The sequence below is a fragment of the Streptomyces sp. NPDC056361 genome (genome assembly GCF_042262805.1).
Lineage (GTDB): Bacteria > Actinomycetota > Actinomycetes > Streptomycetales > Streptomycetaceae > Streptomyces.
Window position 1 is genome coordinate 1 of sequence record NZ_JBHJQI010000018.1, and the last position, 89,143, is coordinate 89,143.

Genomic DNA, 89,143 nt, shown 5'->3' on the forward strand with positions numbered 1-89,143 from the left:
CCCCTGGCCGTCCCCCTGGGGGTTGCCCGGGGGGTTGGGGGGGGGTTCGCGGTTGGGGCGGGGGGCCCCGGGGGGGGGGCCCCGGGGGGCCCCTCGGGGGAAACGATCAGGCGGCCGAGCTTCCGGTGCTCGACGAGGACGTCGAGGAGGCGGAAGAGGACGACGAGGTCGACGCGGCCGGCTTCGCGTCCGACGTCGAGGACGTCGAGGACGAGGACGACGGGGTCGAGGACTTCGACGCGGCCGGCGAGCTGCTGGACGACGAGCCGCGGCTGTCGTTCCGGTAGAAGCCGGAGCCCTTGAAGACGATGCCGACGGCCGAGAACACCTTCTTCAGGCGTCCCTTGCAGCTGGGGCACTCGGTCAGCGCGTCATCGGTGAACTTCTGCACCGCCTCGAGGCCTTCGCCGCACTCGGTGCACTGGTACTGGTAGGTCGGCACTTGACTTCCTCCTGGCACTCACACTCATCGAGTGCTAACGACGATCCATAGTGACGTATTCCGTGGGTTCAGTCCACCGCCACCGGCACGCGGTGACCGATGCCACGTGCGGCTACCCGGCTCGACTCGCGCGGCTTCAGCCGCGACCGCAGGGCGAGGAGCGTGGCCAGGGCGAGCGCCGTGCCCGCCATCGGCACCAGGAAACCGCTGCTCGCGCCGTGTGCGTCGGCGAGGCGGCCGGCGACCGTGACGGCCGCGGCCTGGCCGAGCGCGACGGCGCCGGTGAGCCAGGTGAAGGCCTCGGTGCGGGCCGAGGCCGGGATCAGGGTCTCGACGATGGTGTAGCCGGTGATGAGGGCGGGGGCGATGCACAGGCCCACGACCAGGCCCAGGGCGCCGAGGAGCAGCACCGAGTGCGCGGTCCACAGCAGGGACGCGGCGACGGTGAGGCCGGCGTAGCCGAGGATCAGGCGGCGGCGGGGGCCGGTCTTCCAGGCGACGGCGCCCATGGCGATGCCCGCGAGCATGTTGCCGGCGGCGAAGATCCCGTACAGCAGGCCGTTGGCGCCGGGGTTGCCGATCTCCTCGGTGAAGGCGGTGAGGGAGACCTGCATGCCGCCGAAGACGGAACCGATGCCGAGGAAGGCGACGATCAGGACCCGGACGCCCGGGATGGAGAGGGCGGAGCGGTGGGGCTCGGCGGTGGTGGCCGCGGCGACGCCGTACGCGGGCTGGGTGGCGCGCTGGGCGGCGAAGAACAGGCCGCCGACGAGGGTGAGGGCGGCCTCGGCGATCAGGCCGGCGGCCGGGTGGATGCCGGTGCACAGGGCGGTGGCGAGGACGGGGCCGACGACGAAGGTGAACTCGTCGGTGACGGACTCGAAGGCCGCGGCGGTCGGCATCAGCGGGGTGCCGTCGAGCCTGGCGGCCCAGCGGGCCCGGACCATCGGGCCGACCTGGGGCACGGAGGCGCCGGCGGGCACGGCGGCCAGGAACAGCGCCCAGAGCGGGGCGCCGGTCAGGGCGAGGGCCACGAGCAGGGAGACGGACGCGGTGTGCACGAGGACGCCGGGGAGCAGGACGGCGCGCTGGCCGAAGCGGTCGGCGAGCTTGCCGCTCTGCGGCGCGAAGAGCGCCATGGAGACGCCGGTCACGGCGGCGACCGCGCCGGCGCTGCCGAAGGAGCCGGTGGTGTGCTGGACGAGCAGGACGATGCCGATGGTCAGCATCGCGAAGGGCTGCCGGGCGGCGAAGCCGGGGAGCAGGAAGGACAGCGCACCGGGGGTGCGCAGCAGCTGCCCGTAGCCGGGCCGCTTGTCCGAGATGACCGTGGACGCCACGGTCCTGGCCTTTCTGCCGCCTGGTAGCGCGCCCCGGCACGGTGGTGCGGGTGTCGCCGAGAGCTGTCCTCATGCGCGTTACTGCGGTAGATACCGGGCCGGCCCCACTGCGGAGGGGCGCCACGGCCGCCATACGGTCGCGCCAGCTCTGCGTCAGGCAGAGTTGGTTCGATCAGGTGTGCCTTCATGCTACAGGGAAGAGCGTCTTCCCGCCTGGGAAAACGCTCCCGCACCTGAATTAATGCCTGGGATTAACCGGGGATACCGCCGGATTTCTTCGGGGATCGGTGGAAGCGCGTCGCCGTGCCCTCCGGAGTGGAGACGGCCGTCGCCCCGCCGGTGCCGAGCCAGCCGGCGAGCTTGCCGCCCTGGCCGACCGCGCGCAGGCGCCGCTCGGTGGCGTCCCGCACCGGGTCGGTGGTGACGACGAGGAGCTCGTCCTGGTGCCGCAGGACGGTCGCGGGTCCGGGGACGAAGCTCGCCCCGTCCCGTACGACGAGGGTGACGGCCGCTCCGGCCGGCAGGCGCAGCTCGGCGACCTCGACGCCGTGCATCCGGGAGTGCTCGGGGATCGCGACGGAGAGCAGGTGGCCGCGGAGCCGCTCCAGGGGCGCGGACTCGACGCCGAGGTCGGCGGCCTCCGAGGAGTCGCCGAGCTTCAGGGCCCTGGCGAGCCAGGGCAGCGTCGGGCCCTGGACGAGGGTGTAGACGACGACGAGGACGAAGACGATGTTGAAGATCCGCTCGCTGCCCTCGATCTGCGCCACCATCGGGATGGTGGCGAGGATGATGGGGACGGCGCCGCGCAGGCCGGCCCAGGACATGAGGGCCTGCTCCTGCCAGGGGATGCGGAACGGCAGCAGGCTGACCAGGACCTCCATGGGCCGCGCGACCACGGTGAGGACCAGGCCGATGACGACGGCGGGCCAGAAGTCGTGGACGAGCTCGTGCGGGGTGACGAGCAGGCCGAGCAGGACGAACATGCCGATCTGGGCGATCCAGCCGAGTCCCTCGGCGAAGCCGCGGTTCGCGGGCGCGTGCGGCAGCTTGGCGTTGCCGAGGACCATCGAGGCCAGGTAGACGGCGAGGAACCCGGAGCCGTGGGCCATGGCGCCGGCGGCGTACGCGACGACGGCGATGGCCATGACGGCGATCGGGTAGAGGCCGGAAGCGGGCAGGGCGACGTGGCGGAGCCCGTAGGAGCCGACGAAGCCGACGGTCAGGCCGACGGCGACGCCGATGGCGAGTTCGAGGGCGATCGTGCCGACGAGGACGTACCAGTCGTCGACCGGTCCGGCGGTGGAGAAGGCGACGACGAGGATGACGACGGGGGCGTCGTTGAAGCCGGACTCGGCCTCCAGGACGCCGGTGACCCGGGAGGGCAGGGGCACCTTGCGCAGCACGGAGAAGACGGCGGCGGCGTCGGTGGAGGAGACGACGGCGCCGATGATCAGGGCCTGCCGCCAGTCGAGGCCGACGAGGTAGTGGGCGCCGGTGGCGGTGATGCCGACGCTGACGGCGACGCCGACGGTGGAGAGGACGACCGCGGCGGGCAGGGCCGGCTTGATCTCCTTCCACTTCGTGCCGAGGCCGCCCTCGGCGAGGATCACGACGAGGGCCGCGTAGCCGATGACCTGGGTCAGTTCGGCGTTGTCGAAGGCGACGTTGCCGATGCCGTCCTGGCCTATGGCGACGCCGATGCCCAGGTAGAGCAGGAGGCTGGGGAGGCCGCTGCGGGACGAGATCCGCACGGCCGCGACCGCGATCAGCAACACGAGCGAGCAGATGAGCAGGAGTTCGTTGAGCTGGTGGACAGTCAGTGGCCGTTCCTTCCCCTCGCGTGCAGCTGGATCGTTCCTCCAGCGGACGACACTTCGTTACCTTACCTAATCTTTAACGTTTTCTTGACGCACTCTTTGCGCCTCCTCGTTCATCTGTACGGTTCTCTTCCTGACACCGCGTCCAGGCCGCCCGGACGCTGCGCCTAAGGTTGCTCCCGTACTCCAGGACCACCCTGCCCCTCGAAGGACAGCGATGCCCTCCAACACGACCGCGCCCCCCGCCAAGAAGAAAGGGCGGCGTGCCCGCCTGCTCCTCCTCGTCCTGGTCCTCGCACTGGTCGCGGGCATCGGATTCGGCGGCTACTGGGGTGTCAGCACCGTCCGGGCCTCGTTCCCGCAGACCACCGGCGAGATCCGGCTCGACAAGCTCTCCGGCGAGGTGGAGGTCAAGCGCGACGCGAACGGCGTCCCGCAGATCTACGCCGACAACGAGACGGACCTCTTCCGCGCTCAGGGATACGTCCAGGCGCAGGACCGGTTCTACGAGATGGACGTCCGCCGCCACGTGACCGCGGGCCGGCTCTCCGAGATGTTCGGCGAGAGCCAGGTCGACACCGACGCCTTCCTGCGCACGCTGGGCTGGCGCCGGGTCGCGCAGCAGGAGTACGACGAGGTCCTGTCGCCGGAGACGAAGAAGTACCTCCAGGCCTACGCGGAGGGCGTCAACGCCTATCTGAAGGACCACGAGAAGCCCGCCGAGATCTCGGTCGAGTACGCGGCCCTGGCCCTGACCAACGACTACGCGATCGAGCCCTGGACCCCGGTCGACTCGGTGGCCTGGCTCAAGGCGATGGCCTGGGACCTGCGCGGCAACATGCAGGACGAGATCGACCGGTCCCTGCTGACGAGCCGCCTGGGCGCGAGCCAGATCAAGCAGCTGTACCCGGACTACCCGTACGCGCTCCACCAGCCGATCGTGGGCCAGGGCGCCGTCGACGAGTCCACCGGGAAGTTCGACCCGGAGGCCGTGGCCGGCGAGGCCGACGGCGCGACCACCGGCGACACCCCGGGCACCGGACCCGGCGCCTCCGGCACGCAGTCCCAGCTCGGGGCGCTCTCCGAGGTCCTCGACACCATCCCGGCCCTGCTCGGCCCCAACGGCAACGGCATCGGCTCGAACTCCTGGGTCGTCGCCGGGAAGTACACGACCTCCGGCAAGCCGCTGCTCGCCAACGACCCGCACCTCGCGCCCCAGCTGCCGTCCCTCTGGTACCAGATGGGCCTGCACTGCCGCTCGGTCTCGGCGACCTGCCGCTACGACGTCGCCGGCTACACCTTCTCGGGCATGCCTGGTGTGATCATCGGCCACAACGACAAGATCGCCTGGGGCCTCACCAACCTCGGCGCCGACGTCACCGACCTCTACCTGGAGAAGATCGGCCCCGACGGCTACCTCGTCGACGGCAAGGTCAAGCCCTTCACCAGCCGCGAGGAAGTCATCAAGGTCGCGGGCGGCGACGACCGCAAGATCACCGTCCGCTCCACCGAGCACGGCCCGCTCGTCTCCGACCGCTCCTCCGAACTGGAGAAGGTGGGTCAGAACGCGCCGGTCGGGAACTCCGCCCCCGACCGCGGCACCGGCTACGGCGTCTCCCTCCAGTGGACCGCCCTCCAGCCCGGCAAGTCCATGGAGGCGATCTTCGCGATCGACCGCGCCAAGGACTTCGCCACCTTCCGGGAGGCCGCGAAGAACTTCGAGGTCCCGTCCCAGAACCTGATCTACGCCGACACCGCGGGCAACATCGGCTACCAGTCCCCGGGCAAGATCCCGCGGCGCGGTACCGGCGACGGCACCGTCCCGGCGCCCGGCTGGGACTCCTCGTACAAGTGGAAGGGCTACATCCCCTTCGAGCAGCTGCCGTACGAGTACAACCCGAAGCGCGGCTACATCGTCACCGCCAACCAGGCCGTGGTCGACCAGAAGACCTACCCCGACCTGCTCACCAAGGACTGGGGCTACGGCTCGCGCAGCCAGCGGATCAACGACCTCATCGAGTCGAAGACCAAGGACGGCGGCAAGATCTCGCCGGACGACATGCGGACCATGCAGACGGACAACCGCAGCGAGATCGCGACCCTGCTCAACCCGCTCCTGCTGAAGATCGACATCTCCGACCCGTACGTCCGCGAGGCGCAGAAGCTCCTCGAAGGCTGGGACTACACGCAGGAGCCCGACTCGGCCGCCGCCGCGTACTTCAACGCGGTCTGGCGCAACGTCCTCAAGCTCGCCTTCGGCAACAAGCTGCCCAAGGAGCTGCGCGCCGAGGGCGACTGCATCAACGTCCGCCCGGTCGACGCCACCGGCCCCGTCGACGAGCAGAACAAGCTCGTCCGCGAGTGCGGCGAGCGCGACCCCGACTCGGCGCAGCCGGACGGCGGCGACCGCTGGTACGAGGTGGTCCGCCCGCTCCTCAAGCAGGAGAAGAGCGAGTGGTGGACGACCCCGGGCGACCGCACGAACCAGCCCACCGAGACCCGTGACCAGCTGCTCGCCCAGGCCATGAAGGACGCCCGCTGGGAGCTGACCGCCAAGCTCGGCAAGGACGTCTCCACCTGGAGCTGGGGCCGGCTGCACCAGCTGACCCTGAAGAACCAGACCCTGGGCACCGCCGGACCCGGCGCCGTCCAGCAGCTCCTCAACCGCGGCCCGTGGAACCTGGGCGGCGGCGAGGCGGCGGTCGACGCGACCGGCTGGAACGCGGCCGGCGGCTACGAGGTCATCTGGGTGCCGTCGATGCGGATGGTGGTCAACGTCGGCGACTGGGACAAGTCCCGGTGGATCAACCTGACCGGTGCCTCCGGCCACGCCTTCCACTCGAACTACACCGACCAGACGGACGCGTGGGCCAGGGGCGACCTCCTCGACTGGGCCTACGGCGCCGCGGCCGTCGACGCGGCGACGAAGGACAGGCTGGTCCTCAAGCCCTGATCAGGGCGTGAAACGGGTGACCCCCGCCGGGGTCACCACCGCGTGCACGGGGTGGTCGTGCGGTTCCTCCGGGACCCGCGCGACCACCTCGTCCGCGTAGAGGAGCACCACCAGGGCCGGGTCCTTGCCCGCCCGCGCCAGCCGGGCGAGGACCCGGTCGTACGAGCCGCCGCCCCGCCCGAGCCGCATCCCGCGCCCGTCGACCGCGAGGCCGGGCAGCAGGACGGCGTCGGCGGCGCAGACGGCGTCGGGGCCGAGCCGCGGCCCGGTCGGCTCCAGAAGCCCGCGGCCGGCCTTGGCCAGCGCCTCCCGCCCCTCGTACGCGGCCCAGTCCAGGTCGTTGTCGGGGAGCAGCACGGGCAGCAGGACCCGCACCCCGCGCGCGTGGAGCGCGTCGAGCAGCGCGCGGGTGCCCGGTTCGCGGCCCACCGACACATAGGCGGCGACGGTGGAGGCCTCCGCGAGTTCGGTGAGTTCCACACCACGTCGCGCGAGGGATTCGGCCGTGTCCGCGAGGGAATCAGCGCTCAGGGCGGCACGCGCGGCCAGAAGTCGGCTGCGCAGCAGGGTCTTTTCGGACATCTCGGGTGTCATGACGGCCTCATGTGAATGCATGAATGTCTCGTAACTGTCTTTATGTGGAGGAAGTTAACCGAAGGCACATCTTCCTCTCATTCCGAGCGACTAAGGTGCACGCATGAATCAGTCGCTCCCCAGGCTCGGCCGGATCAGCAAGGCTGTCATCCCGGCCGCGGGCCTCGGCACCCGCTTCCTTCCTGCGACCAAGGCGACGCCCAAGGAGATGCTGCCGGTCGTCGACAAGCCGGCCATCCAGTACGTCGTCGAGGAGGCCGTCGCGGCCGGACTCTCGGACGTTCTGATGATCACCGGCCGGAACAAGCGTCCCCTGGAGGACCACTTCGACCGGAACTACGAGCTGGAGGAAGCCCTGAGCCGGAAGGGCGACGCCGAACGCCTCTCCAAGGTCCAGGAGTCCAATGACCTCGCCACCATGCACTACGTGCGCCAGGGCGCCCCGCGAGGCCTCGGCCACGCCGTGCTGTGCGCCGCCCCGCACGTCGGCGACCAGCCCTTCGCCGTCCTCCTCGGCGACGACCTGATCGACCCGCGCGACCCGCTGCTCGCCCGCATGGTCGAGGTCCAGGAGCACGAGGGCGGCAGCGTGATCGCCCTCATGGAGGTCGACCCCGAGCAGATCCACCTGTACGGCTGCGCCGCCGTCGAGGCCACCGTCGACTCGGACGTCGTGCGAGTGACCGACCTCGTCGAGAAGCCGGAGCCGGCGGAAGCTCCGAGCAACTACGCGGTCATCGGCCGCTACGTACTCGATCCCGCCGTCTTCGAGACGCTGCGGGACACCGAGCCGGGCCGCGGCGGCGAGATCCAGCTGACCGACGCCCTGCAGAAGCTCGCCGCCGACGAGAAGATCGGCGGCCCCGTGCACGGCGTCGTGTTCAAGGGGCGCCGCTATGACACCGGCGACCGCGGTGACTATCTGCGTGCCATTGTCAGACTCGCGTGCGAGCGTGAAGATCTGGGACCGGACTTCCGGGCCTGGCTCCGGAGATACGTCAGCGAGGAGATGTAGCACCTTGAGCAGCAGCACGGCACCGTCGCCGTCCCCCGACGACAGCGGCCACGACCACGGGGCGGGCCCCGCGGACCCCTGCGCGGGCCCGGCCCGCGACCTGTGGTCGGTGGACGAGCACCTGGCCGACATCCTCGCGACCGTCGGCCCGCTCGAACCCATCGAGCTGCAACTCCTCGACGCCCAGGGCTGCGTCCTCGTCGAGGACGTGACGGTGCCGGTCGCGCTGCCCCCCTTCGACAACAGCTCCATGGACGGGTACGCGGTCCGGGTCGCCGACGTCTCCGGCGCCACCGAGGAGTTCCCCGCCGTCCTCACCGTCGTCGGCGACGTCGCGGCCGGCGACGGCGGACTGCCCACCGTCGGCCCCGGCGAGGCCGCCCGGATCATGACCGGCGCCCCGCTGCCGCCCGGTGCCGAGGCCGTCGTCCCCGTCGAATGGACCGACGGCGGGACCGGCGGCGGCGCGGCCACCGGCATGCGCGCCGCGAGCACCGCCCCCGAGGGCGCCGCCGGCGAGGTCCGGGTCCACCGGTCCGCCGAGGCCGGCGCCCACGTCCGCAGGGCGGGCAGCGACGTGAAGGCCGGGGAGCTCGCCCTCGCGGCGGGCACGGTCCTCGGGCCGCCGCAGATCGGCCTGCTCGCCGCGATCGGCCGGGGCGCCGTGCAGGTCCGCCCCCGCCCCCGGGTGGTCGTCATCTCCACCGGCAGCGAGCTGGTCCAGCCCGGCGAGCCGCTGGGCGAGGGCCAGATCCACGACTCCAACAGCTTCGCGCTCGCCGCGGCCGCCCGGGACGCCGGCGCGCTCGCCTACCGGGTGGGCGCCGTCGCCGACGACGCCGAGTCGCTGCGCGCCACCATCGAGGACCAGCTCATCCGCGCCGACCTCATCGTGACCACCGGCGGGGTGAGCGTCGGCGCGTACGACGTGGTGAAGGAGGCGCTGACCGCCGACGGCCAGGTCGACTTCCGCAAGCTGGCCATGCAGCCCGGCAAGCCGCAGGGCTTCGGCGCGATCGGCACCGAGCAGATCCCGCTGCTCGCGCTGCCGGGCAACCCGGTCTCGTCGTACGTCTCCTTCGAGCTGTTCGTCCGCCCCGCGATCCGCGCCCTGATGGGCGTCGACGACCTCCACCGGCCCCGCGTCCAGGCCGTCCTCGCCGCCGACAAGGCCCTCTCGTCGCCGCCCGGCCGCCGCCAGTTCCTGCGCGGCACCTACGACCCGGAGGCCGGCACCGTCACCCCCGTGGGCGGTGCGGGATCCCACCTGATCGCGGCCCTCGCGCACGCGGACTGCCTGCTCGTGGTCCCCGAGGAGGCCGAGGCCGTCGAGCCGGGCAGCACGCTGGAAGTGGTCCTCCTCGGCTGAGGGGGCGAGGGTGGGGGTACGGTGTCGTCCCCAACAGCGACCGGGAGTGTCACGGCCATGAGCACGCAGCAAGGTCTCACCCACATCGACGAGGCGGGTGCGGCCCGCATGGTCGACGTCTCCGCGAAGGACGTCACGTCCCGTACCGCGCGGGCCAGCGGGCGGGTCCTCGTCTCGCCGCGCGTGATCGAGCTGCTGCGCGGCGAGGGCGTCCCCAAGGGCGACGCCCTCGCGACCGCCCGCATCGCCGGGATCATGGGCGCCAAGAAGACCCCCGACCTCATCCCGCTGTGCCACCCGCTCGCCGTCTCCGGCGTGACCCTGGACCTCGCGGTCACGGACGAGGCCGTCGAGATCCTCGCGACGGTGAAGACCACCGACCGCACGGGCGTCGAGATGGAGGCCCTGACCGCGGTCTCGGTGGCCGCCCTGACGGTCGTCGACATGATCAAGGCGGTCGACAAGGGCGCGGTCATCTCCGACGTACGGGTGGAGGAGAAGACGGGCGGCAAGTCGGGCCACTGGACGCGGAGCGCGTCGTGACGCGCGGCGGCCGGGTGGCGGGTTCGCACGTCCACGAGCACGCCCAGGAGTCCGCGGCGCCGGTCGGCACCGGGGAGGCGCCCGCGGTGCTCGGCTCCGGCCTCGGCGGGGCCCTGGTCGGCCCGTACGCGGCGCTCGTCGTCACCGCCTCCAACCGGGCGTCCGCCGGGGTCTACGAGGACAAGGGCGGTCCGCTGATCGCCGAGGGCCTCACCGCGATGGGCTTCGCCGTCGACGGCCCCCAGGTCGTCCCGGACGGGGCGCCGGTCGAGGCGGCCCTGCGGGCGGCGGTGGCCGCCGGATACGACGTGGTCGTCACCACCGGCGGCACGGGCATCTCGCCCACCGACGAGACTCCCGAGGTCACCCGTAGGCTCCTCGACCGCGAGATCCCGGGCATCCCGGAGGCGATCCGCGCGTACGGGCGGGAGAAGGTGCCGACGGCGGCGCTCTCGCGCGGTCTCGCCGGCGTCGCGGGCGGCACGCTCATCGTGAACCTGCCGGGGTCCCCGGGCGGCGTGCGGGACGGCCTGGCCGTCCTGGAGCCGCTGCTCCGGCACGCCGTCGACCAGATCCGCGGCGGCGACCACCCGAGAGCGTCGTGATCCCGACCTGGCCGGTGATCCTCGTGGACGGGGACATCGTGCTCCGGCCGATAAGGATGCGCGACCAGCGGGCCTGGCGCGAGGTGAACCGGCGCAACCGGGAGTGGCTGCGGCCCTGGGAGGCGACGGTTCCGCCGCCGCCTCCGGGCGGTCCCGTCGGCCAGCGGCCGACGTACCGTCAGATGGTGCGCCATCTGCGGTCGGAGGCGAACGCGGGCCGGATGCTGCCGTTCGTCATCGAGTACCAGGGGCGGCTGGTCGGCCAGTTGACGGTCGCCGGGATCACCTGGGGTTCGATGTGCTCGGGGCACGTGGGGTACTGGGTGGACAGCGAGGTCGCCGGGCGCGGGGTGATGCCGACGGCGGTCGCGCTCGCCGTCGACCACTGCTTCCGCGCGGTCGGGCTGCACCGCATGGAGGTGTGCATCCGCCCGGAGAACGGGCCGTCGCGCCGGGTGGTCGAGAAGCTCGGGTTCCGCGAGGAGGGGCTGCGGCCCCGCTATCTCCACATCGACGGCGCCTGGCGCGATCATCTGGTCTTCGCGCTGACGGCGGAGGAGGTGCCGGAGGGGCTGCTGAGGCGCTGGCGCCAGGCAAGAATGAAATAAGTGTTCGAATTTAATCGGTAGTTGGCACGCAAACGATCTGAACAATCACAAAAAAGTTCAGTGATATCAGCCAGATCGTGCGACACACCGGGCCAATTGGCCGATGGCCCCACGCGAACCCCTCTACCGTGTGAGGCGTGAGCAGCAGCGGCCTCATCTACGCAGTCATCGTCGGGGCCTGGGCCGCCTACTTGGTGCCGATGTGGCTCCGCAGGCAGGACGAGCTGAACGAAGCCCGTCCGACGGAACGCTTCAGCACCGCCATCCGGCTGCTTTCCGGACGGGCGGGCATGGAGCGCCGGTACGCCAAGGAGCTCAAGCAGCGGGACCGTACGGCGGAGGGCCCGACGCCCGACGTGGACCCGGACGCGGCGACCGAGCATCTGAGCTCGGTCGACGTCCGGGCCTTCTCCGCGCCCGCGGCCAGAACCGAGGCGCGCCTCGAACTCCCGGAGCCCGAACCGGAACCGTCTCCGGCGTCCGCCGCCCCGGCCCGCCCCGCCGCGGGCGTCACGGGCGCCGCGGGCGCCGCCGCCGAGCGCGCCCGGCGCGGCAAGGTCCTCGCCCGGCGCCGGCGCACCACCACGCTCCTCTTCGGCGGCTTCACCCTCGGCGCCGTCGTCGCGGCCGTCGGCGGCATCACCTTCCTCTGGGCGCCCGCCGTCCCCGCGCTGCTCCTCAGCGCGTACATCGTGCACCTGCGGATCCAGGAACGACGGCGCTTCGTGTACGTCATGGACCGCCGCCGCGCCGAGGCCGCCGCGGCCCGGCTCCGCGAGAGCCGCCGCCCGGCCCCGACGCCCGAGCCCGCCGCCGACCCGACGCCCTCCCCGCAGGAGGCCGACCGCCGCGCCCTCGTCGAGCAGACCGACCACGCGGAGTGGGTCGACCAGCAGCGCGAGCGCGGCCCCGCCCGCGGCGACAGCTGGGACCCCGTCCCGGTCCCGCTCCCCACCTACGTCACCGCCCCGGTCGCCCCGCGCGCCACCAGCGGCATCGACATCACCGACCCCGAGACCTGGAGCGCCGCCCGCTCCTCCACGGCCGCCGACCCCACCCCCGTCCCCTCCCCGGCCCCGCGTCAGCGCACCGCCCCGCCGCGCCGCACCCGCGACCACGGCCGTACCCCCCTCTTCGACCAGTACGCCGACGACGACCGCCCCCGCGCCGCCAACGAGTGACCCCGCCGAGGGGCCCGCGACACCCCTCGGCTGACCTGCGGCTCAACGGATTTTTGTCTTCGCCCGTCGGGATGCTAATGTTTCACACGTCGCAAGGGCCTGTGGCGCAGTCTGGTAGCGCACCTCGTTCGCATCGAGGGGGTCTGGGGTTCAAATCCCCACAGGTCCACAAACGACAGTTCGCGAGTAGCTCTCGGGAACGTCTGGAGATCCCGTTCAACCCCTTGGGTTGGACGGGATCTCGGCGTTTGGGGAGGGTTGGGTGAAGGCCGGGCCCGACTGTGCGGTTCCGCTTGATCGGCGACATGACGTACTCGTGGCCGTCGCCTCGACTTTCCCGAAGTCGATCTTCCGGACGCGCGCCAGGTGCTCTCTGGCGGGCGCATGGTCAGGAGGGTTCCCCGGCGACTCCGGGGGGCCGGTGGCATCGATCAGGCCCCGTGCCGCCCTATTTGCACCTCACAGAGTCCCTGAGCTGCGGGTTTGTGGGCTTCCCGTGGCCTGGCCGTGGGCGGGCCCGGCGCCCGGGGGGCGTCTCCGTGCCGACGGCTCCGGGTCTGGCTTAGCCGGTTATTTCCGGCAATTTCCTGTGGGGTGAGTGAGTGGGATTCTGATGCCCGGATCACCGCATTGCCCGGAATCCACCCCTCCTCTCACCAAGCTCAACTTCCGCTCAATTCGTTGGCCAGCGCCCTGGCGGGCCGTCATCCTTTCGGCGTTCGTTGAACCTTGAGACACCGAGGGGTGTACGTGTCCGTTGCCAGATGGCCTGCCAGAAGACCCGCGGCAGGATCCCGCAGAAGACGACTGATATCCGTCGCGCTGACGGGAGCGCTGTCCGCTTCCGCTCTCGTCGTCCTGCCCGGGCTCGTTCCGACGGCCTCGGCCGTCTTCGTGTCGCCGGTCGACACGGGGGAGCAGAGTCAGGAGGACTTCGCGCTCGAAGAGGCGGCGCGGACGGGACAGCCTTACGAGCTGGAATCCGCCCGCACCGAGACCACCGACACGTGGGCCCAGCCCGACGGGACATGGACGGTGAACCGGCACGGGACCGCCGTCCGCCTGCTGCGTGACGGGCAGTGGGTTCCGACCGACCCGACGCTGGTCCTCAGCGGGAACGGCGTGCGGCCGAAGGCGTCGCTGGTGGACGTGACGTTCTCCGGCGGAGGCACCGCTCCCCTGCTCTCCGGAGTGAAGGACGGGCGCACGCTCACGCTCAACTGGCCCACGGCGCTGCCGCAGCCCACGCTGGCCGAGAACGTGGCCACGTACGCCGAGATCCTGCCCGGCGTCGACCTCCAGCTGAAGGCGGAGGTCGAGGGCTTCTCGCAGCTCCTGGTCGTCAAGACGCCCGAAGCCGCGCAGAACCCGCAGCTGGACAGCCTGAAGTTCAAGTTCGAGACGGTCGGCCTCGACGTCTCGGTGGACAGTGAGACCGGCAGCCTGACCGCCGTGGACCCCTCGGGTCACGCGGTCTTCTCCAGCCCGACGCCGCTGATGTGGGACTCCACGAAGGTCACCAGCGAGTCGGCGCCGGCCGGTGGTGCCCAGGCGTTCTCCGCCGACGCCGTGGGAGGGACGGCGGACGACGGGACGGCGGCGCCGGAGGACACCTTCGAGCCGCCGCCGGGTTCCACGGACGCGCCGATGGACACCACGGTCACCGGGGACACCCTGGAGATCAAGCCGGACCAGACCATGCTGGCCGCTCCCGAGACCCAGTACCCGGTCTACATCGACCCGCAGTGGGCGTGGGGCGAGCGGCAGAACTGGACGCGCGTCTACAAGCACTACCCGAACTACTCGTTCTGGAACTCCACCGACCCGATCCGGGTCGGCTACGAGGCCCAGACGGGCGGCTCGGACCGTGTCTCGCGCTCGTTCATCCAGCTGGACACGAGCGACGTCATGGGCGCCGAGGTCAAGTCGGCCACCTTCCGCGTCAAGAACATCTGGTCCTGGTCCTGCCAGTCCCGACCCGTGGAGGTCTGGCACACCACGGGCATCACGTCGAAGACGACCTGGAGCAAGCAGCCGACCAAGCTCTCCCTGCTCAGGACGGTGAACGACTCCAAGGGCTGGGACTCGAAGATCCCGGGCTGCGGGGCGGGGAACCTCGAGTTCGACATCACCTCCAAGGTCAAGGCGCGGGCCAAGGAGGGGAAGAACAACCAGGGCCTGGCCAGCATCACCCTGGGTATGTACGCCCAGGACGAAGGGGACACCTTCGGCTGGAAGAAGTTCGACCCGAAGACGGCCACCCTCGAGATCAGGTACAACACCCTGCCGAAGCGGCCGGATGGCCTGGGGACGTACCCCAAGACCGACTGCAAGACCGGTGGTGTCATCGGCAACACCCGGGTCAGCCTGTACGCCACGCACTCCGACCGTGACGGCGGCAACCTGACGGCGCGCTTCAACCTGTACAAGTCGGGTGTCGCCGATCCGGTCAGGACGATGGAGCTGCCCGCCCTGAAGGACAAGGTCACGACCTGGGCGGTGCCCGACGTGGACCTGCCGACGGGCAACTACACCTGGAACGTCGTCACGAGGGACAAGGACCAGGCCGAGGGCCCGACCTCGGTGACGTGCAAGTTCAGCGTCGACCGCACGCGTCCCAGCAACCCGCCGACCATCACCTCGACGGTCTTCCCCAACGGCGAGACCAAGTGGCCCGCCAACACCGGCAAGGCGCGGACGCCCGGCGCGTTCACGTTCGGCCCGCACGGCGTCTCCGACGTGGTCCAGTACTACTACTGGACGGACACGGACCCCGACGTCACGCCCGTCGGCGCGAGCACGCCGACGGTGACCATCACCCCGCCGAGCTACGGTCCGCACTTCGTGTACGCGTACAGCGTGGACAAGGCCGGCAACCGCTCGGACACGGCCACGTACATCTACTACGCGGCCACGTCGAAGACGCGGGACGTCCCCTTCGACCTGAACGGTGACGGGCAGCGCGACATCTGGGCCGCGGACGGCAACGGCACCCTGCTGACCTACGCGGGCCAGGGCTCGGGCGAGTTCAGCAACGCCAGCAACGGCGGCGGCTCGTTCGCCGGCAAGCAGATCACCACCTTCGGCGACTGGGGCCAGGACGGCTACAACGACCTGGTGTCCCTGGAGTACGACGAGGTCGACAAGCGCAAGAAGATCTACACGTACAAGAACGACGGCCTCGGCAAGATCGACCCGAACTCGCGGCTCGAGCTGAAGGTCACCTGCCCGGTCAGGAACCCGGACGAGGGCTGCGACGGCGAGGAGACCTGGGCCGGCGACGACCACTGGTTCAACGCCGACCAGATCGCCGCCCCCGGCGACATCAACGCCGACGGCCAGCCCGACCTCCTGGTCAAGCAGGGCAAGCTGCTCTGGGCCTACTACGGCAACCGTGCCACCGACGACCTGGACCTCGGCTACACGCGGTCGCCCACCCCCGTCGGCGGCAAGAACTGGGACAAGTACACGATCATCACCCCGGGCGACATCAGCTGGGACGGACTCCCGGACCTCTGGCTCCGCGACGACGCCACCGGTGACATCCTGCTCGCCTGGGCCGAGTACGCGCCCGACGGCGGCCTGGACGCCGCGACCTGGGGCCTTCCGGAGAACCTGCTGAAGATCGGCAGCGGCGTCACCAAGGCCGCCTACCCGATCGTCGGCTCCTCCGGCGACATCACGAACGACCCGTACGAGGACATCCGCGCGGAGCTCTGGGCCCGTCAGGCCTCGGACAACGCCCTGGTGGGCTGGAAGGGCCAGTCGACCAGCGCGAGCAGCAACATCATGTTCGGGGCCAAGTTCACGATCGACGGCATGACGGGCGGCGCCTACATCCCGTCCGGCACCACCATCGCGTCCGGCGAGTCCTACACCTCCAACGCCGCCAAGCTCACGATGCGGACCGACGGCAACCTCGTCGTGACCTCCAACGCGGGCAACGTGCTGTGGAGCTCGGGAACCGCCGGCAAGAACGGGGCCACGGCCGTCCTTCAGACCGACGGCAAGCTCGTGATCAAGGACTCGGTCGGGATCGTGAAGTCGTTCGGCGTGACCGCCCCCAACGGCTACGCGATGCTGCAGGACCGCGGCAACTTCGTCATCTACGACGCGGCGGGCCGGTCGACCTGGTCGGCGAACACCGTCGTCCGGCACGACTACGACGGTGACGGCCGCAGCGACATGGCGGCCTGGTACGCGATCCCCGGCGGCAAGTCCGCACTGCACACCTTCAAGTCCAACTCGGACGGCACGTTCGCCGCGCCGCTCAAGTCCTACGAGTCCGCGGTCGGCAGCTGGAACGTCGACCGGATGAAGTTCGCCACCGGCGACTACAACGGTGACGGCAAGGGCGACATGGCGGCCCTGTACGACTACGACAACGGCGTCGTCAAGCTGTTCACGGCGCTCGGCAAGGCGGGCGGCGGGTTCAACGCACCCTTCGCGTCCTGGACCTCGCAGAAGGGCGGCTGGTACTCCGGCTCCATGACCCTGGAGTCGGGCGACTTCAACGGTGACGGCCGCGACGACATCATGGCCTGGTACGCGTACGGGGCGGGCCACGACACCATCTTCACCTTCACCGCCAACGTGAAGGGCGGCTTCAACGCGCCCTTCCCCTCCGCCCAGCTCCAGGCCGGCTGGTGGGACGTCAGCGACAGCAAGTTCGCCACCGGTGACTTCAACGGTGACGGCCGCGACGACCTCGCAGCCCTCTACGGGTACCCGGACGGCACCCTGAAGATGCACACCTTCCCGGCCCTTTCCGACGGCGGCTTCAGCAATCTGAGCACCACGTCCTGGACCGGTAACGGCACGACATGGGGCAGCTTCGGCCGGACCTTCCTGCACGCCGGTGACTTCAACGGCGACGGCCTCGACGACGTCGGCTTCTGGTACGACTACGCCGACGGAAAGGACGCCCTGTTCAAGCTCCCCGCCTCCTCGGCGCGGGACGGGAAGTTCGTCACCTCCACCATCCGAGGTCTGGATATCCCGACCGGTAACTGGTACTACCAGGGCGCCCAGTACACGCCGGGCGACTACAACGGTGACGGTCGTGACGACATCGGCAGCCTTTACGGCTTCTCCACCGGTGAGGTCAAGGCGTTCACCCACCTCTCGAACGCGACGGGCTTCGACTACCACAAGGCCGGCTGGAGCGCGCTGACCGGCTGGACCTGGGCGAACAGCACCATTCTGCGCGCCTACAATTAGTAGGAGCGCACCTACCACCAAATGACGGCGATGCCCGGGAATTCTTCCCGGGCATCCCCTTTTTTCGGTTCGGACTCGTTTTAATTTCTCAGATCTACCTCAAATTGCGGACCTGTGGTCGGCGGGCGCGAGTAGCGTTCGGTGACATTTCCGTACCCATGAGAGGTGGGGTGTGAGAATTCATCGCGAAGCCGCAGCCAGGGGTCCAGTCGCGATGAGGCGTCTCTCGCGCGCGGTCGCGTTCCCACTGGCGGCGGGCCTGCTCCTCGGGTGCACCGCCGAGAAGGCGCCGAGCGGTGGGGCCCGGGGATCTCCGACGTCGTGAGCGACGAGGCTTCGGCGACGTTCCTCTGGGAGACGTCGAAGGGGCGCCTGTGTCTCGCGGAGGTGGCGACCTCGGGTGGGTACCACGTTCGGATGTGCGGTGACCTGTCCGGAGTGACACCGAAGGCGGGCGCGCACGTCGCGAAGGCGTCCGGGCCCGGGATGGCGCGCGAGGGGTGGAGGGTCGTGCTGCTCGCGGAGCCGGGTGCGCGAGTGACGGCCGCGCGGTTCGCGGGGAAGGACGTCGAGTGGACGTTCGTCAGGACGCTGTCGCCCGGGATGAAGGGGCGGGGCGCGTACTACGTGTCGTTGGCCGATCGTCCGGTCGGTGACTTCGAGATGACCGTCGAGGTCGGCGGGTCGCGGAAGACGGAACGGCTCGCGTTCGGTTAGCGGGTGGTGCGAGAGGAAGGGCGGGCGTCTTCGGGCGCCCGCCCTTTTCGTGCCGTGGGGGTCAGAGCGGCTTCGCGTAGCAGCGGCTGTTCTCGTACTCGCGGTAGTGGCCGAACTTGGCGCAGGGTTCGTAGCCGGAGGAGGTGTAGAGGGCCATCGCCTCGGGTTGGGCCGTGCCGGTCTCCAGGACCATGCGGGTGCGGCCGGCGGCGCGGGCGTCGGATTCGAGGGCGGCGAGGATGCGGCGGGCGAGGCCGAGGCCGCGGGCTTCGGGGACGACGTACATGCGCTTGAGTTCGGCGTCGCCGTCGGAGTAGCCCTCGTCGTTGGCGTCCTGGGTGCGCCAGCCGCCGGTGGCGACGGGGGTGCCGTCCTCGTCGTAGGCGAGGAGGTAGAGGCCGTGGGGCGGGGTGAACATCGTCGCGTCCAGGGGGGTGGCATCGCCCTCGTCGCCGTAGCGGACGGCGTACTCGGCCTGGACGGCGTCCTCCAGTTTGACGGCGTCCGGGTGGTCATAGGGCGTGGGCTGGATGTTCATGCGGAATATCGTACATGTATGCACTAGGTGGGTGTCGGTATTCTCCCGGGATGCTCACTGTCACGTCCGTGAATGTCAATGGTCTCCGTGCCGCCGCCAAGAAGGGCTTCGTCGAGTGGCTGGCCGGCACCTCGGCCGACGCCGTCTGCCTGCAGGAAGTGCGCGCGGAGGAGGCGCAGCTGCCCGCCGAGGTGCGGGCGCCCGAGGGATGGTTCACCGTGCACGCGCCCGCCGCCGCCAAGGGGCGCGCCGGGGTGTCCCTCTACACGCGGCGCGAGCCCGACCGGGTGCGCGTCGGCTTCGGGTCGACCGAGTTCGACGGCAGCGGCCGGTACGTCGAGGCGGACCTGCCCGGCGTGACCGTCGCCAGCCTCTACCTGCCCTCCGGCGAGGTCGGCACCGAGCGCCAGGACGAGAAGTACCGGTTCATGGGCGAGTTCCTGCCCTACCTGAAGGAGCTCAGGCAGCGGGCCGCGGCCGACGGGCGCGAGGTCGTCGTCTGCGGCGACTGGAACATCGCCCACCACGAGGCCGACCTCAAGAACTGGAAGTCCAACAAGAAGAACGCCGGCTTCCTGCCCGAGGAGCGGGAGTGGCTCGGCCGGGTCCTGGAAGAGGCCGAGGGCGGTTACGTCGACGTCGTCCGCGCCCTCCACCCCGACCGGGAAGGCCCCTACTCCTGGTGGTCCTACCGCGGCCGCGCCTTCGACAACGACAGCGGCTGGCGCATCGACTACCAGATCGCCACCCCCGGCCTCGCCGCCAAGGCCGTCAAGGCGTACGTCGAGCGCGCCGCGACCCACGAGGAGCGCTGGAGCGACCACGCGCCCGTGACCGCCGTCTACGACCTGTAGTCCCCTCCCGCGCGGTACCGTGCCCGTCAGGGGCGGAACCGGGTGGGGGAGATCCGTTGAGCGCGCGCATTCTGATCGCCGAGGACGACGAGAAGCAGTCACGGCTGATCCGGATCTATCTGGAGCGCGAGGGGAACGCCGTACAGGTCGTCGCCGACGGGCGGGCCGCGCTGGAGAAGGTGCGTTCCGTCCGGCCGGACCTCGTCGTGCTCGACGTGATGCTGCCCTTCGTCGACGGGCTCGACGTGTGCCGCATCCTGCGCTCCGAGGGGTCGGACGTGCCGATCCTGCTGCTGACCGCGCGCAGCACCGAGGAGGACCTCCTCCTCGGGCTCGACCTCGGCGCCGACGACTACCTCACCAAGCCCTACAGCCCCCGCGAACTGACCGCCCGGGTCCGCGCGCTCCTGCGCCGGTCCCGGGCGACCGGGGCCGCCGCCCGCGAGGAACTGCTGACGGTCGGCGCCGTGGAGCTCGACACGGCCCGCTTCCGGGTCAGGGTCGCCGGCCGGCCGGTGGACCTCACGGCCAAGGAGTTCGCCCTCCTCGAAGCGCTGGCCCGCGAGCCGGGCCGGGTCTTCACCCGCACCCAGATCATCGAGCGGGTCTTCGGCTTCGACAGCGACGTCCTGGAACGCACGGTCGACGCGCACGTGCGCAACCTGCGGCGGAAACTGGAGGACGACCCGACCCGCCCGCGCCACCTGGAGACCGTGTACGGGCGCGGGTACCGGCTCGCGGACGGCGAGTACGGCGCGTGAGCTTCCGCCTGCGGGTCTTCGCGCTCGTCCTGCTCGTCGCCGTCGCCGCCACCTCCGCCACCGCGTGGCTGACCCTGCGCCAGGCCACCAGCCAGCTCCGCGAGTCCGCCGCCGCCGACCGGCAGTCCATCGCCGCCATCACCGAGGAACTGCGCGCCTACGGCGCCGGCCACGGCACCTGGGACGGCGTCGCCGCCACCGTGCGCGCCCTCGCCGAGAAGACCGGGCAGCGCATCCGGATCGGCACCGACCGGCAGGGCCAGATCGCCGACTCCGACACCCTCCTCGGCAGCGACCCGCGCCCCGGCGGCACCGCGCCCGCGCTCCTCGTCGACCCGAGGCCCCGGCTGGAGTTCCCCGCGGCCTGGGAAGCCGGACGCATGCGCAAGGTGACGCCCACCGCGATCAACGCGTACGACGACGCCGTCACCTTCGCGGCCTGCCTCACCCGGGCCGGGCACCGGGTCACCGTCCTGCCCGGCGGGTTCGGGGCCCCCCGGTTCCGCGACGGCGGGAAGGCCCCGGGCGGCATGCCGGGCGGCGCACCGTGCACCGAAGCCGCCCCGAGCGCCCCGCGCATGGCCGACGTCGACGCGGCCGAGGCCTGCCCCATCGCGGAGAGGGCCGCCGCGCTCGCCTGCCTGCGCCGGGTCTTCACCGAGCGGACCGCCGCCGTCGCCCCCCAGCCGCTCACCGTGCGGCTCGGCGCCGTCGACGACGCCGGGCAGAGCCTCGCGGTCGGCCCCGCGGTCGGCGTCGCCGCCGGGGTCGCCGCCGCCGCGCTCGCCTGCGCGCTGCTCCTCAGCCGGGCCGTGCTCCGTCCCGTACGGGCCCTCACGGCGGCCTCCAGGGGGCTCGGCGAGGGCGACCTCGGGCGCCGGGTGCCGGCCTCCGGCCGGGACGAGATCGCCGAGCTCGGCCGGTCCTTCAACCGGATGGCGAGGTCCCTCCAGGACAGCGAGGAGCGGCAGCGCCGACTCGTCGGCGACATCGCCCACGAGCTGCGCACCCCCCTCGCCAATCTGCGCGGCTATCTGGAGGCCCTGCGCGACGGGGTCCTCCAGGCCGACGCCGAACTCCTCGACTCGCTCCACGAGGAGGTGCTGCTCCAGCAGCGGATCGTGGACGACCTCCAGGACCTGGCGCTCGCCGAGGCGGGGGCGCTCACGTACCACCGCGGGACGCTGGACGCCCGGGAGCTGGTCGAGGCCTGCCGGACCGCGCACAGCGCCCGGGCGGCGGCCGCCGGGGTGACGCTCGACGTCGTGGGCGCCGGCCCCGGCACCGTACGGCTGCACGGCGACCCGGACCGGCTGCGCCAGGCGCTGGGCAATCTGGTCGGCAACGCGGTCCGCCACACGGCGCCCGGCGGCGCGGTGCGGCTCGAACTCGCCGAGCGGGACGAGAGGGTGCGGATCGCCGTCAGGGACACCGGCAGCGGCATCGCGCCCGCCGACCTGCCGCGGCTCTTCGACCGCTTCTGGCGTGCGGACGCGGCCCGCGGCCGGGCCACGGGCGGCAGCGGGCTCGGCCTCTCCATCGCCCGCCGGATCGTCACCGACCACCACGGCGCCGTCGAGGTCGCGAGCGAGCTGGGGGTCGGCTCGGTGTTCACGGTCGTCCTGCCGGCCCCGCGGGGCGGGACGCCGGGCCCCTGACCCGCTGCGGGGCCGCCGGGGTGCGTCAGGTGCCGGCCAGGGCCACCGTCGGGGGGAGGCGGCCGGCGCGTACCGCCGGGTAGAGGCCCGCGAGCACGCCGATGGCGAGGGTGGCGGCGAGGCCGGCGGCGGTTGCCCAGAGGGGGACGACTGTGGGCCAGCCCCTGGTGAGGGCGTAGGCGGCGGTGATGAGGGTGCCGAGGAAGGTGCCGCCGAGGCCGCCGAGGGCGGAGAGGAGCAGGGACTCGGCGACGAACTGGGTGCGGATCTGGCCCTTGGTGGCGCCGAGGGCGCGGCGCAGACCGATCTCGGGGCGGCGTTCGAGGACGGAGATCACCATGGTGTTGCCGACGCCGACGCCGCCGACCAGGAGGGCGACGCCGCCGAGGCCGAGCAGGAGGCCGGTCAGGGCCGACTCGGTGGCCTCGCGGGCGGCGAGCGCGTCCGAGGGGCGGGAGACCTGGACCTCGGAGGGCTTCTCCGGGTCGGCCGTGGCCGGGAGCACCGCCCGTACGGCCGCGACGGCGCTGTCGTCGGTGCGGACGTACACCGTCGAGGGGCGGCCGTCGAACCGCAGGTGCGTGCGGGCCGCGGGCCAGCCGACGAGCGCCGCGCCGTCCAGTTCGGGGGCGAGGGCCACGGGGTCGAGGACGCCGATCAGGGAGAACCACCGGCCCCCGATCCAGAGCCGGGTCCCCGGGGCGTACACGTCGAGCCGCCGGGCGGCGGTCGCGCCGAGGACGACCGCCGGGTAGCGCTCGGTCGCCGCGTCCAGCCAGCGGCCGCGGTGGAGCCGGCCGCCGACGGCCGGGAGCAGGCCGTCGTCGGCCGCGAGGACGGCGAGGGAGCCGGTCCGTCCGACGGCGATCCGCTCGTTGCGGTAGACGTGGGCGTCGGTGGCGCCGGTGGCGGCGACCTCGCGGACCGGCGGCACGCGGTCGATCATGCGGACGGCCTCGGCCGGGAGCCGCGTCCGCCCGCCGTCGAGGGCGGCGCCGGGCGCGACCCGGAGGAGGTTGGTGCCGAGCGCGTCGAGCCGGCGGTCCACCTCCGCCCGGCCGGAGCCCGAGATGCCGACCACCGCGATCATGGCGGCGACGCCGATCGCGATGCCGAGCGCGGAGAGGAACACCCGCAGCGGGCGGGTGCGCAGGCCGGTGCCGCCGAGCCGGACCACGTCGGCGGGCCGCAGCCGGGCCGGGCGGAGCGCGGCGCCCGCGTTCCGCGCGCCGCGTCCGCCGCGCCTTCCCCCTCGGGGGGCGGGGATCATCCGAGTGCTCCGATCGGGGGTTCGGTGGAGGTGTCGGCGACCATGCGGCCGTCCCGCATCTCGATGCGGCGGGGCAGCGCGGCCGCGATCTCGCGGTCGTGGGTGATGACCACGACGGTGGTGCCGGTCGCGTTCAGCCCGCGCAGGAGCGCCAGGACCGCCGCGCCCGAGGCGGAGTCCAGGTTCCCGGTCGGCTCGTCGGCGAGCAGCACCGCCGGTTCGCCGATCACGGCCCGGGCCACCGCGACCCGTTGGCGCTCGCCGCCGGACAGCTGGTGCGCGAGGTGGTGGACGCGGTGGCCGAGGCCGACCCGCTCCAGGGCCGCCGCGGCGAGGTCCCGGCGGCGGCGCTGCGGGACCCCGGTGTACAGCAGACCGTCCGCGACCGCGTCCAGGACCGGTGTGCCGACCGCCAGGTGGAACTGCTGGAAGACGAAGCCGATCCGGCCGGCCCGCAGCGCGGAGACCTCCCGGTCCGTCAGGGCCGCGACGTCGTGCCCGTCGACCAGGACCGAGCCGGCGGAGGGCCGGTCGAGAATGCCCATCAGGTTCAGCATGCTGGACTTGCCGGAGCCCGACGGGCCGACGATCGCGACGAGTTCGCCCCGCCGGACGCGCAGGTTCACGTCCCGGACCGCGGAGACCCCGCCGGGGTACGTCTTCGAGACGGACCGGAACTCGACGACGGTGTCGGTGTCGGCACCGATGTCGCTCTTGGCCTTGGTGTGGGTGTCGTCGCCGTTCACTGCGGGATCCTCACCTTCATGCCTTCGTGGAGGGCGGGGCCGCTCACCTCGACCATGCCGTCGGCGAAGAGGCCCGTCCGGGCGGTGACGAAGCGGCCGTCGGCGGTCTCCAGGCCGTGGCCGCCCTCGGCGAGCGCGACCAGGGCGGCGACGGGGACGGTCAGGACGTTCTCGCGTCGCCGGCCCGCGTACTCGACGGAGACGGGGCCGCTCTCCAGGCGGCCGAGGGCCCGCTGGTCGGGGACGGTGACGGTGACCGGGACGGTCGGGGGCGCGCCGCCGGTGCTCCCCTCGGGTGCGGTCGCCTGTCCGCCCACCGAGGCGACCTCGCCCTTCACGGGGCTTCCGTCGGGCAGGCCGACGGTGACCGGGGTGCCGCGCACGGCCCAGGAAGCTTCCTGCGCCGACGCGGCGACGACGACCTTGCGGGTCGTGCCGGTGTAGGTGAGGGCGTCGTCGCCGGCGGCCGCGCCGAGCCGGACGCCGGTCCTGCCGAGGCGTATCCGGCCGGAGGCGTAGACGACGTCGCCGAGGCCGATCCGGCCGGTCTCGGGCACGCCGAGGGCCTTCTGCCAGCGCTTGACGGCCCGTTCGGTGGCGGACGTGAACTCCTCGTCGACGGTGAAGCCGGTGTAGCCGAGCGCGCTGAGGTTGGACTCGAACTGGAGGACGTCCATGCCGCGGAGGGGCGGCGGGGCGGTGGTGGTGGGTGCGGTGGTGGTCGCGGAGACCGGGGACGGGTTCGCGGTGGTGGCGCCGGTGGTGCCGGCGGTGGTGGCGCCGGTGTCCGTGCCGCCCTTGCCCGTGCCTTTGCCGTTGCCCTTGGTGCCTCCGGGTGCCGGTGGTGCGGGGGAGCCGGCGTCGGGGGTCGTGGTGGCCGGGGTCGTGCCCAGCTCGCGGTACATCGGCAGGGCGCCGTAGAGCAGCACCACGGGCCGGTCGTCCACGCGCAGCAGGGTGTCGCCGCGTTCGGCGGTGGCGCCGGCCTCGGGGAGCCAGGTGACGGTGCCGGTGGCCTTGACCGGCAGGGGTGTGTCGGAGCCGTATCCCAAGGTGCCCTCGACCTTGGTCCGTTCGACGAGGGTGGCGCGGGTGACGGTGACCGTGGAGTCCGCCCGGGGAGGGGCGGCGGTGGGGGTCTCGCCGCCGCCGAGGCCGAGTGCGGCGACCGTGGCGACCGCCGTGGTGGTTACGAGGGCCGTGGCGAGGAGGACCGTACGGCTCCGGCGGCGGCCGGGGGCGTACGGGGGAGGCGGGCCCTCGGGTGGGGGCTCCGGTGCCGCGGCCGGTTCGGGTGGTGGTGTCGTGTCGGGGTGCGTGGACGTTCCGCTCATCGCTCAGCCCTTGCCCGGTCCCTGGTCGACGGGGGTGCCGACGATGGGGGCGCAGGTGCGGGCGGCGTGTTTGGCGGCGGCCGTGGTCGAGTCCCAGGGGTGGTCCCCGTAGACGTTGCCGTCGGGTGCGGGGTCGGGGAAGTCGGGGGCGCCGTTCTTCCGCATGCAGTCGGCGAAGGCGAACTGCTTCTCGATCTGCTCGGGCGTGAGCTTGGGGGCGAGTCTGCGCTCGATCTCCTCGGGGACGGGAGCGCTGAGCGGGGCGCACTCCTCCGAGGCCTTGCGGAAGGTCGGGTTCTTCTTGAGGGCCGCGCCGTCGCCGAGGTCGACCTGGCCGTTCGCGTCGGGGTCGGGGGCGTCGACGCCGTTCTCGCGCAGGCACTTCACCCAGGCCCGCCGTGCTTCGACGTAGACGGCGACCTCGTCCTTTCCGCCGCCGGACGACGGGCCGGCGGTCCCGGTGGGGAGGGTGGCGTCGCCGGCCGACGGGATCTTCCCGGCCTCGCCGCCTCCTCCGCAGCCGGTCAGCGCGAAGGCCACCGCGGCCGCCGCGGCGGCGAACAGTGCCCGGTTCGTCCTCATGGGTTCTCCCGTTCCTCGTGTCGGGCCCGGCCGCGGGTGCGGGGGCGGACCGACCGTAGGACGGGGGTCGTGAAGAACTTTCGAAGAACCTGTCAGGCGGTCATGAGGCCTGTCGGACGGCCATGAGGTGGCTCGGGCGAGGCACGTCCGGCGGCCACGAGGAGGTCGGGCGAGGTGGGTCGGGCGAGGTGCGTCAGGGCGTCTCGCGCAGGTGGCGGTCGAGGGCCATGGAGAGTTCGGCCTCGACGACGCTCTTGGCGAGGGGGCGGAGGCGCTGGACGTCGCTCTCGCCGGCGTGTGCGCGGAGGAGTTCGGTGAAGAGCTGGGCGAGGGCGTCGGCGTGCTCGCGGACGCGGGCGCCGGCCTTGAGGACCTCGGCGAGGGGGACGCCCTCGTGGACGAGGGCGGCGGAGACGTCGAGGAGGCGGCGGCTGATGTGGATGATGGCCTCGCCGTCGGTGACGAGGTAGCCGAGGTCGAGGGCGGCGGCCAGGTTCTCGGCGGTGACCTCGCCGGCGAAGTGGTCGGCGAGCTCCTCCGGGGTGAGGCGGACGGGCTCCTCCTCGCTGGGGGCGCCGAGGGCGAGGACCTCGCGGACGTTGCGGCCGCTCTCGAAGGCGGTGGTGAGGTCGGCGATGCCGTTGAGGGTGTGGCCGCGCTCCAGGAGGGCGGCGATGGTGCGGAGCCGGGCGAGGTGCTGGTCGTCGTACCAGGCGATGCGGCCCTCGCGGCGGGGCGGCGGGATCAGGCCGCGCTCGCGGTAGAAGCGCAGGGTGCGCACGGTGATGCCGGCGGCGCTCGCGAGTTCCGCCATGCGGTACTCGCGCATGCCGGGGTCCGTGCCCGTGCCGTCGGCCGGGTTGCCGCCCGCGTCGCCGTCCGCGTGCTCGCCCGTGTCGGGTGCTGATCCTTCTGCCACGTTCGCCAGCCTATGTTGTACCGCCGGTAACTTTCCCTCGCCGTACCCCTACCGCTCGGTATGGCGCTGCTCTACAGTCCCGATTGTGCCAGTGATTGCTGGCGCGATGGGCCGGGTGCGCGGGAGGCGGCATGGCGAAGCACGAGCACGTACGGGTGGCGGTGATCGGATCGGGGTTCGGCGGCCTTGGCGCCGCCGTCCGGCTGCGCCGCGAGGGAATCACCGACTTCGTGGTCCTGGAGCGGGCCGACTCCGTCGGCGGCACGTGGCGCGACAACAGCTACCCCGGCTGCGCCTGCGACGTACCGTCGCACCTCTACTCCTTCTCCTTCGCGCCCAACCCCGACTGGCCCAGGACCTTCTCCGGGCAGCGGCACATCCGGGCCTACCTGGAACACGTCACCGACACCTTCGGCGTCCGCCCCCACCTGCGCCTCGGCCACGAGGTCCTGCGCATGGAGTGGGACGCCGAGGCGCTGCGCTGGGAGATCGAGACGAGCCGCGGCACCTTCAGCGCCGAGGTCGTCGTCTCCGCGACCGGCCCGCTCTCCGACCCGAAGGTCCCCGACATCCCGGGGCTCGCCGACTTCCCCGGCAAGGTCTTCCACTCGGCCCGCTGGGACCACGACTACGACCTCACCGGCAAGCGCGTCGCCATGATCGGCACCGGCGCCTCCGCCATCCAGATCGTGCCCGCGATCCAGCCGAAGGTCGGCAGGCTGACCCTCTTCCAGCGCACGCCCCCGTGGGTCATGCGCCGCATGGACCGCGCCATCACCGGACCCGAGCGCTGGCTCCACCGCGCCCTGCCCGTCACCGGCACCCTCCGCCGCGGCCTGCTCTGGGGCATCCGCGAACTCCAGGTCGGCGCCTTCACCAAGCACCCGGGCGAGCTCGGGATCGTCGAGAAGCTCGCCAAGGCCAACATCGCCAAGGCCGTCAAGGACCCGGTCCTGCGGGCCAAGCTGACCCCCTCGTACCGCATCGGCTGCAAGCGGATCCTGCTCTCCAACACGTACTACCCGGCGGTCGCGCAGCCCAACGTCGACGTCGTCGCCTCCGGCCTGCGCGAGGTCCGCGGCTCGACCCTCGTCGGCGCGGACGGCACCGAGACCGAGGTCGACGCGATCGTCTTCGGCACCGGCTTCCACGTCACCGACATGCCGATCGCCGACCGGGTCGTCGGCGCCGACGGGCGGACCCTCGCCGAGGCGTGGAAGGGCGGCATGGAGGCGCTGCGCGGCGCCACCGCCGCCGGCTTCCCCAACTTCATGACGGTCATCGGCCCCAACACGGGCCTCGGGAACTCCTCGATGATCCTCATGATCGAGTCCCAGCTGAACTACATGGCCGACTACCTGCGCCAGCTGAACGTTCTCGGCGGCCGCGCCGCGCTCGCCGTCCGGCCCTCCGCCGTCGGCGCCTGGAACCGCAAGGTCCAGGCCCGGATGGAGCGGACCGTCTGGAAGGCCGGCGGCTGCGAGAGCTGGTACCTCGACGCCAACGGGCGCAACACCACCCTGTGGCCGGGCACCACGGGCGAGTTCCGGCGCGAGACCCGGCAGGTCGACCTCTCCGAGTACGAGGTCATCCGCGCCCCCAGGACCGCACCCGCGGCCAAGACCCGCACCCCGCGCAAGAAGGAGGCCGCCCAGTGAGCCGCCCGACCCCGCTGCCCGACTCCCGCACCCTCACCGCCGTCTCCGCCGACGGCGCCCGCATCCACGTCGAGGTGTACGGCCCCGCCGACGCGCCCGCCGTCGTCCTCGCCCACGGCTGGACCTGCTCGATCGCCTTCTGGACCGAGCAGATACGGGCCCTCGCCGCCGACCACCGGGTCATCGCCTACGACCAGCGCGGCCACGGCAGGTCCCCCGCGCCCGGCGCGGGCGGCTACTCCACGACGGCGCTCGCCGACGACCTGGAGGCGGTGCTCGCGGCCACCCTCGGCCCCGGCGAGCGGGCCGTCCTCGCCGGCCACTCCATGGGCGGCATGACGATCATGGCGGCCGCCGGGCGCCCGGGCCTCCGGCAGCACGCCGCCGCGGTCCTGCTCTGCTCCACCGGGCCCTCCCGCCTCACCTCCGAGGCCACCGTCGTCCCGCTGAAGCCCGGCGGCCTCCGCAGCCGGCTGACCGCGGCCGTCCTCGGCGCGAAGGCGCCGCTCGGCCCGGTGAACGCCGTGTCGAAGCGGATCCTGAAGTACGCCACGATGGGACCGGGGACGGCACCGGAACGCGTCGAGGCGTGCGCCCGGATCGTGCACGCCTGCCCGCGCGGCGCACGCCACGGCTGGTCGCAGGTCCTGGCCGGGCTCGACCTCGAACCCGGACTGAGGGAGCTGCGGATGCCGGTGGCCGTGCTCGTCGGCACCGCCGACCGGCTCACCCCGCCCGTCCACTCCCGCGGCATGGCGGAGGCCCTGCCGCACTGCACGTCACTCGTCGAACTGGCCGGCATGGGCCACATGACGCCGGTGGAGGCCCCCGAGGCCGTCACCGCGCAGATCCGCGAACTGACCCTCACGTACCTGGGCGTGAAGGAGACCGAGGAGGCAGGGGCATGAGCAGGGTGAGCCTGGAAGGGCAGGTCGCGGTCGTCACCGGAGGGGCGCGCGGGGTGGGGGAGCTGCTCGCGCGCAAGCTCTCGGCGCGCGGCGCGAAGATCGCGCTCGTGGGGTTGGAGCCGGAGCAGCTGAAGGAGGTCGCCGGGCGGCTGCACACCGAGGCCGACTGGTGGCACGCCGACGTGACCGACCACGAGGCGATGGCGAAGGTCGCCGCCGAGGTGAAGGAGCGGTTCGGGAAGGTCGACATCGTCGTCGCCAACGCCGGTGTCGCGGCGGGCGGTCCGTTCGTCGAGTCCGACCCCGGCGCCTGGCGGCGGGTCATCGAGGTCAACCTCATCGGCGGCGCCGTCACCGGCCGGGCCTTCCTGCCCGTCCTCATGGAGTCCCGGGGGTACTTCCTCCAGATCGCCTCGCTCGCGGCCCTCACCCCGGCCCCGATGATGACGGCGTACTGCGCCTCCAAGTCCGGCGTCGAGGCGTTCGCGCACAGCCTGCGCGCCGAGGTCGCGTACAAGGGCGTGAAGGTCGGCGTCGGCTACCTGTCCTGGACCGACACGGACATGGTGCGGGGCGCCGACGAGGACGACGTCATGAAGGAGCTGCGGCAGCGGCTGCCGTGGCCGGCGAACCGCACGTACCCGCTCGGCCCGGCCGTCGACCGGATCGTGGCGGGCATCGAGCGGCGCTCGGCCCACGTGTACGCCCAGTGGTGGCTGCGCGGGATGCAGTCGGTCCGCGGCTACCTGCCCGGCATGATCGCGACCGTCGGACAGCGCGAGATGCGGCGTTTCGAGCCGCGGCTCGGCTCGGTGTCCAAGGGGCTGGTCGGCGCGGGCGGCGCGGCCGACGAGCAGGCCAGAGCGGAGGGCTCCACCCCGCGGTAGCCGTCCGTGACTGATCGAAATGCGTGGAATGTTTGCCCGTGCAAGGCTGGTCGAGGCCGAAGGGGCGCACCGCCCCGGCCACCCCTCACCCGTCTAGGAGTGAAGTTCCATGGGCATGCAGGACCAGTTCAAGGACAAGGCGCAGAAGCTCGGCGACCAGGCCAAGCAGGCGATGGGCAAGGCGAAGGACCAGGCGTCCCAGCGCGCCTCCCAGGGTCGCGACCGCTCCGAAGAGGAGAACCGCCGGGCCCAGCAGGAGGCCCAGGACCGCATGGACCAGGACTACGACGCCTGACGTCGGCCCGTCCTTGAAAGAAGGCGCACCCGGGAGACCGGGTGCGCCTTCGCATGTGCGTACCGCCGGGTCAGGCGATGGTGTTGTACGGGCCGCCGCCGAAGGTCAGGCCCGCGAGCTGCGCGCCGAGCAGCGGGGTCTGCCAGTTGCCCGTGCCCCGGTAGAGGTACTGGGACGTCGCGCCGAAGCCGACCAGGTCGGGGCGGCCGTCCCGGTTCGCGTCGCCGACGCCGACCAGGTGCTGGTACGCGTTCCAGCCGCCGCCCACCTTCGTGCGGGCGGCGAAGGTGCCGTCGCCCTTGCCGAGGTACTGCCACAGGACACCAGTGGTGTCCCGGGCGTACAGGTCGCCGGCGACCCCGCCCGCGACGTTCCCGACGGCGGTCAGCTGGTTGTAGACGCCCCAGCCCGTGCCGACCTTCTTCCGGGCGCCGAACGGCGAGTTGGACGAGCCCGTGCCCGGGTACACGTACAGGTCGCCGGCCTTGTCGACGGCGACCAGGTCGGCCCGCCCGTCCCCGGTCAGGTCGCTGCCGCCGGCGATCTGGGTGAACGTCTGCCAGCCCGTGCCGATCTTCGTGCGGCCGCCGAAGCCGCCGCGCCCGTCGCCCTGGTACAGCCACAGCGCGCCGGACGGCTCCCGCGCGATGAGGTCGCCGACGTTCGAGCCCGCGATGTCGCCGGTGGCCTCGATCCGGTCGTAGACCTGCCAGCCCGTGCCGATCAGCTGGTGCGGGTCGGCCTGGAGCTGGGTGCCGTACGAGGTGTCGGCGCGCCACAGGCGGCCCGAGCCGTCCCGGAGGAGGACGTCGGGGGCGCCGTTGTCGTCGAAGTCGTGCGGCTTGGGGGTGCGGGTCGCCGTGAAACCGCCGGCGGCGGTCGCGGGGGAGCCGATGCCGTTGAGCGGGGTGGCGGTCAGCTCCCACGTGTAGGCGCCGTTGTACTCGCCCTGCCAGTCGAAGGTCGTGCTCGCCTGGGACGGGTAGTCGTAGTACGTCTCGGTCTTCCCGGTGCGGGTGTGCCGCAGGGTGAGCTTCACCTCGGCGTTCGCCCGGGACAGGTTCCAGGTGAACTTCGCCGTGCCGGCGTTCTTGTCGAGGTCGACCGCGGGGGTGACGTCGTTGCCCGTGATCGCCAGCTGGGTGGCCTCGCCGGTGATGGCCTCCAGGGTGACGGCCGGGGCCTCGTTCCCCGTCGCCGTGACCTTGTACATGCCCTCGCCCTGGGCGAGGCTGCCGCCGCGCACGTGCACGCTGCCGTCGCCGGCGGTGGCAGCCGAGGTCAGGTGGGCGAGCAGCGTGAGCGTCTTCTCGCCCTCGGCGTCCGGGTTGTACGCGGTGAGGGCGTGCAGCGGGTTCGGCTCCTGGGCGGAGGCGCCGTTCGCCTCGCCGTACAGGACCCAGCCGCCGACCAGGCTCACCTTGAGGTCGTTCGACACCGCGTCGGCGACCGGGATCTCCTCGACGGCGTCCGTCGCCCGGTTCAGCCGGAAGATCGCGGGCGTGGTGGTGCCGGCGCCGGTGGTCCAGGCGACGTGGGTGGCGGAGACGGCCTTGACCTCGGCATCCGCCGGGACGCCGGGGATCTCCTTGACCGTGTCGGTGGCGAGGTTCAGCAGACCCCACTTCACCACGCCCTCCACGGTGAAGCGGACCAGGGCGTCGTCGGCGGTGCCGGGCGAGACCGTGATCGCGGTGGCCCCGGTCGGCAGGCCGGCGACGGGGGCGGTGCGCGTCATGGTGTGCCGGTAGAAGTCCACGCCCGAGGTGGTGAACACGGAGTCCGCGGCCGAGCCGACGTAAACGGGGGTGTTGGTCAGCGTGTCGATGGCGATGTCGCGGACCGACATGGTCTTCAGATCGCGGATCGTGATTTGGTAGTGACCCTTGAAGATCAGGTAGTCGTTGGTCCGCGTCGAGTTCAGGAAGACCCCGCCGTCGTAGCCGGTCCCGTTGTCCTGCCCGTACCAGGCGAAGCGCTTGTAGCGGCTGCCCACCGTCTGGGTGAGGAAGCCCTTCACACCGGCGCCGAGCAGGACGGAGTTCTTGGGGTACGCGAAGGGGGTCGCGGTGGTCGCCGTCGCTTCGGCCGTCTGCGCGGAGGGGGCGGGAGCGGCGGTCGCCGGGACGGTCATCGCGCCCGCGCCGAGGGTGACGGCGAGGACGGTGGTGACGGCGGCGACGAGGCGCCGCCGCGTCGTGCGAGCGTGAGGCACGTTCGGATTCCTCCCAAAGCACTGGCGCACCGTGCGCCACACCGGTTCTGACTCACGAGGTGACGAAAAGTTGTACGAGTACGCGACTGGTTTTCGAGGTCGTCCGTGACGGCCGTGGCCCCGGCACCGGTCGTGACCGCCTCGTGGCGTGCTCGCGACGGGAATCGTGGCGCGTAACTCGCGCGCGTCGGGCGCCGGATCTTCGTACCGTGATCGCCATGGCCGTACTTGAGCGACTCCGACCCGACCATGCGCCCGCCCTGCTCGCGTTCGAGCGGGAGAACCGGGGGTACTTCGCCGCGTCCGTGCCCGACCGGGGGGACGCGTACTTCGCCGAGTTCGAGGACCGGCACCGGGCGCTGCTCGACGAGCAGGAGACCGGCACGATCCACTTCCACGTGCTGGTGGGGGAGGGCGGGGAGATCCTCGGCCGGTTCAACCTGGTGGACGTGGACGTCGCCGAGGGGGGTGCCGAGCTCGGCTACCGGGTGGCCGAGAAGGCGACCGGGCGCGGGGTGGCCACGGCCGGGGTGCGGGAGGTGTGCCGGCTGGCGCGGGACGCGTACGGGCTGAGCCGGCTGACCGCCGTCACGACCCTCGACAACGAGGGGTCGAGGGCCGTCCTCGGGCGCGTCGGCTTCGGCGCGGTCGGCAGCGTGACCCTCGACGGGCGCGCCGGGGCCTCCTACGAACTGGACCTGGCGGCCGCCTAGGCCCCGACCGGAGCGGAAGGGCCCGGCCGGGGTTTCCGGCCGGGCCCTCGGTGCCTTCCCGCCGATCGGGGCGGGCTCGCGGCGTGATCGGCGGGGCAGACGGGAATGTGACGACGGGCCCTAGGGGGTGTCCGGCGTGTCCTGTCGCGGGGGCAGTTTCGGGCGGGAGCGGTCGGGGAGGCCCTCGTAGCCCGGAGGGCTGGCGGCGGGGGTCTCGGCGAGCAGGGAGAGGGCGACGTGGACGGCGTCGTCGAGCTGGGCGTACCGGCCCTCGGCCCAGTCGAGGGGGGTGCGGAGGATGGCGAGGTCGGGTTCGACGCCGTGGTTCTCCAGGGACCAGCCGTACTCGGGGAACCAGGCCGCGTTCATCGGGACGGTGATCTGGGTGCCGTCGCCGAGGCGGTGGCGGCCGGTCATGCCGACCACCCCGCCCCAGGTGCGCTGGCCGACGACGGGTCCGAGGCCGAGGAGCTTGAACGCGGCGGTGATCATGTCGCCGTCGGACGAGGTGGCCTCGTCGGCGAGGGCGACGACGGGCCCGCGGGGGGCGTTGGAGGCGTACGCGACGGGCTGGGCGTTCCGGGTGAGGTCCCAGCCGAGGATCTTGCGGGTCAGCTTCTCGACGACGAGCTCGCTGATGTTGCCGCCCGCGTTGCCGCGCACGTCGACGATGAGCGCGGGCCGGGAGACCTCCATGCGCAGGTCGCGGTTGAACTGGGCCCAGCCGGAGCCGCCCATGTCGGGGATGTGGAGGTAGCCGCAGCGGCCGCCGCTGACCTCCCTGACCACGGCCCGGCGCTTGGCGACCCAGTCCTGGTAGCGGAGCGGGCGCTCGTCGACGAGCGGGACGACGGCGACGCGGCGGGCCCGGCCCTCGCCCTCGGCGGGGGTGAAGGTGAGTTCGACGGTGGTGCCGCCGGTGCCGGAGAGCAGCGGGTACGGGCCGGTGACCGGGTCCACGGGACGGCCGTCGACATGGGTGAGGACGGCGCCCTCGCGGATGCCGGTGCCGGCCAGCGGGGAGCGGGCCTTGGAGTCGGAGGACTCGCCGGGCAGGATCCGCTTCACCGTCCAGCCGGCCTCGCGGGGCACGAGGTTGGCCCCGAGGAGGCCCATGGGCCGCTGGTAGTGCGGTGGCCCCTCGTTGCGGCGGGCGGGGGTGACGTACGCGTGCGAGGTGCCCAGTTCGCCCATGACCTCGCGCAGGAGGTCGGCGAACTCGTCGGGGGAGGAGACCCGTTCGACGAGCGGCCGGTACTGGTCGAGGACGCCCGCCCAGTCGACGCCGCCCATGCCGGGCTCCCAGAAGTAGGCGCGGACGATCCGCCCGGCCTCGTCGAAGGCCTGCCGCCACTCGGCGCCGGGGACGACCTCGTGGAGGATGCGCCGCAGGTCCAGGTAGACGGTGGAGTCGCCGTCGCCGGACTCGGTGGCCGGGACGGCCCGCAGTTCGCCCTCGTCGGCGACGACGAGCCGGGTGCCGTCGCCGCTGACCGCGAACCAGTCGAGGTCCTTGGCGAGTTCGGACTTGCGGGCCTTGGTGATGGTGAAGTGCTCCAGGGTGGGGCGGCCCGAGGTGTCGGCGGGGTTGGCGAAGGTCTCGCCGAGCGCGCCGGAGATGGGCCAGCGCAGCCAGACCAGGCCGCCGCCGCTGACCGGGTGCAGGGCCGAGTACTTGGACGCGGCGACCGGGAACGGGGTGACGCGGTCGGGCAGTCCCTCGATCTCGACGGTGACCGTGCCGTCCCCGGTGTCCGTCTCGTCGTCGGCGGGGTCGAGGCCGCCGGCCGCGGGCCGCCCGTCGGGCAGCAGCGCGAACGGGGAGGGCGTGGCGGAGGAGAGCGGCACCAGGTAGGGGCGGCAGCCGAGCGGGAACGACAGGTCGCCGGTGTGCACGTCGTACACCGGGTCGAATCCGCGCCAGGACAGGAAGGCGAGGTAGCGGCCGTCCCGGGTGAAGACGGGGTTCTCGTCCTCGAAGCGCCCGTTGGTGACGTCGACGACGGTCCGGGCGCCCGGACCGGAGATGCGGGCCATCTTGATGGAGCGCAGGGAGCGGCCGATGCCGGGGTGGGACCAGGTGAGCCAGTCGCCGTCGGGGGAGAAGGCCAGGTCGCGGACGGGCCCGTTGACGGACCTGATCAGTTCGGTGACTTCCCCGTTGGAGTCCTCGGTGGCGTCGAGGAGGAGGAGCCGGCCGTCGTGGGAGGCGATGGCGAGCCGTTCGCCGTCCGGGTCGGAGATGAGCTCCTCGACCCGGCCGAGGTCGCCGGAGGCGAGGCGGCGCGGCGGCCGGTCGCCGCTGGCGCGCGGCAGGTAGGCGACCTCGACGGCGTCCTCGCCCTCGGCGTCGGTGACGTACGCGACCTGGCCGCCGCTGCCCAGCATCTCGGGGAGCCTGACGCGGACGCCCGGCTCGTCGATGATCGTGCGGGCCGGGCCGTCGCGGTGCGTCAGCCAGTACAGGCTGCCGCGTACGGAGACGGCGCTGGCGCGGCCGGTCTCGTCGACGGAGAGCGCGTCGATGTGGAGGGCGGCCGGCACCTGGTAGGCGCGGCGGCCGACGCGCTGCCCGCCGAGCCTGACCTCCAGCTTGCGGGGCTGCGAGTCGGCGGTGAGGTCGTCGACGATCCACAGTTCGCCCGCGCACTGGTAGACGACCCGGCGCCCGTCGCTGGAGGCGTGCCGGGCGTAGAACGCGTCGTGGTCGGTGTGGCGGCGCAGGTCGGTGCCGTCGGGCAGGCAGGAGTAGAGGTTGCCGACGCCCTCGTGGTCGGAGAGGAAGGCGATGCGGCCGCCGACGACCATGGGGGAGTCGAGGTGGCCGCCGATGTCGGGCAGCAGGCGTTCGCCGTGCAGCCAGAGGCGTCCGGTGGCGCCGCCCAGGTACCGCTTCCAGGCGGCCGGCTCGTGCGGCGGCGTCCCGGTGAGGAGGAGGGTGCGGCGCTCCCCGCCGTTGCCGGCGGCGTCGGGGTGGCCGCAGACGGCGGGGTCGTCGGTGACGGCGATGTCGGAGACCGGGCCCCAGGGCATGCGGAGGCCGGGGGAGCCGTCGGTGGGGACGGTGTAGGCCCAGGAGTAGTACGAGAACGGCTGCCCGTGCGAGGAGACGGCGAGGATGTCGGACCGGCCGTCCTTGTCGGGCGGTGTCCAGCCGCAGACCCGGGTGTCCGTGGACCCCCAGTAGCCGAGCCGCCGGGCGGATCCGCCGTCGACGGGGACGAGGTGGATCTCGGGGTCGAGGCTGCGCCAGTTCGTGTACGCGATGTGGCGGCCGTCCGGCGAGAAGCGCGGATGCCCGACCCGCGTGCGGTCGACGGTCAGGCGCCAGGCCCGGCCGGGGCGGTCGCCCCCTGCGACGAGCGGGGCGATCCAGAGGTCGTCCTCGGCGGCGAAGCACAGCAGGTCGTCGTGGAGGTGCGGAAAACGGAGATACGCGACGTCGTCACTCACCTCCTCATGCTTTCCGCGCTGAGGGGGTCAGGCAACTCGTACGTGTATGCGGGCGTCTTCACTCGTGGCGTGCTCGTGTGCGAAGCGCGTGCGGGGCGGGGGTGCTCGGGTGTGGCTCGTGGGGGACCGGGGGGTGGCTCGGATGTGGTCCAGGACACGTACGAAACGGTTTCGTTTCGTTGGCGGGGTGGGTATCTTCGTACTGTACGAAACCGTTTCGTTCGGATCGGAGGCCGGTCATGGCACGCAGCAGGCTCACTCCCGAGCGGGAGTCCGAGCTGCACGCGGCCGTGCTCGACCTCCTCCGCGAGGTCGGCTACGACGCCCTCACCATGGACGCCGTCGCCGCCCGCACCCACTCCAGCAAGGCCACCCTCTACCGCCAGTGGGGGAGCAAGCCCGAGCTGGTCGCCAGGGCGCTCCGCGCCAACAAGCCGGCCGATCTCAGTGAGATCGACACCGGCTCGCTGCGCGGCGACTTCCAGGAGATGGTGGCGCGGACCGACGACTGTCAGATGGAGAAGGACTCCGCGCTGATGCGGGGTCTGGCCCATGCGGTCCACAACAACCCCGAACTGCACCGGGCGCTGCGCGAGTTGCTCGTCGAACCCGAGATGAGCGGGCTCGACGAAGTGCTGAACCGAGCGATCCGCAGGGGCGAGGTCGACGCCGGCAACCCGGCGCTGAAGCTCCTCCCGCACATGCTGATCGGGGCGTTCGTCGCCCGGCCGCTGATCGACGATCAGCCGGTCGACCGCGCGTTCCTCACCGCGTACGTCGACGCCGTCGTGCTCCCCTCACTCGGCGTCTGATCCGGCTTCCCCAGCCGATCCGCACCACCCGCACCATCGGCACCACCCGCACCACCTGACATCGCACCGCTCACGACGTCGGGCCGGCTCCCCATGTCCTGTCCCGCCCCACAATGGGAGTACGCCCCCGTGGCAACGTTCCTGTACAAGCTCGGCCGTTCCGCCTTCCGGCGCCGACGGCTCGTCGCCCTCCTCTGGGTGGCCCTGCTCGCGATCGCCGGCGTCGGTGCCGCCACCGCGCCCGCACCCACCTCAGGCTCCTTCTCGATTCCCGGCACCGAGGCCCAGCGCGCCTTCGACCTGCTCGAAGAGCGCTTCCCCGGCGCCGGAGCCGACGGGGCCACCGCCCGCATCGTCTTCAAGGCGCCGGCCGGCCAGAAGGTGACCGACCCGGCCCACAAGGCCGTCGTCGAAGAGACCGTCGCCGCGCTGAAGTCCGGCTCGGACCAGATCGTCTCGGTCGCCGACCCGTACACCGCGCACGCCGTCTCGCAGAACGGCTCCACCGCCTACGTCTCGGTCACCTACAAGGTCAACGCCATGGAGCTGACCAAGGAGACCCGCGAGGCCCTCAAGGACACCGGCCACAACGCGCAGGGCAAGGGCCTGACCGTCGAGATCGGCGGCGACGCGCTCCAGAGCCCGCCCGAGCAGGGCGCGAGCGAGGCCATCGGCATCGTCCTCGCCGGCGTCGTCCTCGTCATCACCTTCGGCTCGCTCGTCGCGGCCGGGCTCCCGCTGCTCACCGCGATCATCGGCGTCGGCATCGGCGTCTCGACGGTCAGCGCGCTCGCGAACGTCCTGGACCTCGGCAGCACCACCTCCATCCTCGCGTCGATGATCGGCCTCGCCGTCGGCATCGACTACGCCCTCTTCATCGTCTCCCGCTACCGCGCGGAGCTCGCCGAGGGCCGGGACAACGAGGAGGCCGCGGGCCGCGCGGTCGGCACCGCCGGCTCCGCCGTCGTCTTCGCCGGACTCACCGTCGTCATCGCCCTGGTCGGCCTGTCCGTCGTCAACATCCCGATGCTGACGAAGATGGGCCTCGCGGCCGCCGGCACGGTCGTGATCGCCGTACTGATCGCGCTCACCCTGATCCCCGCCCTGCTCGGCTTCGCCGGGAACAAGGTCGTCGGCCGCAAGCAGCGCAAGGGCCTGAAGAAGGACGAGGGCAAGCCGAACGGGGGCACCCGCTGGGCCCGGTTCGTCATCCGCCGTCCCGTGATGGTGCTGCTCATCGGCGTCCTCGGCCTCGGCGCCATCGCACTGCCCGCCTCCTCCCTGGAGATGGGCCTCCCGGACGACGGCGTGAAGCCGACCTCCGCCACCGAGCGCCGGGCGTACGACGCGCTGTCCGACGGCTTCGGCCCCGGCTTCAACGGCCCGCTGCTCGTCGTCGTGGACGGCGACAAGGCCGCCGCGGACAAGACGGTCTCCACCATCAAGGGCCTGGAGGGCTGGGCCGCGGTCACCCCGCCGACGCCGAACAAGGCCGGCGACGCCGCGATGATCACGGTGGTCCCGAAGGACCGGCCGTCCTCCACCGAGACCGAGAGCCTGGTGCACGACATCCGGGAGGCCACCGGCGACGACGTCCTCGTCACCGGCGCCACCGCGATGAACATCGACTTCTCGCAGAAGATGAACGACGCCCTGGTGCCGTACCTGGCCCTCGTCGTCGGCCTCGCCTTCGTCCTGCTGACGCTGGTCTTCCGCTCGGTCCTCGTCCCGCTGAAGGCGGCCCTCGGCTTCCTGCTCTCGGTGGTCGCGGCCCTCGGCGCGGTCGTCGCGGTCTTCCAGTGGGGCTGGCTCGGCAGCATCTTCGGGGTCGAGCAGACCGGCCCGATCATGTCGATGATGCCGATCTTCATGGTGGGTGTCGTCTTCGGTCTCGCGATGGACTACGAGGTCTTCCTCGTGACCCGGATGCGCGAGGCGTACGTGCACGGCGAGCGGCCCGGCGAGGCGATCGTGACCGGCTTCCGGCACAGCGCCCGGGTGGTCGTCGCCGCCGCGGTGATCATGATCGCGGTCTTCTCCGGCTTCATCGGCATGGACGACCAGATGGTCAAGATGATCGGCTTCGGCCTGGCCGCCGCCGTCCTCTTCGACGCCTTCGTGGTCCGCATGGCGATCGTCCCGGCCGTCCTGGCGCTCCTCGGCCACAAGGCCTGGTGGCTGCCGAAGTGGCTGGACCGGATCCTGCCGAACGTGGACGTGGAGGGCGAGGGCCTCGCCAGGGCGACCGGCGAGGACACGGGCGCGAAGCCCGACCTCGTGAAGGTCTGAGGTCCTCGAAGGCCCGAGGCTCGTGCAGGGCTGAGGCCCGTGCAGGGCTGAGGCTCGTGCAGGCCTGAGGCCCGTGCAGGGCTGACGCCGGTGAAGCTCTGGCCCCGGGCCTCCGGGCTCCCGGATCGAACCCCGTACGCCGTCAGTGCGTCGTCATCGACGCACCGGCGGCGTACGTGTGTCGGAGGAAGCGCAGCAGGGCCGTCGTGTCGAACTGGACGACGGTGACCCCTTCCTCGGTGTGGAGCTCGACGACCGTCTGGACGCGGCCGCAGGGCCAGACGCCGATGTCGCCGCGGCGGGTCGGGGCGCGCAGGCCGGTCTCCAGGAGCGCGCGGGGGAAGGACCACTCGACGGGGCCCGGGAAACCGAAGCGGACCGTCGCGGGGGAGGAGGCGGGGTCGTAACGGAGGTGCACCGGGACGGGGAGGGAGAGCGGGGCGTCGCTGATGATCCGGCCCTTGGCGTGGTCGTCGACTTCACGGTCGTGCGCGGCGGCCATCGGAGGCTCCTCACGTTTTGTCCTCTTATCGACTAATGTCCCACTCCTTCCCGGTGGCTGCGCGGCGCATGCGTGATCGGCGCCGGGTGTGGGCGGGGTCACGTGCCCCCGTGCGCCGCCGTTCTGTGACTGATGCGCTCTTGCAAGCTCTTCGCAGGAGCGCTCTATCATTCGGGACGTGCATGTACCTGACGGATTCATCAACGCCCCCGTATCGGCCGCCGCCGGTGTCGTCGCCGCCGGCGCCGTCGCCGTCAGCCTGCGCGGGGCACGCCGCGAACTGGACGAGCGCACCGCGCCGCTCGCCGGTCTCGTCGCCGCCTTCATCTTCGCCGTGCAGATGCTGAACTTCCCGGTCGCCGCCGGGACCAGCGGACACCTGCTCGGCGGCGCGCTCGCCGCGATCCTCGTCGGGCCCTGGACCGGCGTCCTGTGCATAGCCGTCGTCCTGCTGATGCAGGGCATCCTCTTCGCCGACGGCGGCCTCACCGCCCTCGGCGTGAACATCACCGTCATGGGCGTCGTCACCGTCGTCGTCGCCTACGCGCTCTTCCGCGGCCTCGTCCTCGTCCTGCCGCGCACCCGCCGCTCGGTGACCGCGGCGTCCTTCGTCGCCGCCCTCGTCTCCGTACCGGCCGCGGCCGCCGTCTTCACGCTCGTCTACGCGATCGGCGGCACCACCGACGTCCCGGTCACCAAGGTCCTCACGGCCATGGTCGGCGTCCACACCCTCATCGGCATCGGCGAGGCCGTCATCACCATGCTGACCGTCGGCGCCGTCGTCGCCGTCCGCCCCGACCTCGTGTACGGCGCCCGCGGCCTCACCGCCCCGCTCAAGCTCCGCGTCGACGGCGAACTCGTCGACGCCGCCCCCGCGCCCCCGGCGGCCACCCCGGCCGGCTCCCCGAAGAAGCTGTGGATCGGCGGCCTCGTCACCGCCCTCGTCCTCGCCGGCTTCGTCTCCTTCTACGCCTCCGCCAGCCCCGACGGCCTGGAGAAGGTCGCCGCCGACAAGGGCATCGACCGCAACGTCGAGGACCACGCGGCCGCCGGCTCCCCGCTCGCCGACTACGGCGTCAAGGGCGTCGAGGCCCCCCGGCTCTCCGGCGGCCTCGCCGGCGTGATCGGCGTGGGCGCCACCCTCGCCGTCGGCACCGGCGCCTTCTGGGTCGTCCGCCGACGCCGTAGCCACGCCGAAGCGACGGCCTGACGTGGGAGCGGGGCACGCCCACAAGCTCTACCGGCACGCCCACTCGCCGGTCCACGAGCTGCCCCCGCACACCAAGCTCGCCGCCGTCCTCGGCTTCGTCGTGGTCGTCGTGTCCACGCCCCGCGAGGCCGTCTGGGCCTTCGCCCTCTACGCCGCGCTCCTCGCGGCCGTGGCGGCGAAGGCCCGCGTCCCGGCCGGCTTCCTCCTGAAGCGGCTGCTGATCGAGGTCCCGTTCGTCGCGTTCGCGCTGCTCATGCCGTTCGTCGTGCCGGGCGAGCAGACGACCTTCCTCGGGATCCAGCTGAGCGTCCCCGGCCTGTGGGGCGCCTGGAACGTCCTCGCCAAGGGCACCCTCGGCGTCGCCGCCTCCGTGCTCCTCGCCTCCACCACCGAACTGCGCGCCCTGCTCCTCGGCCTCCAGCGGCTCAAGCTCCCGCCGCTGCTCGTCCAGATCGCCTCGTTCATGATCCGGTACGGCGACGTCATCACCGACGAGATGCGCCGCATGTCCGTCGCCCGCCGCTCGCGCGGCTTCGAGGCCAAGGGCGTCCGCCACTGGGGCGTCCTCGCCAAGTCCGCCGGCGCCCTCTTCATCCGCTCGTACGAGCGCGGCGAACGCGTCCACCTCGCCATGGTCAGCCGCGGCTACGCGGGCACCATGCCCGTCATCGACGAGGTGACCGCCACCCGCGCCCAGTGGGCCGCGGCCGCCGCGCTCCCGCTCACCGCACTCCTGATCTGCCTCCTCGGATGGACGCTATGACCACGGCACCCGCACCCGCACCCTCGCTCGAAGTCCGCGGCCTCGCGTACGCGTACCCCGACGGCCACCAGGCACTCTTCGGCGTCGACCTGACCGTCGGACGCGGCGAGCGGGTCGCCCTCCTCGGCCCCAACGGCGCCGGCAAGACCACCCTCGTCCTCCACCTCAACGGCATCCTCGCCGGCGGCGCCGGAAGCGTCACCGTCGCCGGGCTGCCGGTCGGCAAGCGGCACATGGCCGAGATCAGGCGCAAGGTCGGCATCGTCTTCCAGGACCCCGACGACCAGCTCTTCATGCCGACCGTCCGCGAGGACGTCGCCTTCGGACCGGCGGCGGCGGGCGTCCGGGGCGCCGAGCTCGAAGCCGTCGTCCGCAAGGCCCTCGACCGGGTCGGCATGGCCGCGTACGCGGACCGGCCGCCGCACCACCTCTCCTTCGGGCAGCGCCGCCGGGTCGCCGTCGCGACCGTCCTCGCCATGGAGCCGGAGATCCTCGTCCTCGACGAGCCGTCCTCCAACCTGGACCCGGCCTCGCGCCGCGAGCTCGCCGACATCCTCCGCTCCCTCGACGTCACCGTGCTCATGGTCACGCACGACCTGCCGTACGCCCTGGAGCTCTGCCCGCGCTCGGTGATCCTCAGCGAGGGCGTCATCGCGGCCGACGGACGGACCGGCGACATCCTCGCCGACGAGGAGCTGATGGCCGGCCACCGCCTGGAGCTGCCGTTCGGCTTCGTGCCCGGCTCCGTCGCCTGACACCCCCGGAATCGGATCACCGCCGCCCGCGTTGCACCATGGGAGCCGGTCGTACGAAAGGGAGTGTGAGTCGGGTGGACGTCCAGGGCACGGTGGCGGCGGGCTGGGAGCCCGTCAGGGACGCCTTCCTGCGCAACTTCGCACAGCGCGGCGAGCGCGGCGCGGCCGTCGCCGTCCACCGGGACGGCGTCAAGGTCGTCGACCTGTGGGCCGGGACCAAGGACGCCGACGGCCGGGAGATGTGGTCCGAAGACACCGCACAGGTCGTCCGCTCGGCCACCAAGGGCGTCTCCGCCGCCGTACCCCTGCTCCTGCACCAGCGCGGCCTGCTCGACCTGGACGCCCCCGTCGCCGCCTACTGGCCCGAGTTCAAGGCCGCCGGCAAGGACCGCGTGACCGTACGGCAGCTGCTCGCGCACCGGGCCGGCGTCCCCGTCCTCGACCAGCCGCTCACCCTCGCCGAGGCGATCGACCTCCCGACGGCGACCGCCGCCATCGCCGCCCAGGCCCCCGTCTGGGAGCCCGGCACCGCCCACGGCTACCACGCCCACACCTTCAGCTGGCTGCTCTCCGGCCTCGTCCACCGCGTCACCGGCCGCACCATCGGCCGCTGGGTGGCCGAGGAGATCACCGGCCCCCTCGGCCTCGACCTGTGGATCGGCCTCCCGGAGGCCGAGACCCACCGGGTCGGCCGGCTCGGCCCCGTCGAGGAGATCGAACCGCCCGACAGCGGCGCCCTCAGGCTCCGCCCCAAGCGCTCCGTCACCGAGGCGTACAAGGACCCCTCCTCCCTCACCCGGCGCGCCTTCGGCGTCATCGAGCCCGCCCCCGACGAGAACGACCCCCACTACCGGGCCGCCGAACTCCCCGGCTCGGCCGGCGTCGCCACCGCCCGCGCGCTCTCCCGCCTCTACGCCGCCACCCTCGGCCCCGTCGACGGCGCCGACCGCCTCTTCGCACCGGCCACCCTCGCCCTCGCCCACACCGAGCAGTCCGCGGGCCCCGACCAGGTGCTCCTCGTCTCCACCCGCTTCGGCCTCGGCCACATGCTCCACGGCCCGGCCTCCCCGCTCCTCGGCCCGTCCTCCTTCGGCCACCCCGGCCGCGGCGGCTCCCTCGCCTTCGCCGACCCCGACTCCGGCATCGCCTTCGGCTACGTCACCAACGGCATGCGCAAGACGGTCACGGCCGACCCCCGCGCCCAGGCCCTGGTCCGGGCGGTCGCCGCCGCGACCCGCGCCGGCGAGTAGGGTCGGGCGCCGGAGCAGTACCCAAGTCGCAAGGGGAGCAGGGCACATGACCGCGGACTCCGCGAACACCACGGACACCACGTACGACCCGCACGCCACGGAGGCCGCACACGGCCCGCACGCCACGTACGAGAAGCTGCTCGCCCTGCTCGACGAGCGCGGCGCCGCCTACCGGGTGATCGAGCACGCCCCCGAGGGCGCCACCGAGGCGGTCAGCGCGCTCCGCGGCCACGAGCCCGCCCAGGCGGCCAAGTGCATCATCGCGATGGTGAAGATCGGCAAGAAGGAGAAGCGCTTCGCGCTCGTCGTCGTCCCCGGCGACAAGCGCATCGACCTCGCCGCGGTGAAGGCCCTGTACGGCGGCACGTACGTCTCCTTCGCCTCCCCGGAGACCGCCGAGGAACTCGCGGGCTCCCCGAGCGGCACCATCCTGCCGTTCTCCTTCGACGAGCGCCTCGACCTGTTCGTCGACCCGGGCCTGCTGGTCCACGAGGAGTTCTACTTCAACGCGGCACGGCTCGACCGCTCCCTCGCCCTGTCCGCGGAGGACTACCGGTCGATCGCGGAGCCGCGCGTCGAGCCCGTGTCCACCGACTGACCCGGGCCCCGCGGCCGTACCGGGATCAGGCGACGGCCGGCGTGAGCGCCAGCACCATCCCGAGGCCGACGAGCACCGTGCCGATCACCTTGTTGAGCACGGCCTGCTTGCGCAGCAGCCGCGTCCGCAGGCTCTGCCGGGAGAAGAGGACCGCGGCGAGACCGAACCACACCAGGTGCGCGAACGACATGAACAGGCCGTAGCCGACCTGCTGGAAGACGGGGGTGTCGGCGCTGACGACCTGCGTGTACGTGCTCAGGACGAAGAGCATCGTCTTGGGATTGAGCGCGTTCGTCAGGAAACCGGTGCGCAGCGCCCCCGCCTTCGACAGGCCGGAGCCGTCCGACAGGTCGACGTCCACCTGGGACGTGGCGACGAAGGTCTTGTACCCGATGTACACCAGGTACGCCGCGCCGATCAGCTTCATCGCCGTGAACAGCATCGGCGACCGGCTCACCAGCAGGCCCACGCCCAGCATCGTGTACGTGACGTGCACGAGCACGCCCAGGGCGATCCCGACGGCCGCGAGGACCCCCGCCACCCGCCCGTACAGATAGCTGTTGCGGACCGTCATCGCGAAGTCCGCGCCGGGGCTGATGACAGCCAGAACCGTGATGACCGCTACGGCGATCAGCTGACCCATGTTCCCGATCCCCCACTCCGTCCGCACCCCGATCGGAGCGGACCCGTGACGCTAGTCGATCGCCGGCCCGGCGCGCGAGGGCGAGGTGACAGAGTCGGCGCCCTGGTGCGGACGGATCGATCGGTGCTGAGATCGCCCCATGGAACTCACACGGCGGTTCGAGGGGTACGGGGCACTGGTCACCGGCGCGGCGCGCGGCATCGGCGCGGCCACCGCCCGGCGCCTCGCGGCGGAGGGCGCCCGGGTCCTGGTCACGGACATCGACGAGGAGGAGGCCGGCAGGACGGCGGCGGACCTCCCCGGCGCGGTGGCCCTGCGCTGCGACGTCGGCGACCGGGCGTCGGTCGAGGCGGCGGTCGCGTACGCCGTGCGGACCTTCGGCGGCCTCGACGTCCTCGTCAACAACGCCTTCGCCCCCGTCGTCCCCGACTCCGCCCGCTTCGAGGACGACTCCGACGAGGGGTGGGACGGCCAGCTCGACGTCACGCTGCTCGGCGCCGTCCGCTGCTCCCGCGCCGCCCTCCCGCACCTCGCGGCGGCCGGCGGGCGCGGCGCCGTCGTCACCATCGGCTCCGTCAACGCCGAGGCGGACTTCGGCAACCACGCCTACAGCGCCGCCAAGGCGGGCCTCGCGTCCTTCACCCGCACCCTGGCCGGCGACGCGGCCCCGCGCGGCGTCCGCGTGAACCAGATCAACCCCGGCACGATCGCGACCACCGGATGGGCGGGCAAGGAGGCCGAACTCGCCGCCCTCGCCGACCGCGTCTACCCCCTCGGCAGGGTCGGCACCCCGGACGACGTGGCCGCCGCCGTCGCCTTCCTCGCCTCCCGCGACGCCTCCTGGATCACCGGCACGGTCCTCCGCGTGGACGGCGGGCTCCTGGCGGTGAACACGCACTTCGCGGAGGTCCTGGGCGACTGAGGCCCGGGTCCGCCGGGACTCCGCGCCGCCGGGTAGCCGAGCCGCTCGGCTTCCGAGTCGTCGAGTCGCCGAGTCGTCGAGTCGCCGAAAGATTTCGGCACGCAGGCGCAACCTCGGGAGGTGCCGCACGTCTGGTGGGTTGAAGGCGCCCTTCACCGCACCACCCAGACCGTGTCCCTCACCTCTTCGGGAGAGCCCATGTCCATCCGCACCCAGCGGAACCTCCGCCCCCGGGTCCTCGGCGCCGTCACCGCCGCCGCCCTGCTCCTGGGCGGCGCCTTCGCCGTCCAGGCCGTCGCCGACTCCGCCCCGAAGCCGGCCCCGGCCGCGCCGAAGGTCGTGACGGCGCCCGACGCGGCCCCGGCCCCGGCCGCGCCGTCGGTGAAGCCGGCTCCGGCCCCGGCTCCGGCCAAGCCGTCGGTCAAGCCGACCCCTGCCCCTGCCCCGGCCCCGGCCAAGCCGTCGGTCAAGCCGACCCCTGCCCCTGCCCCGGCCCCGGCCAAGCCGTCGGTCAAGCCGACCCCTGCCCCGGCTCCCGCCCAGCCGTCCTCCGGGAACGCGCCCAAGGTGATCCACCCGGGCGCCGGCACCACGAAGTAGCACCACGCGAGGGGCGGGCGGCCTGCTCGCCCGCCCCTCTTCCCCGCCCCCGGAACGAGGCCCATGCAGTACGCGATATCCGCAGCGCCCCCGTCGTGGTGGTCCCGCCTGCTCGCCCGCGTGTCGGGAGCCGAGGACGTACCGGTGATCCGGCCGCGCCGGCACCTGCGCGCCGTGCCGACCGTGCGGGACGACGAACGGCCGCCCTCGCTCACCGAGTTGTACCGGGCGCGGCGGATGGACATGGTGCGGCTCGCGCTGTTCCTGGTCGACGACCTGCACACGGCCGAGGACGTCGTCCAGGACGCCTTCGCCGCCGTGTGCCGTGCGTACGGGACGTCGCTGGCCGGACTCCAGGACCCCGGGGCGTACCTGCACACCGCCGTCGTGAACGCGGCCCGCTCCGTCCTGCGCCGCCGCCGTACCGCCCGTGCGTACACCCCGCCCCACCAGGGCGCGGGCCCGCCCGTCGACGAGGCCCTGCTCCTCGCCGAGGAGCACCGGCACGTCCTCGACGCGCTGGCCCGGCTCACCCACCGGCAGCGCGAGGTCCTCGTGCTGCGCTACTGGTCCGAACTCACCGAAGCCCAGATCGCCCAGACCCTCGGGCTCTCCCGCGGCACCGTCAAGTCCACCGCGAGCCGCGCCCTCGACGCGCTGGAGAAACAGCTGGAGGCGACGTCCCGATGACTCCCCACCGCACCACCGAGGCCCGCCTGCGTGCCGCCCTCGTCGCCCGCGCCTCCCTGGTCACCCCCCGGGACCTCCGCCCCGCCGCCCCTCCCCGGGGCCGCGCGTGGGGCACCCGCCGGGTGTACGGCCTGGCCCTCGCCGCCCTCGGAGCGGCCGTGGCCGCGGTGGCCGTCCACGTCTTCGTCCTCGCCCCCGGCGCCCCCGTGAACCCGGCCCCCGCGCCGCCGGCCCGCACCCCGGCCGTCACCGAGCCCGTGCCGGTGCCCATGACGCCCGGCCCGGCCGCCCCGTCGGTGAAGGGTCCCCAGGTCAACGGCCTGCCCGGCAAAGGTCGTTAGACAGGCGAAACTTCTCCTTACATAATCCTTGGACATGGGAAAGACTTATGAACGCATAGACGGCCGCCTGCGCACCTTCATCGAGCAGCAGCCGATCTTCTTCACCGCGACCGCCCCACTGGACGCCGACGGCACGGTCAACCTCTCCCCCAAGGGCCTCAAGGGCTCCTTCGCCGTGCTCGACGAACACCGCATCGCCTACCTCGACTTCGCCGGCAGCACCGCCGAGACCGTCGCCCACCTGCGTGAGAACGGCCGGATCACCGTGATGTGGTGCGCCTTCCAGGGCCCGCCCAACATCGTGCGCGTCCACGGCCGGGGCGAGCCCGTCTTCCGCGACGACCCGCGCTTCACGGAGCTGCTCTCCCACTTCCCGGACATCGACCCGTCCCAGCACGGCCTGCGCGCCATCATCGTCGTGACCGCCGAACTGGTCCGCGACTCCTGCGGATACGGCGTCCCCTTCATGTCCTACGACGAGGACCGCGACCTCCACGGCAAGCGCTTCGCCCGCGAGGACGATGCCTCCCTGAGCGCCTACTTCGCCAAGAAGGACCACATCGCCCAGAGCATCGACGGCCTCCCCGGCCTTCCCCTCCCCCTTCCGCCCAGCACCTTCTGAGCGACCGCCCCTCCTCTCCCGGCGGTTGGCGCCTCCGCCCGTGAAGTGGCGTGTCTGCGAGCGGCTCGCGGCGGGAAAGCTGGTGTGGGCGGAGCTTGCCGTGGAGGGGGAGTCGGATGGGGCGTGAGGGGACGGCGGCGACTCGGGTGGCCGGGGTCGTGCCGCGGGGCGGGTGGCGGCCGAAGCTCTGGGCGTTACGGGGGGACCGTACGGGCAGCGGGCCGATCACCGAGGCGGAGTGCACCACGTGCCATGACGGCTCCGGCCCGGCGGAGGACGGGCGGGGGCCCGCCCTGTGGTGCCTGGCGCACGCGCAGGAGACCGGGCACACGGGCTTCCGGCGCATCCGTACGGACTTCTTCAGGGCGTCGTGCGACGGCGCGGGAGCGCAGGCCGCCGGCGGCTGACGCGGTGGTCGACGCGTTGGCCGACTCGGCGGCTGACGCGGTGGTGCCGCCCCGCGCCCCCGGGGTCAGCCGGCGCGGAGCATCAGGCCGATGCCCACGACCATCAGGCCCGCCGCCGCGATGCGCGGGCCGCCGAAGCGCTCCTTGAAGAAGAGGGCGCCGATGGCGGCGCCGACGATGATGGACGACTCGCGGAGCGCGGCGATCGGGGCGAGGGGGGCCTTCGTCTGGGCCCAGAGGATCAGGCCGTACGCCGCGACGGAGAGGGCGGCGCCCAGCAGGCCCCGGGCCGCGTACGGCTGGAGCTGGGGGAGCAGGGCGGCGCGGCGGGTCCAGAGCGCGTAGGCCGGGATCGCCAGACCCTCCATGATCATCAGCCAGGAGACGTAGCCGAGCGGGGTGCCCGAAGCGCGGACGCCGACCCCGTCGACGACCGTGTACAGGGCGATCGACAGGCCCGTCGCGCCCGCCGCGAGCAGCGCCGGCCAGTGCGGGCGGGTGTCCTTGCCGCGGATGCCCCACAGCGCGAGGCCGGTCAGCCCCGCGCAGGCGACGGCCACGCCGAGGAGCTGCCAGCCGCCGGGGACCTCGTCGAGGAAGACGGCCGCGAGGGCGGTCACGACGAGCGGGGCCGACCCGCGCGCGATCGGGTACATCTGGCCGAAGTCGCCCAGCGTGAACGACCGCATGAGCAGGGCGTAGTAGCCGATGTGGAGGAGCGCGGACGCGATCAGGTACGGCCACGCGCCGGCCGCGGGCAGCGGCACGAAGGGGACCGCGGCCAGGCCGATCAGCGCGCCGCCGCCGGAGATCAGCGTGAAGGAGAGCAGCTGGTCCTTGATGCCGTGGGCGATCGCGTTCCAGCTGGCGTGGGTGACGGCCGCGACGAGGACCGCGAGGGTGACGAGCGGGGTCACGCCGACGGCTCGCGGACGTCGACCAGCGTGCCGCCGGCATGGCTCACCAGCGCCTTCGGGTCGAGCGCGAAGACCGTGTGCGGGGTGCCCGCCGCCGCCCACACCACGTCGTGTTCGAGGATGCCCCGGTCGGCGAGGACCCGCGTCCGCGTCCGGTGCCCGAAGGGCGGGACGCCCCCGATCGCGTACCCGGTCGTCTCCCGCACCACCTTCGCGTCGGCCCGGGTCACCTTCTCCGCGCCCAGCTCCTCGCGCACCCGCTCGACGTCCACCCGCGACGCCCCGTCCATCAGCACGAGGACCGGCACCCCGTCCGCGGCGAAGATCAGCGACTTCACGATCTCCGCGACCCGGCACCCGATGGCGTCGGCCGCCTGCTGCGCGGTGCGGGTCTCGTCCGGGAAGCGCCTGATCTCCACGTCGAGGCCCAATTCCCTGAGGGCGGCGGCGAACTGGGGGTGCGCGGGCGTGGTGGCGTCGTCAGCGGTCGTCATACCGGCACGCTAGCGGTGGGTGTACGGGGCACGCGACTCGGTTCCGGGTTCCGGACGTCGGCCGCGGGCCGGACGGGACTCCGCGGGTCCGGCCTTCGGCGCTCCGCGCGTCCCACCGGACGGGACTCGGGTCCGCCCGCCGACCCTCCGGGGGTCCCGCCCGCCGACCCTCCGCGGGTCCCGCCGGACGGCCCACCGCCGGTCCCGCCGGACGGTCCTCCGTCAGCCCGCCCGCAGCACCTGCGCGACCACCGGGCCGGCCGCGTCGCCGCCGTGGCCACCGGCTTCCACGACGGCGGCGGCCGCGAGGTCGCCGGAGTAGCCGGTGAACCAGCTGTTGGAGGTGGCCTGGTCGCCGACCTCGGCGGAGCCGGTCTTGGCGCCCTTGGGGGAGGGGACGCCGGCCATCACCTTGGTCGCGGTGCCGACCGAGCTCGTCGCTGCCGCGCTCATCATCCGGCGCAGGCCCGAGGCGACTTCGGGGGAGAGCCGGCCGGCCTCGGCGAACTCGCGGTCGTCGAGGTCCCGCGCCACCAGGTACGGCTGGAGGAAACCGCCGTTCTTGACGGTCGCGGAGAGCGAGGCGACGTTCAGGGCGCTCATGGTGATCTTGCCCTGGCCGATGTACGAGGCGGCCGTCTCCACGCCCTGCGACTCGGGCACGCTGCCGTCCGACGTGGGCACGCCGACCTGCCAGTTCAGGCCGATGCCGAAGGAGCGGCGGGCGGTCTCGCCGAGCGCGGTGTTCTCCTCGTCCTTCTCGCTGAGCGGCTTGACCGCCTTGATGAAGGCCGTGTTGCAGGAGCGGGCGAACGCCTCGGTGAGGGTGCCGTCGGCGATCGAGAAGTCCTTGAGGTTGTGGAACGTGTAGCCGTACCAGGGGACGGTGGACGGACACGCGACCTTGCTGCCGGGCGTGGCCAGACCCCGCTGCATCATCATCGCCGCCGTGACGATCTTCATCGTCGAGCCGGGGGCCTGCTTGCCCTGGAAGGCCGTGTTGAAGCCGGCGGCCGGGCTGTTGGCGACCGCCCGTATCGCCCCCGTGGACGGCTCGACCGCGGCGACCGCGGCGGTCCCGTACGCCGTGACCGCCTTCTCGGCCGCCGCCTGGACGTCCGCGTCGATGGTGGTCTTCAGGACGCCGGGCTTCCCCTTGGTCAGGACGAGGAGGGTGGTGTCGGCCACGGCCGGGCTGCCCGAGTCGATCCAGGTCTCGATGCCGCTCGTGCCGCCCGCCTTCGCCCCGTACCGCTTGCGGAGCTCGTCCAGGACCGGCCCGAGCGACGGGTACTTCTCCGCCGTCAGCTCCTTGCCGGCCCGGTCGACCGCCTTGACGGAGGCGGTCGTCGCGACGCCGGTGCGCAGGGTGCCGTCGGCGGTGAGCTTCGGGTGGAGCACGCTCGGCAGCCACTTCACCAGCGGGCGGCCGGTGGTCTCGCCGCGCATGACGGTGAGCTCGGAGGCGTACGACCAGGGCTTGGAGACGCCCTCGAAGGTGACGGTCGCCTCCACGGTGAACGGCACCTTGGCCCCGACCGGCGTCCCCGGCGTGATGGTGGCCCCGGAGACGCCCGCGCCCTGCCGGTAGGCGAGGACGGCGGGTCCCGCCGCGACCGGGTCGTTCGTGAGCTGCGCCGCCCGGTCCGACTCGCCGGCCGCCCAGGCCGCCAGGAAGTCCCGCGCGGTCGACGTCACCTCGTCACCCGTGACGGGCCCGGTCTTCGGCGCGGCGTCCGACCGCGTACCGATGTCCGAGTCGCCTCCCGTGACGCCGTTCCAGAGGTTGTAGCCCCCGTATCCGACCCCGCTCGCCACCACGGCGAACACGCTTCCGACGATCGCGACCTTGGCCCCGCTGCGCATGGCTGCGCTCCCCTCCCCAGGTGGCCGTCCAGTCAAGCGTGTCCCTTCCGATGTGTCGAGCAACTATCGCAATTTCCGTCACACTTGCCTCAGGGGGCACACCACGGGACGGGTGAACGACATGAGCGAGACGCGTACCGGCAGCGGCAAGGTGGTCGTGAACAGGGCGATGTCGCTCGACGGCTTCGTCGCCGGTCCCGACGACGCGATGGACTGGGTCCTCGACGCCGTGCCGCCCGACGAGCTCGCGGCGAACGCGGCGGCCACCGGCGCCATGCTCGTCGGCCGCCGGACCTACGACGTGGGCGCGCGCATGAAGGCCGAACGGCCCGACAGCACCGACTACCCCTTCGCCGGACCCCTCTTCCTCCTCACCCACCGGCCGCCGGATCCGCCCGACCCGGCGATCACCGTCCTCACCGGCGACATCGACCGGGCGGTCGCCACGGCCCGCGCCGCCGCGGGCGGCAAGGACCTGGAGATCCTCGGCTCCGACGTCGCCGCCCAATGCCTGCGCCGCGGCCTCGTCGACGAACTCCTCGTGTACGTCCTCCCGGTCCTCCTCGGCGACGGCGTCCGCTTCCTGCCCCCCGGCCTCCCCGGCACGGACCTGGAACCGCTCTCCTCCACACGCGCGGGCGCCGTCACGGTCCTCCGCTTCCGCGTCCGCCGCACAGCCTCCTAGGACCGGGCGCCGACCGGCACTTGGGAACGCACGTCCCCGATCCGTACAACTTTTCGTCCTCCCGGACGTCTCACCCATGAGGCGCATGGTGCGCCTGATGCATCCGGGAGGAATGACACGTGCCCCTGGCTCGTTCGACCCGACGCCGGCTCGTCGCCGCCGTCACCACCGTGCTCGCCGTCACCCTCGGTGCGAGCGCGCTGGCCGTCCCCGCGCACGCCGTTCCGGCGGCGGGCGGGTTCCTCGCGGCGGACGCGGCGACCACCGCCGCGGACCCGATCCCGTACCCCAAGGGAAGCCGGCTCGCCGGCGCCGGGGTGACCGGCTTCCTGACCGTCTCCCCCGAAAACGTCTCGACCTTCAGGCGCTACTCGGACGGCGGCGGACAGGCGTACACGGGCCCCACCTACCTGCGGTCGACGCGGACCACCGACTACCTCGTCTTCCGCAGCCCCACCCAGGTCACGCAGCGGAACCTGACCACGAGCGGCAACCTCCAGATCGCCGTCGGCTCGACCGCGGCCGACGCGAAGTACGCCGGCGCCGCGGCCGACGCCCTCTTCACGACCCGCGAGACCGAGTCCGGCACGGTCCTCCGCAAGTACACCGAGGCGGACAGCGCCGGCACGACGGTGACCGGCCTCCCCACCGACGCGATCGGCCTCACGGTCCTGCCGTCCACGCCCGACCAGGCCGTGGCCCAGTTCCGGCAGGGCGAGGTCTACAAGTGGGCCGTCATCGACCTCGCCACCGCGTCAGCCGGTCCCCTCCGCGAGAACGGCACGGTCGGCCTCGACGCCGTCTCCGCCACCCGCACCGCCTGGGCCACCGGCGAGGGGTCGTACGACACGCCGCAGCTCCACGTCGAGGACCTCGCCACCGGCACCCGCCAGGAGGTCCCGGTGAAGCAGGGGACGGCGTCGGGCGGCTTCCGGGTCGCCCTGGTCGGCGACTGGGTCGTGTACGGGCAGACGGGCGGCATGTACCAGTCGCAGCCCGGCACGCACTACCCGCTCACCGCGTACAACCTCACCACCAAGACGTCGAAGCCGCTGCTCGACCACGCCTACCAGCTCGCGCCCGCCCCCGACGGCAGCCTCTACGCGCTCGGCGGCCTCGTCGGCCAGGGCGAGGGCATGTACCGGATCGCGGCCACGGGCAGCGAGGACGCGACGGTCGAGAAGGTCGCGACGACCGGCGAGCCCACCGAGCTCGTCGTCACCGACACCGCCGTCCCCGCGGCGGAGCTCGACCTCGACAAGAACCTCCGGTTCACCTTCCGCTGGGCCCTGACCCGCCCGGCGAACGCGACGGTCACCGTGCGCCACCTGCGCACCGGGAAGACCCGGACGCTCACCTCGTACTGGACCAAGGAGGCGTCCTTCGGCTGGGGGGCCGCCGACGGGGAGGAAGACGTCCACAACGGCGACTACACCTGGGAGATCGCCGCCCACCCGGTCAACGGCATCGGCCCGGACACCGTCCGCAAGGGCACCTTCAAGGTCGTCCGCAAGACCGCGCCGCACGACTTCAACGACAACGGTTCCCCCGACCTGCTCACCCGGGACGCGGCCGGCCGCCTCTGGCGCACCGACCTCTTCTACCACCCGTTCAGCGAGCAGATGGGCATCCACGGGGTCGAGCCCAAGGCCCTCATCGGCACCGGCTGGAACATCTACGACCGCATCGAGGCCACCGGCGACCTGGGCGGTTCGGCGGTCGGCGACATCCTGGCCCGCGAGAAGACCGGCGTGCTGTGGCTCTACCCCGGCAACGGCACCGGAGGCTTCGGCGGCCGGCTCAAGGTCGGCACCGGCTGGCAGGTCTACGACAAGATCGCCGTCGGCAGCGACCTCACCGGCGACGGCCGCCCGGACGCCGTCGCCACCGACAAGTCCGGCGGCCTGTGGCTCTACCCGGGCACCGGCGACGCCGCCAAGCCCTTCGCCGCCCGCAAGCAGATCGGGACCGGCTGGGGCGTCTACAACGACCTCGCCGCCCTCGGCGACATCGCCGGCGGCACCGCCGGCGACCTCGTCGCCCGCGACGCGTCCGGCGTCCTGTGGCAGTACCTCGGCAAGGGCGACGGCACCTTCGCCCCCCGCACGAAGATCGGCACCAGCTGGAACAAGTTCAGCCAGCTCGTCGGCGCCGGCGACGCCGACGGTGACGGCCGCCCCGACCTCCTCGGCATCAGCAACTCGTACTACCAGGGCTCGCTGTACCAGAGCACCGGCCGGTGGGACCGCCCCTTCCTGCCCGCCCAGGACACGTACGTGACCCCGGCCGCCGCCACGGATCTCGTCTTCTGATCCACCCCGCACGACCCGCACGACCCGCACGGCAGAGGGCGCGACCACCGGTCGCGCCCTCTGCGCGTCCCCCCACCGTCCGACGCCACCCTTGACTTGAACATGTTCAAATTCCGTGCCAGGGTACGGCATGCGCGCGCGAGCCCACCGGCCGCGCACGCGGCCCGCGAAACCGCTAGGGGTGGATGTGTCGCGTCACCGTCGTACCGCACTGGTCCTGCTCGCCACGACCCTCGCCCTCACGGGCTGCGGCAGGCTCTACGAACTCCCGCCACCCGAAGGCAAACCGATCCTGCTGAAGCGGGCCGACCTCCTCACCACCTGGACCGACGCCGACGACGGCACCATCACGCTGAAGCCGGACGGCACGTTCGTCGCCCATGACATCTGCGTCGCCGTCAGCTGGGACGAGGGCCTGGCCTGGTCGGGAACCGGCACCTGGAGACTGACGGCCAACAAGGAGCAGAGCTTCCTCCGCCTCCGCTTCGACGACGCCCACCCCGAAGCGAGCGATCAGAGGCCCGACGCCTACTCCGCCTTGAGGCACAACGACGTCGTGAAGCTCTGGACCCGCGTCGGCGACCCGGACCACGATCTCCCCCACTGCACCCTGACCCCGCAGGCGAACTGACCCGGCTGCCGCCGACACCCACGGCGTATCCCACCGACGACAGCCAAGAGGGCGCGACCACCGGTCGCGCCCTCTTCGCTGCAATTCCCCCGCTACACCCAGGTGTCGAGCCACATTCGGGCTCTCCATTGGTCGAGCGGAATGGGAGTGCCGGTGTAGATGGGCCAGAAGTAGATGAAGCTTCCTCATCTATGCGGAAGTAGGCCCTCACCAGCATCTTTTCGGTAGCGGGTGCTGCGAATGGCCCCTTGGGGCCGCCTGTGGGCCGTGGTCAGTGCTGCGAGCGCACGCTAAGCGTTGTGTGTGCAGTGGAAGCGAAGGAACGCCAAGCAGCGCTTGCGCTCGTCGCGCACGCTTCAATTTGCTCTTTGGCGGCGCTGGTTTCTGCTGTGTCACCGCCATGAAGTGTCTGAGGCCACCTGAGCATTGCAACATGGAGTTGCTTTGCTGCCGAAGACATGGAGTTTGCCGATGAGACCAGGTTGTCAGGGCCCCAGAGCTGAAGTTTGGCAGTGGCAATCGTTAGGGCTATGAACGCTTCGTGAAGCGTGTTGAATTGCTCTTCGGAGAGGTCCTGGTCTCGTGAGATCCGACCTTGGCATGGCACGGCCAGAGTAACGAACGTCATCCACGCGCTGACAGTCTCGTCGCAGGCCTGCCTCCGCTGCTCGCGAGTCCAGTGCTCGTGTTCAGCAGAGGCCTGATGTGTGACCTGTGTATGGACTGCCTCAATCGTCTTTTGTGCGCCAACACGCGCTCCGTAGGCGGTTGCCAGGCCGCCGATGCCGGCCCCCACCACTCCGGCGATCCCGGCCAATGCTGCTGCAAGTCCCTGGTCCATAGCGTCATTCTGCTGGACCTCGTGGGCGTCAGGCAGTCATAGAACTCCTTGAGAGATACAACGCTTCCACTGCCTTCCGGGTCCGCCCCTCGCTGCTCGGCATCAGGTGCGTGTACGTGCGCAACGTGAACCCCGGATCGGCGTGACCGAGGTACTGGCTCAGGGCGCGGACGTTCTCTCCGGCGTCCAGGAGCACGGAGGCGTAGAAGTGCCTCAGCGCGTGCATGCCGTGCTCCGGGGCCGACGCGTACCGCTCGCCTTCCTCCGGCTCCGGGATGATGCCCACGGCGGCGAGAGCAGGCTTCCACATGAAGTCGTTGAAGTGACTCACCCGGATGTGGCCGCCGGCTGACCCGGTGAAGATGAGCGACTTCGTCACGAGCGGACCGTCAGGGGTCCGCCAGGGAAGCGTGAGCTTGACCGGCGGGTGCTTCTCCGAGTGCGCCTTGAGCGCGGCCGCCACGGACGGCGGAAGGGGCACGTCTCGCACCTTGCCACCCTTCGGTAGGGCGAAGACGAACTTGCCCCGGATCCGCTTGAGCTGATGCTCCACGGAGATCCAGCCGCCCTCGTGGTCCACCTCGTCCTCGGACAGGCCGAACACTTCGCCCTGCCGAAGCCCGCACCCGCCGGCGGCGTCCACGGCAGCCCGCAGGTGCTCAGGTAGGGCGGCTCGCACGCCGAACACCTGCTGTGCCGTCCAGGGCGCGACGCGCGTGTGGTTGGGCTTCGGGACCTGAATGGACTTCGCCTTGCACGGGTTCTTGGCGATGAGTCCGTCGTCCATGGCCGCGCTGAACGCGGCGGAGACGGTGCCGAAGACGATCCGGCGGTGCGAGGCGGCGGGCACGTTGGACTCCAACTCGCCGAGCCACGTGCGGATGTGGCCGGGCTGGAACGAGGTGAGCGGCCTGGTCCCGATATACGGAAACGCGTGCAGCCGCAGCCGACGCTCCGCCGCCTCACGGCTGTTCACCTCGGTCGTGTGCGTTGCCACCCACTTCTCCGCGAACTGCCGGAAGGTGACGCGGCCCGCCCGGGGGTCGACGTATTGACCCCGGGCCATGTCGGCTGCCGTCTCGTTCAGCCACAGCTCGGCGAGACGCTTCTGCCGGTCGGGGAAGCTCTTGGACTTCTCGGTGCCGTCGGGACCGACGTACCGGGCCCGGTAACGCATGCCCGTGCCATAGCGGTCGGACTTGACCCGGCGGGGCGTGCCGTCGGTGCCGGTCTCGGTCTTGTACCAGCGGTCCTGGATGTGGCCAGCCATGTGGGCTGCGTCCTCTCGGTTGGTGGTGTGCCTGCTCTCAGGGAGGGAGGCATGGGGGTGCCGTGGAAGCGGCGGTGGAAGGGTTTCGGGATAGCTAGGGAGGGCGCCTCCCTGCCTCCCTGGATGGGGGTTTGGGCAGGTGGCTGGCAGGGAGGTGGGTCAGGGAGGCACTGAGGGAGTTCTCCCTGCCTCCCTGGCGCCTTCCTGGCTTGGGGAGGTGGAGAAGGTGGCTCGGAGAGTGGCTGTGGACGGGGTTTTGGGGCGGCTTGGCGGGCGCCTCCCCGTCTCCCCGAAGGGGTGTTTTCGCTGGTCGGTGCGGGGGAAGCGGCCCAAGGAGTTGGGTGGGGAGTTCTCCCCGCCTCCCCGGTGTCTCCCCGGGATCGGGGAAGGGGCGTGACGGCCGTGACGGTGGGGTGTGACGGCTGTGACGCCGCCCCCTTTACCCGCCTTACCTCGCAGGTCAGCGTCCCTTACCGCCCCCTCTACCGGGGTAAAGGGATCCCTCTACCCGAGTGGCTTCGGCGGGGGTGTGACGGTGGGGCGTGACGGGGGTGTGACGCCGTCGCGGGTAGGGGGAGGGGCTCTAACTTCCGGTCGGCCGGCGGGTCAGGCGGCTGTGTCGGTGGCTTCCTGGTGGTGGACCCAGGTGCGGACGGCGGCGGGGTCGTAGCGGACGTGGCGGCCGACGCGGAAGCCGGGCGGGCCGGTGCGCTGCTTGCGCCAGTGGTAGACGGTGTCGATGGGGACGGAGAACATCGCGGCGATGTCCTCGGGGGTGAGGTAGCGGTCCGGAAGTCCGGCGCGCAGGGTCTCGATCGGCTTGCTGGCCATGGGGTTGAGTGACTCCTCGTGTCCGTCGCGGGGCGGGGTGGGAGCGATGCCGGTGGCCGTCCTAGAAATTGGGCGTATCTCAGCGTCCGCAGCTCCCGAGCGTCCGCATCGCACTGTCTATGCAGGTCAGAGCTGGTGAGATACGCGGACGCTAGTGCGGACGCTGGACGGCCGTAGCGTCCGCAGCGGTTGCCGTGTCCGGGCCGCTGGTGTGCGGCCCGGTCCGGCGATGTCAGTCCAGTTCAGAGGCTGTGCGGCCCTGGCCGATGGGAGCCACGTCCGGCCAGAGAGGGTCGGTCGGGGGCGCGGACGCTGTCTCCTGCGAGAGGTCGATCCGGGTCAGTACGAGGAGTCTGCTGCGGTGCCGGTCCTGGCTACGTTGCGTGTCGTCCACCGTGATCCCGATCGACCGCAGGAGCGGCGCAAGCCGCTTGACCTTCCCGCTGGTGCGGGTGGCGTCCTTGGGCCATGTGGGCGGCCGGATGCCGCCCGGCGGTGGTACGTGCTCCAGGAGCTGGGCGGCGGTCCCGGTCCACGTCCCGCACTGCTCGACCAGGGCGGCGAGCGCGGAGCCGAACGGGTCCCCCTCCAGCGCGTCCCCGGCGACGTTCGCGGACGCGGCCAGGTAGTCGTCCAGGGTGCTCCACTCCATGACCTGATCGACGGCCGCGAGCACGCGGGCGAAGTCGGCCATGCGGGGCAGGGAGTCCAGCTTCACGTTCGGCAGGACGGCGAGGACGGACGCGAGGAGGTCGAAGAGCGAGCCGAGGACGGCCGGCCGGATGGCCTCGAACGCCGTGCCCAACTCCTCCTCCGTACGCCGCTGATCCGGCTCGATCAGCTGGAGGTCCAGCATCAACAGTCGCTCCGCCAGGTCCCCGGCGAGCGCTCCGGCGTCGATCGTCGTCATCGCCAGCACCCGCCGGAAGGTCAGGACCACGACGTCGTCGTCGGTGTAGAGCGCCCGGTCCACGATCGCGTCACCTGTGACGGCCTTGCACAAGGTGTCCGACAGCCACGGCGGGATCGCGGAGATGTTGTCCAGGCACAGCGCCCACGAGCTGAACGCCTGCGTGGCCCACACCTTGATGTCCCGGGGCTGGGAGCGCTTCGCGGCCGGTGAGGGGTCGACCAGGTTGACCATCATCTGCGCGGCCGCGGACTTCCCCGTGCCCTGCTCGCCCTTGAAGGTGAGGACGGGGTGGGGGATGGTCGGCATCCACGCGGCGACCAGCCACACCACGAGCCGCCGGAACGAGGACTCGTCCATGTTCAACAGGCTGTGCAGCATGGACAGGCCGTCCCCGACGAGTGTCGGCGTGGGCATGGTCGCCATGGCCCCGGACCGGCGGAAGAGGACCGGGGAGCGGTCGACGACGTGCCAGCCGCCGGCCGACACCGTGACCGCACGGCCATCGGCGGTGCCGAGGTCGACCACCAGGGTTCCGGCCTCGTCGTGCCCGACTCGCAGGTGCACCGGCACCGGGTCGCCGTCCTCCGCGATGCCCTCCAGCACGGTCATCGCGTCCGCCAGCGCCGACTGAGACGCCACGTCGCCCTCGAACGTGTCCGCGTACAGGCGGGCCAGCCGCTGCCGCACGCCGGACCGGCCACGCAGGGGCAGGGCGATGTTCGGGCCGTCGATCGCGACCGCGTAGGGGCGGCCGTCGGTCGACATGACGAACCGGTACCGCTCCCGCGCGAGCTGGACGAGCCGCACGGCGGCCGACGGCTTCTTGCCCCCGTCGTCGACCGGCGGGCGCTTGTTCACGGACCCCCGTCCGGTGTTCACGGCCGACTGCCCGGTGTTCACGGGCGCCGGGTCGGTCGACCGGTCGGGGGCGATCGGTCGGGCGGTTCCGTTCACCGGCTTGGTGGTGCTGTTCACGCGCTCGCCCCTCGATCGGTCGACTGCTCACAGGTGTTCATCCGGGCCGTACGCCGCCGCTGGTCGAGTCGGCCGACCCGCACGCGCCGCTCGACCGGTTCGCGATGCTTTGCCTGCTCAGGGGTGGACAGTGCGGCCGCTGAACGGGCGTGAACGATCCGCACGAGCATCAGCCAGTCGACCTGGTCCGGGCCGAACCGGATCGGCTCCGAGTCGGCCGACCGGTCGGGCCCAGTGGGCGGTCGATCGGTTGGGTCGCCGGTCGGCTGAACACCCGTGAACGCGGGGTCGGTCGACCAGACCAGCAGCAACGCGATCGAGAGGAACAGCCGGTCGGCCTTGGCGTGGTTGCAGGGCTGGCAGGCGAGCACGAGGGCGTTGGCGGACCACGTCCGGTAGAGCGAGATCGGCACGACGTGGTCCATCGTCGCCTCGCGCAGGTCCTTGAACCGGTGCCGGCAGTAGGCGCATCGCCAGCCGTCGCGGGCCGCGAGCTGCGCCTTGCGGCTGCGACGACGGGCGGCGTTGAGTCGTGGAGAGGCGTGCAGGCTCACCCGGCCACCCCGGAGACGTCGACCAGGTCGAGCACGGTCCGCAGTGCGGCGGAGAGGGAGCCAAGGTGCATGGCCATGGCGGTCGGGCTCGCCGTGCCGAGGTCGAGGTTCTCGACCCGGCTCAGCGCGTCCCGGGCGGCCGCCAGCAGGACGGGCGGGACCGGCACCACGGACGGCGCCTGCGGGGCCAGTTCCTTCGGTCGCATGGCGGGCCACAGGTCCCACACGGTCGTCCCGAGGACGCGGGCGACCGCGTGGGCGTGACGGGCGTAGGGACGGCGTCCGGGCTCGTTCACCCAGCGTTCCACGGTCTTGGGGTCGACCTGGAGCTGTTCGGCGAGTTCGGCGTAGGTCAGATCGGCCTCGACGATGGCCGCCGCCAGCCGAAGGTTCCCCTCGACGGGCGCCACGGCGGGCATGTTCAACGGGGTCTCGGGTGCGATCGTCACAGCGCCGCCTCCAGCCCGAACACGCGGGTGATCGCGGAGCCGACGCACTGCAGGTACTCGAACGGCGGCAGGGCGTGGCTCCCGGGCGCGTCGCCCCGGTAGACAGCCATGACGCGCTCGGACCGCTGGTCCAGCGAGAGGAGGTCTGTGGCGATCAGCGCGAACCGCACCGAGTCACGCACGACGTCGTTCTTGACCAGATCCGCGTACTCCAGGCACACGCCCGGTGTTGTCACCAGCAGTGTCAGCAACTCCGCGAACGACACGTGCGCCGTGACGGGGACGCTGATCCGTACCGGCTCGTTCGGGTCCGCGTCGCCGAACGCATCGACGTGACCGCCGACCGGGCGACTGGCTAACCGAAGAGCAAGAGATCCAGGCATCATGGGATTGCCCCTTCGTGGGTCGGGGAGCGGCTATCTGCTTGGCGGTAGGGAGCCGCTCCCTGCTTTGTCCTAGGTCACTGACCAGGACGTTTCCATGCCTCAGCCCCCATGCAGGGAGCCGTACCCGTTCCGATCGATCCGACCGGCGGGCACATCCCTAAGGTTCCCTAGGGCACCCTAGGGTGTCAAGCGGTACGCTAGGGAACGCATCCAATGAGCAAGGGAGTTGACGTGGTGTCGGATCAGGCCGGCCATCGGGCGCCGTACGCACGGATCGCCGCGCACTACGAGGAACTGATCACGTCCGGCAAGCTGCAGCCGGGCGAGCTTCTGCCCAGCATCAAGACGCTCTCCCAGGAGTGGAGCGTCAGCACCGCGACCGCAGAGAAGGCGCTCCGCAAGCTCCGCACCGACGGGCTCGTCCGGGGAATCCACGGCATCGGCACCGAGGTGATCGACCGCCCCGCCCCCATGTCCTCCGGCGCGCAGCGCCAGGACCGAGGCCGCCGCAGCGGGTCGAGCTGGGGAGCGGGCGAACGATCCGACTCCCACGAAGCGGCTGTGGTCCCGGCGCCGGCCGACGTGGCGCAGGCGCTGGACATGGCACCGGGCTCGGACGTGATCCGCCGTAGCCGCGTCTACCGCGACCGGCACGGCATCGTCGCGCACTCCACGTCGTGGATCCCAGTGCAGTACGGGAAACTCGTCCCCCAACTGGCGGAAAGCGAGCGTCTGTCCGGCGGAACGTCCCTCGAGCTCATCGCGCAGGCCACAGGGCGGCCGATCACCCGCCGGATCGACGCGGCGTCGGCCCGACTCCTGACACCGACGGACGCGGAGCTCCTGGAGCTAGACCCCGCGAACCCGCCCGCGGAACCGGTGGTTGTCATGACTGCGAAGTTCATCGACAGCGGGGACCACGTGGTGGAGTACGGCGTAGACCTCGGCGGCCCCGGCCGGACATGGCTCACAGAATCGGAAGTTTCCCAGTGACGGCGGACTCGGCCGGGCGGCCGTTCTGCGTACTCATGGCCGGGCTCCCGGGCTCGGGCAAGACAACGCTCTCCCGCGTACTCACGGCGCGCGGATTCGTCCGACTGTGCCCGGACGAGGAGATGTTCCGCCGGCACGGCGTGTACGGCGTCGACTTCCCCCGGGGCACGTTCCCGACCCTGGAGCGCCCGGTACTCGAAGAGATCGCCGTCGAGCTCAGTGACCACCTCCAGGCCGGCCGCAACGTCGTGGTCGACCACGGATTCTGGACCCCCGACGACCGAGCCCGGTGGATGGCGATCGCCACGGACGCGGGAGCTCTGCCGCTGCTCGTCTACCTGGAGGCAAGTCACGAAGAACTCTGGTCGCGGGTGAGCCAGAGGAATGCCCAGCACGAAGCTGATCCGAACTCGATCTACTTCTCGGAGAACGACCTGGCCCGCTACCGGGCCCGGTTCGTCCCTCCGGAGGCTGCGGAGCCTCACGTCCTCTACAGCGGTGACCCCGAGCCGGTGCTGAAAGTGCTCGAAGGGGCTGGGCTGAAAACTGAGTGCTAGACGCTAGACCGCAGGTCGGGAGCCCATTCTCCTGCTAGCGCCCCTGCTAGACCTAGCGGCAGCGAGTGCTAGGTCTAGTGGCGGCGACCTACCTGGTTGCTGAGGAAGGTGCTGAAGAGCTCACTCTCATCGGGCCGACCGAACAGACGCTTGGGCACCACCAGCAGGCATGCCTTTCTGTCCCTGCGCCCGACGAGCACATGGAGCCGAGTCGTCTCGCGATAGCGGGTGAGCTCACGCCACGCCATCTGCCGAGTCTCATCACCCCGGGACACGGTGATGCCGGTGTCGTCCGCTGTGGTCTGCTTCTCCTCCGAGGCGTGGCCAGCCCGGTAGTACCGAGTGGTCAGCACCCGTACGAGGCCAAACCAGACAGCTACGAAGGCCACCGCGACACCAAGAGGCACAGGGCGCACAGAGCCGCCGTCTGCTGAGAGTGACACGCTCTGGAAAGCGATCAATGCCGAACCAACGAAGACGATGAGCCACATCCGTCGAAACAATCCAGCGGCTTTGACGGCTTCGTTGAACTCATCGCGGGTCAGTGCACCGGACACGGTGAAGGAGGTCTGGCGTATGTCGCTCACGAGAGCGGAGCCTACCCATCCGCTCCTGAGCAGCGGGACGTAGCGGTGGTCTGAGGGCGCACTGCGCAGCCCGCCGCCGAGGCGCGGGCGCCCGACGCGGTGCGGCTTGTCGCTTGTCTTGTCGTCCAGGGTCAGGAAACGATGCCTGAGGGGGTCAGCACGGCTGCTGACCAGCGGCGCGACAAGCGACAAGACAAGCGACAAGACAAGCAGCAAGGGTCGCCCTCGGCCGTGTGTCGCCGGAACAACAAGAGGAGCACCCCGCGCCCGGGTGCTCCTCTTGCTTGTGGAGCGCGGCGGTCAGGAAGGGGGCGCGGCGCCCCTTGGCGAGGTGCCGCCCGCCCGCGTTGGTGACGCTGTGTGGGTCTACTGGCTAGTGGACACTGGCTAGTGGACAGTGGAAACAGTCCAGCTCAAGGCCCCTGCTGTCCAGTAGAGGGGGTCTCCGCCGGCTAGTGGAAAGTTTCCAGTAGCCACTGTCCAGTAGCTCTCCGTGCCGCCCTGAGGCGTGGTCGGGGGTGTTGGTGGCCGTGACGAACGTGTGAGGGGGAGCGCCAGCGTCCGTAGCGTCCTGCGGCTGATCTCCTCTAAGGGCGTTCTGACCTGGGGCGATGCTCTTAGTGGAGGAGAGATCTTGCGGACGCTGCGGACGCTGGCGGACGCTATGCATTTTGTTTAGCGTCCGCAGGGGAACCGCAGGTCAGGGGCGACGTGAACGGTGCTGCGGACGCTGCGGACACTGTTTTCTCTCAACTCTCCAGTAGATGATGTAAGAGAGGTCAGAGCGCCACGTGGGGGGCCCACTACGTTGAGGACTTCGTGCGGTCGGCAGTGGAGCGGGGTGCAAGGGGGGCACCACGTACGCACCCCGAGTTCGTGTGTCGACCGTTCAACCCAGCCGCCCTGCGCTCCCACGAAGCCGATTTCTCTCAGGTGTGGCGAGTGCAGGCGGCGTCCACGCCCAGAAGGCTTTTCAGGAGTGGGGGCGGCCGAGGGTGCGCACTGCCGCCCCTCGCCCCTCTGAAAAGCCCTTCCGGAGCTCCACGCAGCCGCAGACGTCCAGAGCCTCGCGGATGCTTCTGGCCGGGCCCGGTGGTCCTGGAAGCGACTACGTCGCGGCCGGCGGTGTGCTGGTGGATGCCAGGCGGGAATTGGGTTCGCCGCGGTTGCGAGTGTTGGGCGGTGCGCCCGGCGAGTGGCAGGGCCTGGCATGGATCAGCGGTCATCGTTGCCAGCGTGCGGCAGTGACCCGGAATCCTTCCCGTGCAAGGCTGCGACTCATGGATGAGGGGGAGTTGGCGCCGGGAATGAAGCTGGCGGCACGATCGCTGGTCGTCCTGAGTGGGGCGGTGATCGCAGTGCTCGGAGTGCTGCTGGCCGTCCGGCTGTGGGGAGAGGCTGGGGTCGGCATGGGGCTTGCCGGAGAGCCGGGGCGGTTCGTCGCCGCGACCTGCGAGCACAAGGTCAACGGGCGCGGCGGAACGAGCACTGTCTGCACCGGGACCTTCACATCCGGCGACGGGCGCACAGCCACGACAGGCCAGTTGAGCTCGAAGGGCACGGCCACCATGGCAGCCGGGGATGCATTCGCCGTGCGGCGCAGCGGAGATGGCACATTGCTGTTTGTCGGCATGACGGACGTGGCCGTGCAGGTCGCGACCGCCCTGGTTACCTCCGGTGCCACCGTATTCATCGCGGTTGCGACCGCTCTGGGGGTGCGACACATCGGATCCCGGCGGTTGGGTCGACATGGGCAACCGGGCCGTCCCAGTCCGACCTAGAGACCAGGTGACCGCTGTCGTGAGCGTACGGTGCCGGCAACGGGCGCCGCGGGGTCCACAGGCCGAGGGCCGCGGCGTCCGCCGGAACAGCAAGAGGAGCACGCCGCGGCCGCCGGGTGTTTCTCTTGCTTGTGTGAGGCAGACTTCCCGGCTGCCCGCCTGAGGCGCGTCCGTCATCCGGTGCGGGCCGATGTCGCGCACCCAGGGAAGTGTTCATATCGCTCGTATCGACCCGGGAGGAGACCGGGACGCGTGTACCCATTTGTACCGATTTAGGGTAGGGCGCGAGAGGTGGAGACTCGGGCGTCGGCGGGGTCGACCCGGACGCGCCTGTCCGGGTCGCGCCGAAATCCGTCCGGGTTGCCCTGTGCTGTGACCTGCGTGAACGTCTGGCCGTCCGGGCCTCGTCCGGGTCTCGATCGCCCGGCAGGGCGGTCCCTCTTGCTCCTCGCCCTGACGCGCGGTTGGCGGCCGGAGCCGGGCCGTCTGTGGGCCGTCAAGGGGCCGCCAGTGCCCGCTGATAGCCACCGACAACAACCAAGAGGGCGCGACCACCGGTCGCGCCCTCTTCGTGCAATTCCCCTACTAGACCCAGGTGTCGAGCCACATTCGGGCTCTCCATTGGTCGAGCGGAATGGGAGTGCCGGTGTAGATGGGCCAGAAGTAGATGAAATTCCAGACGATGAGGAGGACGAGGCAGCCGGCGGCCACTGCGCCGAATGTGCGGCGTCTTTCGGAAGAGCCGCGAGGGCCGATGAGGGCGCCGAGCATCATCGCGACGGCCAGGCAGAGGAAGGGGACGAAGACGACGGCGTAGAAAAGGAAGATGGTGCGTTCCTGGTAGAGGAACCAGGGGAGCCAGCCGGCGGCGATGCCGCAGGCGACGGCACCGGCGCGCCAGTCGCGGCGGAAGGCCCAGCGCCAGAGGACGTAGAGGATGGCGAAGCAGGCGGCCCACCACAGGAGCGGGGTGCCGAGCGCCAGGACCTCCTGGGCGCACTTCTCCTTGGCGGAGGAGGGGCAGCCGCGGGTGCCCGGGGCCGGGGACTCGTAGAAGTACGAGACGGGGCGGCCGAGGACGATCCAGGACCAGGGGTTCGACTGGTAGGTGTGCGGCGAGGTCAGGCCGACGTGGAACGTGTAGACCTCGGACTCGTAGTGCCAGAGGCTGCGCAGCCAGTCCGGGAGCCAGCCCCAGGTGCCGCCGCCGGCCACCTTGTCGTGCTCGACGGCCCAGTTGCGGAAGTAGCCCTTGTCGGAGACGAGCCAGCCGGTCCAGGTCGCCAGATAGGTGCCGATGGCCACCGGGACGACCGACACGAACGCCGGCACCAGGTCCTTCTTCAGGACCGCGAGGTGCGGGCGGACGGCGCCCGCCGTGCGGCGGCCCGCGACGTCCCACAGGACGGTCATCAGGCCGAAGGCGACCATGACGTACAGGCCGTTCCACTTGGTCGCCGCCGCGAGGCCCAGCGAGACGCCGGCCGCCAGCCGCCACGGCCGCCAGCCGAGGCGCAGCGACTCCGCGATCTCCGCGTCCGGGCGCAGCACGCCCTCCTCGTCCTCGGGGAGCGCCGCGGCGAGCCGTTGCCGCGTCCGGTCGCGGTCCAGGACGAGGCAGCCGAAGGCGGCGAGGACGAAGAACATCAGCACCTGGTCGAGGAGCGCGGTGCGGCTCATCACGAAGTGCAGGCCGTCGACGGCGAGCAGCAGGCCGGCCAGGCAGCCCAGGAACGTCGAGCGGAACAGCCGACGGCCGATCCGGCAGAGCATCAGCACGGACAGCGTGCCGAGCAGCGCCACCATGAAGCGCCAGCCGAACGGCTCGAAGCCGAAGATCTTCTCTCCGACGCCGATCACCCACTTGCCCATCGGCGGGTGGACGACGTACCCGGGGTCGGTCGGCACGAGCACCGCGCCCGGGTCGGACAGGATCGTCTTGTCGATGTCCTTCGGCCACGCGCCCTCGTACCCCTGGTTGATCAGGGCCCAGGAGTCCTTGGCGTAGTACGTCTCGTCGAATATCACCGCGCGCGGCTTGCCCAGGTTCCAGAACCGCAGCAGGCCGGCGACCGCCGTGACCAGGAGCGGACCGCCCCAGGCCATCAGCCGCCAGAGCCGTTCGGCGGGCCCGGGGCCGAGGCCGACGAGCGACCACACGCGGGCGGAAGGCCGGGTGTACGACGGGACGAGCCGCTCCCGCAGCCCGATGGGTGCGGAGCTTCCGGCGGGCGGCTCGTAGCCGAAACGCCGCAGCCGCTGCTGCCACGAAGAGGGCTCTGCCACGGCTTGCCGGCCCTCCAGGGTCTCGGGTGCGGTACTGGTCACCGCGCCATCGTAGGGAACGCGCCTGTGCGCGTCGCCTGTCCGGGCTGCGAGGATGTTCCGTGTGACAGGAACGCTGGTACTCGCAGGGACCCCCATCGGTGACATCGCGGACGCTCCGCCCCGACTCGCCACCGAACTGGAGAACGCGGACATCGTGGCCGCAGAGGACACCCGGAGGCTCCGCGGGCTGACCCGCGCGCTGGGCATCCACACCACGGGCCGGGTCGTCTCCTACTTCGAGGGCAACGAGTCGGCCCGGACGCCCGAGCTGGTCGAGGCGCTGGTCGGCGGCGCCCGCGTCCTCCTGGTGACCGACGCCGGCATGCCGTCCGTCTCGGACCCCGGCTACCGCCTCGTCGCCGCCGCCGTCGAGCAGGACATCAAGGTCACGGCCGTCCCCGGCCCGTCCGCCGTCCTCACCGCCCTCGCCCTCTCCGGCCTCCCCGTCGACCGCTTCTGCTTCGAGGGCTTCCTCCCGAGGAAGGCCGGCGAGCGCCTCGGACGCCTGCGCGAGGTCGCCGACGAACGCCGCACCCTCGTCTACTTCGAAGCCCCCCACCGTCTCGACGACACCCTCGCCGCGATGGCCGAGGTCTTCGGCGCCGACCGCCGCGCCGCCGTCTGCCGCGAGCTCACCAAGACCTACGAGGAGGTCAAGCGCGGCCCCCTCGCCGACCTCGCCGCCTGGGCCGCCGAAGGCGTCCGCGGCGAGATCACCGTCGTCGTCGAAGGCGCTCCCGCCACCGGCCCCGCCGAACTCGACGCCGAGGAACTCGTCCGCCGCGTCCGCGTCCGCGAGGAAGCCGGCGAACGCCGCAAGGAAGCCATCGCCGCCGTCGCCGCCGACGCGGGACTTCCCAAGCGCGAGGTGTTCGATGCCGTGGTGGCGGCAAAGAATGCGGACGCGTCGGGCCACGGAAAAGGTAAAGGACTAATCTGAAAGGCAAAGCCCAACCCGGCGCCGGGACTCTTCTCAGGGCCCTTGGCAAGGGAAGAGCCAAAAGCCTTCCATGGTTCGTCCCGCGCTGATGCGCTCCGGCCGGAAAAGGCGTCCACTGATCAGTGGAGAGGAGCTGGCATGAGCGAGATCACCGGCACCGGCATATCCGTCGCCCATGAGGCGTACGCCTTCGCCTGCATGCGCTGCGGATACGGCTGGGAGCAGGCGTACGACATCGAGCACCACGTCGACGCCGCCGGACAGGAATTCGTCGTCTACAAGGCCGACGGGGAGCGGGTTCCGTCCCCGCTGTCCAGTCCCACCTGCATGAACTGCGGCGGTCACGTCGTGAGGATCATGCGCGCGGGGCAGGTGTCGTCGGTGCTCGACCTGATCGCCGCGACGGAGAAGCACCAGCACGGGGCGCGGGCGACGAAGCCGGTCTCACCGGCCGGGCCGATCGGTCAGGAGTTGACCGAGGACACTCCCGAGAAGCCGCCGGTGCCGCACCACTGGCACCTGTCGGACCTCCTGCATCCGTTCCGCCACAACAAGTAACGCTTTGGCGGTGGCGCTCATGGCCCTCGTACGATCGGGCCATGAGTGCCAAGGACGCCCCGCCGCCGTTGCCCGAACCGCTCCTCGTGGAGGTGGCGGATTCGCACACGCACCTGGACATGCAGTCCGGGACCGTGGAGGAGGCGCTGGTCAAGGCCGCCGCGGTCGGGGTGACGACGGTCGTGCAGGTGGGCTGCGACGTGAAGGGCTCGCAGTGGGCCGCGGAGACGGCGGCCGCGCACGCGAACGTGCACGCGGCGGTGGCGCTGCACCCCAACGAGGCGCCCAGGATCGTCCTCGGGGACCCCGACGGCTGGTCGCGGCAGGGCGCCCGCGAGGGCGGCGGGGACGCGGCCCTCGACGACGCGCTCGCCGAGATCGACCGGCTCGCGGCCCTGCCGTACGTGCGCGGGGTGGGTGAGACCGGGCTCGACTTCTTCCGTACGGGGCCGGACGGCATCGCCGCGCAGGAGCGTTCCTTCCGCGCGCACATCGAGATCGCCAAGCGGCACAACAAGGCGCTGGTGATCCACGACCGGGAGGCGCACGCCGACGTGCTGCGCGTGCTGGACGAGGAGGGCGCCCCGGAGCGGACCGTCTTCCACTGCTACTCCGGCGACGCGGCGATGGCCGAGATCTGCGCCGCCAAGGGCTACTACATGTCGTTCGCCGGCAACGTGACCTTCAAGAACGCCCAGCCGCTGCGGGACGCGCTCGCCGTCGCCCCGCTGGAGCTGGTCCTGGTCGAGACCGACGCCCCGTTCCTGACCCCGGCGCCGTTCCGCGGCCGTCCGAACGCCCCGTACCTGATCCCGGTCACCGTCCGGGCGATGGCGCAGGTGCGGGGGATCGGCGAGAACGAGCTGGCGGAGGCGATCGCGGTGAACACCGCCCGAGCCTTCGATTACTGATCCATAACGGTTACGTGTCGTAGTCGGGTCGTCCGGGAGAGTGACGACGGTCGGGACTAGGGTCCCGGCCTCGTGAGTACTTCCCAGGGCAGTCACCGAGCCGGACGGCGGGGCGCGACCCTGCCGGTGCACGAGCAGCCGACCATGGCGGCACCCCTCGTGATGCCGGACGCCGGTCCGGACGCTCGCGCGGCGGGCGGTCAGGGGCCCGGCACCGTCCCCGGGCAGGGCTCCCGGGCCGGCTCCCGGCGGGCCGCCCGGCGCCGCAAGGCCTCCGGGGGAGCGGGCGACGGGTTGCGGCGGCTCGTGCCGCAGGCCCTCGTCGTGGCCTTCCTCGCCGGCGGCACGAGCGCCTTCGTCGCCGACGACAAGGAGGTCCGGCTCTCCGTCGACGGCGTGCCGCGCACCCTCCACACGTTCGCCGACGAGGTCGAGGAGCTCCTCGCCGACGAGGGCCTGGCCGTCGGCGAGCACGACATCGTCGCCCCGGCCCCGGGCGAGGCGCTCGCCAGCGGCGACGAGATCGTCGTCCGCTACGGGCGTCCGGTCTCCCTCACGATCGACGGGCAGCGCCGGCAGGTGTGGACGACGGCCCGGACCGTCGAGGGGGCGCTGCGCCAGCTCGGGGTCCGCGCGGAGGGCGCGTACCTCTCCGTGACCCGCGGAATGCCGATCTCGCGGCAGGGCCTCGCCCTCGACGTGCGGACCGAGCGGACGGTCACGTTCCTCGCGGACGGGCGGGAGCGGACCGTCCGCACGAACGCCGCCACCGTCCGCGAGGCGCTCGTCGAGGCGGGGATCACCCTCGCCGGGCAGGACACGACGTCGGTGCCGCCCGGCGCGTTCCCGCGCGACGGCCAGACGGTGAACGTGCTGCGGATCACGGGCTCGCGGCAGGTGCGGGAGGAGGCCATCCCGTACGCCGTCGAGACGGTCCGCGACCCGGAGCTCTTCGCCGGCACGGAGACCGTCGAACGACAGGGCGTCCCCGGCGTCCGCCGCGTCACGTACAGCCTGCGCACGGTCAATGGCGTCCAGCAGAAGCCCCGCAGGACCGGCGAGGAGATCGTCCGCGAGCCGGTCGGCCGCAAGGTGCGGATCGGCACCCGGCCGCTGCCCAGGTCCGTCGCCGGCGCCGACGGGCTCGACTGGGGCGCGCTCGCCGCCTGCGAGTCGGGCGGCCGCCCGAACGCCGTCGACCCCTCGGGGACGTACGGCGGGCTCTACCAGTTCGACCCCGGCACCTGGCGCTCCCTCGGCGGCAGCGGAGTGGCCCAGGACGCGCCCGCCGCGGAGCAGACCTTCCGCGCGAAGAAGCTGTACGTGCAGCGGGGCGCGAGTCCGTGGCCCCACTGCGGCCGGCGGCTGCACGGGTGAGGAGGCGCGGGGACCCCGCCCGGCCGGGCGGGGCGGGGCCGTACCGGTGAGCCGTAGGTCGGGCGTGGCGGGGCCCCGTAGGCTGTACCGGTGAGCACCACCACCGGCCCCGAAAGCCCCGACGCCCTCCTCGGCCCCGCCGACATCCGTGAGCTGGCCGCCGCCCTCGGCGTGCGCCCCACGAAGCAGAAGGGCCAGAACTTCGTCATCGACGCCAACACCGTCCGGCGGATCGTCCGCACGGCCGAGGTGCGGCCCGACGACGTGGTCGTGGAGGTGGGCCCCGGGCTCGGCTCCCTCACCCTGGCGCTCCTGGAGGCCGCGGACCGGGTGACGGCCGTCGAGATCGACGACGTGCTCGCCGCCGCGCTGCCGGCCACGATCCAGGCGCGCATGCCGGCCCGCGCCGACCGTTTCGCGCTCGTCCACTCCGACGCGATGCACGTCCAGGAGCTGCCGGGCCCGGCGCCGACCGCGCTGGTCGCCAACCTGCCGTACAACGTGGCCGTGCCGGTCCTGCTCCACATGCTGGAGCGGTTCCCGACCATCGAGCGGACCCTCGTCATGGTCCAGGCCGAGGTCGCCGACCGGCTCGCCGCCAAGCCGGGCAACAAGGTCTACGGCGTCCCGTCGGTCAAGGCGAACTGGTACGCCGAGGTGAAGCGCGCGGGCTCGATCGGCCGCAACGTCTTCTGGCCCGCGCCGAACGTCGACTCCGGCCTCGTCTCCCTCGTCCGCCGCACCGAGCCGCTGGCGACCACCGCCACCCGCCAGGAGGTCTTCGCGGTCGTCGACGCGGCCTTCGCCCAGCGCCGCAAGACCCTCCGTGCCGCCCTCGCCACCTGGGCGGGTTCGCCCGCGGCCGCCGAGGACGCCCTCGTCAAGGCGGGCATCTCGCCGCAGGCGCGCGGCGAGATGCTGACCGTGGAGGAGTTCGCCCGGATCGCGGAGGCGAAGGCGTGAGCGGCGGTACGGAGTCCCAGGGCGACCCCGGAGCCGTCCCCGGAGCCGTCACCGTACGGGTCCCCGCCAAGGTCAACGTGCAGCTGGCGGTCGGCGCCGCGCGGCCCGACGGCTTCCACGACCTGGCCAACGTCTTCCTCGCCGTGTCGCTGTACGACGAGGTGACCGCGACCCCGGCCGACGGGCTCACGATCACCTGCGAGGGCCCGGACGCCGACAAGGTGCCGCTGGACCGGACGAACCTGGCCGCGCGGGCCGCCGAGCTGCTCGCGGCACGGCACGGCATCTCCCCGGACGTGCACCTGCACATCGCCAAGGACATCCCGGTCGCCGGCGGCATGGCCGGCGGCAGCGCCGACGGCGCGGGCGCGCTGCTCGCGTGCGACGCGCTGTGGGGTCTCGGGTCCTCGCGCGAGGAGCTCCTGGAGATCTGCGCCGAGCTGGGCTCCGACGTGCCGTTCAGCCTGGTCGGCGAGGCGGCGCTCGGCACCGGGCGGGGCGAGAAGCTGACCGCGCTGCCGGTGGGCGGCGCCTTCCACTGGGTGTTCGCCGTCGCCGACGGCGGTCTGTCGACGCCGACGGTGTTCCGTGAGTTCGACCGGCTCGCCGAGGGCGTCGAGATCCCCGAACCGGCCGTGTCCCCGGCCCTCCTGGACGCCCTGAGCACCGGCGACACCACCGCCCTCGCGGGCGCCCTCGCCAACGACCTCCAGGCCCCGGCGCTCTCCCTGCGGCCCTCGCTCGCCGCGACCCTCGCGGCCGGCACGGAGGCGGGCGCCCTCGCCGCCCTGGTCTCCGGCTCGGGCCCGACGACCGCGTTCCTCGTGAAGGACGCGGACGCCGCCGAGACCGTCGCCGCCGCGCTGATCGCCTCGGGCACCTGCCGCACGGCCCGCCCGGCGACCTCCCCGGCGCGGGGTGCGGTCGTCCTGCCCGTCTGACGGGGAGGGGCGTCGTCTCCCGCTACTCAGCGGCCGGTTGAGTATCCGCGCCCTGTCGTGGGGCGGGCGGGCGCGGGACCGTGTCCGTATGGGAATGAGCGCGCGTGAACTCGCGGCCGCCACGCCGGCGACGCGGGACCGGTACGTCGATCTGCTCCGGGTCGCCTCGCTCGGGGTGGTGGTGCTCGGGCACTGGCTGATGGCGGCGGTCACGGGTGACGGGCGGGTGGGGAACCTGCTCGCCGTCGTGCCGGAACTCCAGCTGGTGACCTGGGTGTTCCAGGTGATGCCGGTGTTCTTCTTCGTCGGCGGGTTCTCGCACGCCCTGGCCCACCGCTCCCGTCCGCGGTACGCGGCCTTCCTGCGGGCCCGGCTCCAGCGGCTGCTCCGGCCGACGATGGTGTTCGTCGGGGTGTGGGGGGCGGCCGCGCTGGTGCTCCAGGCGGCGGGCCTGGACGGCGGGCTCGCGGGGGTGGCGCTGCGGCTGGTCGCGCAGCCGCTGTGGTTCATCGGGATCTACCTGGCGATGGTGGCGTTCACCCCGCCGCTGCTGCGGGCGCACGAGCGGTGGGGCTGGGGCGCGTTCGGCGCGCTCGCGGGCGGCGCGGTCCTCGTGGACGTGCTGCGGTTCGCGGCGGACGTGCCGTTCGTGGAGTTCCTGAACTTCGCGTTCGTGTGGCTGGCCGTGCACCAGCTCGGCTTCCTGCGCGCCGACGGGATGATCCGCCGCCCGGCGTTCCTCGCGGGCGCGGGCCTGGTCGGGGCCACGGCGCTGGTGGCCCTGGGGCCGTATCCGCTGTCGATGGTGGGGATGCCCGGCGAGAAGGTGTCGAACATGGCGCCGCCGACGCTCGCCCTGCTCTGCCACGGCCTGTGGCTGGTCGGCGCGGTCGAGCTCCTGAAGGGCCCGGGCGCCCGGTTCGTGGCCCGGGCCGGGGTGTGGCGGGCGGTGGTGGCCGCCAACGGGATCGCGATGACGGCGTTCCTGTGGCACCTGACGGCGATGCTGGGGGTGTACGGGGCGATGCTCGGGCTCGGTGCGGAGCTGCCTGCCCCGGCGTCGGCCGCCTGGTGGGCGCAGGTCCCGCTGCGGTTCGCGGCGGCCGGTCTGCTGACGGCGCTGCTGGTCGCGGTGTTCCGCCGCTTCGAGGCGCCCGTCCCGGCGGCCCCGGCGACCGACGAGGGCGGCCCGCTCGCCGCCCTCGGCATCACCCTGGCGCTCTTCGGGGTCCTGGGCCTGTCCCTGACGGGCTTCGCCGGGCTGTTCGACGGTCACGCGGCGACCCTGATCGCCGTCCCGGTCACGGCGCCCGCGGCGGTCGGTCTCGCGCTCGTGGGGTGGCTGCTGGTGGAGCGGGCCGGGCGGCGTCGGCGAACCGGCTGACGGCCGGATCAGTCGTCGAGGCGCTCGTCGTCGATGTCCACGGTCACGGTGCCCGGCGGGTAGAGGTCCGGCCGGTCCGTCAGGATCAGGTCCATGGTGGGGCGATGGGGCGCGGGCAGCGCGGTGTAGAGCGCGTGGCAGACGTCGGGTCCGCCGAAACCGCCGCGGACCATCCGCGCCACGGTCACCGACGCGACCGTGTCGAGGGGGACGACGTCGATGCCCGGCAGAGCCAGGGTGGCGTCACCCGCGCCTTCGTCCTCGGTCTCGGCCTGGAGCAGGCACAGAGCGGGCACCTGGAGGTGACGGAACGGTGATGCGGCCGCGTTGTCGGCGACACGCTGGAGCTTGCGGTGGCCGCGTGCGAGGGCGAGCACCGCGGAGGTGTCGAGGATGATCACGCCGCTGTGTCCCCGAGGGTCCTGCGGGCGTTCGCGGCGGCGACCTCGTAGACCTTGTCCAGCGCGTTCGGGGTCGCGTCGAATTCCTCGTCGGTCAGGGTGGAGCGCATCCGCTCGCGCATGATCCGCCGGCTCTCGGCCACCTTGTCCCGCGCCTGCGCGGCGGTGAGCTGGGTCGCGGCCAGTTCCGTGACGAGCGCTCCTATCGTGGTGCCCCGCTCGCGGGCCAACGAGGCGAGATGGTCGCGGGTCGTGTCCGGCACCTTGATGGTGGAGTCAGCCATACGGCGATGGTACACCGCCGGTACACCGGAGGTGTACCGGCGGTGGCGACGTACCCTGGGACGTCGATCGATCCCCCGTACAGGAGTCAACGTGGCCGTCAACCTGGTCAATGTCGAGGCAGTCAGCAAGGTGTACGGCACCCGTGCCCTGCTCGACGGCGTCTCGCTCGGCGTCTCCGAAGGGGACCGGATCGGGGTCGTGGGACGCAACGGCGACGGCAAGACCACCCTCATCCGGATGCTCGCCAAGCTGGAGGAGGCCGACACCGGCCGCGTCACGCACAGCGGCGGGCTGCGCCTCGGGGTGCTCACCCAGCACGACTCGCTCGACCCGAAGGCCACCATCCGGCACGAGGTCATCGGCGTCATGGCCGACCACGAGTGGGCCGGCAGCGCCAAGATCCGCGACGTGCTCACCGGGCTGTTCGGCGGGCTCGACCTGCCCGGCTTCGAGAACGGCCTGGACACCGTCATCGGCCCGCTCTCCGGTGGCGAGCGGCGGCGCATCGCGCTGGCCAAGCTCCTCATCGAGGACCAGGACCTGATCGTCCTCGACGAGCCCACCAACCACCTCGACGTCGAGGGCATCTCCTGGCTCGCGCAGCACCTCCAGGCGCGCCGCTCGGCGCTCGTCTGCGTCACCCACGACCGCTGGTTCCTCGACCAGGTCTGCACCCGCATGTGGGACGTGCAGCGCGGTGACGTCCACGAGTACGAGGGCGGCTACTCCGACTACGTCTTCGCCCGTGCCGAGCGCGAGCGGATCGCCGCCACGGAGGAGACCAAGCGGCAGAACCTGATGCGCAAGGAGCTGGCCTGGCTGCGGCGCGGCGCCCCCGCCCGCACCTCCAAGCCGCGCTACCGCATCGAGGCCGCCAACGAGCTGATCGCCGACGTGCCGCCGCCGCGCGACACCAGCGAGCTGATGAAGTTCGCCAACGCCCGCCTGGGCAAGACGGTCTTCGACCTGGAGGACGTGACCGTCACCGCCGGTCCCAAGACGCTCCTCCAGCACCTCACCTGGCAGCTCGGCCCCGGTGACCGCATCGGCCTCGTCGGCGTCAACGGCGCGGGCAAGACCTCACTCCTGCGGGCCCTCGCCGACGCCTCCGCCACCGAAGGCGAGACGCAGCCGGCCGCCGGGAGGATCGTCGTCGGCAAGACCGTCCGACTCGCCTACCTCTCCCAGGACGTCACCGAACTCCCCGCCACCCTGCGGGTCCTGGAGGCCGTGCAGCAGATCCGCGACCGCGTCGACCTCGGCAAGGGCCGCGAGATGACGGCCGGGCAGCTGTGCGAGCAGTTCGGCTTCTCGAAGGAGAAGCAGTGGACGCCGGTCGGCGACCTCTCCGGTGGCGAGCGCCGCCGCCTCCAGCTCCTGCGCCTGCTGATGGACGAGCCCAACGTCCTCTTCCTCGACGAGCCCACCAACGACCTCGACATCGAGACCCTCACCCAGCTGGAGGACCTCCTCGACGGCTGGCCGGGCTCCATGGTCGTCATCTCCCACGACCGGTTCTTCATCGAGCGCACCACCGACAAGACGTTCGCGCTGCTCGGCGACAGGACCCTGCGGATGCTGCCGCGCGGCATCGACGAGTACCTGGAGCGGCGCCGGCAGATGATCGAGGCGTCCGTCCCGGCGCCCGCCGCCGCGCCCGCGCAGGCGAAGCCCGGCGTCTCCGCCGCCGACGCGCGCGCCGCCAAGAAGGAGCTGCAGAAGGTCGAGCGGCAGCTCGACAAGCTCTCCGAGAAGGAGGCGAAGCTGCACACGCAGATCGCCGACAACGCCACCGATTTCGAGAAGGTGGCGAAGCTCGACGCGGAGCTCCGGGAACTCGCGGGGGAGCGCGAGGAATTGGAAATGCGCTGGCTCGAACTGGCCGAGGACGCATAACGAGGGCATCACAGGCCGGTCCTCCCTTGGGTACAAGGGGCGGACCGGTCGCTTTTGCGCCATCGCGTGAGTGGTAGAAAGAAAACCCGTTCACGTCAAGGGGGAACCGCTGATGACCCAGCCGCCCAGCAACCAGCCGCCGGGGGGCTTCGGAGCCCCTCAGGACCCGAGCCAGGGGCCGACCCCGGGAATGCCGCCCGTGCCGCCGGTCCCGCCGCAGGCACCGCCGGCGCCGCAGACCCCGCCGCCCGCCGCGCCGGGTCCGTACGGTCAGCCGGCGCAGCCGGGGTACGGCTACCCGCAGGCGCCGGGCCAGCAGCCGGGCCAGCCGGCCGCGCCGGGTCCGTACGCGCAGCAGCCGGGTCCGTACGGCCAGCAGCCCGGCCCGTACGGCCAGCCGCAGCAGCAGCCGTACGGTTACCCGCAGCAGGGTCAGGCGCAGGGCCCGTACGGCGGTTACCCCACCCAGCCGATGTACCCGGGCGCGCCCACTCCGCCGCCCTCCTCCGGTGGCGGCGGCCTCAAGGGCCGGACCGGCATCGTCGCGGCCGTGGCCGCCGGAGCCGTCCTGGTCGCCGCCGTCACGACCTGGGCGGTCGTCTCCGGCGGGGACGACGAGAAGGGCCCGATCGCCGGACCCACCACGTCCGCCAGCACCTCCGCCGGTCCGAAGCCCACCGAGTCGGTGGACCAGGGCGACGGTTCCGGCGACGGCGGGGGCGGCGACGACGACCTGAACGCGGACCGCAAGCCCGGCGAGGACAAGGTCGCCTGGCTGCTGAAGAACGACGTCGACCTGCCCCGCAACGGCTCGGACGTCTTCGGCCCGTGGATCGTCGGCGACACGGTCGTCAAGGCCATGTACAAGGGCGTCGACGGCTACGGCCTGAGCGACGGCAAGCGCAAGTGGCACATCGACGTGCCGTTCGAGCTGTGCGCGGCCCCGCCGGCGCCGGCCGCCGACGGCTCCATGGTGTTCGGGTACGCCGAGAGCGCCAAGGACGGCGCCAAGTGCACCGAGCTCCAGAAGATCGACCTGAAGACCGGCAAGGCCGGTTGGAAGAAGGCCGTGCCCAAGGCCACGGGCCTCTTCGCGTTCTCCGACAACACCCTGGCCATCAGCGGCAACACGGTCACCGCGGCCGGCACCAGCAGCGCGTACGGCTTCTCGCTCGCCGACGGCCGGCAGCTCTTCAAGGGCGCCACCACCGGCTGCAAGCCCTTCGCCTACGCGGGCGGCAGCAAGCTGATCGCCGCCATGGACTGCCCGTCGGGCAGCACCAGCAAGAAGATCCAGGCGGTCGGCCAGGTCGACCCCAACACCGGCAAGCCGAAGTTCACCTTCCAGCTGGAGGCGGACTGGGAGGTCGACAAGGTCTACTCGGTCGACCCGCTGGTCGTCTCGGCCACCCAGCGCGAGCAGAAGAAGTGGACCATCTTCGCGCTCGACGCCAACGGCAAGCTCCGCTCGCAGATCCAGGGCGGCAAGGACAAGTTCGCGCCCGACTGCGGCGGAAGCTTCGTCATCTTCGGCAAGAACCTCCAGGGCTGCACCGGGGTCGCCGCCGACGCGAACACCTTCTACATGGCGACCGAGGGCGGCTACGGCAAGACGAACGAGGTCGTCGCCTTCGACCTGAAGAACGGCAAGGCCAAGTGGCGCGCCAAGGCGCCCGAGGGGCGGTCGGTGACGCCGCTGCGCATGGAGGGCTCCGACGTCCTGCTGTACGTGACCCCCTTGTACGACAAGGGCGGGGCCGTCGCCACCCTCGCGCCGACCGGCGGCGCGCCGAAGATCGTGCTCCAGCACCCGGTCTCGGCCTCCGACATCGAGGGCAGCTTCTACAGCGCGGGCTACGCCTACGGCAGCGGCACCTTCGTGGTGGCGAGCGGACGTGTGTCGGCGTCCAACGACAAGGACGAGATGCAGGTCAAGACCATGATGGCCTTCAGCAAGTGAGGTGCACGGACCGATGACGCAGCCACCCCCGCCCCCGCCGAACCAACCCCCGGACCCCCAGGGCGGCTTCGGGGCCCCGACGCCGGAGCCGGGTTACGGCTACCCGCAGCAGCCCGCGGCCGAGCCGGGCTACGGCTACCCGCAGCAGCCGCCGCAGCCCGACCCCGGTTACGGCTACCCGCAGCAGCCGCCCGCGCCTCCGCAGCAGCCGTACGGCTACCCCGCGCAGCCCCAGCAGCCGCAGCAGGCCCCGCAGTACGGCGGCGGCTACCAGCAGCCGCCGTACGGCTACCCGACCCAGCCCCAGCAGGCCTACGGCGGCTACCAGCAGCCGGCGCCCGCCCCCTCGGCGCCGGGTGGGAAGAAGCTGTCCGCCCAGCTCCAGATCGTGATCGCGGCGGTCGTCGCCGTCGCGGTGATCATCGGTGTCGGCATCTGGTACGCCGGTTCCGGCGGCGACGGCAAGGACGACGAGGCCAAGGGCACCGGCGGCACCTCGCAGGGCGCCACCGGCGGCGGCTCCGGGGACACCAAGGGCCTCGGCGGCGGCGGCAAGGAGAAGGCGCCCGCGAACACCCAGGGCAAGAAGGCCTTCGACGTCATCGAGCCGAAGGTCCCGGACGTCACCGACGTGTCGGGCTCCTGGATCACGGACAAGGCGTACGTGAAGACCGGCGTCAACTCGATGGTCGCCTACGACCTCGACAAGGGCACGGTCCTGTGGACGCTGCCGCTGACCGGTCAGGTCTGCGGCTCCTCGCGGCACATGACGGCCGACCACAAGGTGCCGATCCTCTTCGAGGCCAGCAAGCGCGTCGCGCCGCGCTACTACCAGCTGTGCACCGAGGTCGGCATGGTCGACCTGAACACCGGCAAGCTGCTGTGGTCGACGTCGGTCACCGGCGGCACGGGCGGCGACCAGAAGGTCCGGTTCGGCGAGGTCACGCTCAGCGGGACGACCGTCGCGGCCGGCGGCACCGACGGCGGCGCCGCCTTCGACGCGGCCAACGGCAACCCGCGCTGGAAGCCGCAGGCCAACAGCCAGAACTGCTACGACCTGGGGTACGGCGGCGGCGCGGGCCTCGTCGCGGTCCGCAAGTGCGGTCCGTACGACAGCCAGTACGTGATGGTCCAGAACCTCGACCCGACGACGGGCGCCCCGCTCTCGCAGTACAAGATGCCGACCGGCGTGAAGTACGCGTCGGTCGTCTCCACCAAGCCGCTGGTCGTCGCGGCCGACGTCGGCGAGTCCGCCGGCGACGGCAGCGGCATCTCGGACTTCTTCTCGATCGACGAGAAGACCGGCAAGCTGAAGGCGAAGATCACGGCGGACGCGGACCAGTACGGGGCCCGCTGCCGCTCGACGAAGGTCGAGTCCTGCTCCCAGGCGCTCGTCGGCAACGGCCGGCTCTACGTGCCGACCGAGGAGCACGAGGGCAGCACCGGCGAGTACGGCGACGAGACCAACGAGGTCATCGCCTTCGACCTGACCACCGGGCGCACCCTGCCGGAGAAGGCGGACGCCGGGGACAAGTACACCCTGGTCCCGCTCCGGATGGACGGCGGCAACCTCATCGCCTACAAGGAGCCCCCCTACGACAAGGGCGGCCGGATCGTCTCGATCGACGGCGGCACGATGAAGGAGACGCTGCTCCTGGAGAACCCGGCGGACAAGACGATCCGCGACATCGAGAACAGCTTCTCCGTGGACTACTCGGAGATCCTGTACGGCGACGGTCGCCTGTTCATGTCCGCCATGATGATCTCCAAGCCGCGGGCGTCGGCCTCGCCGGACGAGAAGAAGTACCTGGCGGTGTCGTACAGCACCCGATGAACGCACGGACGTCGTACGGACGTTCGTGAGACGGGAACAGCCCGGCGTGTCGGTTTTCACCCCGACGTGCCGGGCTGTTTGCGCACCGCGGCGGGTGGCGAAGAATTCGGGGTCGAGCGGGCCGGCCGGGACGGCGGGCCCGGAGGATGGGGGATGACCGGGATGGGCGTACGCCTCGTGGTGGTCGACGACCACCGCCTGCTGGCGGAGGCGCTCGCCTCGGCGCTGAAGCTGCGCGGGCACCGGGTGCTCGCGGCGGCCGCGCCGGTGGCGGCGGCCGCGGACCTCGTGGTGGGCCGGGGGCCGGAGGTCTGTCTGCTCGGCACGGCCGCGCCGGCCGCGCCGGGCGCCTTCGACGTGGTCGCGCGGATCAAGCGGGAGCGGCCGCAGGTGGCCGTGGTGGTGCTGGGGCCGGTGCCGTCGCCGCGCGGCATCGCGGCGGCGTTCGCGGCCGGGGCCTCGGGGTACGTCCGGCACGACGAGCGCATCGAGGGCGTCGAGCGCGCCCTGGTGAAGGCCAGGGCGGGGGAGTGCGCGGTGGCGCCCGCGCTGCTCCAGGGCGCCTTCGCGGAGCTGCTGCACCCGGCGGCCCAGCCGGACGACGAGGCGCAGCGGCTGCTGCGGATGCTGACGCAGCGGGAGGTGGAGGTGCTCGTCCGGGTGGCGGAGGGCGAGGACACCCGGCTGATCGCGGCGGGGATGGGGATCGCGCCGAGCACGGCGCGGACGCACGTGCAGCGGGTCCTGATGAAGCTGGGGGTCGGCTCGCGACTGGAGGCGGCGGCGCTGGCGGCCCGGACGGGGCTGCTCGACCGGGCGGTGCCGGGGCAGCGCGGCCCCTGCTGAGCCTCCGGAGGGGCTTCCGGTGAGGTGGCACGGCTGAGGGTCCCGGGTGCGGGGCCCGGCTTCGCCATTGACGCTGATGTTTGAATGTGATTCTTTGTGCGTGGTTATGTTTGATCCCGCCCGGAGGGTAGCCCCGTGAAGAAGACCGTCACCACGCTCGCCGACGGGCGCGAGCTGATCTACTACGACACGCGCGACGACGCGGTCCGCACCGCCGTCGACCCGCGCCCCCTCACCCCCGTCGTCTCCCGCTCCGAGATCCGGTACGACGAGCTCACCGGCGACCCCGTCGCCGTCGCCTCGCACCGGCAGGCCCGCACCTACCACCCGCCGGCCGACGCCTGCCCGCTCTGCCCCGCCGTGGACGGCCGCGAGAGCGAGATCCCCGAGCCCGACTACGAGGTGGTGGTCTTCGAGAACCGCTTCCCCTCCCTCTCCGGCGGCGTCGGCCGCTGCGAGGTCGTCTGCTTCACCGACGACCACGCGGTCTCCTTCGCCGACCTCTCCGAGGAGCGGGCCCGGCTCGTCCTCGACGCCTGGACCGACCGCACCGCCGCCCTCTCCGCGCTGCCCGGCGTCGAGCAGGTCTACTGCTTCGAGAACCGCGGCCGCGAGATCGGCGTCACCCTGCCCCACGCGCACGGCCAGATCTACGCCTTCCCCTACGTGTCCCCCCGGACCGCCGCCATGCGGCGCCGCACCGACGAGCACCGGGCGGCGACCGGCCGGAACCTCTTCGACGACGTCGTCGCCCGCGAGCGCGCCGACGCCGAGCGGGTGGTCCTGGAGACCGAGCACTGGATCGCCTTCGTGCCGTACGCCGCCCACTGGCCGTACGAGGTGCACCTGCACCCCAAGCGCCGGGTCCCGGACCTGCTCGCCCTCGACGAGGCCGCCCGCACAGAGTGCGCACAGGTCTACCTGGAACTCTTGAGGCGCTTCGACCGGCTCTTCGGCCCGGACGAGCCGCCGACGCCCTACATCGCCGCCTGGCACCAGGCGCCGTTCACGGACGAGCGGCGCGAGGACTTCGGACTGCACCTGGAGCTTTTCACCGTCCGACGGGCCTCTGGCAAGCTGAAGTACCTCGCGGGCACCGAGTCCGGCATGGGCGCGTTCATGAACGACGTACGGCCGGAAGACGCGGCCCGACGACTCCGAGAGGTGGCGACCGCATGACCACGAACGCGAAGAGGTACCTGGTGACGGGAGGCGCCGGCTACGTCGGCAGCGTCGTCGCCGCCCACCTCCTGGAACGGGGCCACCGCGTCACCGTCCTCGACGACCTCTCCACCGGCTTCGCCGAAGGGGTCCCGGACGGCGCCGAGTTCGTCGAGGGCCGCATCCAGGACGCGGCGAAGTGGCTCGACGCCTCCTACGACGGCGTCCTGCACTTCGCCGCCTTCTCGCAGGTCGGCGAGTCCGTCGCCAAGCCCGAGAAGTACTGGGACAACAACGTCGGCGGCACCATGGCCCTGCTCGCGGCCATGCGCGACGCCGGGGTGCGCCGGCTCGTCTTCTCCTCCACCGCCGCGACCTACGGCGAACCGGAGACCGTGCCGATCACCGAGTCCGCGCCCACCTCGCCCACCAGCCCGTACGGGGCGAGCAAGCTGGCCGTCGACCACATGATCGGCGGCGAGTGCGCCGCCCACGGCCTGGCCGCCGTCTCGCTGCGCTACTTCAACGTGGCCGGCGCCCACGGCTCGCTCGGCGAGCGCCACCACCCCGAGTCCCACCTCATCCCGCTCGTCCTCCAGGTGGCTCTGGGCGAGCGCGAGGCGATCTCCGTGTACGGCGAGGACTACCCGACCCCGGACGGCACCTGCGTCCGCGACTACATCCACGTCGCCGACCTCGCCGAGGCCCACCTCCTGGCGCTCGACGCCATGACCGCGGGCTCCGTGCCGGCCGGTGAGCACCTGGTCTGCAACCTCGGCAACGGCAACGGCTTCTCCGTCCGCGAGGTCGTCGAGACCGTCCGCGAGGTCACGGGCCACCCGGTCCCCGAGATCACCGCCGCCCGCCGGCCCGGCGACCCGGCCGTCCTGGTCGCCGCCGCCGACACGGCCCGCGAGCGGCTCGGCTGGACGCCGTCCCGCCCCGACCTGGCCGCCGTCGTCGCCGACGCCTGGGCGTTCGCGCGTCTCCGTCGGGAGGGAGGGGCATGAGCGTCGCCGACGGCTTCGAGGCGCTGTACGGCGCCGCGCCCGACGGGGTGTGGGCCGCCCCCGGGCGGGTCAACCTCATCGGTGAGTACACCGACTTCAACGACGGCTTCGTGCTGCCCCTCGCGCTGCCGCACACCACCGTCGCCGCCGTCTCCCGCCGTGACGACGGCGTCCTGCGGCTGCACTCCGCCGACATCGACGGCGGGATCGTGCAGCTGGAGGTCGACGCCCTGGAGCCGCTGTCCGGCGGCGGCTGGGCGGCCTACCCGGCCGGTGTCGTCTGGGCGCTGCGGGAGACCGGGCACCTGGTGACGGGGGCGGACGTGCACCTCACGTCGACCGTGCCGACCGGCGCCGGGCTCTCCTCGTCGGCGGCCCTGGAGGTCGTCACGGCGCTGGCCCTGAACGACCTGTTCGGGCTCGGGCTCTCCCGCCCCGAACTCGCCCGGATCGCCCAGCGCGCCGAGAACGCCTTCGTGGGCGTCCCCTGCGGCGTGATGGACCAGATGGCCTCCGCCTGCGCCGAGGACGGCCACGCCCTCCATCTGGACACCCGCGACCTCTCGTACCGCCAGGTCCCCTTCGACCTGGCCCGCGAGGGCCTGCGGCTGCTCGTCGTCGACACCCGCGTGAAGCACGCGCTCGGGGACGGCGCGTACGCGGAGCGGCGCGCCGGGTGCGAAGCGGGTGCGCGGGCGCTCGGTGTGAAGGCCCTGCGCGACGTGAGCGCCGTGCACCTACCCGAATCCCTCGCACTCCTGAGCGACGAGACGATCCTGCGGTACGTCCGGCACGTCGTCTCGGACAACGCCCGGGTGGAGCGCGTCATCGCCCTGCTCGACTCCGGCGACACCCGGGCCGTCGGGCCGGTCCTCACGGAGGGGCACGCCTCGCTCCGCGACGACCTGCGGGTGTCCTGTCCCGAACTCGACCTCGTGGTCGAGGCGGCGAACGCGGCGGGGGCGCTCGGCGCCCGGATGACCGGCGGCGGTTTCGGCGGCTCGGCCGTCGTCCTGGTCGACGCCGACCGGGCGGACGAGGTCGCCGCCGCCGTCGGCACGGCCTTCGCCGACGCCGGATACGCCGCCCCGGGGATCTTCCCCGCCGTGCCGTCGGCGGGCGCGCGCCGGCTCTGAACCCGGCCCCCGCACCCGGACGACTTCGCGCAGTTCCGCCAAACGGCCCCCACCGTGACGCCCCGCCCCTACTCTGTTGGGCAGCGCCGGTGGGGGCCGGTGCTGTTCAGGGGTCGAGACCCGTCGGGTACGGCGCCGGGAGCGGGGTAACAGTCAACGCACGGCGGCGGCCGGGCGATCGGCGGACCCGCCTCCGGCGTCGTACCGCGCCGGTCCTTTCCTCGACGCATGGGGGTGTCCGTGGCACGTATCCGGGTCCTGGTGGTGGACGACCACCGCATCTTCGCCGAGTCGCTGGCCGCGGCCCTCGCGGCGGAGCCCGACGTCGACGTCGCCGCCGCCGGAAGCGGCCCGGCGGCGCTGCGCTGCCTGGACCGCGGGGTCGCGGAGGGGCGCCGGTTCGACGTGCTCCTCGTCGACGCCGAACTCGGCGCGGGGCCCGCCGGTGCGACGGCGGCCGGCCGGGCGCCGGACGACCCCGAGGCCGCGGTCGACGGGATCTCCCTGGTCGCGGGCGTGCGCCGGGTCCAGCCCGCCGTCCGTACCGTCGTCCTCGCGGAGAAGGACGACCCGCACCGGGCCGCGCTCGCGCTCCAGGCCGGGGCCTCCGGCTGGGTCGCCAAGGACTGCTCGCTCCAGCGGCTGCTCGCCGTGGTCCGGGGGGTGCTGCGGGACGAGACGCACCTGCCGCCCGCGCTGCTCACGGGCGTCCTGCGGGAGCTGACGGCGGCCCGCAAGCACCGGACGGACAGCGAGCGCCTGGTGGAGTCGCTGACCCCGCGCGAGGCGGAGGTGCTGCGCTGCATGGTCGCGGGGCTGGGCCGCAAGGCGGTCGCCGAGCGGCTCTTCCTCTCCCCGCACACCGTCCGCACGCACATGCAGAACGTGCTGGGGAAGCTGGGCGTGCACTCGACCCTGGCGGCGGTGGCGCTGGCCCGCCGGGCGGGTGTCGGACCGGCCGAGCCGGCTCCCGCGCTATCCGGGGACGTTGTCGAACGGGGCGGTCAGCCGGCGTAGCAGTGCGGCCAGGTCGCCGCGCTGGGCGCGGGAGAGCTGGGCGAGGATGGCGCGCTCCTGGGCGAGGAGCCCGGCGAGGGCCTCGTCGGCGCGGTCGCGGCCCTCGGGGGTGAGCCGGACGAGGACCCCGCGTCGGTCGCTGGGGTCGGGCAGCCGTTCGACCAGGCCCTTCTTGGTGAGCCGGTCGATGCGGTTGGTCATGGTGCCGGACGTGACGAGGGTCTGGGTGAGGAGCTGGCCGGGGGAGAGCTGGTAGGGCGCGCCGGCCCGGCGGAGCGAGGTGAGGACGTCGAACTCCCAGGGCTCCAGCTGGTGCTCGGAGAAGGCGAGTCGACGGGCGCGGTCGAGGTGCCGGGCGAGCCGTGAGACGCGGCTGAGCACCTCGAGCGGTTCCACGTCGAGGTCGGGGCGCTCGCGGCGCCATGCAGCGACCAGTCGGTCGACCTCGTCCTCCATGACGATCAGTGTAGAGGGTCTGTTGACATAAAGTCTCTTGGGTTCAAGTTTCTTGATGTCGAGTATCTTGGAGTCAAGATATATTTCCCTGGACTATGGGGAAGGGACCCGGCCGGAACTCCGTTCCGCTTCGGCAACACGTGCCAGCAAGGGGGCTTCGAACATGCATTCCGTGGAATCCGCCGCACCAACCTGGGATCCGCAGCAGTACCTCCGCCACTCCGGCCACCGCACCCGGCCGTTCCTCGACCTGCTCGCCCGAATACCGCACCTGCCGGCCCAGGACCGGCCCGCCCGCATCGCCGACCTCGGCTGCGGTCCCGGCAACGTGACGGCCCTCCTCGCCGACCGGTGGGCCGACGCGCACATCACCGGCTTCGACCTGTCGCCGGAGATGCTGGAACGCGCCGAGAAGGACTGGGCGGGCACCACCCGCGGCGGCGGCTGGCTCGACTTCCGGCCCGCGGACGCCGCCCACTGGACCCCCACCGAGCCCTACGACCTGATCGTCTCCAACGCGGCCCTCCAGTGGGTCCCCAACCACCCCGAGTCCCTCGCCCCCTGGGTCGAAGGACTCCGCCCCGGCGGCACCCTCGCCTTCCAGGTCCCGGGCAACTTCACCTCGCCCAGCCACGCCCTCCTCGGGGAGCTCTGCGACACCCCCGAGTGGCGCGAGCGCCTCGGCGATCAGGGCCGCCGCTTCGTCCACATCCTCGACCCGGCCGAGTACCTCACCCGGCTGACCGACCTCGACTGCGAGACGGACGTCTGGGAGACCACGTACAGCCAGCTCCTCCACGGCGAGGACCCCGTCCTCGACTGGGTCAAGGGCACGGCCCTGCGGCCCGTCCTCACCACCCTCGGCGACGACCAGGAGGCGGTCGACGCCTTCCTCGGCCAGTACCGCGCCCTCCTGCGCGAGGCCTACCCGCCGGGCCCGCACGGCACCGTCTTCCCCTTCCGGCGCATCTTCGCCGTCGCGCGCAAGAAGGGGTGACCGCACGGGGGGACGCCGAAGACGCGGGACGCGGCACGCGCGCGCCGTGAGACGCGCGGGACGTGGACGCACGGGCGCCCCGCACCGGAACTCCGGTGCGG

General features: G+C 72.2%; 81 protein-coding genes and 1 tRNA gene. 53 read left to right on the plus strand and 29 right to left on the minus strand.

Annotated features, from left to right (window positions below):
• Positions 1–106: 106 nt before the first annotated feature.
• The 3 genes from ACFCY7_RS08415 to ACFCY7_RS08425 all read right to left on the minus strand — a co-directional run bounded on the left by ACFCY7_RS08415 (position 107) and on the right by ACFCY7_RS08425 (position 3,557).
• Positions 107–442 carry an FmdB family zinc ribbon protein gene (locus tag ACFCY7_RS08415; RefSeq protein ID WP_376482514.1) on the minus strand — a complete coding sequence of 112 codons (336 nt, stop codon included), beginning with the start codon at positions 440–442 and terminating at the stop codon, positions 107–109.
• A 68-nt stretch (positions 443–510) separates the two neighbouring features.
• On the minus strand, positions 511–1,782 hold the full coding sequence (locus ACFCY7_RS08420) for an MFS transporter (protein ID WP_376482516.1): 1,272 nt from the start codon (positions 1,780–1,782) through the stop codon (positions 511–513).
• A gap of 251 nt (positions 1,783–2,033) precedes the next feature.
• The gene (locus tag ACFCY7_RS08425) at positions 2,034–3,557 is read right to left on the minus strand and encodes a potassium/proton antiporter (protein WP_376482518.1); all 1,524 of its coding nucleotides are present in this window, start codon (positions 3,555–3,557) and stop codon (positions 2,034–2,036) included.
• Positions 3,558–3,816: 259 nt separating this feature from the next.
• On the opposite strand from ACFCY7_RS08425, the gene ACFCY7_RS08430 reads away from it, so the two are divergent.
• On the plus strand, positions 3,817–6,552 hold the full coding sequence (locus tag ACFCY7_RS08430; protein ID WP_376482520.1) for a penicillin acylase family protein: 2,736 nt from the start codon (positions 3,817–3,819) through the stop codon (positions 6,550–6,552).
• Here the strand turns inward: ACFCY7_RS08430 and ACFCY7_RS08435 are convergent, their stop codons facing one another.
• Positions 6,553–7,146, minus strand: coding sequence for a 5-formyltetrahydrofolate cyclo-ligase (locus ACFCY7_RS08435; protein ID WP_376482656.1), 594 nt, complete (start codon positions 7,144–7,146; stop codon positions 6,553–6,555).
• Positions 7,147–7,249: 103 nt separating this feature from the next.
• On the opposite strand from ACFCY7_RS08435, the gene galU reads away from it, so the two are divergent.
• From galU to ACFCY7_RS08480, 9 genes are all read left to right on the plus strand, one after another.
• Positions 7,250–8,161 (plus strand): UTP--glucose-1-phosphate uridylyltransferase GalU, encoded by a 912-nt coding sequence (galU, locus tag ACFCY7_RS08440; RefSeq protein WP_376482522.1) that lies wholly within the window; start codon positions 7,250–7,252, stop codon positions 8,159–8,161.
• 4 nt (positions 8,162–8,165) lie between these two features.
• Complete coding sequence (gene glp / locus ACFCY7_RS08445; protein WP_376482524.1) at positions 8,166–9,530, plus strand: gephyrin-like molybdotransferase Glp; 1,365 nt, start codon at positions 8,166–8,168, stop codon at positions 9,528–9,530.
• 57 nt (positions 9,531–9,587) lie between these two features.
• The gene (gene moaC / locus ACFCY7_RS08450; RefSeq protein ID WP_367826053.1) at positions 9,588–10,073 is read left to right on the plus strand and encodes a cyclic pyranopterin monophosphate synthase MoaC; all 486 of its coding nucleotides are present in this window, start codon (positions 9,588–9,590) and stop codon (positions 10,071–10,073) included.
• Positions 10,074–10,159: 86 nt separating this feature from the next.
• On the plus strand, positions 10,160–10,678 hold the full coding sequence (locus tag ACFCY7_RS08455) for a molybdenum cofactor biosynthesis protein B (RefSeq protein WP_376482658.1): 519 nt from the start codon (positions 10,160–10,162) through the stop codon (positions 10,676–10,678).
• Entirely contained in the window at positions 10,675–11,286 is a 612-nt protein-coding gene (locus ACFCY7_RS08460; protein WP_376482527.1) for a GNAT family N-acetyltransferase, read from the plus strand. The genes ACFCY7_RS08455 and ACFCY7_RS08460 overlap by 4 nt, the downstream gene beginning before the upstream one ends.
• A gap of 137 nt (positions 11,287–11,423) precedes the next feature.
• Positions 11,424–12,467 carry a gephyrin-like molybdotransferase receptor GlpR gene (gene glpR, locus ACFCY7_RS08465; RefSeq protein ID WP_376482529.1) on the plus strand — a complete coding sequence of 348 codons (1,044 nt, stop codon included), beginning with the start codon at positions 11,424–11,426 and terminating at the stop codon, positions 12,465–12,467.
• A 95-nt stretch (positions 12,468–12,562) separates the two neighbouring features.
• A tRNA-Ala gene (locus ACFCY7_RS08470) sits at positions 12,563–12,636 on the plus strand.
• Positions 12,637–13,217: 581 nt separating this feature from the next.
• The gene (locus ACFCY7_RS08475; protein WP_376482531.1) at positions 13,218–17,687 is read left to right on the plus strand and encodes an FG-GAP-like repeat-containing protein; all 4,470 of its coding nucleotides are present in this window, start codon (positions 13,218–13,220) and stop codon (positions 17,685–17,687) included.
• A gap of 321 nt (positions 17,688–18,008) precedes the next feature.
• Entirely contained in the window at positions 18,009–18,404 is a 396-nt protein-coding gene (locus ACFCY7_RS08480; protein ID WP_376482533.1) for a hypothetical protein, read from the plus strand.
• A gap of 61 nt (positions 18,405–18,465) precedes the next feature.
• On the opposite strand, the gene ACFCY7_RS08485 is transcribed toward ACFCY7_RS08480, so the two are convergent.
• Positions 18,466–18,942, minus strand: coding sequence for a GNAT family N-acetyltransferase (locus tag ACFCY7_RS08485; RefSeq protein ID WP_376482535.1), 477 nt, complete (start codon positions 18,940–18,942; stop codon positions 18,466–18,468).
• Positions 18,943–18,992: 50 nt separating this feature from the next.
• On the opposite strand from ACFCY7_RS08485, the gene ACFCY7_RS08490 reads away from it, so the two are divergent.
• The 3 genes from ACFCY7_RS08490 to ACFCY7_RS08500 are packed head-to-tail and all read left to right on the plus strand — an operon-like array spanning position 18,993 to position 22,215.
• Complete coding sequence (locus tag ACFCY7_RS08490; RefSeq protein WP_376482537.1) at positions 18,993–19,796, plus strand: exodeoxyribonuclease III; 804 nt, start codon at positions 18,993–18,995, stop codon at positions 19,794–19,796.
• Between the two features lie 56 nt (positions 19,797–19,852).
• Positions 19,853–20,557, plus strand: coding sequence for a response regulator transcription factor (locus ACFCY7_RS08495; protein WP_376482539.1), 705 nt, complete (start codon positions 19,853–19,855; stop codon positions 20,555–20,557).
• Positions 20,554–22,215, plus strand: a complete 1,662-nt coding sequence (locus ACFCY7_RS08500; protein ID WP_376482541.1) for a sensor histidine kinase — start codon at positions 20,554–20,556, stop codon at positions 22,213–22,215. The genes ACFCY7_RS08495 and ACFCY7_RS08500 overlap by 4 nt, the downstream gene beginning before the upstream one ends.
• Positions 22,216–22,240: 25 nt before the next feature.
• Here ACFCY7_RS08500 and ACFCY7_RS08505 read toward each other — a convergent pair whose 3' ends face one another.
• From ACFCY7_RS08505 to ACFCY7_RS08525, 5 genes are all read right to left on the minus strand, one after another.
• Complete coding sequence (locus ACFCY7_RS08505; RefSeq protein ID WP_376482542.1) at positions 22,241–23,485, minus strand: ABC transporter permease; 1,245 nt, start codon at positions 23,483–23,485, stop codon at positions 22,241–22,243.
• Positions 23,482–24,231 (minus strand): ABC transporter ATP-binding protein, encoded by a 750-nt coding sequence (locus ACFCY7_RS08510; RefSeq protein WP_376482544.1) that lies wholly within the window; start codon positions 24,229–24,231, stop codon positions 23,482–23,484. The genes ACFCY7_RS08505 and ACFCY7_RS08510 overlap by 4 nt, the downstream gene beginning before the upstream one ends.
• Positions 24,228–25,565 carry a peptidoglycan-binding protein gene (locus ACFCY7_RS08515; RefSeq protein WP_376482546.1) on the minus strand — a complete coding sequence of 446 codons (1,338 nt, stop codon included), beginning with the start codon at positions 25,563–25,565 and terminating at the stop codon, positions 24,228–24,230. Before ACFCY7_RS08515 ends, ACFCY7_RS08510 begins: the two co-directional genes overlap by 4 nt.
• Positions 25,566–25,568: 3 nt before the next feature.
• Positions 25,569–26,147 (minus strand): hypothetical protein, encoded by a 579-nt coding sequence (locus tag ACFCY7_RS08520; RefSeq protein ID WP_376482548.1) that lies wholly within the window; start codon positions 26,145–26,147, stop codon positions 25,569–25,571.
• A 193-nt stretch (positions 26,148–26,340) separates the two neighbouring features.
• Positions 26,341–26,961, minus strand: coding sequence for a MerR family transcriptional regulator (locus ACFCY7_RS08525; protein WP_376482660.1), 621 nt, complete (start codon positions 26,959–26,961; stop codon positions 26,341–26,343).
• 236 nt (positions 26,962–27,197) lie between these two features.
• Between ACFCY7_RS08525 and ACFCY7_RS08530 the strand changes: the two genes are divergently transcribed.
• From ACFCY7_RS08530 to ACFCY7_RS08545, 4 genes are all read left to right on the plus strand, one after another.
• Complete coding sequence (locus tag ACFCY7_RS08530) at positions 27,198–28,724, plus strand: flavin-containing monooxygenase (protein WP_376482550.1); 1,527 nt, start codon at positions 27,198–27,200, stop codon at positions 28,722–28,724.
• Complete coding sequence (locus ACFCY7_RS08535) at positions 28,721–29,632, plus strand: alpha/beta fold hydrolase (protein WP_376482552.1); 912 nt, start codon at positions 28,721–28,723, stop codon at positions 29,630–29,632. Before ACFCY7_RS08530 ends, ACFCY7_RS08535 begins: the two co-directional genes overlap by 4 nt.
• Positions 29,629–30,519 carry an SDR family oxidoreductase gene (locus ACFCY7_RS08540; protein WP_376482554.1) on the plus strand — a complete coding sequence of 297 codons (891 nt, stop codon included), beginning with the start codon at positions 29,629–29,631 and terminating at the stop codon, positions 30,517–30,519. Before ACFCY7_RS08535 ends, ACFCY7_RS08540 begins: the two co-directional genes overlap by 4 nt.
• A gap of 109 nt (positions 30,520–30,628) precedes the next feature.
• Positions 30,629–30,814 carry a hypothetical protein gene (locus ACFCY7_RS08545; protein ID WP_376482556.1) on the plus strand — a complete coding sequence of 62 codons (186 nt, stop codon included), beginning with the start codon at positions 30,629–30,631 and terminating at the stop codon, positions 30,812–30,814.
• A 70-nt stretch (positions 30,815–30,884) separates the two neighbouring features.
• Here ACFCY7_RS08545 and ACFCY7_RS08550 read toward each other — a convergent pair whose 3' ends face one another.
• Positions 30,885–33,029: an FG-GAP-like repeat-containing protein gene (locus ACFCY7_RS08550; RefSeq protein WP_376482557.1), complete on the minus strand. Its 2,145-nt coding sequence runs from the start codon at positions 33,027–33,029 to the stop codon at positions 30,885–30,887.
• Between the two features lie 218 nt (positions 33,030–33,247).
• On the opposite strand from ACFCY7_RS08550, the gene ACFCY7_RS08555 reads away from it, so the two are divergent.
• A complete protein-coding gene (locus ACFCY7_RS08555) occupies positions 33,248–33,742 on the plus strand; it encodes a GNAT family N-acetyltransferase (protein ID WP_376482559.1) in 495 nt (164 codons plus the stop codon).
• Between the two features lie 120 nt (positions 33,743–33,862).
• On the opposite strand, the gene ACFCY7_RS08560 is transcribed toward ACFCY7_RS08555, so the two are convergent.
• Positions 33,863–37,195, minus strand: coding sequence for a S41 family peptidase (locus ACFCY7_RS08560; protein WP_376482561.1), 3,333 nt, complete (start codon positions 37,193–37,195; stop codon positions 33,863–33,865).
• A 239-nt stretch (positions 37,196–37,434) separates the two neighbouring features.
• On the opposite strand from ACFCY7_RS08560, the gene ACFCY7_RS08565 reads away from it, so the two are divergent.
• Both ACFCY7_RS08565 and ACFCY7_RS08570 read left to right on the plus strand, forming a co-directional pair.
• A complete protein-coding gene (locus ACFCY7_RS08565) occupies positions 37,435–38,007 on the plus strand; it encodes a TetR/AcrR family transcriptional regulator (protein WP_376482563.1) in 573 nt (190 codons plus the stop codon).
• A gap of 129 nt (positions 38,008–38,136) precedes the next feature.
• Positions 38,137–40,296: an MMPL family transporter gene (locus tag ACFCY7_RS08570; protein WP_376482565.1), complete on the plus strand. Its 2,160-nt coding sequence runs from the start codon at positions 38,137–38,139 to the stop codon at positions 40,294–40,296.
• A 142-nt stretch (positions 40,297–40,438) separates the two neighbouring features.
• Here the strand turns inward: ACFCY7_RS08570 and ACFCY7_RS08575 are convergent, their stop codons facing one another.
• Positions 40,439–40,798, minus strand: a complete 360-nt coding sequence (locus ACFCY7_RS08575) for an SsgA family sporulation/cell division regulator (RefSeq protein WP_376482567.1) — start codon at positions 40,796–40,798, stop codon at positions 40,439–40,441.
• Between the two features lie 178 nt (positions 40,799–40,976).
• Here ACFCY7_RS08575 and ACFCY7_RS08580 point away from each other — a divergent pair, with 178 nt between their 5' ends.
• The 5 genes from ACFCY7_RS08580 to ACFCY7_RS08600 are packed head-to-tail and all read left to right on the plus strand — an operon-like array spanning position 40,977 to position 45,374.
• Complete coding sequence (locus tag ACFCY7_RS08580) at positions 40,977–42,008, plus strand: energy-coupling factor ABC transporter permease (RefSeq protein ID WP_376482569.1); 1,032 nt, start codon at positions 40,977–40,979, stop codon at positions 42,006–42,008.
• A 1-nt stretch (position 42,009) separates the two neighbouring features.
• A complete protein-coding gene (cbiQ, locus tag ACFCY7_RS08585; protein WP_376482571.1) occupies positions 42,010–42,771 on the plus strand; it encodes a cobalt ECF transporter T component CbiQ in 762 nt (253 codons plus the stop codon).
• Entirely contained in the window at positions 42,768–43,526 is a 759-nt protein-coding gene (locus tag ACFCY7_RS08590) for an energy-coupling factor ABC transporter ATP-binding protein (protein WP_376482573.1), read from the plus strand. The genes cbiQ and ACFCY7_RS08590 overlap by 4 nt, the downstream gene beginning before the upstream one ends.
• A gap of 38 nt (positions 43,527–43,564) precedes the next feature.
• Complete coding sequence (locus tag ACFCY7_RS08595) at positions 43,565–44,776, plus strand: serine hydrolase domain-containing protein (RefSeq protein WP_376482575.1); 1,212 nt, start codon at positions 43,565–43,567, stop codon at positions 44,774–44,776.
• Positions 44,777–44,822: 46 nt separating this feature from the next.
• Positions 44,823–45,374, plus strand: a complete 552-nt coding sequence (locus ACFCY7_RS08600) for a YbaK/EbsC family protein (protein WP_376482577.1) — start codon at positions 44,823–44,825, stop codon at positions 45,372–45,374.
• 25 nt (positions 45,375–45,399) lie between these two features.
• Here ACFCY7_RS08600 and ACFCY7_RS08605 read toward each other — a convergent pair whose 3' ends face one another.
• Entirely contained in the window at positions 45,400–46,017 is a 618-nt protein-coding gene (locus ACFCY7_RS08605) for a LysE family translocator (RefSeq protein ID WP_376482579.1), read from the minus strand.
• A gap of 139 nt (positions 46,018–46,156) precedes the next feature.
• Here ACFCY7_RS08605 and ACFCY7_RS08610 point away from each other — a divergent pair, with 139 nt between their 5' ends.
• From ACFCY7_RS08610 to ACFCY7_RS08635, 6 genes are all read left to right on the plus strand, one after another.
• A complete protein-coding gene (locus ACFCY7_RS08610; protein ID WP_376482581.1) occupies positions 46,157–46,939 on the plus strand; it encodes an SDR family NAD(P)-dependent oxidoreductase in 783 nt (260 codons plus the stop codon).
• A 198-nt stretch (positions 46,940–47,137) separates the two neighbouring features.
• Entirely contained in the window at positions 47,138–47,539 is a 402-nt protein-coding gene (locus ACFCY7_RS08615; protein WP_376482583.1) for a hypothetical protein, read from the plus strand.
• A 63-nt stretch (positions 47,540–47,602) separates the two neighbouring features.
• Positions 47,603–48,229: an RNA polymerase sigma factor gene (locus tag ACFCY7_RS08620; RefSeq protein WP_376482585.1), complete on the plus strand. Its 627-nt coding sequence runs from the start codon at positions 47,603–47,605 to the stop codon at positions 48,227–48,229.
• Entirely contained in the window at positions 48,226–48,570 is a 345-nt protein-coding gene (locus ACFCY7_RS08625; RefSeq protein ID WP_376482587.1) for a hypothetical protein, read from the plus strand. The genes ACFCY7_RS08620 and ACFCY7_RS08625 overlap by 4 nt, the downstream gene beginning before the upstream one ends.
• 34 nt (positions 48,571–48,604) lie before the next feature.
• Positions 48,605–49,192: a pyridoxamine 5'-phosphate oxidase family protein gene (locus ACFCY7_RS08630; protein WP_376482589.1), complete on the plus strand. Its 588-nt coding sequence runs from the start codon at positions 48,605–48,607 to the stop codon at positions 49,190–49,192.
• Positions 49,193–49,308: 116 nt separating this feature from the next.
• Positions 49,309–49,599, plus strand: coding sequence for a hypothetical protein (locus ACFCY7_RS08635; protein ID WP_376482591.1), 291 nt, complete (start codon positions 49,309–49,311; stop codon positions 49,597–49,599).
• 65 nt (positions 49,600–49,664) lie between these two features.
• On the opposite strand, the gene ACFCY7_RS08640 is transcribed toward ACFCY7_RS08635, so the two are convergent.
• From ACFCY7_RS08640 to ACFCY7_RS08650, 3 genes are all read right to left on the minus strand, one after another.
• Positions 49,665–50,516 (minus strand): EamA family transporter, encoded by an 852-nt coding sequence (locus ACFCY7_RS08640; RefSeq protein ID WP_376482592.1) that lies wholly within the window; start codon positions 50,514–50,516, stop codon positions 49,665–49,667.
• Positions 50,513–51,010 carry a YbaK/EbsC family protein gene (locus tag ACFCY7_RS08645; RefSeq protein ID WP_376482594.1) on the minus strand — a complete coding sequence of 166 codons (498 nt, stop codon included), beginning with the start codon at positions 51,008–51,010 and terminating at the stop codon, positions 50,513–50,515. Before ACFCY7_RS08645 ends, ACFCY7_RS08640 begins: the two co-directional genes overlap by 4 nt.
• 222 nt (positions 51,011–51,232) lie before the next feature.
• The gene (locus ACFCY7_RS08650; protein WP_376482596.1) at positions 51,233–52,876 is read right to left on the minus strand and encodes a penicillin-binding transpeptidase domain-containing protein; all 1,644 of its coding nucleotides are present in this window, start codon (positions 52,874–52,876) and stop codon (positions 51,233–51,235) included.
• Positions 52,877–52,997: 121 nt separating this feature from the next.
• Here ACFCY7_RS08650 and ACFCY7_RS08655 point away from each other — a divergent pair, with 121 nt between their 5' ends.
• From ACFCY7_RS08655 to ACFCY7_RS08665, 3 genes are all read left to right on the plus strand, one after another.
• Positions 52,998–53,561 (plus strand): dihydrofolate reductase family protein, encoded by a 564-nt coding sequence (locus ACFCY7_RS08655; protein WP_376482598.1) that lies wholly within the window; start codon positions 52,998–53,000, stop codon positions 53,559–53,561.
• Positions 53,562–53,680: 119 nt separating this feature from the next.
• Entirely contained in the window at positions 53,681–55,873 is a 2,193-nt protein-coding gene (locus ACFCY7_RS08660; protein ID WP_376482600.1) for an FG-GAP repeat domain-containing protein, read from the plus strand.
• 187 nt (positions 55,874–56,060) lie between these two features.
• Positions 56,061–56,504, plus strand: coding sequence for a hypothetical protein (locus tag ACFCY7_RS08665; protein WP_376482602.1), 444 nt, complete (start codon positions 56,061–56,063; stop codon positions 56,502–56,504).
• 271 nt (positions 56,505–56,775) lie between these two features.
• Here ACFCY7_RS08665 and ACFCY7_RS08670 read toward each other — a convergent pair whose 3' ends face one another.
• The 7 genes from ACFCY7_RS08670 to ACFCY7_RS08700 all read right to left on the minus strand — a co-directional run bounded on the left by ACFCY7_RS08670 (position 56,776) and on the right by ACFCY7_RS08700 (position 62,723).
• On the minus strand, positions 56,776–57,345 hold the full coding sequence (locus ACFCY7_RS08670) for a hypothetical protein (RefSeq protein ID WP_376482604.1): 570 nt from the start codon (positions 57,343–57,345) through the stop codon (positions 56,776–56,778).
• Between the two features lie 28 nt (positions 57,346–57,373).
• On the minus strand, positions 57,374–58,615 hold the full coding sequence (locus ACFCY7_RS08675) for a tyrosine-type recombinase/integrase (RefSeq protein WP_376482606.1): 1,242 nt from the start codon (positions 58,613–58,615) through the stop codon (positions 57,374–57,376).
• A gap of 606 nt (positions 58,616–59,221) precedes the next feature.
• On the minus strand, positions 59,222–59,446 hold the full coding sequence (locus ACFCY7_RS08680) for a helix-turn-helix transcriptional regulator (RefSeq protein WP_376482608.1): 225 nt from the start codon (positions 59,444–59,446) through the stop codon (positions 59,222–59,224).
• Positions 59,447–59,678: 232 nt separating this feature from the next.
• Positions 59,679–61,334, minus strand: a complete 1,656-nt coding sequence (locus ACFCY7_RS08685) for an ATP-binding protein (RefSeq protein ID WP_376482610.1) — start codon at positions 61,332–61,334, stop codon at positions 59,679–59,681.
• The gene (locus ACFCY7_RS08690; RefSeq protein ID WP_376482612.1) at positions 61,331–61,888 is read right to left on the minus strand and encodes an HNH endonuclease; all 558 of its coding nucleotides are present in this window, start codon (positions 61,886–61,888) and stop codon (positions 61,331–61,333) included. Before ACFCY7_RS08690 ends, ACFCY7_RS08685 begins: the two co-directional genes overlap by 4 nt.
• Positions 61,885–62,337: a helix-turn-helix domain-containing protein gene (locus ACFCY7_RS08695; RefSeq protein ID WP_376482613.1), complete on the minus strand. Its 453-nt coding sequence runs from the start codon at positions 62,335–62,337 to the stop codon at positions 61,885–61,887. The genes ACFCY7_RS08690 and ACFCY7_RS08695 overlap by 4 nt, the downstream gene beginning before the upstream one ends.
• Complete coding sequence (locus tag ACFCY7_RS08700; RefSeq protein ID WP_376482615.1) at positions 62,334–62,723, minus strand: hypothetical protein; 390 nt, start codon at positions 62,721–62,723, stop codon at positions 62,334–62,336. The genes ACFCY7_RS08695 and ACFCY7_RS08700 overlap by 4 nt, the downstream gene beginning before the upstream one ends.
• Before the next feature lie 213 nt (positions 62,724–62,936).
• Between ACFCY7_RS08700 and ACFCY7_RS08705 the strand changes: the two genes are divergently transcribed.
• Positions 62,937–63,716 (plus strand): GntR family transcriptional regulator, encoded by a 780-nt coding sequence (locus tag ACFCY7_RS08705; RefSeq protein WP_376482616.1) that lies wholly within the window; start codon positions 62,937–62,939, stop codon positions 63,714–63,716.
• Positions 63,686–64,273, plus strand: coding sequence for an AAA family ATPase (locus ACFCY7_RS08710; RefSeq protein ID WP_376482618.1), 588 nt, complete (start codon positions 63,686–63,688; stop codon positions 64,271–64,273). The genes ACFCY7_RS08705 and ACFCY7_RS08710 overlap by 31 nt, the downstream gene beginning before the upstream one ends.
• A gap of 74 nt (positions 64,274–64,347) precedes the next feature.
• Here ACFCY7_RS08710 and ACFCY7_RS08715 read toward each other — a convergent pair whose 3' ends face one another.
• A complete protein-coding gene (locus ACFCY7_RS08715) occupies positions 64,348–64,860 on the minus strand; it encodes a YcxB family protein (RefSeq protein WP_376482620.1) in 513 nt (170 codons plus the stop codon).
• A gap of 1,280 nt (positions 64,861–66,140) precedes the next feature.
• Between ACFCY7_RS08715 and ACFCY7_RS08720 the strand changes: the two genes are divergently transcribed.
• Positions 66,141–66,641: a hypothetical protein gene (locus ACFCY7_RS08720; RefSeq protein ID WP_376482622.1), complete on the plus strand. Its 501-nt coding sequence runs from the start codon at positions 66,141–66,143 to the stop codon at positions 66,639–66,641.
• Between the two features lie 585 nt (positions 66,642–67,226).
• Here ACFCY7_RS08720 and ACFCY7_RS08725 read toward each other — a convergent pair.
• On the minus strand, positions 67,227–68,969 hold the full coding sequence (locus ACFCY7_RS08725) for a dolichyl-phosphate-mannose--protein mannosyltransferase (protein WP_376482623.1): 1,743 nt from the start codon (positions 68,967–68,969) through the stop codon (positions 67,227–67,229).
• A 52-nt stretch (positions 68,970–69,021) separates the two neighbouring features.
• On the opposite strand from ACFCY7_RS08725, the gene rsmI reads away from it, so the two are divergent.
• The 7 genes from rsmI to ACFCY7_RS08760 all read left to right on the plus strand — a co-directional run bounded on the left by rsmI (position 69,022) and on the right by ACFCY7_RS08760 (position 76,043).
• A complete protein-coding gene (gene rsmI, locus ACFCY7_RS08730) occupies positions 69,022–69,909 on the plus strand; it encodes a 16S rRNA (cytidine(1402)-2'-O)-methyltransferase (RefSeq protein WP_376482625.1) in 888 nt (295 codons plus the stop codon).
• Between the two features lie 138 nt (positions 69,910–70,047).
• Positions 70,048–70,467: a hypothetical protein gene (locus ACFCY7_RS08735; protein WP_367826015.1), complete on the plus strand. Its 420-nt coding sequence runs from the start codon at positions 70,048–70,050 to the stop codon at positions 70,465–70,467.
• A 41-nt stretch (positions 70,468–70,508) separates the two neighbouring features.
• Complete coding sequence (locus ACFCY7_RS08740; protein WP_376482628.1) at positions 70,509–71,378, plus strand: TatD family hydrolase; 870 nt, start codon at positions 70,509–70,511, stop codon at positions 71,376–71,378.
• Between the two features lie 72 nt (positions 71,379–71,450).
• Complete coding sequence (locus tag ACFCY7_RS08745) at positions 71,451–72,755, plus strand: ubiquitin-like domain-containing protein (RefSeq protein WP_376482630.1); 1,305 nt, start codon at positions 71,451–71,453, stop codon at positions 72,753–72,755.
• 90 nt (positions 72,756–72,845) lie between these two features.
• Positions 72,846–73,718 carry a 16S rRNA (adenine(1518)-N(6)/adenine(1519)-N(6))-dimethyltransferase RsmA gene (rsmA, locus tag ACFCY7_RS08750; protein WP_376482632.1) on the plus strand — a complete coding sequence of 291 codons (873 nt, stop codon included), beginning with the start codon at positions 72,846–72,848 and terminating at the stop codon, positions 73,716–73,718.
• Positions 73,715–74,659 (plus strand): 4-(cytidine 5'-diphospho)-2-C-methyl-D-erythritol kinase, encoded by a 945-nt coding sequence (locus ACFCY7_RS08755; RefSeq protein ID WP_376482634.1) that lies wholly within the window; start codon positions 73,715–73,717, stop codon positions 74,657–74,659. The genes rsmA and ACFCY7_RS08755 overlap by 4 nt, the downstream gene beginning before the upstream one ends.
• An 88-nt stretch (positions 74,660–74,747) precedes the next feature.
• On the plus strand, positions 74,748–76,043 hold the full coding sequence (locus ACFCY7_RS08760) for an acyltransferase (protein WP_376482636.1): 1,296 nt from the start codon (positions 74,748–74,750) through the stop codon (positions 76,041–76,043).
• Positions 76,044–76,051: 8 nt separating this feature from the next.
• Here the strand turns inward: ACFCY7_RS08760 and ACFCY7_RS08765 are convergent, their stop codons facing one another.
• Both ACFCY7_RS08765 and ACFCY7_RS08770 read right to left on the minus strand, forming a co-directional pair.
• Positions 76,052–76,444, minus strand: a complete 393-nt coding sequence (locus ACFCY7_RS08765) for a hypothetical protein (RefSeq protein ID WP_376482637.1) — start codon at positions 76,442–76,444, stop codon at positions 76,052–76,054.
• Positions 76,441–76,728 (minus strand): hypothetical protein, encoded by a 288-nt coding sequence (locus tag ACFCY7_RS08770; RefSeq protein WP_376482639.1) that lies wholly within the window; start codon positions 76,726–76,728, stop codon positions 76,441–76,443. Before ACFCY7_RS08770 ends, ACFCY7_RS08765 begins: the two co-directional genes overlap by 4 nt.
• Positions 76,729–76,819: 91 nt before the next feature.
• Here ACFCY7_RS08770 and ACFCY7_RS08775 point away from each other — a divergent pair, with 91 nt between their 5' ends.
• The 8 genes from ACFCY7_RS08775 (at position 76,820) to ACFCY7_RS08810 (ending at position 87,589) form a co-directional block, all read left to right on the plus strand.
• Positions 76,820–78,625: an ABC-F family ATP-binding cassette domain-containing protein gene (locus ACFCY7_RS08775; RefSeq protein WP_376482641.1), complete on the plus strand. Its 1,806-nt coding sequence runs from the start codon at positions 76,820–76,822 to the stop codon at positions 78,623–78,625.
• Positions 78,626–78,737: 112 nt separating this feature from the next.
• Positions 78,738–80,585 (plus strand): PQQ-binding-like beta-propeller repeat protein, encoded by a 1,848-nt coding sequence (locus ACFCY7_RS08780; RefSeq protein WP_376482643.1) that lies wholly within the window; start codon positions 78,738–78,740, stop codon positions 80,583–80,585.
• Positions 80,586–80,598: 13 nt separating this feature from the next.
• Positions 80,599–82,419, plus strand: coding sequence for a PQQ-binding-like beta-propeller repeat protein (locus tag ACFCY7_RS08785; RefSeq protein WP_376482645.1), 1,821 nt, complete (start codon positions 80,599–80,601; stop codon positions 82,417–82,419).
• 162 nt (positions 82,420–82,581) lie between these two features.
• Positions 82,582–83,265: a LuxR C-terminal-related transcriptional regulator gene (locus ACFCY7_RS08790; protein WP_376482662.1), complete on the plus strand. Its 684-nt coding sequence runs from the start codon at positions 82,582–82,584 to the stop codon at positions 83,263–83,265.
• Positions 83,266–83,400: 135 nt separating this feature from the next.
• The gene (gene galT / locus ACFCY7_RS08795) at positions 83,401–84,444 is read left to right on the plus strand and encodes a galactose-1-phosphate uridylyltransferase (RefSeq protein ID WP_376482646.1); all 1,044 of its coding nucleotides are present in this window, start codon (positions 83,401–83,403) and stop codon (positions 84,442–84,444) included.
• A complete protein-coding gene (gene galE, locus ACFCY7_RS08800) occupies positions 84,441–85,436 on the plus strand; it encodes a UDP-glucose 4-epimerase GalE (RefSeq protein WP_376482648.1) in 996 nt (331 codons plus the stop codon). The genes galT and galE overlap by 4 nt, the downstream gene beginning before the upstream one ends.
• Positions 85,433–86,572 (plus strand): galactokinase, encoded by a 1,140-nt coding sequence (galK, locus tag ACFCY7_RS08805; RefSeq protein WP_376482650.1) that lies wholly within the window; start codon positions 85,433–85,435, stop codon positions 86,570–86,572. The genes galE and galK overlap by 4 nt, the downstream gene beginning before the upstream one ends.
• Positions 86,573–86,800: 228 nt before the next feature.
• Positions 86,801–87,589: a LuxR C-terminal-related transcriptional regulator gene (locus tag ACFCY7_RS08810; RefSeq protein ID WP_376482652.1), complete on the plus strand. Its 789-nt coding sequence runs from the start codon at positions 86,801–86,803 to the stop codon at positions 87,587–87,589.
• Here ACFCY7_RS08810 and ACFCY7_RS08815 read toward each other — a convergent pair.
• Entirely contained in the window at positions 87,548–88,045 is a 498-nt protein-coding gene (locus tag ACFCY7_RS08815) for a MarR family winged helix-turn-helix transcriptional regulator (RefSeq protein ID WP_367825999.1), read from the minus strand. The two genes, ACFCY7_RS08810 and ACFCY7_RS08815, sit on opposite strands and share 42 nt — an antisense overlap.
• Positions 88,046–88,208: 163 nt before the next feature.
• Here ACFCY7_RS08815 and ACFCY7_RS08820 point away from each other — a divergent pair, with 163 nt between their 5' ends.
• Positions 88,209–89,042, plus strand: a complete 834-nt coding sequence (locus ACFCY7_RS08820) for a trans-aconitate 2-methyltransferase (protein WP_376482654.1) — start codon at positions 88,209–88,211, stop codon at positions 89,040–89,042.
• The last annotated feature ends 101 nt before the right edge of the window (positions 89,043–89,143 follow it).

Excerpts from the sequence above, each read along its gene's own strand:
- ACFCY7_RS08780 (WP_376482643.1), top strand. The coding sequence starts at position 78,738 with ATGACCCAGCCGCCCAGCAACCAGCCGCCGGGGGGCTTCGGAGCCCCT.
- ACFCY7_RS08770 (WP_376482639.1), bottom strand. The coding sequence starts at position 76,728 with ATGGCTGACTCCACCATCAAGGTGCCGGACACGACCCGCGACCATCTC.
- ACFCY7_RS08540 (WP_376482554.1), top strand. The coding sequence starts at position 29,629 with ATGAGCAGGGTGAGCCTGGAAGGGCAGGTCGCGGTCGTCACCGGAGGG.
- ACFCY7_RS08605 (WP_376482579.1), bottom strand. The coding sequence starts at position 46,017 with ATGGGTCAGCTGATCGCCGTAGCGGTCATCACGGTTCTGGCTGTCATC.
- ACFCY7_RS08575 (WP_376482567.1), bottom strand. The coding sequence starts at position 40,798 with ATGGCCGCCGCGCACGACCGTGAAGTCGACGACCACGCCAAGGGCCGG.
- ACFCY7_RS08505 (WP_376482542.1), bottom strand. The coding sequence starts at position 23,485 with ATGATCCCCGCCCCCCGAGGGGGAAGGCGCGGCGGACGCGGCGCGCGG.
- ACFCY7_RS08705 (WP_376482616.1), top strand. The coding sequence starts at position 62,937 with ATGAGCAAGGGAGTTGACGTGGTGTCGGATCAGGCCGGCCATCGGGCG.
- ACFCY7_RS08625 (WP_376482587.1), top strand. The coding sequence starts at position 48,226 with ATGACTCCCCACCGCACCACCGAGGCCCGCCTGCGTGCCGCCCTCGTC.
- ACFCY7_RS08675 (WP_376482606.1), bottom strand. The coding sequence starts at position 58,615 with ATGGCTGGCCACATCCAGGACCGCTGGTACAAGACCGAGACCGGCACC.
- ACFCY7_RS08700 (WP_376482615.1), bottom strand. The coding sequence starts at position 62,723 with ATGATGCCTGGATCTCTTGCTCTTCGGTTAGCCAGTCGCCCGGTCGGC.
- rsmI (WP_376482625.1), top strand. The coding sequence starts at position 69,022 with ATGTTCCGTGTGACAGGAACGCTGGTACTCGCAGGGACCCCCATCGGT.
- ACFCY7_RS08810 (WP_376482652.1), top strand. The coding sequence starts at position 86,801 with ATGGGGGTGTCCGTGGCACGTATCCGGGTCCTGGTGGTGGACGACCAC.
- ACFCY7_RS08720 (WP_376482622.1), top strand. The coding sequence starts at position 66,141 with ATGGATGAGGGGGAGTTGGCGCCGGGAATGAAGCTGGCGGCACGATCG.
- ACFCY7_RS08615 (WP_376482583.1), top strand. The coding sequence starts at position 47,138 with ATGTCCATCCGCACCCAGCGGAACCTCCGCCCCCGGGTCCTCGGCGCC.
- ACFCY7_RS08525 (WP_376482660.1), bottom strand. The coding sequence starts at position 26,961 with ATGGCGGAACTCGCGAGCGCCGCCGGCATCACCGTGCGCACCCTGCGC.
- ACFCY7_RS08815 (WP_367825999.1), bottom strand. The coding sequence starts at position 88,045 with ATGGAGGACGAGGTCGACCGACTGGTCGCTGCATGGCGCCGCGAGCGC.
- moaC (WP_367826053.1), top strand. The coding sequence starts at position 9,588 with ATGAGCACGCAGCAAGGTCTCACCCACATCGACGAGGCGGGTGCGGCC.
- ACFCY7_RS08820 (WP_376482654.1), top strand. The coding sequence starts at position 88,209 with ATGCATTCCGTGGAATCCGCCGCACCAACCTGGGATCCGCAGCAGTAC.
- ACFCY7_RS08600 (WP_376482577.1), top strand. The coding sequence starts at position 44,823 with ATGACCGCGGACTCCGCGAACACCACGGACACCACGTACGACCCGCAC.
- ACFCY7_RS08760 (WP_376482636.1), top strand. The coding sequence starts at position 74,748 with ATGGGAATGAGCGCGCGTGAACTCGCGGCCGCCACGCCGGCGACGCGG.
- ACFCY7_RS08635 (WP_376482591.1), top strand. The coding sequence starts at position 49,309 with ATGGGGCGTGAGGGGACGGCGGCGACTCGGGTGGCCGGGGTCGTGCCG.
- ACFCY7_RS08785 (WP_376482645.1), top strand. The coding sequence starts at position 80,599 with ATGACGCAGCCACCCCCGCCCCCGCCGAACCAACCCCCGGACCCCCAG.
- ACFCY7_RS08650 (WP_376482596.1), bottom strand. The coding sequence starts at position 52,876 with ATGCGCAGCGGGGCCAAGGTCGCGATCGTCGGAAGCGTGTTCGCCGTG.
- ACFCY7_RS08485 (WP_376482535.1), bottom strand. The coding sequence starts at position 18,942 with ATGAACATCCAGCCCACGCCCTATGACCACCCGGACGCCGTCAAACTG.
- ACFCY7_RS08515 (WP_376482546.1), bottom strand. The coding sequence starts at position 25,565 with ATGAGCGGAACGTCCACGCACCCCGACACGACACCACCACCCGAACCG.
- ACFCY7_RS08555 (WP_376482559.1), top strand. The coding sequence starts at position 33,248 with ATGGCCGTACTTGAGCGACTCCGACCCGACCATGCGCCCGCCCTGCTC.
- galK (WP_376482650.1), top strand. The coding sequence starts at position 85,433 with ATGAGCGTCGCCGACGGCTTCGAGGCGCTGTACGGCGCCGCGCCCGAC.
- ACFCY7_RS08710 (WP_376482618.1), top strand. The coding sequence starts at position 63,686 with ATGGCTCACAGAATCGGAAGTTTCCCAGTGACGGCGGACTCGGCCGGG.
- ACFCY7_RS08680 (WP_376482608.1), bottom strand. The coding sequence starts at position 59,446 with ATGGCCAGCAAGCCGATCGAGACCCTGCGCGCCGGACTTCCGGACCGC.
- ACFCY7_RS08430 (WP_376482520.1), top strand. The coding sequence starts at position 3,817 with ATGCCCTCCAACACGACCGCGCCCCCCGCCAAGAAGAAAGGGCGGCGT.
- ACFCY7_RS08655 (WP_376482598.1), top strand. The coding sequence starts at position 52,998 with ATGAGCGAGACGCGTACCGGCAGCGGCAAGGTGGTCGTGAACAGGGCG.
- ACFCY7_RS08520 (WP_376482548.1), bottom strand. The coding sequence starts at position 26,147 with ATGAGGACGAACCGGGCACTGTTCGCCGCCGCGGCGGCCGCGGTGGCC.
- ACFCY7_RS08620 (WP_376482585.1), top strand. The coding sequence starts at position 47,603 with ATGCAGTACGCGATATCCGCAGCGCCCCCGTCGTGGTGGTCCCGCCTG.
- galE (WP_376482648.1), top strand. The coding sequence starts at position 84,441 with ATGACCACGAACGCGAAGAGGTACCTGGTGACGGGAGGCGCCGGCTAC.
- ACFCY7_RS08595 (WP_376482575.1), top strand. The coding sequence starts at position 43,565 with ATGGGAGCCGGTCGTACGAAAGGGAGTGTGAGTCGGGTGGACGTCCAG.
- ACFCY7_RS08565 (WP_376482563.1), top strand. The coding sequence starts at position 37,435 with ATGGCACGCAGCAGGCTCACTCCCGAGCGGGAGTCCGAGCTGCACGCG.
- ACFCY7_RS08610 (WP_376482581.1), top strand. The coding sequence starts at position 46,157 with ATGGAACTCACACGGCGGTTCGAGGGGTACGGGGCACTGGTCACCGGC.
- ACFCY7_RS08545 (WP_376482556.1), top strand. The coding sequence starts at position 30,629 with ATGGGCATGCAGGACCAGTTCAAGGACAAGGCGCAGAAGCTCGGCGAC.
- ACFCY7_RS08530 (WP_376482550.1), top strand. The coding sequence starts at position 27,198 with ATGGCGAAGCACGAGCACGTACGGGTGGCGGTGATCGGATCGGGGTTC.
- ACFCY7_RS08670 (WP_376482604.1), bottom strand. The coding sequence starts at position 57,345 with ATGGACCAGGGACTTGCAGCAGCATTGGCCGGGATCGCCGGAGTGGTG.
- galU (WP_376482522.1), top strand. The coding sequence starts at position 7,250 with ATGAATCAGTCGCTCCCCAGGCTCGGCCGGATCAGCAAGGCTGTCATC.
- ACFCY7_RS08645 (WP_376482594.1), bottom strand. The coding sequence starts at position 51,010 with ATGACGACCGCTGACGACGCCACCACGCCCGCGCACCCCCAGTTCGCC.
- ACFCY7_RS08790 (WP_376482662.1), top strand. The coding sequence starts at position 82,582 with ATGGGCGTACGCCTCGTGGTGGTCGACGACCACCGCCTGCTGGCGGAG.
- ACFCY7_RS08630 (WP_376482589.1), top strand. The coding sequence starts at position 48,605 with ATGGGAAAGACTTATGAACGCATAGACGGCCGCCTGCGCACCTTCATC.
- ACFCY7_RS08435 (WP_376482656.1), bottom strand. The coding sequence starts at position 7,146 with ATGACACCCGAGATGTCCGAAAAGACCCTGCTGCGCAGCCGACTTCTG.
- ACFCY7_RS08735 (WP_367826015.1), top strand. The coding sequence starts at position 70,048 with ATGAGCGAGATCACCGGCACCGGCATATCCGTCGCCCATGAGGCGTAC.
- ACFCY7_RS08740 (WP_376482628.1), top strand. The coding sequence starts at position 70,509 with ATGAGTGCCAAGGACGCCCCGCCGCCGTTGCCCGAACCGCTCCTCGTG.
- ACFCY7_RS08490 (WP_376482537.1), top strand. The coding sequence starts at position 18,993 with ATGCTCACTGTCACGTCCGTGAATGTCAATGGTCTCCGTGCCGCCGCC.
- ACFCY7_RS08590 (WP_376482573.1), top strand. The coding sequence starts at position 42,768 with ATGACCACGGCACCCGCACCCGCACCCTCGCTCGAAGTCCGCGGCCTC.